This window comes from Natronobiforma cellulositropha (assembly GCF_025629245.1).
GTDB lineage: Archaea > Halobacteriota > Halobacteria > Halobacteriales > Natrialbaceae > Natronobiforma > Natronobiforma cellulositropha.
The window spans coordinates 55,658-167,706 of sequence record NZ_JANZXN010000060.1 but is presented as its reverse complement, the minus strand read 5'-3'; the positions used below and the strand labels follow the sequence as shown (position 1 = coordinate 167,706).

The following is a 112,049-nucleotide window of genomic DNA, read 5'->3' as shown; positions in this document are numbered from 1 at the left end:
GCTGCGCGTCGATCCGGGGTCGTTCCCGCCGGTGCGCCGCGAGCACGAGCGCGTCAGGGCCGTCGACGACGTCTCCTTCTCCATCGCTCGCGGGGAGACGCTCGGGCTGGTCGGCGAATCCGGCTGTGGCAAGAGCACGCTCGGGCGGACGGTCCTCCGGCTGCTCGAGCCGACGGCGGGGACGATCCGCTTCGACGGCGAGGACCTCGCGAGCCTCGGCGGTGAGGCGCTCCGGCGCAAGCGTGCCGAGATGGGGATGATCTTCCAGGACCCCCACGCCTCGCTCAACCCGCGGATGACCGTCGGCACGATCGTCGAAGAGCCGATGGTCGCCCACGGTATGCTCGACGGCGAGGGCCGCGAGGCGCGCGCGAAGTCGTTGCTCGAGGACGTCGGACTCGAGGCCCACCACTACCACCGCTACCCCCACGAGTTCTCCGGCGGCCAGCGCCAGCGGGTCAACCTCGCGCGGGCGCTCTCGGTCGACCCCGACTTCGTCGTCTGTGACGAACCCGTCTCTGCGCTCGACGTCTCCGTCCAGGCGCAGGTGCTCAACACGATGGCACGCCTCCAGGCGGAGTTCGGTCTCACCTACCTCTTCATCGCCCACGACCTCTCGGTGATCCGCCACATCGCCGACCGGGTGGCCGTGATGTACCTCGGCACCGTCGTCGAACTCGCCGAGAAAGAGGAGCTGTTCGAGAACCCCCAACACCCCTACACGCAGGCGCTGCTCGAGTCGATTCCCGTTCCCGACCCGCGCGAGTCGGGGACCCGCGGGGTGCTCGAGGGCGAGGTGCCGAGTCCGGTCGACCCGCCCTCGGGCTGTCGGTTTCGCACGCGCTGTCCGGTGTTGATCGCCCCCGAGGGCTACGGCTTCGGCGACGCCGAGTGGGAGGCGACGCGCGGGTTCGTGCGGGCGGTGAAACGTCGGACGTTCGAGCCAGCGCCCGCAGCCGAGGTACGCGAGCGCTTCTTCCCGGAAGGCGTGCCGGACGGCGAAGCCGGAGAACTCGTCGAGACGGCGCTCTCGCTCGTCTCCGCGGCGGAACTCGAGGGACTCGAGGAGGACGCCCGCACGGCGCGCTGGCACGAGGCGAGCGAGCTACTGCTCGAGTCGTTCGCCGAGGAGAGCATCTGTGCGCGCGAACGCCCCCACTACGAGGTCGACCCCGTCTACGGCGACGGCGAGCACCTCGCGGCCTGTCACAGACACCGGTGAAGACAGGAGACAGGCAGTGTGTCCGAGACTGCGTCCGTTCACACCGCGCGAGAACGCGTGAAGGGATTACGTCGCTGGGAGGCGTACCACGGCTATGGACGAGACCACCGTCGCGTTCGGCCTGCCGCTGTTGGGGATGTTCGTCGGCCTGGCCGTGCTCGTCATCGGGATCTTTCAGGGTGGACTCACGCCGACGGCGCTGGTCGGCATCGCCATCTCCTTCGTGAGCGTCACCGCACTCGCGCTCGCGGTGAACGCGACGCCCACCAGGTAACGGCTCACCGGAGCGTGATCGTCGTCGTATCCCGCGGCTGGTACCGGTCCTCGTGGGTCGCGACGAACGCCGCCAGTTCGTGCTCACCCGGCTCCGGAAGCACCCACTCGTGGCGGTCTCGCGTCCGCTCGAGTCGCCCGTTCCAGGTCACGCACAGCCGTTTGCGCTCGCCACCGGCGAAGCGGAAGGCGGCCGGGTCGGCGCGCGTATACCGGCGGCGGTCGGTGGCCTCGAGTTCACCGTCGACACGCCAGCCCCAGCGCCGCCGTCTGGGTGTCGTGAGCGCGACGGCGACCGGCAGGCGGTTGCGAAACTCGACGGTGATCTCGACGGGTTCGCCCCGCTCGTAGCACTCGCGGTCGGTGTCAACTACCCCGCCCTAACGCTCGCTAACGCTCGCGTTTGAGGACGGGGCTTGCCCGTGGGACTCCCCTTCTGGCCGAAACTCGGCGGACGAGCTGTCGTCACTCAGGTTCAAAGTCCCGGACTTTAGAGCCAGTTGACCGTGGCTCAACCCCGAGGGACGTTTGCCCTCGGGTACAGTTAGCAATTTCAACCCGATGTTCTTCGCCGCGTTGTAGTCACCGTCGTACTCTTGACCACACTCGTTGCACGAAAACCACCCATCCGAACCACGGTTTGTAGACGATTGGTGGCCGCACCGCGAACACGTCTGACTCGTAAACGCGGGTGGGATGGGTTCGACCGAGATACCGTACTCGGCTGCCTTCCATTCAAGCATTTCCTGTAGCTCGCGGAACGCCCAATTGTGCATCTGACGCTTGATGCGGTCGTTCCCGTTATCCATGTTCTCGCGGATGTGGGTTAGTCGCTCGACGGCGATATACGAACAGTCGTGGGACCGAGCTTCTTCAACGAGTTGCCGAGAAATGGTATGCAGGCGATCCAAGACGAAGCGGTTTTCTCGGCCCGACAGTCGCGCAAGTGCCTGCTTTGGGGACCGAGTGCCTTTGGCTTGGAGGCTCCGGCGGACTCGGAAGTAGTGGTTCTGACCCCACAGTAGTTCGCCACCATCAAAGAACCGCCCCGTACTGGTTACGGCGACGTTCTTCACGTTCAAATCGACGCCCATTACGCGGTCGCCCTCTCGCTGTTCGACCTCTTTCAAGAGGACGATGTGAAGGTAGAACGCACATTCATCCTCGCGGTAGTGGAGCGTTCCCATCCGCTTCTCGTAGTCGTCGTCATCGAGATACGACCGCTGGTAGTCACCGAGGACGTACTCGACGGCAACCCGCCCGTTGACCGTCGAGAGGGTCGCCGTGCGGTCCTTGATGGTCAGCGTCCGTTTGTCGTAGACAGCGGACGACTCCGAAAATTGAGGGAGTGGACGACTGTTGCCCTTCTTCCACTCGGCGACCGTCGATTTGAGACCTTCGACAGCTTTCGAGTAAGCGCGAACGCAGAGGTTCGCGGGAAGGTCGGTTCGGTCCCGTAGGTCGTAGTACACCCGGTCGTGTATTTTCGACTTGTTGAGGATAAGGTAGCCGTCGTCATTGCGGGCGTTCTGCACCGTGTAGTTGGTAGCGTCGTTGAACTGTTCGATGGTAGTATGGAGGTCATCCCGTCGCTCGTCGGGTACGTCGAGCTTAACGGGGACGGTTCGTTTGACCCCCATCACAATTTCACATACAGGCCGGTGTATTATATGCGTTTGGGAGTCGGGTTGCCTGAGAGCGTGATTTTTATCGTGTGTTGACGCGCTTCCTCCCCTCCCTACTCCGCTCGCTCCGTTGAGGAAGGGGCATCCGCGCTGTACCACCGGTGAATCGAGACGCTCACCGCACGGCTGACGACCGACTGAGGGAGGAGCGAGCCGAGGGCGCTCGACACGCTGTGCGGACGCTCCGGCGCAGTGTCCGCCGTCTCCGTCTCGCGGTGTCGGCCGCTCGCGTCCATCGCTCGAGGCGGGAGAACTAGCGCCAGGCCGGCAGCGCCGGCGCCTCGGCGGCGTTCATCGAGAGCCACGCGCCGTCGGCGGAGATGTCGGCGATGACGTACTCCTCGCCGACGCCTGCGGCGTCGATCGAGGCGACGATGGTGTCGTCGGCCGCCGGGACCGTGGGGGCAGGAGCACCAGTGTGACAATTGGTGTCTGATGGCATATGCGGTGATATACCATACCGACGTATAAACTCGTCGAATCGATGGCGCGGCCGCCGACCCGGACACACCTGGTGAGACCCGGTGACACTCGAGCGGTGCGTGCGCTCGGCGTCGGTGGCGAACCCAGGAAACACTGGGTTTATACACATTTTAGCCGTACGGGAGGGATATGAACGTTGCCGACGCGATGACGCCCCGCGAAGAGGTGGTGACCGTCGAACTCCCCGGTACCCGAAGCGACGTGCTCGAGTACCTCCAGGAACGGTCGTTCTCCTCGGTTCCGGTGGTCTCACCGACCGACGACGGCGTCGAGTACCGCGGACTCGTCTCCCGTGACGTCCTGATCGAACAGCCGGACGAAGACCAGCTCGTGATGCTGATGGCGGAGGTGCCGACGACGACCGCCGAGACGACGCTCGAGGAGGTCGCCCGGCTGATGGTCGAGGAGGGTGCCCGCCGGGTCCCGGTCGTCGACGGCGAGTTCGAGGGCATCGTCACCGTCACCGACGTGATCCACGCGGTCGCGACCGGCGAGCAGGAGACCGACGCACTCGTCGAGTCGGTCGCGAGCACCGACGTGAACACGACCTACGAGGGTGCGCCGCTGGCCGTCGCCGAGCGGGAACTCTCCTACGCGAACGTCCCGTACACGGTCGCGCTCGACGACGAGGGGAAGATGAGCGGCGTGCTCACCGAGGTCGACATCATCGACGTCGCCCGGATCGTCGAGGGCGAAGAGGAGACCGGCGACAACTTCGCCGACCAGGACTCACAGTGGTCCTGGGAGGGTATCAAAGGCGTCGGCAGCCGCTACCTGCCGACGCGAAACGTCGAACTCCCCTCCGGTCCCGTCCGCGAGTTCATGACCGAGGACGTCGTCACCGTCTCGACGCAGAAGTCGGTCACGGAGGCCGCACAGCTGCTGATCAGACACGATATCGAACAGATCCCGATGGTCAGCGGCGACCAGCTCGTCGGCATCGTCTGCGACATCGACCTCCTGGAGGCGCTGTATGAGTGACGAGACCACGAGCGAGAAGCTCACCGAACTCGCCAAACGCCGGGGCTACTTCTTCCAGTCCTCGGGCGCCTACGGCGGCGTCGGCGGCTTCTACACCTTCGGCCCGCAGGGTGCCGCGCTGAAGGGCAACCTCGAGGACGCCTGGCGCGAGCGCTTCGCCCTCGGCGAGGGCAACATGGAGATCGACGCGCCGACGATCATGCCCGAACCCGTCTTCGAGGCCTCCGGCCACCTGGCTGGCTTCGACGACATGCTGATCGAGTGTCCCGAGTGTGGAACCAGCACGCGCGCCGACCACCTCGTCGAGGACAACACCGACTACGAGGACGCAGAGAGCCTCCCGATCCCCGAGGTCGAAGCGGTCGTCGCCGAGTACGAACTCGCCTGCCCCGAGTGCGGTGCCGGTCTCGCCGGGGTCGCTATCGAGGAGTTCAACCTCATGTTCGCGACCTCGATCGGTCCCGGCGACTCACAGCCCGGCTACCTCCGCCCGGAGACCGCCCAGGGCATCTTCGTCGAGTTCCCCCGCCTCAAAGAGTACGCCCGGAACACCCTCCCCTTCGGCGTCACCCAGATCGGCCGCGCCTACCGCAACGAGATCAGCCCCCGCCGCTCGATTATTCGCACCCGCGAGTTCACCCAGGCCGAACTCGAGCTGTTCGTCGACCCCGCCGACGACGACCCCGACCTCTCGGCGGTCGCCGACGTCCCGCTCACGCTCTACCCGGCGAGCGAGCAGGGTGCGGACGGTAGCCACCTCGAGACGACCGTCGGCGAAGCCGTCGCCGACGAGGTCATCACGGACCCCTGGATCGCCTACTTCCTCGGCGTCTCGCGCACCTGGTACGAGCGCGTCGGCGTCGACATGGACCGCTTCCGGTACCGCCAGCACCTCGCGGGCGAGCGCGCCCACTACGCCGCCGACTGCTGGGACGCCGAGAGCGAGATCGATGGCAACTGGATCGAGATCGCCGGCTTCGCCCACCGCGGCGACTACGACCTCTCGAAACACGGCGAGCACGCCGACGAGCGCTTCACCGTCTTCCAGCAGTACGACGAGCCTCGCACCGTCGAGCGCGCCGTCGTCGACCCCGAGATGAGCTACCTGGGCCCGACCTTCGGCGGCGACGCCGGAGCGGTCGTCGCAGCACTCGAGGAACTCGCCGAGACCGACCCCGAGGCGTTCGACGCCGAGACCGTCACCGTCGCCGTCGGCGACGACGACCACGAGATTCCCGTCGAGCAGACCGGCTTCGCACTCGAGGAACAGACCGAGGCGGGTGAGCACGTCACCCCCCACGTCGTCGAACCCTCCTTCGGCGTCGACCGCACCCTCTACACCGTCCTCCACCACGCCTACAGCGAGGACGAAGTCGACGGCGAGGAGCGAACCTACCTCGCGCTCGAGCCGACGGTCGCGCCCACCTTCGTCGGCGTCTTCCCGCTCCAGCGCGACGACGACCTCGAGACCGAGGCGAACACCATCGCCGCCACCTTACGCGAGCGCGGTCTCTCGGTCACCTACGACAGCGCTGGCAACATCGGGCGTCGCTACCGCCGCCAGGACGAAGTCGGCACGCCGTTCTGCGTCACCGTCGACTACGAGAGTCTCGAGGACGAGGCCGTGACGGTCCGCGAGCGCGACTCGACGGCCCAGAAGCGCCTCCCGATTTCCGACCTCGCGGAGACGTTCACTGCGCTGCGCTCGGGGTCGCTCTCGTTCGACGAACTCGAGGGCTAACCCACCCACACCGGCAGCCGAGTTGCTGTTATCGTAACAACTGCAACGATTCACACACTGATCGCTGGCCCGCCTGGCGATCAGGTGTGCACTGACTTGCAGTGGCTACTATATCTCACTCGAGTACGGGGACCTGACTGTCCGCTCTCTTCGAAATACACTACTATGATACATTCAGTAATATAAACACATATGTGTCAACGCACAGACTGTACTGTCGATGTCAGACGATTTAGAACACGTCCGTCGACGGACACTCCTCCGTGCAGCAGGAACGAGCATCGCCACCGTAGCCGGGCTTTCAGCGGCGTCGGGCTCGAGCGCAGCGGACGAGTCGGGCCCGATCGAAACGCTCGAAATCGGTGGTCCGTCACTGCTCGAACCCGGCGAAGAGACGTATGCCAGAGTTCTGAACGATGGGCAGTTCAGAACTGAAATGGAGCTCTGCCCCGAATTCATCCGCGACCCTGGCGACTTCTCGCTCTGTTCTACTCGACACGATGAGTATCAACACGAGTGGGGTCGCAGGCTCTCCATCTCGCCGACTGAACCCGGTCACTACACGGTGTTCGCGCTCGTCTACGAACTCGACGGTAACCAGGCAATCGGGTGGGAAAACGCTCACCTCGCCGTGGTCGGAGAGGACGTCTCGTACGAGTGGCCAGTTCCAGCACTCGAGGCTCCGTCGACCGTCGAAGTCGGCGAAGCGGTCACTCTCGACGCGTCCGACTCCGAACCGATAGGCGGGGCCCAGAACAGTCGCCTCAGCGCCTACGAGTTCAGCGGCGACGTCGAACACGAAGGCGAGTCGCCGATCCACACTGTCACGTTCGACGAACCGGGGACGAAGGAGGTCTCCCTTCGCGTCGAAGGAACGCTCGATCCGATGGAGGGAGGCCTTCGAACACCCGTCGTCGGGTGGAGCCGGGAGACGGCGACGGTCACTATCGAGGTCGAAGACCTGGACACGAGCTGGTGGGACCCCTACACCGATGACGACCACGTCGTCCCAGATAGTGACCACAGTGATGCGGCGATACAGGACTACCACGCCGGTGAAATCTCCCTCGACCAGGTGCTGATGATCATCGACTCGTACGAGACCGGTGACCCGGTCGCCGATGCACAGTGGTGGCAGCCGTACACCAACGACGACGGTACAGTCGATACGGACGGACTCCGGCGAGCACTCGACGACTGGCGAGCGGACGAACTGACGACGGAACGACAGCGAATCATCATCGACCACTGGCGAAGCGGTGAGCCGATCGACGCGTGACGAGTTCGGGCCGAGTATCGGCCCAGAACGAGTGCTGTAGGCAACGCTGACGGTACAACCGACGAACTGAAGGCCGCCCCCTCCGAGGTGAGAGTCGATGGCCGACGAACTCAAACGACGGCTCGTCCACGCGAGCGGGTCGGGCTTGGTCGCGCTCTACCTCCTCGCGCAGTACCTCGAGTGGCCGCTCACCTGGGCGCGGTTTCAGCTGCTGCTCGTCGCACTCGCCGTCGGCGTCCTCGTCCTCGAGTTCCTGCGGCTTCGCGTCGGTCTCGAGTGGTGGCTCTACGAGAAACTCACCCGCGAGTACGAGCAGGAACAGTTCGCCGGCTACGGCTACTACATGCTGAGTATGACGGTCGTCGTGCTCGTCTTCCCACCCGAAATCGCGCTGCCGGCAATGTTGATGCTCGCTCTCGGTGATCCGATCAGCGGCGCGGTCTCCGACAACTCGCTCAGGCGGGTCAAGAGTCCCAGGGTGCTCCTCACGATGTTCGTCGTCTCCGCGCTGCTCGCCGCGCCGTTTCTGGGCGCCTACCCGCTCGCCGTCCTCGCGGCGGCGCTCGGAGCGACCGTCGCCGACGGCGTGAAGCTTCGCCTCGGCGAGTTCATCGTCGACGACAATCTGACGATTCCGATCTACGCCGCCGTCGCAGCCTGGCTCGCCCTCGCGTTCCTCTAGGCGTTCAGCCGCCAGAGTTCGAACGTGAGCACCGTCGCGAAACTCACCCAGAGGAGGTACGGCACCAACAGCGCGGCGGCCCGGCGGTCGACGCGGCCGAAGGCGACGATGGTCGCCACGACGAGCACCCAGAGGACCGCGATCACGCCGAGGGCGAGCATGGGTGCCTCGAGCGAGAAGAACGCGGGCGTCCAGGCCACGTTGAAGACCATCTGCGCGACGAACACCGCGAGTGCGAGCCTTCGCCCCGGCGCGTCGGTCTCCCAGACCAGCCAGAGCGCGACCCCCATGAGCGTGAACAGGAGCGTCCAGACGACCGGAAAGGCGATCTCGGGCGGGTAGAACCAGGGCTTCTCGAGGCTGCGAAACCAGGGCGTGTCGGGCGAGGAGAGCACGCCTGGGACGGCTCCGACGACGTTGACCAGGAGGACGAAGCCGACGGCTCGAGCGAGTCCACGGCGGTCCGGCAAGCGACTCGTGGACCGGTCGACGGTGGATGCCATGGCGAGGTCTACGACTCGAGGGGACAAACCGCTGGGGGCTGCCCGTCGCCAATCACCCCGAACGACCGGATGTCTGCTGTCAACAGGCGGCTCGAGGCGGAGTGCCTCGGGGTCGAGCCCCGGGGCGGCTGACGCAGTATCTTGTCGATGAATGATAACGTATAGGTTACCTCAGGATAATACTGTTGGCAATGACACTGGGACGTACTGGCGGTGGCTCTCACTCGAGCGTCGTCAACACTGCCACGCTCTGGTCGGTTGCACCGATGTTCGCGCTGCTAGTCCTCTTCGGACAGGGAAACGGCGTCGTCGATGCGCTCGGTGGGGAGAGTGGGAGCTGGCAGTACGTCGTCGTCTTCGTCCTCGCGTCGATTCCGTTGCTCGAGGTGCTCGTCGTCGTCCCACCAGCGATCGGACTCGGGCTGGATCCGGTTCTCGTCGGTGTGTTCGCCTTCCTCGGTAACGCCGCTTCGGCGTACGGTCTCATCGCGTTTCAACAGCGGGTCACCGTGTGGTGGCAGCGTCGACGAGGCGGGGACGATGACGAGGAGTCGGGGCGGTTCCGACGTGCCCGTCGGCTCTGGGAGCGCTTCGGTCTGCCTGGTCTCGCCCTGTCTGCGCCGGTCCTGACCGGCACCCACATCGCCGCCGTCGTTGCAATGATGCTCGGCGCTCGAGCACGATCGGTCGCCGTCTGGATGACCGTCGGCATCGGGGCCTGGACGCTCTTTCTGGTCGTCGCCTCCGTAACGGGTCTCTCTCTGCTCGGTTTCATCTGATCACTAGGTGGTGCGCTCCGGGGACCTCTGACCGCGCAGTCCTCGCTCGAGAACGGCGAGCGTGCGTTCCCAGGCGACCTGTGCGGCATCGTGACACGCCCGTGGCGTTCCGCCGGTCGCGATCGGAACGCGGGGAATGAGTTCTCCTCCGGTTGTCTCGCTCGTCGGTGCGTAGGGGACGGGAAACCGGTGTCCTGCCGCTTCGAGGTGGACCCGCTCGTACGGGTGGTCGTACGCGTGTCGCTCGAGCCGGGCTTCGATGTCGGCGGTGTACGTTCCGGCGGGCCAGACGGCATCGTCACCGCCCGAGACGACGAGAACTGGGCCACCGGTTCGTTCGACGGGTATCGTCGCTGCCCTACGGCGCTCGTCGTCGATACCCTCGAGCCCCCGGCAGTATGCTGGACAGAGTGCGACCGGGCGCTTCCGAAGCCAACACCAGCCGAGCCGAGCGAGCCACCGACTCCCCGTCTCGTAGGGAATGTACGGTAGCTCCGCCCCGTCTTCGGTCCACGACGACCCACTCTCAGACCACTCACCGAGACCCTGGTGGACGTACCCGCTGGGTGCGTAGCCGACGACGGTGGTGATTTCTGGGAGGTGAGCGCCGAGTAGCAACGCCAGTTCACCGCCTTTCGAACCGCCGACGGCGGCCAGGGGATCGTTCTCGAGGCCCGGTTCGGCACCGATCCACGCGACAGCGTCTCGAAAGTACGAGAGCGGGATTCGCTCGAGCGTCTCCGGGAGTCCGTCGGTCCCGAAGTATGCCAGTGCGACGACAGCGTAGCCGTGGTGCGCGAGCAGCAGGGGTCGCTTCCAGTCGGGTAGCCCACCTTCGGAGCCACCGAGTACGATGACGGTGGGATGCGGTCCCGGTTCCGTCGGCTCGTACACGTCGGCGACGATGGGGTCGCGTACCGCACGAATTCGGACGTCAGCGCGCGTTCCGAATACGCGGGTGAACCGGGCGCTCGCTCGTGGTTCACCGCCCTGCGTCGCGCTCACCTCGACGGTCGTCTCGCGCTCGTATCCTCGTCCGTTCTGTCCGTTCGCTCGGTCCGGCCGTGGGTGACGTTGCCCCGTCCGTCGCATCGACCACAATAGCCCGGCGCCGTCGGCCCGGTCGTACGTTCCCGCCAGTGGTCTCTGCCTGGAGACGTCGACCCGGCCGGCTCGAGATGGCTCGAACGTCGCCCAGGATTCCCACCGATCGCCGGCGAGGTACATACACGCACGGATCGTCACCGGTATCGCTGGATCGAACCCGCTTCCGGTGATCTGCACTGACTCGTCGAACGAGGGTCGGTTCGGGACGACAGCCAGCGTTGGTGACTCCGGGGACACTGCGTCTCACAACCACGTCTTCGGATAAATCTTTCACTCCAATGATCAGATAGGAATGTTGAAGCCGTCACACGCCGATGGGTATTGCGGATGCGAACGTTCTGGCTCATCGTCGGTGTGTCGCTGCCGCTGCTGCTGCCGGCGTACCTGGCCGTCGTCTACACCGTCTGCTCGTGGCGCTCACGCCTCGACCCGTCGCTGCTCGAGACGCACTTCGACTGGATTTACGCCCCGTTTATCCTCGGACTCGGCGGGACCTACGTACTCACGACCGAACAGGTCCAGGTGGGGTTCGAACTGGTGTACCTCCTCGCGGTTCCGGCCGGAGCAGCCATATACGGTGCGACGACGCTGGTCTGGCGCTACTACACGAAGCGGCCGATTCGCCGTGGTGACCAGTCGTTTGAATTGCTCTTCCCGGGCCTTCTCGCTCCATTCGCCGAGGAACTGCTGTTCCGTGAGGGTCTCGCACCGCTCGTTTCGAGTATCGGGACGGCCGGCTACGTCGTGGTCTCGTCGCTCGCGTTCGGACTGTACCACAGTTACCTCGGCCGACACGAAATCGTGTTCAAGACTGTCTTCGGTGTTCTCCTCTGTTTCTCGTACCTCCAGACGGGATCGGTACTCGTTCCAGCGCTCGTCCACTTCGGGTACAACCTCGCCTGGATTCTGTACGTCTCCGACTGGTCCACCTGATCGCTCGAGCCGTGCGCTACGGATAGGGATGTGGCTTCTCCGTAATTTCGACCCCCTCGAAGGCGGGGTGGCGAGCGGGAACCGCAGCGGGCGGTATCAGCCGAACGAGTTCGGGAACGAACACCCGGGCGACGTGCGTCCCACACTGGCGAACGTCCGGCGCCGTGACGTCGAACGCGATCGGCGTACATCCTGCGTCCTCGAGCAGTCCGAGGAGATACTCGAGTTGTTGCCCCGCGGTCCACTCCTCGTCAGGTTGGACTGCTCGTTCGTTCGGCTCGGTCGGTGTCGTGAGCGGCCCATCGAGCAGGAACGAGACGTCGTCGAAGTTGTCCGGGTGCGCATAGTAGACGATGTTCTGGGTGAAGTCGTCGACGACCTCGTCGATCTGGATCTCGGCTGCGTCGTACTGCACCGCGATGTCGTGGAGGTACGGCCACCCTTGCATCGCCTCGAGTGCGGCCTCTCGGAGCGCTTCGTCTGGGTCGAGCGCCGCTGCTCCCGCCATCACGAACGTGGGATAGGTGTCTCGCTCGCTCACCAGAGCACTCCCGTAGACGGGAACGTCGACGATCGATTCGCACTCGAACAGCCGCACCGAGAGATCCGCCCGCGGCAGCCGCTCGTCGATCGCCTCGCGTAACCACGGTAACGCGTCTACGTCGACCTGGTTCGGCACCGTCTGGGTCCACCAGGTTCGCATGATGCCGTCGCGTTCGACGTGCTCGAGCAGTGCCCAGAGAACCGCCTCCTGGAGCGTCGGTGCGGCGGCGACGCCGTTCGAAGAGCCAAGCAGGTGCGTCGGCTCCGATGTGAGTGGCCCGACTCGGTTCCAGACGTACTCAGCTGGCACGTAGACGTTCTCGCCGGTCAAGAGATCGACGCCCGGCTCCCACAGTAGCTCCGTCTCACGCGAAAACGGCGCGAGAAACCGCTCCCGGAACTCGTCGCTGAACTCGTCGAGATACTCGAACTCGGCGGCCCGATCGGTTCTCACCAGTTCGTCGTAACTCGTACGCCGCATGGTGTCCGTGTCGGGCCAGCAGAGGGAGAACCGCTCTAGCGCCTCGCCGATACAGCTCGTCAGTGACGCACCCAGATTTGCACCTTTTCCGCTCACGCCGAAGTCGAGCTCACCGTCGAACTCGAGGAGATACTCGAGGTCACACCGTGATGTGGCCGTCTGATAGGCGACCGGGTCTCCGCGGTCGACAGTTTTGAAAAACAGGGTGTTCAACACGCCCGTCTTCTCGCCGACGGCCCGATAGAACTGCGGCGGAACGGGGTGGACGTGTTCGATACATCTCATTTTCGTCCCTCGGTCCCGACCCAGTTGCCGGCGTCACGGATGTCATCGACGGTGATGAACTGACTCACCGACTCCCCTCGTGGTTTTCCACACACCTCACAGCGGGGATATTTGAGGACATCGTTACACTCGACCGAGAGGTGTATCCCGTCGACGACGAAGACGCGCCCGGCCGTGTAGCCCGTGCCGAACGGGAGTACGTTCGCGAGGTCGAGCACGAGATACCCCGCGAGGAGCCGACTGAAGCCCGGGACGCGCGCCTGGACGGCGTCCGCTGCGTCGTCGACGTACTCGGCGTAGCGCTCGTAGCCGACGTTGTTCACCACGTTCGAGAGCTGTCGCTTCTCGAAGCAGCGATAGCACGCCGTCTCACCGGGGAAGACCGTCGGACCGACGATGCCGTCGAACCCGTGGATCTGGACGCTACTCCAGGCGGTCTTCGTCTCGTGAGCGACGCGGTTTATCGTGTCGGTGAGCTGTGGCCGTGGACGGTCACCGGCGTAGACGACGAAGTCGGCACCCGACACCGCTGCTTCGAGCGCTTCCGGGTCGAACATCTCGTCTGCACACGCTTCGATGCGGGAGTCACTCGCGCTCGCGACTGGCTGGAGCGCGGCCACTTCCCCGACGCCGAACTCCCGGAGGTCCGTGGCGATTTGCGCTCCCATCGTTCCGCTGTTGACGACGAGAACATCAAGTTCCTCGAGTCGTCGCCGCTCTCGGTTGGCGAACCGTCGGCGGAGCGGCATGTGTGCGTAGCGTGGGTCTGCTTGCGACTGGTCGAGGACCACGTCTTTCTCGTGGAGGTCGACGAGCAGGGACGCGATGCTCACGCGGTCGTCTTCGTCGAACGACTCGAGGATCGTCTCGACGTGTTGCTCGCCGTCGAGTTGCTCGACGAGCCTCGCAAGCTGTGCGTCACCGTCGGCGTCGGAGAGCGTGTACACCGGCCCTGTCCAGGGACCGATGCGAATGTGAACGGTGTTTGGGTCGAGTTGTACCGGAACGAACGCCGGATTGAACGCTGGATACGTGAGTTCCTCGGTGACCTGCGTGATCGGGTCGCCGCTCATTTCTTTCCACCACGCGGGTGGCCGAGAACGACCGTGTAGACGACGCTCTCGTCGACGCCATCGATATCGAGGAACTCCTCAACGGCCGGGTCGTCGACGCCACTGAGCGGAACCGCTCCGAGACCGAGCGCTGTCGCAGCGAGGAGTACGTTCTGGCAGGCGTGGCCCGACTCCTGGAGCAAGAGGCGGTATCCCCGTGCCCCGTACTTTGCGATGGACCGGCGGATTGACCCGGTCATGAACAGTATCGCACCTGCATCGGTCACGTCCAGCGAATCGTCGGTGAGAAACAGTTCCGAGACACGCGTTTCGAAGTCTTCGCCTCCTCGCCACAACACACGCAAGACGTGTTTCGTCGGCGTGTAGTAGTACACTCCAGCGTCGAACGCCTCCCCGACGGTTGGCACGACGACGTAGTACTCGATGGGGTAGAGACCGCCACCTGACGGATAGGCGCGGAACCGCTGTGTCGGTGGGTTCTCGTCTCCCTCGGTGAGCGACTGTTCGCCGGTAATGCCGAGGCTCCGGCCGAGAACTGTCGCGAGGTCTGCTTTCGTGAGACCATCCCCGGTGTACGTTCTGACACTCCGCCGTGACTCGAGAACCCCGTCGAGTGAGGTCTCGAGTCGGTCCGGGTCCGGTAGCTCGACCCGTTCGTACCCGCGATAGTCGGGACCGATCTTCGAAGTGGCGTACACCATCGACTCATCCTCGATGAACGCCTGGACAGCCAACCCGATCCGTTCGTCGTCGTAGGAGCGGTACTTCGTGTTCTCGTGAAACAGTTCGGCCAGGTGTCCGTTCGAGAATTCCTGCTGGCGATACTCCGAGTACGGATCCAGACCCGGTTCGAAAGCTCGTGGAGTGTACTGGTAACTCGACAGGCTTCGCAACGCATCTAATTCTACTCTCATCTGTCTTAAATATGTGTGGTTGTGTCTGATCCGTTATGACGGCGAACAGCAGCACGTAGAGCTGCTACTGGAACACCGTCCTCCGGACACGGGAACCGATTCGTCTTTACTGTCTTCGCTTAGTTCGAATTTCATGGTTGCTCTATCGGTTGTGTGGCCACGTGACGTGCTATGTTGGCACACGCAGATATCACCAGTAGCCAGATTTCATAGCAATTCCCGTTGGCCACTCAATGTGTTCTCACTCGCACATATTAACTTTTTATCCAATTTGTCAGAATGTTCTCTCGCGTCAGGTACGCTTGTGCTAGATAGTACCGGTCTCGTCACTGACCGCCGTCTGTACACTGCACGGCGTTTTTTCCAACAGGCCTGGCATTTTCCTGCACGTACGTGTAGTAGTTGAACAGGTCCGTGTAGGACGGACGGTCGATCTCGACGAGGACGTCGTTTCCACGCTCGTCCACCTGGTCTCGTACCCGGCCGAGCGCGTCTTCGTCCGGAAGGAAGCCACGGACCTCGTCACCGCGCTGGAACAAACGCTCACCGACGACACTCGTTGCTGGCGGGACGGCCCCCCGCACACGTAGCACGGGTGGAACGCTCTCGAACAACGCCTCCGGTCGTCCGTCCGCGACGATTTCCCCATCTCTGAGGAACGCGATCCGCTCTGCGATCTGTGCATCGAGCGGTGCGTGACTCGTGACCACGATAGTCTTCCCAGCGTCCCGCTGCTCTAGGACGATGTCGTGAAGCTCCTGAATCATCGCCAGGTCGAGCTCTGCGGTGGGTTCGTCGAGGAAGTACAACGGTACGTCGACGCTGAGGGTGATTGCGATCTCGAGTTTCCGTTCCATTCCACCGGAGTACTCTGCGACCGGCCGGTCGAGTTCACTCTCGAGTTCGAGTCGCTCGACGAGTGTTTGCCACGAGTTCGTGCCGTTCGGGTGTAAACTCCCGTAGAACTGGAGATTCTCGTGGCCGGTCAGGTCGGGGTCGGCCATCCGCCCCTGCATCATGATGCTGAACAGCGGACGAGCATCTCTCGGGGACAGCCCGTCGAAGAGTTCGATGCGTCCGGTGTCGGGTCGAACGCTCCCGGTCAAACACGACGTCAGCACCGACTTTCCGGCACCGTTCGATCCCATCAACATGAGGATTTCTCCCTCCAGTATCGTGAGGTCGACACCCGTGAGTACCTGGTTCTCGTCGAAGCGCTTTCTCACGCCGTGTGCCTCGAGAACCGTACGCACACTCTCGCTCATCGGCGGACCCCCCCGTAGCCGAACTGTTTGATGATCGCGAACGATGTAGCCGAGAGGACCGCAGCGTAACCGGCGAGTATACCGGCGTACGATGCCGAGACCGGTGCCTCCGGTGGTGTCATGAACTCGACGTTCTCTGCACCCGCCCAGACGGCGATCTGCATCCGTGTCGCCAGCGAGTTCGGCAGGTAGTTGACCATCTCCGCATTCTGTGCGATCAACGATGGTGCCGTCCCGTTGTAGCCGGTGACGAAGAACGCCATCAGAACGGCAACGACTGCGATCGTCGTCATGTGTTCGGGCTTCGTGATCACGATCGCGAGCCCCATCGCGAGGGCCATCGCGATCAGGCAGAACAGCGCCAGCGTCAGGGCGATCACGGCGACTGTCTGGACACCGAGACCGCCGAACGACCCGCCGTGTGCGTACGCGACACCGATCGTCATGAGATACGAACCGACGCCGAGCAGGAACCCGGCGAGGAACCTGCCGACGAGGTCCGCCGACGGCGAGACCGGCATCGTCCGGAACTTCCGATACCGCTCCCCGTCGAGGTCTCGAGCGAACTCCCCGGCGAAGACCGCCACTGTCACGGTGAACGCACCGAACAGTCCATAGTTCATCCCGTTGGCCGCTTTGATCGGTCCGACGTCGGCGTCGGCTGGCACGTCGATGAAGAACTCCATCGTCAGGAAGTACCAGAGAACGGGCCAGACCACGGCGAGAAAGACGATCATCTTGCTCCGACTCAACTGCTGAAGGTGCCTGCGTGTGAACGTCGTCGTCTGTCTCGTCCACGGCACGCGGTTCGGTAATGTATATTCCATGAGTACTGCTGGTTTGGGTCTGTCGGAATGCTTATTTGTATTGGTGACTACTTCGCAGTCCTATACTCTTCTCGAGGGCGGCCGTTCGGTCGTACTTGTTTATCATCGAGTGAATTCTACCGCGACGAGGCAGACGTCGCGACGACGATCGCGTACAGGAGCGACCCGTCGCGAATCGCCCGGTACTGACTCTTCATCCCTCGAGCGGTCGACGCATACCGTCGGTCCGTCTGTGAGCGTGTCAACACACCCCGGAGCCGATAATAGGGGTGGCCCCACAGCCCGTACCGATAGTTTCGCTTCGCGGACGGAACGATAGCCCCGGTTACGTCACGCGTCCGTACCGCGTACCCGCACTTGTCGAACGCCTCGACGGCCGTCTCGAGTGGTTCGGGATTCGTTCCTAACTCCTCGCGATAGGTCTCGACCGACGACTCGCTCGCCCGTGACCGATCCGTGAGAAACAGGTCCGCAACGACGGCCTGGCCACCGTCGTCGAGGACCCGATCGATCTGTTCGACGACGAGCGCGTCGTCTCGTGCGTGACACAGCGCCTCGACGCACCAGACCACGTCGATGGAGTCGTCGGGAACGCTCGCCATCTCGTGGAAATCGTCGATCCGAAACGAGACCTGGTCGCCGACCCCGCGTTCCCGTGCGAGCGACCGGGCAACCTCGAGTTGTTCCTCGACGATGTTGATCCCGAGCACCTCGACACCGTCGTGGCTCGCGAGCCAGGTCGCATCGTCACCGAATCCACAGCCGACATCGAGGACGGTGCCCGTCTCTTCGAGTGAAACCAGGCTAGACAGCGTCCGTCGCATATTGTCGGCGGCTGATGCCTCGCTCTCGGTGTCCTCGTCGAAGTAGCCGTGCCGAATACTGCGGTGGTTCTGACGGTCGGAATCGCGGAGAAGCGACTGGTGGCTGTCCTCGTACAGCCGCCTGATCTCTTCGGTGGTGGGTGTGTGCATATCGCCTCACGACGGGTCAGAACGGTGATTTCCGTTGACTGTCTCCAATCTCCACTCTGTCACTCACGGTGAGTATATGTCATACCGTATATTTAACATATTCTCTGAATTACTGTACAATTCCTCGGCCCTGGCTGCACCGTTACCCGCGCGTTCACTTTCACCTCGCTACACGAATCCTTATCCGCGACCGCCGCGAACCGGTGGCCAATGGCCGCGACGGACGAGACGCCGCCCCCCATCGAGCACCCGCTGCTCGAGTCGAACTTCCTCGAGCGTCGCCTCTATCAGCTAAAACTCGCCGGGACGGCGGCGAACGATCACACGCTCGTCTGTCTCCCCACCGGACTCGGGAAGACGACGGTGAGCCTCCTCGTCACGGCGCGCCGCCTCGACGAGGTCGGCGGGAAGGCGCTGATGCTCGCGCCCACCAAGCCGTTGGTCCAGCAACACGCCGACTTCTACCGCGAGGCGCTCGCGGTTCCCGACGAGGAGATCGTCGTCTTCACCGGCGACGTCAGCCCCGACGACCGCGCCGCCCTCTGGGAGGCGTCGACGGTCGTGATGGCGACCCCGCAGGTGATCGAGAACGACCTCGTTGGGAGTCGCATCTCACTCGCCGAGGTGACCCACCTCACCTTCGACGAGTGTCACCGCGCCACCGGCGACTACGCCTACAACTACATCGCCGAGCGCTACCACGCCGACGCCACCGACCCGCTCGTCACCGGCATGAGCGCCTCGCCCGGCGGCGACGAGGAGGCGATTCTCGAGGTCTGTGAGAACCTCGGCCTGCGCGAGGTCGAGGTGATGACCGAAGACGACGCCGACGTCGCTCAGTTCACCTACTCGACCGAGGTCGAGTGGGAGCGTATCGAACTCCCCGACGAGATCATCGAGATCCGCGACGCGCTCAACGAGGTCGTCACCGACCGTCTCGAGCGGCTCAAGGAACTCGGGGTGGCGCGCTCGACGAAACCTGACCAGTCACAGAAGGACCTCAACCGGATGCGCGCCGAACTCCAGAAACTCATCTCGAACGACCAGTCGGAGGGCTACAAGGGGATGTCCGCCCACGCGGAGGTGATGAAACTCCGCCAGGCGGTGACCGTCGTCGAGACCCAGAGCGTCGAGGCGGCGCGACGGTACTTCGAGCGCCAGCGCAATCAGGCGCGCTCTGCCGGGGCCTCGAAGGCGAGCCAGCGGCTGGTGAGCGACCCCCGGGTCAGAGAGGCGATGCGCCGGATCGAGGCGTTCGACCAGCTCCACCCGAAGTACCGCAAGACCCGGATGCTGCTGGCCGAGACACTCGGACTCGAGGGCGGCGAGCGGGTGATCGTCTTCACCGAGTCGCGCGACACCGCCGAGGCGCTGACGGCGTTTCTCGACGAGAGCTTCGACGCCCGCCGGTTCGTCGGCCAGGGCGACCGCGAGGGATCGGATGGGATGACCCAGACCCAACAACAGGAGGTACTCGACGACTTCCGCAACGGCGAGTTCGAGGTGCTCGTCTCGACCTCGGTCGCAGAGGAGGGTCTCGACGTTCCCGAGGTCGACCTCGTGCTCTTTTACGAACCCGTGCCGACGGCGATCCGGTCGATCCAGCGCAAGGGCCGGACGGGCCGCCAGTCGAAAGGCCGCGTCGTCGTCCTCCTCGCCGAGGACACTCGCGACGAGGCCTACTTCTGGATCTCCCGGCGTCGCGAGAAGGAGATGGAAAAGGAACTCCGCGCGCTGAAGGGGATCGCGAGCGACCTCGAGACCGAACTCGACGCCTCCCAGCAGTCGCTCGCGGCGTTCGCCTCGGCCGCCGACGGCGAGGGCGGCGGGCCGAGGGCCGGGTCCTCGATGCAACCCGGACTCGAGTCGTTCGCCGACGCTCCCGGTGATGGGAACGGTGGGCCGGATGGAGACCGTCCTGCGGACAGCACCGCCGATGGCGCTGCGGAGGATGGCACTGCTGAGGACGGCACTGCTGGGGACGGTGCTGCTGAAGATGGCGACGGGGACACCGATTCGTCGCCTGTCGACCCACCGAGTGCCGACGGCGAGACGGTCGAAATCGTCGCCGACCAGCGCGAGATGGACGCGAACATCGCCCGCGACCTCTCGAGGCGCGAGGAGATTCGGGTCCGTCTCGAGACGCTCGCCGTCGGCGACTACGTGCTCTCGGATCGGGTCGTCGTCGAGCGCAAGTCGGTCGCCGACTTCGTCGACTCGCTCGTCGACGGCGAGCGCTCGCTGTTCGAGCAGGTGGGCGCGATGGCGCGTCACTACTCGCGGCCGGTCGTCATCGTCGAGGGCGACGGTCTCTACGAACAGCGCGACATCCACCCGAACGCGATCAGGGGTGCGCTCTCGAGTCTGGCCGTCGACTTCGGTGCGAGCATTCTGCGGAGTGAGGGCGAGACCGACACCACGGAACTGCTGGCGGTGATCGCCGGGCGCGAGCAGTCACTCGAGGGCCGCGAGGTGAGCGTCCACGGCGAGAAGGGGGCGAAGACCCTCGGCGAACAGCAGGAGTACGTCGTCTCCTCGATCGCCGACATCGGTCCCGTCACCGCCCGGTCGTTGCTCGAGACCTTCGGCTCCGTCGAGGCGGTGATGACCGCGAACGAGGAAGAACTGCGCGAGGCCGACGGCGTCGGGAAAGTGACGGCCGAGCGCATCCGCGAGGTCGTCGCGAGCGGCTACACCGGTAGCCGCGGCGGATAACGAGAACGGGGCGCTCGCCGCCGATCACCGCAACGCTGCCAGCGCCTCTGCGGCCTCGCGTGCGGCCTCGAGACACTCCTTGGCGTAGCGCGGATCGTCGGTCGTCGCGGCCTCGCGGGCGAAGCGCTCGAGTGCCCCCGTCAGCGCGTCGTGGGCCTCGGCGAGGTCGCCAGCCTCGAGCGCTGGCCGCTCGAGCGAGGGGTCGGGCGTGCTCGCTCGAGCGCTCGCGGTGGGTGAGGGTGGTGTCGTGGCGTTCGCGTCGGCCGTCGCCGTCTCCGTCGTCGCTGCGCCGCCGTTGGCTTCGGTCGGTGCTGTGCCGTCGTTCGCCGCCGCTGGTGTGGTTGTCGCCGCTTCGCCGTCGTCCGTCTCAGTCGGGGTGTCGCCCGTCGGCTCGGGACTCGCGTCCGTTGCCGTCTCGGGGGACTGTGTCGGCGCTGGCTCCTGGGCCGATGCTGGCTCCTGACTCGGCGCGTTCCGTGGCTGGCTCCCCTCGGCAGCGGCCGCGTCGGCGTCTCCCACACTCGCCTCGACACCCTCCGGTCCCCCGTGACAGGAGGGACAGAAGGTGACGCCGTCCTGTGTGAAGAACGGGTCGCCACAGACGTTACAGTGGGTGTTGGTCATCGTCGCCCCCTTCAACAGCAGGTCGCTCATCCGCTGGGTGGCCTCGCGGTCGGCCTTGTCCCGCTCGTACTTCTTGCGAAGCTTCTCGCGTTCGGCCTCCTTGTCGAAGTCGCTCATGGGGGAGTGAAGGGACTCGAGCGCCGAAAAGGCTGCGAAGCGGCCGCTGGTGAGACGACTCGAGCGAGATCAGCTACTCGAGCGTCCGCTCGAGTGCGTCGACCGCCGCGGTGGGCGTCTCGACGGCTTCGACCTCGGGAACCTCGTGGGTCTCGAGACCGACGACCGGCCGCCCGTAGATCAGCGCGAAGCCGATTTCGGTGAGCGTGCCGGGACCGCCCGAGAGGGCGACGACGCCGTCGCCGTTGAGCGGGACGAGCGCGTTCCTGGTGTGGCCCAGACCGGTCGCGATGGCGGTGTCGACGTACGGGTTCGCGGCGTCCGGGTCGGTCCCCGGTAAGATGCCGACCGTCTCGCCGCCTGCTGCCTTCGCCCCGCGACAGACGGCCGCCATCGTGCCGCCCCGGCCGCCGCAGACGACGGTGTGGCCGCGCTCGCCGAGTTCGCGGCCGACCGCTTGCGCGATGGCTCGTTCCTCTCCGTCTACGACGCCGCCGCCGATGACACTGACGCGCATGTTGCTCACTCCGCTGTTCGGAGGCGTCCGGCTTAGGAGCGACCCTCCGACTCGAGAGGTGGTAACTCGAGGCGGCGTCTGCGTTCGTACTCACCGCTGTGCGCGGTGTCGAGAACGGGGGTTCCGTCGGCGCGCGTTCTGCCGCCTGGTGTCGAGCGCGTATCGACGAGAGTGGCGGCGCTGGCCGCTCACACCGGTGGTGTCGTTCTGAGACCCCTCGGGCAGCGGTGGGAGGTAATCGGGTAGTTCGGAGGCGTCGAACGCGAACACCGTCGGGCCGGTGTAGCGCTCGAGTACCTCCGCACCCGTCAGAGTCGTTGGGTCGGTGGGCAACGTGCCCTCGGTCCACTGGCCGTCTTCCCACACCGCCTCGAGTCGCCAGTCGCGGTGCTCGGGCGAGGCGACGACGTCGGCCGCGGCCGTGCTGTAGATGGCGACTCGAACCATATCGTCGTACATTCCTCGGCGAATTCGCATAAGTGTACCGCCGCGTCTCCGTCAGGCCTGCTCGTACGTGTTCAGGTACTCGACGTTCGCCGCGATGTGCTCACAGTGGACCGACTCGGAGAACCCCACCGCGTCGAGGATCCGGTCGTAGTCCTCGAGTCCGCGGCGGATGGGTGGGACCACCCCGTACTCGACGAGCGCGCTCGCGAGTTGCTGTGTCCGGTCCACCACGTCTCCCGGGCCGACCTCGAGTGCGGGCGCGGTTCGCTGGTCGTCGATCGCTCCGGCGAGATCTGCGGCCATCGTCGCGGCCCGTTCGACCTGTTCCCAGTGGGTGTGTCTGACCGCGCCGTGATCGAGATCGACACAGTAGACGCTGCCGTCCTCGCGGACGAAGACGTTCCCCTCGTGGAGGTCCCGGTTTCCAGCGAGCAGTTGTGCGGCGAGCTGGTCGAGGAACTCGTCGCGGTCGACGTTGTTGGCCGCTCGCGTCGTGAGACGAACCACCGTCTCGCCGTCGATTCCTTCGACGGCAATCCACTCTTCGGTGAGGTGAAACGTGTGTGCCGGGGTGGCGACGCCCATCGCCGACAGAAACGCGAACGTCACGATTCGTCGGTGGGCGTGGCCGGGAACCGGCGGGCGCTCGCTCGTCTCGGGGTTCGCCTCCGCCCGGTAGTGGGTGACGAACGCGACGTTCGCGTCGGTCGGTGCATCGCTGAGGTCTGCCGTCTCCATGTACGCAGCGGAGTGGCCGCCCGCCCGGAACTGCTCTGGAAACGGCACGAACGCCGTCACGTCGGCCGGATCGTAGGCACTCCAGTCTCCGATCCGCTCGCTCGTCGCCGACTCCGGCGGCGGAAACAGCGTGAACGACTCCCCAGGGTGGACGTGTCTCGTGTGAACGCCGGGTGTGAGCACGAGCCTCGCGAACGACCGGAGGACGGCCGTCTCCGGCTGGTTCCACTCGAGTGTGGGCAGTCGGCCGTCGTCGTCACGAGCGCACATTCAGCTATCGAAACCACGTACAGTGACGGGTATAGCGCTTCGCATCTCCGCTGGCTGGCGGTTACACTCGTCGCCACACCCTACCGGCGGGGTGTTGGCCGAGACCGCGATCCCTTGGCGCCCACCGCAGTGGTGGCCACTTCGACGATCGTCGACCTACTGATCGTCGAACCCCGCATTCACGAAGGTTTCGACGGATTTAACGCGCCACCGGGTGGATTTCTACGTGGTATGACGAAAGTTAGCGTGGTCGGTGCGGCCGGGACGGTCGGGGCCGCAGCGGGCTACAACATCGCACTCAGGGACATCTGTGACGAACTCGTCTTCGTGGACATCCCGTCTCAGGAGGACACGACGGTCGGACAGGCCGCCGACACGAACCACGGCGTGGCCTACGACTCGAACACCGTCGTCAGACAGGGTGGCTACGAGGACACCGAGGGCTCCGACGTCGTCGTCATCACGGCGGGTATTCCACGCCAGCCGGGACAGACCCGGATCGACCTCGCGGGTGACAACGCGCCGATCATGGAGGACATCGGCTCCTCGCTCGCCGAGTACAACGACGACTTCATCACCATCACGACCTCGAACCCGGTCGACCTGTTGAACCGCCACCTCTACGAGACCGGTACTCGACCGCGCGAGCAGGTCATCGGCTTCGGCGGCCGTCTCGACTCCGCGCGATTTCGCTACGTGATCTCCCAGCGCTACGACGCCCCCGTCCAGAACGTCGAGGCGACCATCCTCGGCGAACACGGCGACGCACAGGTGCCGGTCTTCTCGAAAGTCCGCGTCGACGGCACGGACCCCGAGTTCTCCGACGACGAAAAGGACGAACTCCTCGAGGAACTGCAGACCAGCGCGATGAACGTCATCGAGAAGAAGGGCGCGACCGAGTGGGGTCCCGCCACCGGCGTCGCCCACATGGTCGAGGCCGTCCTGCGCGACACCGGCGCGGTGCTCCCCGCGAGCGTCGCACTCGAGGGCGAGTTCGGCCACGAGGACGTCGCCCTCGGCGTCCCGGTCAAACTCGGAGCCAACGGCGTCGAGGAGATCGTCGAGTGGGACCTCTCGGCGTTCGAGCGCGACCAGCTCGGCGAGGCCGCCGAGAAGCTCGCCGAACAGTACGAGAAGATCGCGTAAGCTCGCGCCGGCGTGGTCTCGAGCGGCCGTTTCACGGCAGACGTGTTGATTTAGCAAGATATTTTAGTATCCGATCTGAACTCTTCGGCAATGACTCGTGAGTCGGAGCCTAATGCCCCTGCTGTGGCCGCAGTGGACGTCCGTCGGACCTACGAACTGGGCGGTGAGCCGGTCCACGCCCTCGACGGCGTCTCGCTGACGCTCCCCGCGGGGTCGTTTACCGCGGTGATGGGACCGAGTGGCTCCGGAAAGTCGACGCTGATGAACGTTCTCGGCTGTCTGGATACGCCCGACGCTGGTACCGTCGAACTCGGCGGTCAACGGATTGCCGAGCTCTCGGGGCGCGAGCGGGCCCGGCTCAGGGGCCGAGAGATCGGGTTCGTCTTCCAGACGTTCAACCTCATGCCCCGGCTGAGCGCAGCCGAGAACGTGACGCTCCCGATGCTGTTCGCGCCCACCGTCGAGGGGCGACGCGAGCGCGCACGGACGCTCCTGGCACGCGTCGGGCTGGAAGACCGGGTAGACCACGCACCGAGTGAACTCTCCGGCGGGCAGCGCCAGCGTGTCGCTATCGCCCGCGCGCTCGCGAACGACCCCACGCTCATCTTGGCCGACGAACCGACGGGCAACCTCGACACCGCCACCGGCGACCGCATCATGTCGCTGTTCGAAGAGCTCCACGCGGAGGGCGCCACGATCCTGATGGTGACACACGAGCCCAACACCGCCGCCTACGCCGACCGGATCGTTCACGTCCTCGACGGCCGGATCGAGACGATCGAAGACCTCGGCTCGGGAGACCCTGCGGGCGCGTCGAGCGACGACTCCGTGGCCAGCGCCGGTGGTGACGCGTGAACCTTCCCGAGAGCCTCCGGATTAGCTGGCGGTCGATCGCCTCGCACAAACTCCGCTCGACGCTGACGACCCTCGGCGTCATCATCGGCGTCGCCTCCGTCATCACGTTCATGGTTCTCGGTGGTGCGTTCACCGCGAGCATCGTCGGCGACCTCGAGTCGTTCGACGAACCGGGGATGCTCGTCTGGACGCAGACGACCCCCGCGGACGGCTTCGGCGTGATCGAAGTCGACGCGGCGATCTACACCGAACACGACGTCGAACGTCTCGAGGCGCTCGATGGGGTCTCGTCGGTCTCGCCCACGGCCAGCATCCCGGTCACGCAGACGGCACACGGCGGCGACCGGGTGACGGGGACGGTCGGGGTGACCGCGACGACCGACGGCTACTTCTTGCCCGAGGAGATCGTCGATGGCGAGGCGTTCACCGCGGGCGCGAACGAGGCGATGATCAACGCCCACGCGGCGCAGCTCTTCGACGGCGGGGTCGGCGTCGGCGACGAACTCACCCTCTCGTTGCCCGACGGCTCGAGCGAGACCGTCACGGTCGTCGGTGTCGTCGAGGAGGCCGATGGGTTCGGCTCGTCGCCGATGCTCTACGTGCCGACCGATCCGTTCTACACGACGACGATCGAGACGCCCCGCGAGACGACCGAACACGCCTACTCGTCGCTGGTCGTCGTCGCCGAGGGCCCGGAATCCGTCGACGGCGTCCAGACGGCCATCCTCGAGTACTTCGAGTCCGACGAGGCCGACGCCAGCCAGCTCAAACAGGGCGACCACGAGATCGCCGTCCAGACCGTCGACGACGCCATCGAGCAGGTGACCGAGATCGTCGACCAGCTCACGATCCTCATCGCCGGCATCGCCGCGATCGCTCTCGTCGTCGGCTCGATCGGCATCGCCAACATCATGATCGTCAGCGTCACCGAGCGCACCCGCGAGATCGGCATCATGAAAGCCGTCGGCGCGACAAACCGGGATATTCTGCAGCTGTTCCTCGTCGAGTCGGTCATCCTCGGGTTCATCGGCTCCGTCTTCGGCGTCCTCCTCGGCCTCGGCGTCGGCTTCCTCGGTGTCTCTCTGCTCGAGTGGCCGATGGTCTACCCGCTCGACTGGATCGCCATCGCCATCGCCGTCGGCGTCGGCGTCGGCGTCCTCTCGGGGCTCTACCCCGCCTGGCAGGCGGCGAAAACCGACCCCATCGAGGCGCTCAGACACGAGTGACGGGCTACGGAATCAGCTGCTCGCCGTCGTCGTCGTAGAGGACGATGGCGTCGACCGGACACGTCCGCGCGGCGAACTTCGCGTCCAGTTCCGCCCCCTCGGGCACCTCGAGCGCGAAGACGCCGTCGTCGACCTCCTCGGCTCCCGTGAGGACGGCTTTGCCCGCCGACTTGTCCTTCTCGAAGGCGTCCCACTCGGCGACGCACTGGTACATCCCGATACAGGTGTCCTCGTCGAACTCGACTCGCATACCTGGGCGTTGGCGCGAGCCGACCAAAGGCCTGACGACTGCGCTGGGCCGCGTGTTCGAGACCTCTTCGGCGCGTTGTCCGAGACGTTTTCACCACGTTTTCGACACCGTTTACGCGCTCGAGCGCACACGTCCCCTATGCTCGAGTACGCGGTCTTCCCGCTCCAGGAGGGGACCACGATGACCGAACTGATCGCCGTCGGCGTCACCTTCCTCGTCCTCTTCGCCTTCCTCGCGGGGTCGGTGATGGTCATCCTCCGCGCGTATCGCGCCCGCGCGGCCGACGAAGAACTGCGCTACCGGGTCGCGACACTCGAGGAAGAAGTCGAGCGGCTCCACGAGCGCCTCGACGACCGGGAGTGAGGAGGGGACAGACAGCGAGTACAGTGTGCGACACTCGTGAAAGCCCCGTCGCTCGTCCGGGTGGCCACCGTCGGTGGGTGTTCGCGACCGTCGGCGTGGGGAGTACGACAGCGAGCCGCTGGTCTCGAGTACGGGTGGAGACGATAGCTTAAACCGGGTCACGACCCAACGGATGGCAATGAACGTCGAGGAGTTGTCGGGGCTGCCACCCGGCGCACTCGAGCACTTCCGCGAGATGGGCATCGAGTCGCTCTACCCGCCGCAGGCGGAGGCCGTCGAGGCGGGGATTCTCGAGGGTGAGAGCCTCGTCGCTGCGGTGCCGACGGCGAGCGGGAAGACGATGATCGCCGCCCTCGCGATGCTCTCGGCGGTCGAACGCGGGGCGACCGGTTCGAGCGGCGGCAAGGCGCTCTACATCGTCCCGCTGCGCGCGCTCGCGAGCGAGAAACGGGCCGAGTTCGACGCCTACGGCGAGTTCGGCGTCACCGTCGGCGTCGCCACCGGCAACTACGAGTCGACGAGCGACTGGCTCGCGACCAAGGACATCATCGTCGCCACGAGCGAGAAGGTCGACTCGCTCGTGCGCAACGGCGCGGAGTGGCTCACCGACCTCACCTGCGTCGTCGCCGACGAGGTCCACCTCATCGACGACGCGAGCCGTGGGCCGACACTCGAGGTCACGCTCGCGAAACTGCGCCACCTGAACCCGGCGCTCCAGGTCGTCGCCCTCTCGGCGACGGTCGGCAACGCCGGTGAGATCGCCGACTGGCTCGACGCGGCGCTCGTCCACTCGACGTGGCGGCCGATCGACCTCCGAACCGGGGTCCACTACGGCAACTCACTCGAGTTCGGCGACGGCACCACGCGCGAGGTTCCCGTCGAGGGGGCGGAGCGACAGGAGGCCGCGCTCGTCCGCGACATTCTCGCGGAGGGTGGCTCCTCGCTCGTCTTCGTCAACTCCCGGCGTAACGCCGAGGCGGCGGCGGCACGCCTCTCGGGGGTCGCCGACCGCGAACTGGTGAACGTCGAGCGGACGGAGCTGGCGGCGCTCGCCGACGAGATTCGCGAGGTGAGCGACGCCGAGACGAGCGACGACTTGGCGACCTGCGTCGAGAGCGGCGCGGCCTTCCACCACGCGGGGCTGGCCGCCGAACACCGCTCGCTCGTCGAGGAGGCGTTTCGCGAGCGCCTCCTGAAGGTGATCTGTGCGACGCCGACGCTCGCCGCCGGGGTCAACACACCCGCCCGCCGGGTCGTCGTCCGCGACTGGCGGCGCTTCGACCCGAGCGCGGGCGGGATGGCCCCGCTCTCGGTGCTCGAGGTCCACCAGATGATGGGCCGGGCGGGCCGGCCCGGACTCGACCCCTACGGCGAAGCCGTCCTCCTCGCGAAAGGCCACGACGAGCGCGAGGAACTCTTCGAGCGCTACGTCTGGGCCGAACCCGACCCCGTCCGCTCGAAACTCGCCGCCGAACCCGCGCTGCGCACTCACGTCCTCGCGACGGTCGCCTCCGGCTTCGCACGCACCCGCCAGGGTCTCCTCGAGTTCCTCGACGAAACGCTCTACGCGACCCAGACGACCGAGACGGGCCGACTCGAGACGGTCGCCGACGGCGTCATCGAGTACCTCGTCTCGAACGACTTCATCGAGCGCGAGCGAGAGGGGGCGGACGAAGACGGAGACGCCGACGGCGGCGACGGCGCGTTCACCTCGGCGGCGGATCTGGCGGCGCGCTCGAGTCGGACCGAACGGCTGCGTGCGACGGGGCTCGGCCACACCGTCTCGCGGCTCTACCTCGATCCGATGAGCGCCGCCGAAATCGTCCACGGACTCGAGGCGGCCGCAGAGCGCCCGACGGCGCTCGGCTGCTACCACCTCGTCTCGAGGACGCCCGACATGTACCAGCTCTACCTGCGCTCGGGCGAGGACGAGACCTACGGCGAACTCTACTACGAGCGCGAGCGCGAACTGCTCGGCGACGCCCCGAGCGAGTTCGAGAGCGCGCGCTTCGAAGACTGGCTCGCGGCGTTGAAGACCGGGAAACTGCTCGCAGACTGGGCGAGCGAAACGGACGAGGACCGCCTCACCGAGCGCTACGGGATCGGTCCCGGCGACCTCCGCGGGAAGGTCGACACCGCCGAGTGGCTCCTCGGGGCGGCGGAGTCACTCGCCGCCGAGATCGACAGCGAGTGGACGGTCGCCGTCCGCGAGGCCCGCGCCCGGGTCGAACACGGCGTCCGCGAGGACCTCCTCGAACTCGTCGGCGTCCGCGGCGTCGGCCGAAAGCGTGCCCGCGCGCTCGCCGCCGTCGGCATCGAGACGCCCGCCGACCTCCGCGAGGCGGACAAGGGACTCGTCCTCGGGGCGCTGCGAGGCGAGAAGACCGCCGAAACGATCCTCGAGAACGCCGGCCGCGAGGACCCCTCGATGGAGGGCGTCGAGGCGCGCTACCCGGCGGACGACGGCGAGGTCGTCCTCGAGACCGACCGCGAGCGCGAGGCGAGCGACGGTGCCGAACGCACCGACGCAGACCCCGACGAGAGCCAGTCGAACCTGGGTGATTTCTGAATGGACCTGCTCCACTGCACCCTCGAGATCGACGACCTCGACGCCTTCATCGAGACGCTCGCGGCCGTCGGCGAGGCGTACGACACGACGGTGCAGGCGTTCGACGCGCGCTACGTCGCCGGTCCCGCCCACCTCGAGCGTGCCGTCGCGCTGGCCGACCGGGCGCTCGCCCGCGGCGAGAACGTCGCCCGCGAGCGTGCCGTCGAGATCCTGCTCTACGCCGCCGGGCGCAGACAGATCGACCGCGCCCTCGAGATGGGCGTCTCCGAGGGGCGCACGCCCGCGGCCATCCTGCTCTCGGGCGGTGACGAAGCGGGCGCACGCGACGCACTCGAGACGGCGCTCTCGCTCGAATCCGACGCTCCGTTCGCCCACACCGACGAGACGCGCCTCTGTTCCTTCTTCGAGATCACGGCCGCCGAACGCACGGCGACCGACGCGACGCTCGAGGAACTCGTCTGTGAACGCGTCGCGCTGCTCGAGGTCGAGAAGTGAGGCGCCCCGCCGTCAGCCCGACCGACAGACGGCAACGTAGCCGATGCCGGCGGCGTACGTCTCGACGACCGTACACTCATCGAAGGCCGCCTCGAGCGACGCCAGGACGTCGCCGTCGGGGTTCCAGTTGGCGTACCAGCGCAGGAAGCGACGTACCAGCGGGTTGACGACGCTGGCCGGGCCGGAGGGAACCGGCCGGAGGTCGAAGACGACGAGCGTGCCGCCGGGGGCGAGCGCCCGGGCGATGGTCTCGACGGTCGCCTCGACGTCCGGCATGAGGCTCAGCGAGAGCGTCGCCAGCGCGGCGTCGAACCCCCGGTCGAACGTCGCCTGCGTGGCGTCCGCCAGACGGACCTCGACGTTCTCCCAGCCGTGGCCCTCGACGCGTGTATCGGCGTCCGCCACCATCTCCGGACTGTAGTCGAGGGCGACGACCGCGCCGTGCTCGCCCACGTCGCTCCGGAGCCGAGCGAGGTTGACGCCCGGCCCACACCCGACCTCGAGCACGCGGTCGCCGCGCTCGAGACCGAGGTGGTCTATCGCCGTCTCGCGAATTGCCGCGAGTTCCCGCTCGCTGCGTCCGTAGCTGTCGCTCCGCTGGTCCCAGACCGCTCGACTCCGCTCGAGGTGGTCCTCGTACTCGCTCGGGGATCGTGCCATGGATCGGCGTTCGGACGGCGAGCGGAAGGCTCTGGTGGCAGTACGGACCGGTTCCCTGCGCGTGGTGGGAGCCGACGCCACCCTCTTGTACGCACCCGTCGTCACCCATCCCAATGACGTCACTCGAGGACTCACTCGAGATCGGTGGCTGTCGGATCGACAACCGCCTCTACAGAGCACCGCTGCTCGAGTGTGCGGGCACCGGACCCGACACCGTCGAGACGCTGATCGACGACCTCGAGCCGGCGGCGGCGTCGGGAGTCGGCCTGCTCTGTCAGGGGGCGACCATCGTCTGCGGGGAGGGCGGCTGTGCCGCCCCGGGGATGACCCGTGTCCACGATCCGGCGTTCGTCGAGACGCTCGCCGCGCTCACCGAGCGGATTCACGACCACGGGAGCAAGATCGTCGTCCAGCTCGAACACGGCGGTCTCCGGAGCATGGAGACCTGGCACGCCGAGTACCGACGCACCCACCCGGAACTCGAGCAGCTCGCGGTCTCGCGTCCGCCCTGGCAGCTTCGCGCGCTCGACCGGGCGGGCTTCCTCCACTACCGCCCGCACGTCCTGACGACCGAGGAGGTCTACGAGTTGGCGGCTGACTTCGGGCGGGCGGCGGCGAACTGCGTCGCGGCGGGCTACGACGGCGTCCACCTCTCGGGGGCGAACATGGGCATCGTCCAGCAGTTTCTCTCGCCCTTCTACAACCGTCGCGAGGACGAGTTCGGCGGCTCGCCGGAGAACCGCCTCCGGTTTCTGGCGCTGGTCCACGACGAGATTCGCGCACGGGCGGGCGACGTGCCCCTGCTGACGAAGGTGCCCGCGGAGACGCCCGCCCCGCCGGTCGTCCGCCGAAAACTCTCGCTCGCCGACGGGGTCGAACTCGCCCGCCGGCTCGAGCGAATCGGCTACGACGCGCTGGTTCCGGTCCAGACCTCGGTGGTGTGGGACATGAGCATCGTCAGAGGGCGCTACCCCGGACGGGCGTGGGCGAACGAGTCGCTCCGGGAGGGCTACGACGCCGCGTTCGGCGGTCCCTGGCGCAGGCGGCTGGTCGCGGCGGCGAACCGCGTCCAGTCGGTCCAGTACGGACTCGAGGGACCGTGGAACGCCGAGTTCTGTCGGCGGGTCCGCGAGGCGGTGTCGGTTCCCGTCCTCGCGGAGGGTGGGATTCGCAGCCGTCGAGAGATCGACCGCCTGCTCGGCGAGACCGGCGGCGACCCCGCCTGCGACATGGTCGGGATGGCCCGGCCGTTCTACGCCGAGCCACGCCTGGGCGCTCGCTTGCTGGACGGCGGGTGTAGAGCCGGACAGCCGGTCGCTCCGACGACGCGCGCGCTCTGTGAGAGCTGTAACAACTGTACGGTTCCGCAGGTGACCGGCGCGCCAGGGATGTGTCGGACGCCGTCGGTGCTTCGCGAGCGGGGCGACCTCGAGCGGGCAGGTGTCTACGACTGATCTCGCCAGGTTAGACGAGCGTCCGCTCGGTGACGACGTCCTCGGTGAGCGCTTCGAGGGTCGCCTCTCCGGCGTACGACGGTGTCTCGACGTGCAGCACGGACTCGTCCTCGAGGTCTGCGAACCGGAAGGTCAGCTGGTAGCTGCCGTCGGATTCGACTGGTGAGACCTCGTGTTGTCCACCGTCGGGGTCGGAGACCCAGACGTACTCGCCAGCGTCTGCCGGGTCGGCCATCCCTCGAATATCGTACTCGGCGACGTCGGCCACGACGTTGCTCTCGGTCGGATAGCCCGCCTCCTGCCAGGCGGGGTAGCCCGGTTCGAGGGCGTTGAGGTCGGTGAAGCCGTCTTCGATGAGCGTCTCGCCGCGCTGGAGCGCGAGCGAGTGCGGGCAGTCACAGTAGGCGACGATCTTCGTCCCGTGGTCCCACTCGGCCGTCGGGTCGTTCGCGACGCCGTTCGGGGCGGTGCTGAGGTGTGCGCCAGCGATGTGGTTGGCGTTGTACTGGAGTTGCCCCCGCGTGTCGATGAACTGTGCCTCGTCGTTCTGGTGCCACTCGTAGACGGTGTCGAGCGAGACGAGCGTCACCCCGTCGTCGCTCCCGGAACAGCCGGCGAGAACGGATGCGGTCGTCAACGCCCCGGTCGCGAGAAATGCACGGCGATTCATATCCCGTCTACGAACGACCGACCAATATCGTTTCTGGTGACGCGAGGACCGCGACCAGACCCCTTCGTTTCCACTCGAGAATGCAATACGGCGGCATGGTCGAACTCGAGGTGAAACGCGCGAAGAGTAGTCCCGGCTGGATTCGAACCAGCGTCCTTGCCTCCAGAGGGCAAGAGGATTGGCCGCTACCCTACGGGACTGTACGCGAGAAGATGGCGGTGGATCACTAAACGCTGTCGTTTTTCGGCGGCGGTCCGGTGGCTGCTGTTCACCGTCTGGGCCGTCGTTTTCACGGCCGCCTCCGGACCTCGCTGTCTCTCGAGTACTCGCCGGTCGCGTCCCACTGAATCGACACCAACTTAGCCCCGAGTGCCCGACGACCCAGTATGTACATCGGACGATTTCTCGTCGTCAGTCCCGACGGCGGTGCCTACCGCGTCTCCTCGCGGTCGTTCCCGAACCGGGCTGTGACCACGCGAGACGAGGGCCGGACGCTCACCGTCGGTCCCACGGCCGCGGCCGAAGAGACCGACAACCCCTACGTCGCCTACAACTGCCTGCGCGTCGTCGACACCCCGACGGGCGAGACGGTCGCCTTCGGCAACGGCTCACACGTCGACCCGATCAGCGAGAAACTCGAACTCGGCTATCCGGCGCGTGACGCGCTGGCCTCGAGCCTGCTCGCACTCGACTACGAGAAAGACGCCTACGACACCCCGCGCATCGCCGCGACGCTCGACGCCGACGGCACCGCACTGATCGGCACCGTCCGCGCCGACGCCATCCTCGTCGAGACTGTCGACGAGCCGACGCTGGTCGCGACCTACGAGCGAGACACGCCCGAGGCGTTCGCGTTCGACCTCGGGGACGCCGCCGGGACCGCAACCGACGCGCTCGGTCTCGAGTTCGACCACGCCGTCTGTGCGGCGGCCGTCTCACGGACCGACGACGGCTTCGACCTCGCCGTCGACAACGGCGACGACTGAGCCACACTCCGCCTCGAGCGAGCCCCGGATACATACCGCTGGCTCCCGTTCACTCGCGTATGCGCGTCGGCTTGCTCTCCGACATCCACGCCAACCGCGTCGCGCTCGAGGCGGTGCTCTCGGATATGCCCTCCGTCGACGCCCTCGCCTGCGCTGGCGACGTCGTCGGCTACAACCCGTGGCCACGCGAGTGCGTCGAGGAACTCCGCGAGCGCGCCGTCGTGACCGTCCGCGGCAACCACGACCGCGCCGTCGTCTCGCCGGGCGAAGCCAGACTGAACCGGCTGGCACGCGCCGGTCTCGAGCACGCCCGAACCTGTCTCGAGCCCGGACACCTCGAGTGGCTCGCGTCGCTCCCCGAGACGCGCCGCGAGTTCGACGGCCGCCTCCGCCTCGTCCACGGCCACCCCGATGACCCGGACCGCTACACCTACCCCGACGACTTCTCGCCTCGCTTGCTCACCGACGAGGACGTCCTCGTCCTCGGCCACACCCACGTCCAGCACGCCGAACGCTACGGTGAGGGCATCGTCGTCAACCCCGGCAGCGTCGGCCAGCCTCGAGACGGCGACCCGCGGGCGGCCTACGCGGTCGTCGACCTCGACGCGCTGACCGTCGACCTCAGACGCGTCGCCTACGACGTCGACGCCGTCAGGCGCGAACTCGAGCGCGTCGGTCTCCCGGAGCGGACCGGAACCAGACTCGCTCGCGGTCGCTGAGCCGTCGGTCTTCGGTCCGGCGCTCGAGACACTCCGCCGTGGGTGTCTGTCGCACGATACGGCGTGCGGGCTAACACCTTTCAGCGGGGGCGTGGTACGACGGTGCGCATGGCGCTACAACGGCTGCTCGGCGGCGACCCGTCGAAGCGTTCGACGCTGTACCTCGTGATCGGTGGTCTCTCGCTCGCGAAAGCGATCGCCGTCAGGAACGACCCCGACCGCTTCAAGCGCGAACTGCTCGACGCCGGCCTGTTCATCGGTCTCGGCCTGGTGCTTCGCCGCTACAGCACTCTCAAAGCGGAGAAACGCGCAGAGATTACGAACCAACTTCCGGACTGGCTCGTCGGTGACGAACCCGAAACGACCTCGGCGCGAGCGCGACTGCGCGCCAGTGCGAAGCGGCGCTTCTCGAGCGAGCCACAGCGAGACCCGACGCTACGAGAGAAGGCCCAGCAGGCCATCTCGAACTAGTCATCGAGAACCGTTCACTGCCGGGGGTTCGGCCTACGCCCCACGGACCGGGTCGAACGCCTCAGCGACGTCGACGCCGAAGGTGTCGGTCCGGACTCTGACCGGCGTCGGCGGCGGTCCAACGAGCGTCAATCCGTCGGCAGAGTGGGTCGCCTGTGTCTCCGCGGTGGGTGGCGTTTCCCGCCGCTCGCCGTCTTCGACCACGACGGTCGGGTCACTGACGAACACGTCGCCTTCGAGCGGTGCGCTCCCGTCGTCCGGGCCGTCGGCGTCCGTCGGTGCGTCGAGCGAGACGCTCTCGAGGTCGCCGAACAGTCGGTCGGTCGCAGCGCTCACCGCTGCGGACTCCTCGGCAGCGCTCGCGTCGGTCGACTCGTCGTCGAGGACGTCTTCGGGCGCTTCGGCACCGAACGCCTCGAGTACCGCGTCGGGATCGGGTTCGACGTCCGCGAAGACCTCGCGTACGGTCGGATGAGTGGACATGGGCTCTCACCCGTTCCTCGACGAGGTCCCCCTTGGTTACGACCCGGTTACTCGTGGAGAAAGTGCGCCGCGTCCGGGCCGTCTCGCCACGGAGCCGACAGTACGGTGACTTCTTTTCACCCCGGCGCTGGCAGTCGGTTTACCCGCGAACGTGCGGGTGTAATTTCTCGTTGACCGTGCGCTCGAGTACCCGTTTCGCGCGAACGTGACGCTCGCCGGTACTGGGGTGACGTCGACCCTGGGGACCGTCAGAAGAGGTCCTGGGTGATCTCGAGGGTCTCTTCGCGGTCGTCCCAGCCGACGAAGAGTGCGACGCTGGTCGCCGAAGTGATGATGTCGTGGACGTTGATGCGAGCGTCCGCGAGCGGGTTGACGATGTCGCCCATGATGCCCGGCTGGTTCGGCAACTCGCCGCCGGTGACGCGGACCACGGCGAGTGGCGCGTCGACGGTGATACTCGAGAGGGCGTCGTTGGCGATCACCTCGCGGTGGAGGATGTTCTCGGCGCGCTCGGCCTCGTCTTCGTCGATGTAGAAGGTGATGCTGTCGAGACCGCTCGCGACGGCGTCGACGTTCACGTCGGCCTCACCGAGCGCCGAGGCCAGCGACTGGAAGACGCCCGACTGGTTTCTGATCGCGCGCCCGGCGACGGTGAGACAGGCCAGCGGCCGTTCGCGCATGTCGACGAGGCTCTCGAACTCGCCTTCGATGCTGGTGCCGCCGGTCAGGAGGTCGCCGTGCTGGTAGTGGACGACGCGGACGCCGAGCGTCCCGTCTTTGTACGAGAGCGCCGAGGGTGCGACGACCTCGGCACCACGGAACGAGAGGTTCCGGAGTTCGTCGACCGAGATCTCGCCGACGTTGCGTGCTCCCTCGACGACCCGCGGGTCGCCGGTCATGACGCCCTCGACGTCGGTGACGATCACGACCTCGTCGGCCTGCATGTACTTGCCGAGCATGACGGCCGTCGTGTCGCTGCCTCCGCGGCCGAGGGTCGTCACGGAGCCGTCGGTCCCCTCGGCGAGGAAGCCCGTGATGACCGGGACGGCGTCGTCTAAGCTGTCCGCGACCTCGAGCGCGCGCTTTCGCGTCTCGGCGACGTCGACCTCGCCGAACTCGTCGGTGATGATCGGCCAGCCCTCGCTCCCTGGCTCTAAAAAGCGCGCGTCGATGCCGCGGGCGGTGAGCGCCGCCTTCAGCATCCGCACCGAGATTCGCTCGCCCATGCTGACGATCTCGGAGCGGTCTTCCTCGTCGGCCTCGAACGTGATCTCGTCGAGGAGATCGTCCGTCGTCGACCCCATCGCGCTGACGACGACGGCGAGTTCGTGGCCGTCTTCGACAGCGGCAGCGACCGAGTCGGCCGCCCGGTTGATCCGGTCGCCGCTGCCGAGACTCGTCCCGCCGAACTTGGCTACGACGCGCATGCGTTCACCTCGAGTTCGTGTCGAAAACTGGTGAGTGTACTCATGTGCCACATCGTTACCAGAGGGGGAAGATAACTGTGTCTCTTCGGACATCGAGCGTTCGTGTGGCGTTACTTCGGTTCGACTCGCTCGAGCGGCCTGTGAGGATCCAGTGTGCTCGAGCACTGCGACTCCCGAGGCTCAGAAATCCGCCCTCGTCCACTTCCCGCTGCTCGCGGAGTTGCTCGCAGCAGAAGTATGGGATCGCTCGGATTTGAACCACGGTCGGAGCAAGCTCTTCCCTGATTCAAACCGGGCGATATAATGAATTCGTCGCTCACGAGTTTGTTCGCGACAGAATGAATGGGATCGCTCGGATTTGAACCGAGGTCACGGGCACCCAAGGCCCGAAGTATACCAAGCTAACCCACGATCCCGTACTCACGCTTTGGTGGTCGACGGGTAAAGCGTTTCGTTCTGCGACGGAACGTTTTTGGTCTCGCCGTGAGCGCCCCGAGTATGGTCACTACCCTCGAGGTCGTCCTCTTGTTGCTCGTCCTCGCCTTCTTCGTTGGTGCGACGCGCATCATCAGGACGGTCAAACCGTTCGTCGTCAACGCGGTCGTGGGCTTGCTCACCCTCTACCTCGCGGGTGCGCTCTTCGGGGTCTCGGTCGCCGTCACGCCGGTCGCGCTCGTCATCGTGGCGGTCGCTGGCCTGCCAGGGGCGTTGCTGGTGATCTTACTCGCGGTGTTCGGTATCGGGTTCGTCCCCTGATCTCGACGCCGTCACTGTCCGAGGATGCGTGCGATGTCGTCGTCGGTCGCCTCCGACGCTGGCTGTATCGTCTCCGTGAGCGGAACGTCACCGTCGCCGGCCTCGTCTGCGTCGCTCCACGTCTCGAGCACCGCGGCGACTTCGTCGTCGGTCGCCTCCGGGAGCGACCCCTGGACCGAGTCGTCGCAGACGACCGCGTCGAAGAGCGAACTGAACGTGGCGACGGTCCGGTCGTCGAACGCCGTCGGATCGAAGTGGACGTGGGCGTGGGCGCCGACGCTCGAGAAGCGATTCAACAGGACGTAGGTGAACTGAAAGACCGCCTTCGGGGAACTGTGTCTGAGCGCGGCGTCGAGCGAGTGAAAACAGACCACGAGCTGTTCGTCGCCGTCGCCCCAGTGTTCACAGAACTGACTCACCGAGAGGCCGATCGCCGAGAGGTCGCCCGGATCGTCGACCACGTCGGTCGTCATCGGCCCGGTGAAGTCCGGTTCGCCGGACGATCCCGACTGGAGGACGTCGCCGATCGAGACGAGCCCCAGCTTCGACGGACGGCCATTGCTGTAGGAGCGATCGGTCTCGACGTTCGCACTCGAGAACGAGACGGTGAGTTCCGCGAGGTCACCTTCGAGGTCGACCGTTCGAAGCTGCTCGCACGTCGTCGAATCCGTCGGTCCCGCGTGGACGAAGAGGACGTTCGCCGGAGGCTCGATCGCGTCGGGTGTTGTCGGTTCCATCGGGTGGCCACCCGGGCCGGGAGACCCGGTAATTGGAGGTCACAACGCACGGCTCACCCTTTATGTTTCTGGCCGGATACTCGAACGGCGAGCCCGAGCTGGCCGTCGCGTCCGCCTCAGTACTCATCGCGCAGTTCGATGTCGGCGACGAGGTCGTAGGGGTGGGCGTCCTTGCGGATGCCGTCGAGCAGCGCGAACGACTCGCCTGGGTTGAGGAAGTGTTCGGTGATGACGCGCCCGAGCGGCGTCGGTTCGAAGCCGTCGATGAACTCGTACTGGAGGAGCTTTCCGAGCGCGTGTTTCGTCGGCACGTCGCCGAGCATCCGGTCGTTGAGCCGTTTCGCCCGTCGGCCGCCGACGGTGATGTTCGCGAGCGTCTCTTCGATCGCACCGTCCTCGTCGTAGGTCGTCATCACCGACTCCATCTCGCCTTTCAGGAGCGTAAAGGCCACCTCGTCTTCGGTCATCTCCATCGAGTTGTGGTACGAACAGTCGGGTTCGACGAGGACGTACACCATCCCCTGGTCGTGGTAGTCGGGCCGGCCCGCACGCCCGAGCATCTGGTGGAACTCCTGGACGGAGAGCCACTCGATCCCCATCGCCAGCGAGTCGAAGATCACTTGCGAGGCGGGGAAGTCGACCCCCGCCGCGAGCGCCGCCGTCGTCACGACGGCCGCGAGTTCCTGCTCTCCGAACATCCGCTCGACGCGCTTTCGGCGCTTGTAATCGAGACCGGCGTGGTACGGTGCGGCGTTGTACTCGAGCCGTCTGGCGATCTCGTGACACCGGCGTCGCGAGTTAGTGAAGATGATCGTCTGGCCGCGATAGCCCTTCGAGGACTCCTTGTCGAACTCGCGTCTGACGAGTTTGTTCTCGATGCGCACCTTCTCCTCGCCGCTCGCGAAGGTGACGTGGCGCTCGATGGGCACTGGCCGCTCTTCGAACTCGATCAGCGTCGCCTCGAGCGCCGCCGCTAGCTGCTCGGGGTTGCCGACGGTCGCCGAGAGGAACACCCACTGTGCGCCGTCGTAGCCCTCGTGGCTCGCTGCCCGCTCCTCACAGACGTACTTCAGCCGCGAGATGAGTCCATCCAGGCGGTGGCCCCGCTCGTCTTCTTTGAGCGTGTGGACCTCGTCGATGACGACGGTGCCGATGTCGCCCATCTCCTTGCCGGTACGCAGGGCGTGGTCGATCCCCTCGTAGGTGCCGACGATCACGTCCGCACCCGGATCGAAGCGGTTGCCGTCGTCGGTGATCCGACTCGCCCCCACCCGGATCGTCACGTCGACGAGGTGGCCGTACTCCGCCTCGAAATCCTCGTACTTCTGGTTGGCGAGGGCGACCAGCGGGACGAGAAACAGCAGCTTCCCCTTCCCCTCGAGGACGCGGTCGATGCCCGCGAGTTCGCCGACGAGGGTCTTCCCGGTCGCCGTCGCGCTCACCACTAACTGGTCGTCGCCCTCGAAGAGACCGTGTTCCGCAGAGAGGCTCTGGACCGGCAACAGCGTCTCGAAGCGGTCCTCGAGCAGCGCCTGGAGCTTCGGGTTGAGGTCGAGCGTGTCGACGCGCACCGGGTCGACGTCCTCGACGGTCGCGCTGATCGTATCGAACTTCGTGAGGTCGGGGTCGAGTCTGCCCTGCAGGAGGTTGACGATCCGCTCTAAGTCCTGGACCTCGAGCATCAGCTCCTCTAGGCGATCTTTCGCCGCGCCCGTGACGCCGCCGACGTAGGAGAGTTGGCGCTCGAGTTCGCGTCGGGCGCAGTCAGTGCAGATCCAGTCGCTCCCGTCGCGGACGGCCGTCTCGGTCGTCACCGGCGAGTACGACCCCGCCGACGCACAGTAGCGACAGGTCCGCACCACCTTCGCCTCGAGCTGGTAGCCGTCGAGCATCGCCTGTAACTCGGCGCGTCCGGCCCGGGAGGTCTGTTCGGAGATGCGGATGCGTTCGGCCATCCGCGCGAGGTCGACGAACTCGTTGGGCTGGCGTGGCTCCTCGCTCGAGCCGCGTTTGACGCGGAACTTCGAGGGCCGGGGCCCCGCCTCGGTCTCGGCGAGTCCGAGTTTCGCGCGAAACAGTCGCGTCCCGTCTCGGATCACCACGACGAGGTAGTCGCCGCCGGTCTCGTGACAGAAGAGCGTCTCGACCTCCTGGACCTGCTTCGACACGGCTACGGGTAGTCGTCCCCGATACTTGAGCGATTCGGACTCTGTACGGGACGGACGGGTCGCTCGAGTGTGCGCCACTCGAGTGGGTGTCTCGAGCGCGCTCGAGTCACTGGACGTGGCCGTCACGCCGGAGCTGGTCCGCCTCGGCCTTCTCGTAGCGCCAGGTGATGTCGGCCTTCTCGTCCTGCCAGTCCCAGGGGTCGACCAGGACGACGTCGTCTTCACGGATCCAGACGCGCTTTTGCATCTTCCCCGGAATCCGCGCGGTGCGTTCTTTCCCGTCACTACAGCGGACGGTGACGCGGTTCGCCCCGAGCATGGCGGTGACGGTCGCGAAGACCTCGCTCTCGGCTGGCATTCTGAGGTCCGTGCACTTGCCGTCGTCCTGACTCATACCGGGCCGTTTGTACTCGAATTGTGTTATCTTTTTTCGTCTCCGTGATCGCGCTCGCCTCCCGCTCTCGAAACCAGCGCGTTTTACTCACTCGAGCGTTCACTCGCGGTATGTACGACAAACTCGGCCCGCTCGGCCTGGTCGGTCTCCTCGCCATCGTCGGCGGCATCGCGCTCATCGCCTCCGAAAATCTCCTGATCGCCGCGGGGATGGCGCTGATCCTCGGTGGCTTCGGCCTGGTGGTGAAGGGACTCGTCAGCAGCGTGCTCGCCTCCTGGGGTATGTTCTAGTCGTCTGTGGGCGCTCGAGCGAAACCCGAACACACTTCTACGATTATCTACACGTTGGTGGTATGGGCCGTCAGCCTCCCTCCAGCACAGTCGTCGGTCCCGAGCGCCCGCCCGGGATCGGCCTCGTCTGTGGCGTCGGTGCGCTCGCCTCGCTCGTCGTCGGCTTCTTCGCGCTCTACTTCTTCGTCGAACTGGTCGAAACGGTCGTCCTCCGACGGCCCTCGCTCCTCCGGGTCGTGTTCCTGGCGCTGGTCGTCTTCGTACTCGCGTCGTACTTCCTCGCCATCGCGGTGGCCGTCTACGGGCTGTGGACGGTACGGCCATGGGCCTGGCCGCTCTCGATTCTGGTGTTCACCCTCGGCGGTTTCTGGAGCCTCGCTCGAGTCGATGTCGTCCCCACCGTTCTCTCGGTGTCGGCCGTCGGCTACCTGTTCTCGAGACGGACGCTGTTCAGTCGCGACACCACACGGGTCTTCGTCGAAGACCGCTAGTTCGGGAGATTATCACGTCTCGCCTGAGCATCGGTTCTTTATCGCTCGAGTGCGTACTAGTAGCATGGTCTACTCGCTGCAGTACTACGATCTCGTGTTGGTCGCGATCGCCGCGAGCATGGTCCTCGGGGCGCTCGTCGCGTTCGTGACGCCGGTCGCGTTCGAGGTGGCGATCCCCCTGTTCGCCGTCGTCGCCATCGCCTTCATCGGCCACGCGCTGTTCGTCAACGGTCCCGTCGACGAGACCGACGACCTCGCGGCGGAGGTCGAACTCGAGGAGGTGCCAGCGGTGCTCTCGCCGCTCGAGACCGCGCCGGAGCGCTAGGCCTCGTTGTCGCCCGCGCGGTGTTCGCTGATGAGGCGGTCGACCATCGCGGCCTTCCGGTCACGTTTGCGCGCGGCCGCCCGCTGGCGCCAGTCGGCGATGACGGCGTCGACGTCGTCCTCGCGAGCGACGGCGAGTTCGTCGATCTCTTGCATCGCCACGTCGGCTGCGGGACCGACGGGAATCTCGGCCTCGAAGAGGATCTCGTCTGCGACCTCCGAGAGACCGCCGTCTTTGAGGACGACCCGTGGCTCGAACGCGGCGAGTTTCCTCGCCGTCGAGCGGCCGGCCCCGCTGGCGTCGCGCAGGTAGACCACGTCGTCGCGCGCGAGTCCGTAGCCCTCGTGGGCCTCGCGGATCGCCCCTTTGGTGAACTTCTCGATCACTTTCACAGGGACGAGCCCCGCCCGTTTGGCCGAGACGTCGGCGAAGTTCGAGTGGTCGAGTTTCCAGAGTTCTTTCAGCCGCTCGAGTTTCCCCTCGAGCGCCTCGACCTCGTCTCGAGCCTCGTCGCGCTCGCGTTCGACGGTCTCGACGCGGCGCTCGAGGCGGGTCACCTCCCGGTCTTTGCGCACCCGTCGGCGCTCCTCCTGGCGGGTGACGGCGAGTTCGGTCTCGAGGTCCTCGATCTGCTCGTCCCGGTCGTCGATGCGGCCCTCGAGCGTCTCGACGTGTGACTGGAGACGCTCGACCTGGCGCTCGAGGTTGCGGATGCGTTTCTCCTCGGCGGTGAGTTCGCGTGGCTGGTGGTCGGTCGTCTCCTCGTCCTGCCCGTCGTCCTCGTCGAGGTCTCTGAGGACGGCTTCGACGCTCTCCTCGCCGGCGACGACGCGGGCAATCACCTCGCCGCGGTCGAGTCCCGGCGGTACTTTCCGGGTGATGCGTTCGAACTGGTCTTCGTGGGCGTCGAAGGCGAACAGCGCGGCGGCCAGCGCGTCGCGCTGGTGGTCGTCGTCGTAGGGGTGCTCGCGCGTGCGGTGTTGTTTCTCGTCGATCGGGACGTCACGCTCGGGGGTGAAGCCGGCGGCGTCGAAGCTCCGGCGGAACTTCTCGACGGTTTCGGGCATCGGCGTCACGTCGGCGGCGACGATCACGGGGCGGCCGCGCTCGACGATCCACTCGATCACGTCCGCGGTGTCGCTCGTGCGCGAACTCCAGACGTCGAGTACCTCGCCGTCGAGACCGACGATCGAGACCGCCGTGGTCGTCCCGGGGTCGATGCCGACGAGGACGTGATCGAGGCGTTTCGCGAGCGGGCGGAACTCGATGCCGTCGCGGCGGACCCGTTCGACCTCGATGCGCACGTCGCCCGAGCGGGTCGCCGAGACCGGGATGTCGGCCGGGCGTGCCTCGACGGTGAAGACCGCGTTCGCGTAGCCGCCGTAGGCCTCGCGGATCTCGCGCTCGTACTCGAGGTTCGCCGTCGCGAGTGCGGATTCGACCTCGCGGGCGGTGCGTTTGACCGAGCCGTGGATGCGCCGGGTGTAGCGATCCGCGCTCCAGCCGCCTTTGCCGGTCGAGCGCCCGCGCGAGACCTTGACTTCGGTAGTGTCGGTGAACGCCGACACCTCGTAGCCGACGTTGTGGGCGGCGAGTCTGGCGGCGGCTTCAGCCTCGCGCATCGGCTCTTTCCCGTAGGGAATGCCGTGGCGCTTGGCGACGCGCGAGAGCGGTTCGGGCTGTTCGGCACCCGTCACCTGGACGAGCATCGTCTCCGTCGGGAGCGAGCCCAGCACGTGGACGAGTTCGTCTTTGTCGGCCGCGAGTTCGTACATATTGTCCGTCGCGACGATGGCGGGTTCGACCGCCTCGATCCGTCGGCGGAGCTTTCGCCGGGAGACGACGTCGCGCTCGAGCGTCTCGCCGTCGAACTCGACCAGCGCGTAGGAGGGGGCGTCGCCGCGGACGTCCCCGCTCTGGATGTCGACGCCGAAGACGGTCGCCTCGAGCGCACTCGTTCGTGTGCTCACGGGAGGCGATAGGGGTGAGGAGGGTATAAATCCGCCGCGGGTGTGACGGGCTGACACGATGGTGTCGATTTCCCACCCAGGGGACATTTGATAAATAGGCCGTGGTGAATCGCCATACAGCGGTTGATTTCACTACAGTAACAACTGCAACGATTTACACACCCATCGCCGACCCGTCTGGCGATCAGGTATGCACTGACTTGCAGTGGCTACTATCGCTGATGGCTCGCTCGACGTTGTAGACGACTTCCTGTGGCGCCTGCGGCTCCCCCTATGTATCGTTGAACGTTGTCCACTCTACTTCGGTCCCCAGAATATCTGCGAGTGAAATGATTACCGATTGCAGTTCGTTGATTTGTTGCTGTTGTTGTTCCACGACATGTTGGAGGTCGTCGATCTGCGATTGAGACTCGTCGTACTGCTGGGTGGTCTTTTCTAATCTACCCGTGAATGTTTCCATAGCCTCTGAAAGATGTGAGATGTCCTCAGCAGTTGCCAACCCGTGTTCGTGGGGATCAGTCAGCATCTCTCTATGGGTGACGATCGCGTCAGCAACGTTCTCACTCCCGTCTGGAAGCGTTATCGACAGCGGTTGTGTCCTGGGCGTGTCAGTCGCAGATGCGGTGCCATCCGTCTCAGGGGACTGGTTCTGTTTGTCGCCTCCCGCGGATTCCTTCGAATCACTACTCATATCTCATGCGGGGTTCCCAACCAGTATAAAGTCTCGTCAGACATCGACACATCGGACCGAATAATAGATGATTGACACATATGTGCTGTGATCCATCACGACTCTTCGAAGCCTGCTGTCAAGAGTAACGGCGAGTGGTTGTGGTTGTACGCCCCAATAGCCCTCGGAACGAAGTTGATGCTCGACGCCCAGTTGTTCGGTCGCCACGGCACTGATCCGGTAGCTGCGTTCCTGCATGGACTCCGCGAGAAACACGGCCTCTCTGAGGCGCCCTTTCTCGTCGATCAGTGTGGCTCTCGGACGGCGCTTGTTCAATTAGGACGGCTCTGGGAATCGTCATACTGCGTCGAGTCGTGTTGTCTTACAGTTGTCCAGAGACCGGCTCATCAGCGTGCCACCGCCCGATTCCAGGAGGTTCTCACCGTGATCGTCCCCGTGTGGCGACTCGAGCGGCGCGATGTTCCACCGACAGTCGCCGTCGTCTAGTGGTTCACCAGAGCCGACCCGACCATTTTCGAACCGTAAGCAGTCGATCGGCGTTCTGCTCTCTGTCCCGCCGTCTCCTCGAGGACGTTACTATCCGTTCACCCCGCGACCACCGTAAGTGTAGTCTACGCCTCGCCGTCTGCGTACGGTATCTCGAGCGTCTCGCCATCTTCGGGGACGAACACCTCGCCGTCGAAGACCTCGCGGGCTTCCTCGAGGTGGGCGTCGGCCCGGCCCGCGTAGCGCGAGGAGAGGTGCATCAGGGCGAGGCGTTTCGCGCCCGCTCTGCTGGCGAGTTCGGCGGCCTGGCGGGCGGTCGAGTGGGCGGTGTCGCTCGCGCGCTCGACGCGGTCGTCGGCGAAGGTCGCGTCGTGGACCAGCAGGTCCGGGTCCTCCGCGGCCTCGAGTGTGGCCGCCGTCGGCCGGGTGTCGCCGGTGATGACGAGCGACCGGCCGGGGCGGGGTTCGCCGACGACCTCGTCGGGGTCGACGACGGTGCCGTCTTCGAGTTCGACCGCCTCGCCCCGGTGGAGTCTCGAGAACTGCGGGCCGACGGGGACGCCGAGTTCCTCGGCGCGCTCGCGGTCGAAGCGGCCCTTCCGGTCGTCTTCGACGAGCGCGTAGCCGACCGAGCGGGTGTCGTGGTCGGTCGCGAACGCGCGGACCTCGTACTCGTCGGCGCGGTAGGCGACCTCGCCGGGGGCGGCCTCGGTGACTCTGACCGGGAACGTCGGCCGGTTCCCGAGGAGGCTCACGAGCGACTCGATCTCGCGGCGCGTCCCACGCGGGGTGTGGATCTCGAGTGGCGCTTCGCGGTCGTTGAAGTCCATCGTCTGCAGCAAGCCGGGAATTCCGAGGACGTGGTCGCCGTGGAGGTGCGTGACGAACAGGTGGCCGAGTGCGAAGCCGGTTCCGAAGCGCATCATCTGGCGCTGGGTGCCCTCCCCGGCGTCGAAGAGCAGCTCCTCGCCCTCTCGAGCGACGAAGATCGAACTCGGGTTTCGCGCCGTGGTCGGCACCGCTCCGGCCGTCCCCAGGAACGTCACGCGCAGTGGCATCTGTGACGGTGTCGGCGGGCGAGGGCTAAACCGGCTTCGAATCGCGCGGTGGGCACCTCGCTGCCACTCCGGACGGATGCCGGGAAACTACACACGAACTGATGTGTTCCTCGAGAACACGTTGCCGTGAACGGTGTGAACGGTACCCAATTCGGCATTATCGTCCGGGTCGTGTCAGAAACGGAGGACGGAGTTTACGTCGCTGGCCCTCGAAGGGTCTGGTAATACCCGGCTATCTGCGACACAATGAGCACGACACAACGGTTTGGAACGGTAAAACGGATCGGCGCGATCTTGATCGCCGTCGCTATCGTCCTCGCGGCGGGGACGGTCGTCGGCCAGGCACCCATGCTCTTCGGTGCCGAGGTCGCCGACGAGCCCGAGGCCTCGATCGCGTTCGCCGACCAGACCGGCGACGGGACGAGCGTCGTCGTCGACAACGTCTCACTCTCCGACGGTGGCTTCGTCGTCGTCGCCGATGGCCACGAGGTCGTCGGCGTCTCCGCGTACCTCGAGTCGGGTAGCCACGAGGAGGTCGTCGTCGACCAGCGCGGCGACGAGGACCTCGAGATGCTCGGCGCGCTCACGGCGACGGTCTACCACGACGCGACCGAGAACGAGACCTTCGTCCACGAGAGCGAGGCCGCCGAGGGTGACGACCACGACCGCCCGTACGTCGACGACGGCTACCCGGTCAGTGACACCGCGACGGTGACGATGAGCGACGACATCTCGGCCGACGCGACCACCTCGCTCTCCGTCGAGTCCGTCGACGCCCCCGAGACGGCGGCGGTCAACACCACGCTCGAGATCACTGCCGAGGTCCACAACCCCAACGACGCCGAGATCAGAGAACACGTCGACGTCCGCCTCGGCGGCCAACTCTACGAACGCCAGCTACCCGAACTCGAGCCCAACGAGACGCGTGAACTCACCTTCTCGGTCGACCTCAACGGCACCGACCCCGGCGCGTACGTCTACGGCGTCTACACCGCCCACGACGGCTCACTCGGTGAGGTCTACCTCGAGTACGACGCCGAACCCGACCTGCGCGTCCTCGCGGCCGACGGCGACGCGCTCCGCCTCGACGCGACCCTCCCGGCCGACGGTTTCCTCGCCGTCGAGGACGACGAGGGCTCGCCGCTCGCCACCTCCGATGCGCTCGGTCCCGGCGCACACGAGAACGTCACGCTCGACCTCGACGGACTCGCAGACGGTGAGACCGTCACCGTCGTCGCCTACGAGGGCGAACCGTCGGCGCTCGAAGACGAGGAGGCGACGGCGTTCACCGACGAGGACGGCGAACGTATCGAGACGACGGTCACCATCGGCGAGGAGTTCGGGGCTGCGGAGGAGACCGACGACGAGGGCGACGCCGAGGAGTAACCGACCGATTCTTACCCGCCCCATCCCTATCCGGCGACGATGGACGCGCCGCTGTGGACCGAGACGCACGCGCCGACGCTCGCGGAGTTGCCACAGGCAGACGCCCGCGAGTACCTGGCACGGGCGGTCGAGGAACCGATCAACCTCATCCTCCAGGGACCGCCCGGCAGCGGGAAGACCGCCGCGGCGCGCGCGCTGGCCCGCGAGGCTCACGACGACGTCGACAACGACTTCGTCGAACTCAACGTCGCCGACTTCTTCGACCGGACGAAAGCCGAGATCAGAGACGACCCCCGCTTCTCACACTTCCTCCAGGGCCAGACCGCCTTCTCGAAGCAGTACCGGCGCGGATCCGACCAGCGCAAGAAGTACAAACGCGAGTGGTCCAAACGCGACATGATCGCCCACGTCCTCAAAGAACAGGCGGGCTACGCCCCCTCGAGTGGGACCTACAAGACCATCTTACTCGACAACACCGAGGGGATCCGCGAGGACTTCCAGCACGCGCTGCGCCGGATCATGGAACAACACCACCGGACCACGCAGTTCGTCATCGCGACGCGCCAGCCCTCGAAACTCATCCCGCCGATCCGCTCGCGGTGTTTCCCCGTCTCGATCCGCGCCCCCTCGAGCGCCGAGATCGCGACCGTCCTCGAGCGGATCGTCGAACGCGAGGGCGTTCCATACGACGCCGACGGCCTCGAGTTCGTCGCGGGCTACGCCAACGGCGACCTCCGGCGGGCGATTCTGGCCGCCCAGACGACCGCGCTCGAGACCGACGAGATCACCATGCAGAGCGCCTACGAGACTATCGGCGCGGTCGGTCTCACGGAGGAGGTCGAAACGATGCTCGACGCCGCAGAGACCGGCCAGTTTACCGACGCCCGCAAGACGCTCGACAGCCTGCTCGTCGACGAGGGCTTGAGCGGCAGCGAGGTGCTCGAGGAGATCCTCGCCGTCTCGCGAAAACGCTACCAGGGAGCCGACTTAGCGCGCATCCACCGTCTCGCCGCCGACGTCGAGTTCGTCATGCTCGAGGGGACGAGCGACCGCGTCCACGTCTCGCGCCTGCTGGCGGAACTCGGCCGCGAGGCGTGAGCACCCGCTCACTCGCCGCCCACTCGCCAGCGTGTCGTCGCTCACACCTCAGTACGTAGCATCACTGACGGTTACTGAACGTCGCCCCGCCCGCGTCGCGAAACGCTTCCCGTCCCCACTCGCCGCCCCGTGTCACCGTCTCGAGTTCGGGTACCTCCCGCACCAGCCGAATCTCGCCACCCTCGCGGCGCACTTCGAACGTCGTTCCGCCGTCGAGCTGGAGGTCGTCTCGCAGCTGTTTTGGAATCGTCAGCTGTCCACGGTCGTTGCGTTCAGCGGTGCCGTAGGCCGTCGGTTCTCCCTCGTCAGAACTCACTGGTCACCACTACTCGCACTGATGCATTCGGCGACGATAAACCCGGCCGACGACACTCGGCCCGACGACCCGGCCGGATACCGCGGCGATTTATCTCTCCTGGGGCGAACGGTCGCTCATGCCCACGCTCACGGAGACGCGCATTCGGAACCGGTTTCGCGTCCAGCCGAACCACGCGAACAACTACCAGACGCTCCACGGCGGCAACCTGATGAAGTGGCTCGACGAGGTCGGTGCGATGTCGGCGATGCGCTTCGCCGGAGAGACCTGCGTCACCGCACGGGTGAACGAACTCGACTTCGAGCGCCCCGTCCTGATCGGCGACACCGCCCTCGTCGAGGCCTACGTCTACGACGCGGGTCAGACGAGCGTCCACGTCGCCCTCCGCGCCTGGCGCGAGGAACCGCGCACCGGCGAGACCGAGAAGACCACCGAGTCGACGTTCACCTTCGTCGCCATCGACGAACACGGCTCGCCCGTCCCCGTCCCCGACCTCCAGGTCGAGACCGACGAGGACGAACGCCTCCGCGAGCGCGTCCTCGAGAGCGCCGCCGACTGATCGCTCTCACCGAGTACATTCGATTGATCGTCCCACTCGAGTCCATTCGACTGACCGGCCCCACTCGAGTCCATCCACCTGCCGCGCGCACCCGCGCTCGCGGTGACCAACAAGTTCTTTACACCGACGTTCGACGCTGAGGTATGCCCACCGCAGAGACGCTCGAGCGCGTCGCCACCGTCTTCGTCTGTGCGCTCGCGCTCGCGCTCACCACGGGGACCGTCCTCGACGCCACGACCGACCTTCCGCTCGTCGCCTTCGCGGCGCTGGCGTTCGTTCCCGGCACGCTCGTCGGTCTCGCGCTCGTCGTCGTGCCCGAGACCGCGCTCACCTACACCCACGTACTGCGCTTCGGTCTCGCCAGCTGGCTCGCGCTGCTCGTCTTCGTCGGGACGCTCACGGTGCCGTCACTCGAGTCGACGCTGACGCTCGACTCCGAGGCGCTGGCGTTCGCTCTCGCGTTCGCCATCGGCGTCGCCGCCGCCAGCTACGACTGGGTGGCCGCTCGCACGCAGGCCGCGCTGGGATAGGACTCACTCGCTCGCGGTCAACACCAGCACGTGGCGCGTCAGCGAGCGGTGAACCCGGCGCTCGAAGCGTGCCTCGAGTTCCCAGCCCGCCTCCTCGGCCGCACTCTCCCACGACCGGTCGGCGACGACGACCGCCCGCGAGGCGACCCGGCGCGCCTCCGAGAGCGCCCCCGAGACGAGGTCGTCGAGTCGGTGGCGTTCGATCTTCGACTGACGGCCGTAGGGGGCGTCGAAGACGACGGCGTCGACCGCGTCGTCGGCGAGCGGCAGGCGCGTGGCGTCGCCGCGGGCGACCGCGAACGCCCCGGTGGGGACGCCCGTCGGTGACTTCCCCGAGAGAAAGTGTGTGAGGTTGGTCCGTGCGCCGGTCACCATCTTCTCCTGGGCGTCGGTGCCGAGGACGGTCGCGCCGACGAGTCCGGCCTCCACGAGTACGCCGCCGGTGCCACACATCGGGTCGAGCACCGTCGCCCCGGGGCGCGCCCCGGCGATGTTGACGACGGCGCGCGCGAACAGCGGGTCCATGCTTCCCGGCTGGAAGAACGGCTTGTCCGTTGGCGCGCGCGTCCCGAAGTCGCGGACGCTCTCGGTCTCGAGCCAGCCGAGCGCGCAGACGGCGACCGACTCGCCGTCGATCTCGCCGACGGAAAACGCCGCCCTGAGGACGTGGTCCGGGTGCTCGAGGTCGACGCTGAAGCCGCGCTCGACGAGCACGCTCCCCAGCGCCCGTTCCGCCGCGGCCGTACTCACGCCGCTCGAGCCGTGGACGTCGGCGGCGCGGACGGCGATCGAACCGGTCCGGTCGGTGTCGGCGATGGCGGTCTCGAGCAGCGCCCGCGCGCTCTCGACGTCGGCGTCGGTCCGTCCGAGCAGGGCGCTCGCCCGCTGGGTGTAGGCGAGTCCGCGGACGCGCTCGGGTACGACGCCGCGCGCGACGGCGAGTCCGGGGGCGATCCGACGGACGCCGCTCGCGGCACTCGCGGCTTCACAGGCGGCGAACGCGTCGTCTTCACCGCCGAACTCGAGCAGATACACGCACGTCCGTCGCCGCGCGCGAGGTATGAGCCTACCGTTTTCTCGAGCGCGGGCGGGTGTACACCCGGTCTGCGAACCGGCGGGTGCGCGCTGGTCGCCTTCGCGGACGATCAGAGTACCGGATAGATCAGACGACAGCACTAAGCTTTATAAACCTTAAATACGTCTTTTTAAGCGACTTATGACGGATCCGAAGGACACCATCAATATCGAAAACGTGGTGGCGTCGACCGGCATCGGGCAGGAACTCGATCTCCAGAGCGTTGCGATGGACTTAGAGGGGGCCGACTACGACCCCGAACAGTTCCCTGGCCTCGTGTACCGCACTCAGAACCCCAAATCCGCTGCACTGATCTTCCGCTCGGGGAAGATCGTCTGCACCGGTGCGAAGAGCACCGACGACGTTCACGAGAGTCTCCGTATCGTCTTCGATAAGCTCCGCGAACTCCAGATTCAGGTCAACGACGATCCCGAAATCGTCGTCCAGAACATCGTCACCTCCGCGGACCTGGGGCGCAACCTCAACCTGAACGCCATCGCCATCGGTCTCGGTCTCGAGAACATCGAGTACGAACCCGAACAGTTCCCCGGTCTCGTCTACCGCCTCGACGAACCCGAGGTCGTCGCGCTCCTCTTCGGCTCCGGTAAACTCGTCATCACCGGCGGCAAACAGCCTGTCGACGCCGAACACGCCGTCGACAAGATCGTCTCGCGACTCGAGGACCTCGGCTTACTCGAGTAGCGTCACCGCCGACGCCGGCTCACTCGCGTGGGCATCTCGTTCTCCCGACTGCACACGCCGCCTACGAGCGCGAGTGCCATCTCGAGCGCACCCGCACCGGCCGTCTCCGTCCACTCGAGTGAGTCTCCCGTCCGGACTCGAGCGGGCACCTTACGCACTCGAGTGAGGCGTATCGGTAGGCACAAACCTCCCCGGTGCGAAGCGCCGACGTATGGCACCTGGCTCGAGCGGTCTCCTCGCAGTCGGCCCGACGGTAGTCTCGGTGGGGGCGCTCGAGCCGTCGCTCGCTCAGGTGGTCGAACCCGCACCCGGCGGCGTCTTCGCCTACCTCGGCACGTTCGTGCTCGCGACACTCTTCTACGGCGTCACGCTCCACGTCGCCGCGAGGTACGTCCTCGGCGACGTCTCGGTCGGGCGGGCGTTTCGCGTCGCGCCGGTGTTGGGGCTGTTCGCGCTCATGCTCCAGCAGGCGGGTCCGGCGATCACCGCCGCCATCACCGTCGTCGTCGCCTACGTCCTGATCTACGTCGTCTACGACCTGAGCCACAAGCTGACGGTGTTCGTGACGGTGATCTACTACACCGTCGCGCTGCTGGTCGGGTTCACCATCGTCAACCTCGTCTACTTGCTCGGACAGGCACCGGGCTGAGCCAGCCCCGCTCGACGGCTCGGCGCCACGCCGTACGGGCGTGCGCTCACTCGACTAAGCGCTCGATCTCGGTCACCAGAATACCGCTCGCGCCGCGTTCTTTCACGCGGGTGATCGTCTCGAAGACGTCGCGCTCGTCGACGACGGCGTGGACGGCGACCGCCTCGCCCTCGCCGTTGGCGATGTCCATGATCGTCGGCCCGCCGAGTCCAGGGATCACCTCACGGACCGCCTCGAGCTGGTCCTGGGGGACGTTCATCATCAGGTAGCGCTTGCCGTCGGCGGCGAGCACCGACGAGAGCGCGGTCGCGATCTCGCCGACTTTGGCGTCCCCGACGACGTCCTCGCGGGCGAAGAGCTGGACGGAACTCGAGAGCACCTCGTCGACGATTGCCAGCCGGTTCACCTTCAGGGTCGTCCCCGTGCTGGTGATGTCGACGATGGCGTCGGCCATGTCGACGTAGGGGGTGAGTTCGGTCGCACCGGTCACCTCGATCACCTCCGCGGAGACGCCCGCGTCGGCGAAGTACTCCCGGGTGATCGTCGGAAACTCGGTGGCGACGGTCGCTCCCTCGAGATCCGCACTCGTGGCGATCTCGCCGTCTTCGGGCGCGGCGAGGACGAGGCGACAGCGGCCGAACTCGAGGTCGAGGAGGCTCTCGATCCGGTCGCTCGCGCTCTCTCTGACCTGGTCGAGACCGGTGATGCCGACGTCGGCCGCGCCGTCTGCGATGTACTCCGGGATGTCCGCCGCGCGCGCGAAGAGGACGGTCACGTCGGGGTCGACCGTCTCGGCGTAGAGTTTCCGGTCCGCGCCGTTCTCGAGGTGGAGTCCCGCCCGTTCCAGGAGGTCGATCGTGGGTTGGTGCAGGCGGCCCTTGTTGGGGACGGCGATTCGCATTTGCCGACCGTTCGGGCGCGGGTGGGAACTGTCTTTCCATCCGCTCGAGTCCGCCTCGTGGCGTGTGGACGGTGTGTCACGCCCCGAGCGCGGCCGTGACGCTCTCGAGGTGAGACCAAAACCCCTCATTCGACTTATTTTCGAAAACTCGTAGTGAACCACCCGAACATTCTAAGGCACAACTCGCATGAACGGGTAGCCCGTAGTATCTGGTATGACCCAAAGACGCGCCCACCTCGAGATTACGGGCATGTCGTGTGCGACCTGTTCGGGGAGCGTCGAGACGGCGGTCTCGGCACTCGAGGGAGTCTCCGAGGTGAGTGCGAACTACGCGACCGACGAGGCGGTCGTCGCCTACGACCCAGAGCGAACCTCGCTCGAGGACATCTACGACGCCATCGCGGCGGCGGGCTACGAGGCCGAGTCGGTGTCGGCGTCGGTTGCCGTCCTCGGGATGTCGTGTTCGACCTGTTCGACCGCGGTCGGCGAGGCGCTCGAGTCGGTGCCGGGGGTCGTCCGCGCGGACGTGAACTTCGCGGCCGACGAGGCACGCGTGACCTACAACCCGGCCGACGCCTCGCTCCCCGCCATCTACGACGCCATCGAGGCGGCGGGCTACGACCTCGTTCGCGAGGAGACCGCAGACGGGGGTGAGAGCGGCCGCGAGCGCGCCGTCGAGCGCGAACTCGCCCGCCAGCGCCGTCTCGTGATCGGCGGCGGCCTGCTGACGCTGCCGTTCGTCCCGGTCATGATCGCGATGCTGTTCGGCGTCTTCGACGTCCTCCACCACGCGACCTGGGCGCAGTGGGGCCAGTTCGCCCTCGCGACGCTCCTGATGGCGACGCTCGGCCGCGAGTTCCTCCGGGGGGCGTACCGGGCGTTCGCCCACGACCGCCGGGCGAACATGGACACGCTCGTCGCCGTCGGGACCTCGGCGGGCTACGTCTACAGCAGCGCAGTCCTCCTCGGCGTCGTCACCGGCGGGCTCTACTTCGAGGCCGTCGCCTTCATCCTCTGGTTCATCACGCTCGGCAACTGGCTCGAGGTCCGCTCGAAAGCCCGCGCGGGTAACGCGCTGCGGGAACTGCTCGAGATGGAAGCCGACGAGGCGGCCGTCGTCCGCGACGGCGAGGAGGTCGCGCTCGCGCTCGAGGAGGTCCGCGTCGGCGACCACCTCCGGGTGCGTCCGGGCGAGAAGATTCCGGTCGACGGCGTGGTGCTCGAGGGGGAGAGCGCCGTCGACGAGTCGATGCTCACCGGCGAGTCGGTGCCCGTCGAGAAGGGAGTGGGCGACGAGGTCGTCGGTGCGACGATCAACGAGAACGGTCTCTTGCTGGTGGAGGCGACCCGCGTCGGCTCCGAGACGGCGATCCAGCAGATCGTCGAGCGCGTCAAGGAGGCCCAGTCACGCCAGCCGGAGATCCAGCGGCTGGTCGACCGGGTGAGCGCCTACTTCGTCCCCGCGGTGATCGTCAACGCGACCGTCTGGGCGCTGCTCTGGCTGGCGTTTCCCGAGACGTTCTACGGCGTCTCTGCGTGGGTCGGCTCCTGGCTCCCGCTGCTCGAGCCGGTCGGCGGCGGTCCCGTCGCCGGTGGCGTGCCGGTCCTCGAGTTCGCGGTGGTCGTCCTCGCCTCGGCGCTGTTGATCGCCTGTCCCTGTGCGCTCGGACTCGCGACGCCCGCGGCGACGATGGTCGGTTCGACACTCGCGGCGACCAACGGCGTCCTCTTCAAAGGCGGCGACGTCCTCGAGCAGGTCCGCGGCGTCGACACCGTCGTCTTCGACAAGACCGGCACCCTGACCCACGGCGAGATGGCCCTGACCGACGTCGTGGCCGTACGCGCCGAACCCGACGGCGGCGAGACGGCGGCCGACGGCGGCGCGAGCACACTCGAGAGCGCCGAACCGCTCGAGTCGCTCGCCCTCGCCGCCGGAGCGACGGCGGAATCCGGCTCCGAACACCCCATCGCGCGCGCCGTCGTCGAGGGGGCTCGCGAGCGCGGTCTCGAGGTGGGCGACCTCGAGACGTTCGAGAACGTCCCCGGCCACGGCGTGCGCGCCGAGACAGACCGCGGGAGCGTCCTCGTCGGCCGCCGGGAACTGCTCTCGGAGGCAGGTATCGACCCCGAACCGGCGTCGGCGACGCTCGAGCGCCTCGAGCGCGAGGGGAAGACGGCGGTGCTGGTCGCCGTCGAGGGCGACCTCGTGGGCGTGCTCGCGGTCGCGGACGAGGTGCGCGAGAGCGCCCGTGAGACGGTGGCGGCGCTCCGCGGACGGGGGACCGAGGTGGTGATGTTGACGGGTGACAACGAGCGGACCGCCCGCGCGGTCGCCGAGTCGGTCGGTATCGACCCCGCGAACGTCCGTGCGGGGGTCTTCCCGGAGGAGAAGGCGGACCACGTCGAGACCCTCCAGGCGGACGGCACGCGCGTGATGATGGTCGGCGACGGCGTCAACGACGCACCGGCGCTCACGGCGGCCCACGTCGGCGTCGCCATCGGTTCGGGCACCGACGTGGCCATCGAGTCGGCCGACGTGACGCTGCTGCGCGACGACCCGGCGGACGTGCTCAAGGCCGTCTACGTCTCCGAGGCGACCATCTCGAAGGTTCGTCAGAACCTCTTCTGGGCGTTCGCCTACAACGCGACGCTCATTCCGGTGGCCTCGCTCGGCCTGCTCAACCCCGCGCTCGCCGGTCTCGCGATGGCTGGCTCGAGCGTGAGCGTGATGGGGAACAGTCTGGCGTTCGCGGCGTACGATCCCCACGAGGCGTACCGTCCGGCGCTCGTCCGGCCGTTCGTGTGGCTGCGCGCTCGCCTCGGCTAGCTCCCGAAGAGCAGGTCGACGAGCCAGAGCGTCACGTAGGCCTCGACGAACGCGGCGAGGACGAGGACGAGCCACGCGAAGCAGACGAAGACGCCCGTCCGGTAGAGGGAGGATTTCGTCACGAACGCCTCGCGCGCGCCGGTGACCCGCTGGACGAACCGGTGGAGGAGGCGGAAGCCGACGCCTGCGGCGACGAACAGCGCGGGCAGTTCGAAGATGCCGTGGGGGACGATCGAGGCGATGACGATCGCGAAACCGACGTCGCCGCCGACGGAGACCACGACGTTTCCGACGAGAATTCCGTTGATCACCATGATTACCAGCGTCAGCACGCCGACCGTCACCGCCCCGAAGATCGAGAGGAGAAACGGCGGCGTGTTCTGGGCGATGAAAAAGCCCGCCGTCACCTCGAGCGCCAGCTCGTCTCCGGGTTCGCCCTCCTCGAGCGGGCCGAACTCCTCTTCGAGTAACTCGAGGAAGACGTCGACCAGGTCGACGCCCGCGAGAAAGAGGAGGACGCCGAAGACGGCACCCGCGGCGAACAGGCCCGTCGCGAAGCCGACGTAGGGGCGATGCTCGCGCCACGCCGCTGCGAGCGCGCCCGGGGCGCGAACACCGACGGCGACGAGCGCGGCCGCCGTGACCGTGGCACCGAGCGCGACGGCGGCCGAGTCGGCGGTGTACCACCCGACGACGCCGCTCGAGACGGCGACCACCGCCAGCACGAGCGCGAACGGCGGCCACGCACGCTCCCCTCTCAGTGGATCGTTCATGCCCGTTCGTTCTCTCGAGCCACCGATAAATCCGCTGACTCGCGTCATCGGTGCAGGTGTCGGGCGCGCTCGAGCGCCGACTCGAGCTGGCGGCGCAGGGCTGTTCTCCCGTCCCGGCTGCGGGCGACCCGTGCGTAGTTCGCCAGCGACTGGGCGAGCCACAGCGCCTTGTACCGCGGTGCCAGGCGCTCGAACCCGTCGGGTAGCGGCGCGTGGTTGGCGTAGCCTGCTCGGAAGACGTGCCTGAGTCGCCGTCGCCCCCCTCGTCCAACCCGGTGGCGGTCGACGAACCCCGCTTCGGCGCGCGCGAGCGCGTAGCCCGCCGTCGTGACGTGGGCGTTGCCCCAGTCGAGGACGGCGGTGATCGCCCCGCGCTCGTCGGCCAGCACGTTTCCGGGGCGGTAGTCGCCGTGGTCGAGAACGGGCCGCGCGCCCTCCTCACCGGCGAGCGGGAGGCCGAGCCACGCCCCGAGCGCCCGGCCGAGTGGCCCTGGATCGAGGGCGTGCCACCCACACGGCTCGACGAGACACAGTCCACCCTCACTGCGCGCGAGCGCCCCAACCTCCTCGAAGCCGCCCGGATTCGCCGCGTGCAGCGCGCCGAGCAGCCGCCCGGCGTCGACGACGAGGCGACGGAGGACGGGCGGCTCGAGGTCGCGGTACGGCTCTGGTGTGCGCCCCACACAGACCGAGTAGCACGCGAAGCGCTCGTGTGTCGCTCGCCCGCGTTTGGCCCCCGCCGGCCACCGAACCGCGCCGCTGGCGAGCACCGTCGGGACCGGAAGCGCGCTCTCGCGCCCGACGAGCGAGACGACGAGCGGTTCGATCACGTCGCCGCTCCAGACGCTCGCTCCACCGCGCTTGCACACGACGCGCGCCGGGTCGCCAGCGAGCTCGAGCAGCGAGGTGTCGGCGAGCGCTCCACCCGCGAGCCGACGGACGCCGCGGAGTTCCGTCTCGAGCGCCGTGCGAGCGATCTCCTCGTAGACGTGCTCTGGGTCCGCCGCCGGGACTGGCCGTCGGCACACGACGCTACTGGCGACGCCGGGACGGGTACGCCTTCGGGAGCCTCCCGGCGCTCGAGAGTAGGCTCTCACCGGCTGAGACGCGCCGAAACTCGAATCGGTGCGTTCGCCGTCGGCTCCCGTGTGGACCGCCGCCGTCTCGCGTTCGCCCGCCGCGTTCGCAGCCGCGCCCTCGCGCTCGGCCACGCCGCCTACGACCGACTCGTCGGCTACAACTACGAACAGGAACTCCTCGCTCGCCGGGCCGACACCGCTGGTGGGCCGATCCGGAGCTACGAACTCCTCACCCGCCACCGCAGCGACGCGATGCTCGCCGAACTCGCCGCCTGCGGCCCCCGTGCGGTCGTCTTCGACCTCGGGGCGAACGTCGGTATCTACGCGCTCGCACTGGCGAGCAGTGCTCACGAGCGGCAGGTCGTGGCGGTCGAACCCTCGCCGGTGGCACTCGAGCGCCTCCGTACCAACGTCCGGCTGAACGGTCTCGAATCGCAGATTCGGGTCGTCCCCTGTGGCGTCGGCGACGCTCGAGGCGTCGCCACTCGCGATGGCGGCCGCCCACCCACCCGCCCGTTCTACGTCTCCTCGCTGCCCGAACTCTCCGGGTTCGACGCGGCGAGCGCCCGCCGCTTCGGGGCGCGCGTCGAGACCGTTCTCGAGGTTCCCTGCGTTCGCCTCGACGACCTCGCATCCCAACTGCCGCCGCCGGACTTCGTAAAAGTCGACGTCGAGGGGGCGGCCCCCGCCGTCCTCCGCGGTGCGCGCGAGACGCTCGAGCGCTACCGGCCGACGCTCTTCGTCGAGGTCCACGAGGCGGGGCTGTCGGGCGACGTTCCCGGGGAGACGCGGGCGGTGCTCGACTCGCTCGCCTACACCGTCGCCGAACGGGCGGGCTACTGGCGGTGTGAGCCGCGAAAGCGCGAGTCGCCAGATTGACGCCCCGAGGCGGCGAAGCGCCCGCCATGCAGACGCTCTCGGTCGTCGGCGGCCAGGTGCTCACTCCCGACCTGACCGTCGAGACGGCGGACGTACTGATCGACACCGACGCGGGCGAGATCCTCGAGATCGGTCCCGACCTGGAAGCCGACGGCGACGAGGTGCTCGACGCGCGCGGCGATCTCGTCACCCCCGGCTTCGTCAACGGCCACTGTCACGTCGCGATGACGCTCTTACGCGGCTACGCCGACGACAAACCGCTCGAGTCGTGGCTCCGCGAGGACGTCTGGCCCGCCGAAGCGGCGCTCACCCCCGAGGACATCCGCGTCGGCACGGAACTCGGGGCGCTCGAGATGATCAAATCCGGGACGACGGCGTTCGCCGACATGTACTTCGAGGTGCCGTCGATCGCGGCCGCAGTCGAGGAGTCGGGGCTTCGCGCCCGACTCGGCCACGCGACGATCACGGTCGGGAAGGAGGAAGCGGACGCGCGCGCCGACACCGAAGAGAGCCTCGCGGTCGCCCGCGAGTTCGACGGCGCGGCCGACGGGCGCATCTCGACGGCGTTCATGCCCCACTCGCTGACGACCGTCGAGGAGACCTATCTCGAGGAGTACGTCCCGAAAGCGCGCGAGGCGGGCGTTCCGATCCACTACCACGCGAACGAGACGGTCCACGAGGTCGACCCCATCGTCGAGGAACACGGCGTTCGCCCGCTCGAGTACGCCGCCGACCGTGGCATGCTCGAGTCCGGCGACTTCGTCGCCCACGGCGTCCACGTCGACGAGACCGAGATCGCCCTCCTCGCCGAGACGGGAGTGGGTGTGATCCACTGTCCGGCCTCGAACACGAAGCTCGCGAGCGGGATGGCTCCCGTCCAGCGCTTGCTCGACGCCGGGGTCACGGTCGGTCTCGGCACCGACGGCGCGGCCTCGAACAACGACCTCTCGCTGCTCGACGAGGCACGCGACGCCGCGATGATCGGCAAACTCGCCGCCGACGACGCGAGCGCCGTCTCCGCCCCCGCGGTCGTCGAGATGCTCACCCGGGGCAGCGCCGACGCCATCGGTCTCGAGAGCGGCCGCCTCGAACCCGGTGCGCCCGCCGACCTCGCGGTGGTCGACCTCGAGAAACCGCACCTGACGCCCGCCCACGACCTCGTCAGCCACCTCGCCTACGCGGCCGCCGCCGCCGACGTTCGCCACACCGTCTGTGACGGACAGGTGCTCATGCGCGAGCGCGAGGTGTTGACGCTCGAGGAGGAAGCGGTGCTCGAGCGCGCACGCGAGCACGCCCACGCACTGACCGACCGCGTCGAGTGAAGCCAGTCGATTGCGTCGACCGAGACTGATCGGCAACCGTGACACTCACGATCTCTTGAACGACCTGCGCGCCTGATAAACGCTCTAAACGATTCTCCGCCCGCTGTGACCCGTTCGAACGGGGCGAACCACGGCGGGGGTTTATCCTCGAGACCGTGAACGCTGAGCCGTGATGAGACGCTACCGACTACTGAGCGCAGGAGTGGCCCTGGCGGTGCTGTGTGTCCTGGCACTGTCGGGGACCGGAGCCGCAGCCGACGCGAGCAACGCGACGCTCGAGGTCGACGTTACCGAGACTGACGACCTCGTGATCGTCTCGGTGACGGCCGACGGCGACCCGGTCGAGAACGCGAGCGTGAGCGCGACGGCCGCGACGAACGACTCGAGCGAGACCGTCTTCGTCGGGGAGACCGACGCCGACGGCGAGGTCACGCTCGAGCCGCCGAGCGAGACTCGCACGGTCACGTTCGAGGCGACCGCCGGAGACGCAACCGGCGAGCGGACGGTGACACTCGAGGGTGAGCGCGACCTCTCGATCACCGTCTCCCAGACGGATGGCGTCGTGGTGACCGTCACCGACGGTGAACCGGTCGCGGACGCGACGCTCGAGGTCGCTGTCGACGAGAACGACTCCTACGCGGGCACGGGGTCGTACCTGACCGACGCAAACGGACAGGTCACCCTCGAGTCACCCAGCGAGACGGTGACCGTCGCGCTCACTGCGAGCCACGAGAACGCGAGCGCGGAGACAACGGCGACGCTCGAGGCGGCCGAGGAAGTCGAGAACTTCGGTGCGCTCGTCAGTCAGTTCGTCGCCCAGCTCGAGACGGGTGACGAACCGCGCGGCATCGCCGTGGCGTCGTTCGTCCTCGAGCACAACCCCGGGAACGCACCGGCCCACGCCGGTCCACCGGCCCACGCTGGCCCACCCGGTGAGGGCGACGCCGACCGACGCGGCCCGCCCGCCCACGCGGGACCACCGGGGGATGACGACGACGGTGACGACCGCCGTGGCCCGCCTGCACACGCCGGACCGCCGGGTGAGGCGGACGACGAGGACGAGGCTGACGAGAGTGACGACGAGGAGAGCGGTGACGAAGACGAGGGTGACGACGAGAGCGGTGAGGACGACGAGGAGAGCGACGAAGACGACGAGAGCGGTGAGGACGACGCCTGAGACGGCGAAGGCACCGTCCGACACTCACTCGAGACCACCGACGGACACACTCGAGGCACCCCGTCCGTCGGCGTCCGTGTGGAACTGCGGTGCGTTTTTCGGTCAGTAGGAGACGGCCAGCCCCGGCCATCCGAGTCCGGTACCGTTTTGAGCGCGGTCGCTGTCTCTCCGGGCATGACCGACACGCAGGCGTATCCGCCGATCAGCGAGCAGCTATCGGACGTGGAGACGGCTCGAGCGGAGGGCCGCCGGAAGATGGAGTGGGCCGCCCAGCACATGCCCATCTGCGAGCACGTCCGCGAGGAGTTTCTCGCCGACCAGCCCTTCGAGGGCGAGCGCATCGCGATGGCGATGCACGTCGAGGCGAAGACCGCGATTCTGGTGGAGACGCTCGCCGACGGCGGTGCGGAGGTCGCCGTCACCGGCTGTAACCCGCTGTCGACCCACGACGACGTCTCGGCGGCGCTCGACGCCCACGACTCGATCACGAGCTACGCCAAACGCGGCGTCGACGACGAGGAGTACTACGAGGCCATCCACGCCGTCATCGGCCACGAGCCGACGGTCACCGTCGACGACGGGATGGACCTCGTCGCGATGATCCACGAGGAGTACCCCGAACTCATCGAGGGCATCGTCGGCGGGGCCGAGGAGACGACCACCGGCGTCCACCGCCTGCGCGCGATGGACGCAGATGGCGCACTCGAGTACCCCGTCTTCGCCGTCAACGACACGCCGATGAAGCGGCTGTTCGACAACGTCCACGGCACCGGCGAGTCCTCACTCGCCTCCATCGCCATGACCACCAACCTCTCGTGGGCGGGTAAGACCGTCGTCGTCGCCGGCTTCGGCTACTGCGGGAAGGGCGTCGCCAGCAAGGTCAGCGGCCAGAACGCGAACGTGGTCGTCACCGAGGTCGAGCCACGGCGCGCGCTCGAGGCGCACATGGAGGGCTACGAGGTCATGCCGATGGCCGAGGCCGCCGCCGTCGGTGACGTCTTCCTCACCACCACCGGCAACCGCGACGTGATCGTCCGCGAGCACTTCGAACAGATGGGAGATGGCGTCTTACTGGCGAACGCGGGCCACTTCGACATCGAGATCGATCTCGAGGCGCTCGCCGACCTCGCCGTCGATCGGTACGAGGCTCGAGACGGCGTCGACGCCTACGAACTCGCCGACGGCCGCCGCCTGAACGTCATCGCCGAGGGGCGACTCGTCAACCTCGCCGCGCCCGTCTCGCTCGGCCACCCCGTCGAGGTGATGGACCAGTCCTTCGGCGTCCAGGCCGTCTGTGTCAGGGAACTGCTCGAGAATAGCGAGCAGTACGGTCCCGGCGTCCACGACGTACCCGACGACTTAGACAGGGAGATCGCGGAGATCAAACTCGCCGCCGATGGCGTCGCCTTCGACTCGCTCACCGAGACCCAGCGCGAGTACATGGGCTCGTGGGACCACGGGACGTAAGCTCGAGGGCCGGTTCTGCGCTCGAGCTTCGGGCCGCTACTCGCTGCGGGTTGCATCGTCTACGGCGTGTTCACGTTGCGCTGTAGAGTCCTGGTTGTCCACAGCCAGCGCAACTATTTGCGTCTGGAGTAGATTTATGCGCCGTGGCCTCTCTCTATGTGTGACTGAAGAGGCCGCTGGCGTCGACGCGTGGAAGGTGCACACGAGTGCCTTTGACAGGGTGCAGGCAGTTGCTGACTCCGTTTCACAGCCCCGTCCGGCTCACACATCGCAGACGAGGCTCACGTCGCCGAGAACACGGCGAGAGACCACCTCGAGCGACTCGTCGCTCTGGACGTCCTCCAGAAGACCGACCAGGACGGAACGGCTGTCTACTCGCTCGCCGCAACGTGAGCGAGTTGCGAAGCCTCGCTGCGGACAAAGGCTACAGCTGGAAGCGCTTACGCGAAAAATAGAGCAGAGGGCGTGAGGCCGCTGATCAAGTATCGAGGGTTCCGCCCCATCGATCACGCACACAACGCGCGGATCGATGAGGCTCTCTACGGCCAGAGAGCCCTATCTGAGACTGTCTTCTCGGTGATTAAGTGCACGCTAGGCGACGCCATGCGTGCGCGATTCTGGTATCGTGAGTTCTGTGAAATTGTCCTGGCGTATGTCGTCTACAACATCAAGCGTGCTATCAAACAGTGAAATCAACCGCCGTATGGCGATTCATCACGGCCGGCGAATTGTATGACACTCTCCTAAAAAAGTAAGTAACCGACATCGACGGAGCCGCCAGGCAATCACACGAAGCTGACGAGACGCTGGATACGCACCCAGTGACGAGGCGTGTGACGCCGGTCGATGACAGGATGCCCAGGTTTTCTCGCTCGAAAGTGACCTTGACGACTGCCAGTACAGATACGCTTACGTGTACGAAGAGGAGGACATCTTCGGGAACACGGAGAACTGGTACATCGTGTTCCCCTGCGAGTAGGCCACAGCGAGAAAGGGAGGGCGTACGCTACCTCTCGTTACCCAACCCGATAGAATGATGAAAATATAGGTCTACGAAGAAAAGCTACAAACGTCATAATCACTACTACCAATAGATGACCTCACACCTTTGGACACTCTCGGAGAAGCTGGTGCAGAAGAACGGAGACAGCCCACCGCCACCGGACGTCACAGTTGGATCGCTCTGCTTGGGTGGGATCGCCGTGTTCGCCGTCGCTATCGCGGTGATTACAGCGGTCGCAGATCCGACCACAGAACCACTGAAAGGGGCGACGCTCGCATACGGCGTTCCGGGCCTCGTCCTCCTCGCGATAGCGGTGACGATGTACCAGCGGCGGCCTATCGGCTGGATCGGCCTACTCGGAGCAGTACTCCTTAGCCTCGCCTACACCCTTTCGTTTGAGGTCACAGTGGGGCTCAGAGACATCGTCCTGGTCGCAGCGCACGTCGCCCTGCTCGGGTACTTGGTGTACCGACGCCACGTGTACCTGTAGGTGACAGTCCGCAGTCAGACGGCCCCATACCAGCGTCGGGGTTCTAAAAGTGATTCCATTTTCGGGCGACGGCGGCGCCGCGCGAACCACTGACTGGGTCTGTGACTGGCACCAGAGGCGCTTTGACGATCGTCGATCCTTTTCCTTCGACTCTGGTGCATTGCCAGACTGCGCCGAGTCAAACCATTAAATCTAGGGAGTTGAAGCGGAAAAACGGCTAATAGTTCATGTCCAAGAGTTCCCGATTCACTGGGAAGGTCGTGAGGTTGGCAAAAAGTGCTGGTAGTGGCCGAGGCGAATTCGCCGTCGTTTCGCTGCATTGTCTGCGGATTTACCTGAAGAAATCTTACCGCGAATCGCTCGACTTGTTGAGCGAGATGCCTCAAATACTGGCGGAAATAGGCCTCAACGCGGTCGGTCTCCCTCACCACTCCACGTTAGTAAAAGCGTTTGAGAAGATCAAGATCGCTGTCTGGCGAGTGCTGCTGCGCCTATCGGCGTTCACGAAAGCGCAGCTCTTGTGCAGCCCACAAAATCGTTCCACGATTTTGGGACGCAGATGCACGAGCCGTCCGGTCATGCAGCGACGGACGCGACGTTTTTCGACCGCGAAACCGCAAGCAAGCACTACTGTCGCCGGACGGATTACTGCGTCCAGTATCCGTCTTTAGCTAAGCGGAGAACCACGTGACAGCGGCGGCTTCTCGAGGCATCTTTTCGAGAGGAATGAGGAGGCAACGGCTGTGTCCACCAACGCCTCCTCATCTCGGATTATGCGTCGTCTACAATATCAAGCATGACGTCAAACAGTAAAATAAACCGCAGTGTGGCGATTCACCACGGCCCTTCCAAGCGGTACTCCTGTTGAACCGACTGGAAGTGAATCTACACACCCTGCTGCGAACGTACTACCGAGCACCGCGAGAAGGTGGCGGCGAGTAATCTGCGTTGTATCCATAGATGGTCTCACCCCCGTATCTTCGGGAGGTAGTCGAGCGCCATCGCGGCGAGCACGACCGAGAGGGCGACCGTCGCGATCCCGACACCGGCCTGGGCCGTGGAGGGCTCGGTCAGGAGGGCGCTGGTGCCGACCCAGAGGAACGCGAGTGAGAAGCCGAGCAGCAGCGCCGTTCCGAGTGCGTCGAGCAGTGCGTCTTTCACCGCCGCGTGGACGACGGCGTACACCTCCGCTTCGGTGAGCCGGGCCTCGTCTGTCTGGGGTACCATCTCTCCTTTCTCCTCTCCTGGGTGAGTACTACTGTGTTGTCATTTTCTCTCGAGGTGGCCCTCTCACCGTCCGGTGACGCCGGTCTGCATCCGGCCTCCGGGCGGTTCGTGGTCGGCTCCTCCGAGGGCGCACGCGAGCGGGTCTGAGAGGGTGGGTCCCTCCCGCTCGAGCTTAGATCGACTCGAACACTCCGAGACGGGAGTCTCGTACGCTCGAACGCCTCACAGCCGTTCGAAGAGGGCGACCACGTCGTTGAAGCCGACCTGGCCGTTACCACTGAAGTCGAAGTACTCGACGTTCGACTGGACGACGTCGCTGTTGTGTTCCTCGAAGAACGTCACCACGTCGTTGAAGCCGAGGTTCCCGTCGCCGGTGATGTCCTCGTAGAGACCGTCGCCGGTGAGGTCCTGGGCGGGGTTGCCGTCGCCGCTGACGTCGAGGTCGGCCGCGGGTCCGTCCTCGAGGACGTCACTCACGCGAGCGTTGAGCGCCTCGAGTTCCTCGCGTGCGCCCGACGGCATGTCGATCGAGGGTGACTCGAGGCCTGGCTGGCCGTCGGGGTCGGGCCAGCCGACGACGACGGTGGCGACCATGCCGGCTTCCTCGTGGGGGACGCAGACGTAGTCGTAGACGCCCTCGTCCTCGAAGGTGTGTTCGAAGGTCTCGCCCTCCTGGCTCAGGAGGTCGCTCTGCCAGGGGTCGGTGCCGTCGGGGATGCGCTGGTCGCCGTAGGTGTCGGGGTGGTAGGCGACGGTATCGTGTGGCCAGCCGCCGACGAACTCCCAGGTGACGGTCGCGCCCTCTTCGACGTGGACGATCTGGGGTTCGAAGCGGTTGCCGTCGGCCATGTCGACGGTGATCTCGGTGACGGGGTCGCCGAGGTTGTCGTCGAACTCGTCGTCGTGGCCGTCGCCGATCGAGAGGTCGCCGAGCATCGTCGACGGGTGGGGTTCACAGAGGTAGTGGTCCATCTCCTCGGTCGCGGTGAACGAGACCTCCTGGGTCGCGCCCTCGTTGTAGACGAGGTCCGTCGAGAGCAACACCTCCTCGTCTTCGTCGCGGATCGCGACGTTGTGGGGGATGCCGTCGACGTTGGTCCACTCGAAGCGGTACTCGCCGCCGACCTCGACCGGCAGCGTCGGGTTCGTCTCACCGGCGATTGAGTCGGGTGAGACGCCCACCCAGCCGTCGGTCGCGCCCTCGAGGACGAACTCCTCGTCGTACTGGGGGACGACGACCTCGGGTTCGTGTTCGATGCGGTAGATGGCGGGGTTGGTCGGCTCGAACTCCTCGCCCCAGTCGGCGACGTAGAGCCGCCCCTCCGGACCGACGGCGAAGTCGTTCGGACTCTCGAGACCGATTCCGGAGAGGAAGGGTTCGATCTCGAGGAGGTCGCCGTCGGCGTCGGTCGAGATGAGTTTGAGCGAGCCGGAGTTCCAGCCGGCGATGAGCCACTTGCCGTCGACGTACGGGGGGAGACCGCCGTCACCGATCTCGTCGAGTCTGAACAGGGGACCGCCGATGACGCCGGTGTCGGCGAGTTCGGGGTGGGGCACCTCGTCGGGTGTCTCCCAGGGACCGTCGTGGGGTGGATGTAGGTAGGTCTGCCAGTCGGTGGCGACGTAGGCGAGCGTCGAGTCGGTGTCGACCGGTGGGAGGTCGGTGAGACCGTCGTTGTGCGCGGAGTCGTTGGTCGGCCCGTCGGGATCGAAGTAGCCGCTCGAGGTGTGGGTGTTGTAATCGAAATCCGCGTAGGGGTACTCGAGACGAGCGAACGGCCAGCCCATGTTGACGGGGTCGGTGATCCGGTTGTAGGTTCGCAGGCCGATCGGGCCGCGGTCTGTGTCCCACTCGTAACTGTCGGGACCCATGTCGGCGACGTAGAGCGCGCCGGTCTCGTCGTCGACGCCGAGACGGAATGGGTTTCGAAAGCCCATCGCGTAGATTTCCGGGGCGACGGTGCCGGCGTCGATCTCGGCGGCGTACTCGTCTTCGGGGAAGAGGTTGCCGTCGGGAATCGAGTAGCTGCCGTCCTCGTGTGGCTCGATGCGGAGGATCTTCCCCCGGAGGTCTGCGGTGTCGCCCGAGGTGCCGCGGGCGTCCATCCAGTTGGGGTCGCTCCCCTCTTCGATGGGGGCGAAGCCGTCGTGTTCGTGTGGGGTGACGTTGTCGCCCGTGGTGAGGTAGAGACTGCCGTCGGGACCGAACTCGACGCCACCGGCGAGGTGGTAGTCCGCGCCGCCCCACATCCCGCCGCTCGTCTCGCGCTGGGTCGTCACGCGTAACAGTTCGACCTCGCTCGCCTCGTCGAACGTGCCGGTGTCGGGGTCGACCTCGAAGCGCGAGAGCACGGCGTAGGGATCGTCTGCGTCGGGGTCGAGCGCGTCGTTCGTCGGCGAGTAGTAGAAGTAGACGTAGCCGTTGTCCGAAAACTCCGGGTCGAACGCGAGGTCGTGGCCGCCGTCTTCGGCCGCGCTGTAGAACTCACGCTCGAGCGCGACGCTCGTCTCGAAGGTGTCCGGATCGATGGCGAGGACGTTGGCGTCGAGGTTGACGACGTAGATACGCCCGCTGGGGTCGGTTTCGATCGAGACCGGCGTCGTCACGTCGGTGGTGATCTCGACGCGCTGGTAGGAGTCCCAGACGGTGGCCGTCGCGTCACCCTCGACGAGTCCGCCCGCCCAGCAGATGCCGTAGAGGAGGTGCTCGAGGAACGCCTCCTCGTCGAACGCCGCCTGGGTGTGGCCCCGGCCGGTGTACCAGGCGCGGCCGTCGTCGACCTCGTGACACCAGGCGATCGGGTGGTCCGCGCGGCCGCCGTCCATCCCCGCGCCGTCGTAGCTGTCTTCGTCGAGCGTCGCCAGCACGTGGACGTCACCCCGCGGATTCCGGTCGTAGTCGTACCACTCGTCTTCGGCCGTCCAGCGCTCGGGGAGGTGACGCGTCGAGGGGTGGTCCCGGTCGGTGACGGCGATTTCGCCGTCCTGGACCGGCGGGTGGTCCTCGAACTGCGCGCCGACGAGGTCGCTGTAGAAGTCCCAGTGGTAGTGGGTGTCCGCGGCCGCGTGGATGCCCGCGTAGCCGCCGCCGTCGCGAATGTACGCCTCGAACGCCTCGCGCTGGGCGTGCTCGAGCGGACTGCCGGTCGTGTTGTTCCAGACGACGACGTCGTAGGCCGCGAGCTCGTCGACATCGTCTGGGAAGGCGCTCGCGTCACCGTTCGGATCGTCGATCACGTCGATCGTCACCTCGTCGACGCCCGCGACCGTCGCGATGCGGTCGGTGAGCGACTCGAGCTGTGCGTTCCCGTAGTCGATGCTGGCGTGGCGAAAGCCGTCGGTGACCGAGAAGACGAGCACCGAGACCCCGTCCGTGTGGTCGTGGCTGTCAGCCGTCGCACTCCCCGGCAGGCCGCCGAAGAGTGCGCCGCCCGCACCCAGGGCCGCCCCGGTGTGTAAGAGCCGCCGTCGTGAAATCGTACTGACCGACTCCGCCCGGTCGCCGCCGGACGCTCGCTCGAGCGCTCGCGTCTCGTCTGTGTGTGCTGGCATGGCTACTCGTGTTGGAGCACTGTCTGGCGACGAACCAATAATCTTTCTGCAAAATATTGTTATTTCAATAATGAATCGGCAGTAAATAGGGGCCACTTCCGATGCTGCCGGGTTTCGTCCGCGGCCGACGACTAGCGCTCTTCGGCGTGCTCGTCGGCCGCTGGCGCCGCCACCTCGCTCGAGCCGTGTCTGTGTTCGTCTGCGGTGACGACGAGTCCACCGTCGTCGAGACCGACGATCGCGGTTCTGACGACGACGGTCTCGCCGTCACGTCGTCGTCCGGTACACTGACCACTCCAGCGCCAGCCGTCTTCGACCGCCGGAATCGCCGTCACACTGAGCCGTTCGGCCTCGTCCTCGTCGTAGATCCTCGTCCACGAGCTGCCGTGTAACTCCGCTCTCCGGTAGCCGAACTGGTGGGCGTAGGCGCGGTTGACGAACGCGAACGTTCCGGTGCGGTCGACGATCGCGACCGCGTCGGTCACGGTCTGGAGCGCCGTCAGGGCGTGTTCGGTCCAGGTGGCCGCACGCCGGTGTTCGACGGCCCGTCGAAGCTGGTGCTCGAGGTGTCGTGCGTGACGCCCGTCGGTCGCTGCCGGCGCGTACACGATCGGGAGGTCGGGATAGCGGGCGACGACGGTCTCGAGCAGTTCATCCGTCTCCTCGGCTGGAAACTGCGTCGAGACGAGCAGGCAGTCGGTCTCGTCTACCTGTCTCAGTGCGCCCGCGACCGTCGACTCGCGATGTACGTCGACGTGTTCGTCACTGGCGTCTTCGAGCGGCAGCGTCTCGCCGTCGCCACCGACGAAGAGCACCGTAACCGACTGCGTGTCTGCCGTCTCTCGGTGCGAACTGTCGTCGTTCGGTGCAGGCATCTTTCACCGTTTTCGTCGGCCGTCCCCGTTCACCTTCGATCCCCCTCGCCGCTCGAGCCGGCTCATGGAACGATCCGCTGGGTGACGTTCGAGAGGACCCAGGCTGACTCGTTCTCCGGATCGGTGATCACGGCGACTCTGGTCGAGCCGACCTCGTACTCCTCGTAGCGTTCTCTGATCGGTTCTGCGTTCGTCTCTGTGGTGTCGTCTGTCAACATTGCTCGGTGATCATCGCGGTTCGTCGGTGATGCCGTCGACGGTCACGGTGCCATCGCTCCCCACGACGACGTGGTGACCGCTGTACTCGAAGCTGACCTGTCCCTCGGTCCCGGGGCGGAACAGCCGCTCGAGCGCTTCCATGTCGATCGAGTAGTAAAGCGGTGGCTCGAGCGAGAACGGATCGGTGCCTGCGGCTTCGGCGATCGCCTCGACGACGCGCGTTCCAACCGACTCGTGTGCTTCGGACATCGTGGTGGCAGTCATCACGAGTTTCTACGGGCCCCGCCCCCATCCCACTGGCCGTTATCTGCGTAGCACCGACGCGTAGCCGTCGTTACGTGTATAACCCCCGTGGCCGACGGTCTCGAGTCGGCTGCCGTCGACCCCCGGGGTCGTGGGTAGCTCTCAATAGCGTACGGGCCGTACGAGCCGACATGATCGCATCCCCCTCACGCGTGTTCCCCGACGCAGCTCGACGTTCGCCACCTGACGTGTACGCGCCGGTGCAGGCGACGCCGACGGACCGGCCGAACGCACGCTCGAGTCCCACCCGACCGCGTCGAGACCCGATCGATCGGTCACGCCCGGGTGTAGTCCCGTGAGCGACTCGGCCAACGGCGTCGACAGCCGCGCGATCGAACGGCTCACCGACCGTCTCGAGCGCTTCAACGCGGGTGAGTCGGACGTGGAGTTCGCGACGGCGCAGGACGGCCCGCTCGCCGACCTCTGCGCAGCCGTCGGCGACCTCGTCGACGACGTGCGCAGCCACGAGCACCGCTCGGAAGCGAGCGAGCGCTACCGCCGCGAACTCTACCGGATCACCTCGGACGCCGCTGCGAGCAGCGACGAGAAGATCGAACGCCTCCTCGACCTGGGCCGTCGCTACTTCGGGGTCGAAAACGGCGTCCTCACGCAGATCGATCCCGATACCGACCGGTACGAGGTGGAACTGGCCGCTGGCGGCACCTTCGTTCAGCTCGGCACGTCACCGCTCTCGGAGACGTTCTGCCGGAAGACGATCACGTCTGGCGATATTCTCGGCATCTACGACGCCGCCTCCGAGGGCTTCGACGCCGACCCCGGCTACTCCGAGTGGGGAATCGCCTGCTACATCGGCGGACGGCTCGAGGTCGACGACGAGCTGTACGGGACGCTCTGTTTCGTCGACCCCGATCCACGCGACGAGCCGTTCACGCGTCGCGACTTCGTCTTCGCCGACCTCCTGACGCGGTGGGTGAGTTACGAACTCGAGCGCCGTAAACTCGAAGACTACCGCGACTACACCGTCGAGATCATCGACACGCTCGACGACGTCTTCTACATCCTCGACGAGGGCGGCGAGGCGCTCCGCTGGAACGAGACCTTCAACGAGACGGTCGGCTACACCGACGAACAGATCGACTCGATGTCTCCGCTCGAGTTCTTTCCACCTGCAGACCATCCACGGGTCGTCGAGGCGATCGAACGGGTGTTCGAAGACGGATCCGCCCGCATCGATGCCCCGTTTCTGACCGCCGATGGCGAGTCGATCCCTCACGAGTTCGTCGCGTCTCGGCTCGAGAGTCCCGAGGGCGATCCCGTCCTCGTCGGCATCGGCCGCGACATCAGCGAACGCGCCCGATACGAACGCGAACTCGAACGCACTCGGGACCTCCTCACCCAGTCACAGCGCCTCGCGAACGTCGGTGCCTGGGAGCTCGAGGCGGCCGGCGACGCCGTCGACGTCGTCTGGACCGACGAAGTCGCACGCATCCACGGCTGGTCGGGAACCGACGCCACGCTCGAGCAGATGCTCGCACAGTACCGCCCCGCCGACCGCGAGCGCATCGAAACGGCGATCGACCGAGCCATCGAGACCGGTGCAGACTACGACTTCGAGGCACGCCTGACCCGGCCCGACGGCGAGCGCCGCTGGGTGCGAATGATCGCTACATCGGTCACAGACGACGGTCCGGTCACCACGCTACGCGGCTCGATCCAGGATGTCACCGAACGCAAGCGCCACGAACGCGACCTCGAACGGACGACCGACCTCCTCCAGCAGGTCCAGCGGCTGGCGACCGTCGGCGGCTGGGAGGTCGACTTCCGGCGTGACCCGCCGGCGATGACCTGGACGGACGAACTGTATCGTATCCACTGCTTCGACCGCGATGCCGACCTCCAACGGGAGTCGGTCGTCGAAGCCTACCATCCAGCCGACCGCGAGCGCGTCGACGCCACGCTCCGCGAGGCGGTCGAGACCGAGACCGCCTACGACATCGAGGCGCGACTCCAGACCGACGCCGGCATACGCTGGGTCAGGGCGATCGGTGAACCGATCCACGAGGACGGCGACCTCGTCGCCTTCAGAGGCTCCGTCCAGGACATCTCCGACCGGAAAGAACGCGAACAGGACCTCCAGCGCACGACTGCCCTCCTCGAGCAGACCCAGCGGATCGCGAACGTCGGCGGCTGGGAACTCGACCTCACCACCGACCCGCCCTACGAGGGGACGCTCACCGACGAACTCTACCGCATCCACGGCGTGCCGCTCGAGGAGCCGTTCGACGTGGAACGCGGTCTCGAGTTCTACCACCCCGACGACCGCGACCGGGTTCGGACGGCAGTCGAGACCGCCATCGCCGCCAGGGAACCGTACGACATCGAAGCGCGCCTGCTCACCGCGAGCGGCGAGCAGCGCTGGGTCCAGACGACGGGCGTGCCTATCACCGACGCCGAGGGGGAGCTCGTCACGCTCAGAGGCGCGTTACAGGACATCACCGAGCGCAAAGAGCGCGAACTCGCCATCAGGTCGCTCCACGAGACGACACACAGCCTCCTCAACACCGAGACCGAGCAGGCCGTCGCCGACCTGATCGTCGAGACCGCAGACGACGCTCTCGAGGTGACCGGTGCCTGTATCTACCTCCTCGACGCGACGAGCAACCGACTCGAGCCGGTTGCCGCCTCCCCACAGGTCGCCGACGACCTGCAACCGATCGCCGTCGGTGATGCAGACTCGGTCGTCTGGAACGTCTTCGCGACGGGCTCACAGACGGTCGTCGGCTCCTCGCCCCTGCTCGTCGACGGAGACAGCAGCGGGCTGGTCGTCCCGATGGGCGTCCACGGCGTCTTCGTCGCGACGGCGCCCGCACCCGACGTCGACGACGAGACCAGACGCTTGGTCGAGACGCTCGTCGCGACCGCCGAAGCCGCCTTCGACCGCCTCGAGAGCGAGTCGAGCCTCCGCGAGCGCGACGCCGAACTCGCCGCACAGAACCGCCGGCTCAAACGCCAGATCCAGGTCACCGAGATCATCCGGGCGATCGATCAGTCGCTCGTCGGCTCGACGAGTCGCCACGAGATCGAACGGACCGTCTGTGAACGCCTCGTCGAGGAACCGAGCATCGACTTCGCCTGGATCGGTGCGACCGACGCCGGCCAGGAGGGACTCGCCCCTCGAACCTGGGCTGGTGCCGAGGGGGCGTACCTGGACGCGGTCTCGTTCGAAACGCTCGACACCTCGAGCGAACCCGCCGTCCAGACCGCACGCACCGAAGACTCGACGGTCGTCTCGAACGTCGTCGGCGACCTCCCTGGCGACCCCTGGCGCACCGCCGCACTCGCCAGCGGCTTCCACTCGGTGTGCAGCGTCCCGCTCGCCTTCGACGAGTACGTCTACGGCGTCCTCTCGGTCTACGCGAGCGAACCGGACGCCTTCGGCGACCTCGAACGGACGGTCTTCGAGGAACTCGGCGAGAGCATCGCCAACGCGATCAACGCGGTGACGGCGCGACAGGCCCTCCACACCGATACCGCGCTCGAACTCACCGTCACCATCACCGACTCGGGCACCTTCCTCGAGCGCCTCGCACGGGCGGCCGACTGTCGACTCTCGTTCGAAGGTCTGCCCGCGCACGCGGCCGACGAAACCCGGCTCTTCTTCACCGCCGACGGCCCACCCGAGACCGTCGAGGCGGTTCTCGACGAGTTCGTCTCCGTCTCCTCCTTCCAGCGAATCTCCGAATCGGGCGAGGAGACGCTGTTCGAGGCGACCGTCTCGGGTGACGTCCTCGCCTCGCGACTCGTCCGCCACGGCGCGACCCCGCGCTCGATCGTCGCCACCCCCGCCGGCGTCGAGACCGTCGTCGACCTCTCGACGGCGACCGACGTCCGCGAGTTCCTCGAGATGCTCGACGAGCGCTACCCGACGGTCGAACTCATCCGCCGCCGGACGGTCAGCCGCCGCACACACACCCGCGGCCACCTGATCGACTCGCTGTTCGACGCGCTCACCGACCGCCAGCTCGAGGTGCTCAAAACCGCCTACTTCGCGGGCTACTTCGACTGGCCGCGTGAGTCCACCGGCGAGGAGGTCGCCGCCATGCTCGGCGTCTCACAGCCCGCCGTCAACCGCCACCTCCGCGTCGGCAACCGGCGGCTGCTCGAGCAGCTGTTCGACGTCGACGCGCCGCTGGTCGCTGGCGAGTGAGAACGCCCAAGGTGGCCGCCCTCGTACGCCCGGCCATGGAAGCCGCCACCGAGTCGACCGAGCCGCCCGTCGACGAACCGCTCTGGTCGCTGCTCGTCGCTGTCGGTCTCACCGTCGGTGGTCTCCTCGGCGCACAGCTCGCCGTCCTCCCGGCGCTCGCACTCGAGCCAGCACTCGCCGACTCGGCCGCTGACGCCTCGAGAGGTGCGTTTCTCGCGATGTTCGCGCTCAACTTCGTCGGGATGGCCGCGGTCGGGGCGTTCTACCTCGTGCGTACGGGCCACGGCTGGGACTACCTCGACCTCCGCCTGCCGACGCTGCGCGACTGGGGCTACGTCGTCGTCGGCGTCCTCGCTGTCGTCGCCCTCGTCGTCCTCGTCACGCTGGTCTCCGACGCGCTCGACGTACCCACCGCCCAGCACAGCATCCTCGAGGTCGTCAGCGCCGATCCGCCGCTCGCGCTCTATCTCATCGTCTTCGTCTTCCTCTTCAACGCCCCCGCCGAGGAGTTTCTCTTCCGAAACGTCATCCAGAAGCGCCTCTACGCCACCTTCTCGCGCTACGGTGCCGTCGTCGTCGCGAGCGTCGTCTTCGCGCTGGTCCACCTCCCCGTCTACGCGCTGGGGGCACCCTCGACGCTCGCCGTCGCCGTCTCCCTCGCCGTCATGTTCGTCGGCTCGCTCGTCTTCGGCGCGCTCTACGTCAGAACCGAGAACCTCGTCGTCCCGACGCTCGCCCACGCCGGTCTCAACGCCGTCCAGTTTCTCAACCTCTATCTCGTCCTCGAGTACGCCCCCGAGGAACTCGACCTAGCGATGTTCCTCCCGCTCTGGTGACTCCGCCCGCGAGCGCTCGAGACGCCCCCTCCCGGCCCGTGGCCGGGTTCACTGGCGGTTCCCATCCTCACCGCCGACCTGGCGTGACACTGTCTGACTGTCCACTCTCGTATACTGTTTCTCGACGGGTGGGAACGGTTCTGGGTATATACGTGGTCACGTGTCCAAGCAATAGCTGTAAGAGGATACCATCATGTCTGCAACGACTATCAACCGGTTGGAAAGCCGTATCGGTGGCGTAACGCTCGAGGGAACCCCACACCAGCTCAGTGCGTGGGCGGTCGTCGGTCTCCGCCTCGTCATGGGCTGGGTCATGCTGAGTGCGGGCTGGGGCAAGCTGGTCGGTGAGTTCAGCGCCTACGGCTACCTCGCGAACGTCGACCCGGCGAGTCCAGCCAGCGGGCTCTTCGGCGCGATGGCCGCCAGCGGGACGATGATGGCCGCCGTCGACGTCATCATCCCCGTCAGCCAGGTGCTCATCGGCGTCGCGCTCGTCGCCGGGGCGTTCGTCCGTCTGGCCGCACTCGGGGCCGCCATCCAGATGGTGATGTTCTACTTCGGTAGCTGGGACGTCGCCAACGGGCTGGTCAACAGCCAACTGGTCTACGCCGCGGTGTTCCTCGCACTGGGCGCGTTCGCCGCCGGACGCATCCTCGGCGTCGACCGCATCCTCGAGGCCCACCGGCTCGTCAGGGAGCGCCCGGTCCTGCGCTACCTGCTGGGCTGAACTCGAGTTTTTTCCGTGCCCCTCGCGGTCGCTCGCTTTTCACCGTCGCCTCGCTCCCCCGCGTCTCCGCCTCGTTTATTAGTGACCGGTGGCGAGAGACGGGTATGTCCCACGCGAAGGGTGGCCGCCGCGAGCGCGAACTCGTCAACCGCCTCGACGAGGCCGGATTCGCGGTGATGCGTGCACCCGCCAGCGGCGCGGCGACGACGCGCGAACTGCCCGACGTCCTCGCCGGCGACGGCGAGGTCTTCTACGCCATCGAGGCGAAATCGAGCGCGGGCCAGCCCATCTACCTCACCGGCGAGGAGGTCGAGGCGCTCATCTACTTCGCCCAGAACTTCGGCGCGAAACCCCGCATCGCCGTCCGCTTCGACCGCGAGGACTGGTACTTCTTCCACCCGGGCGACCTCCACCACACCGACGGCGGCAACTACCGCGTCAAGAAGGAGACCGCCATCGCCGAGGGAACCGACTTCCCGGAGTTCGTCGGCGAGAGCGAGAAGGTCACCCTCGACCAGGTCGGCCAGCGCACCGATACGGGCCCCGACGAGGAGGTCGTCCGCGTCCTCCGGGCGGTGAAACAGGGCCTGATGGAGGTCGAGGAGGCGGCGGAGTTACTCGAGTGAGTCACACCGCTCCCAGCGCGCTCCCGGCGGCGAGCCAGAGACCGACCGCGAGGAATATCGACCCGAACGCTCCGAGACCGAGTCCCTTCAACAGGAGTCGCCGCCGGGTCGCTCCCTCCGAGGCGTCGGAGACGAGGAACACCGGCGCGTCGCCCGCCTCGATGGCCACGTCGGCGTCGACCTCACGCGGGTGGGCTTCGGCGTCTCCGAAGACGTAGACCGACTCGCCGACCTCGAGTCGCTTCTCGGTGTAGCGGCGGCGGCCGCCGAAGACCGAGGTGGCGACGCCGGTGATGCTCCGTGCGCGTTGTTGGTTCGGAATCGAGCGCGTCCGGTGGGACTCGAGTGAGAGCGTCGCCCCCTCGGGGTCGACGTAGGCCGTCTCGCGGCCGTCTTCGAGTACGAATGGGCGGCGCTCGCTCCCGCTCTCGACGGTTCGCCAGCCGCTCGAGCGGTTCTTCCCGCCGCGCTTTCGGCGTTCGATCGTGTAGCTGTAGGCGACACAGTCGACGCCGTGAAACGGCGACTCGAGCGGCTCCTCGTGGGGGCGAACCGTCCCCTCGATTTCGACGGGACCGCTCGCCCGCGTGGCTTCGTGGACCGTGATCGGCTCTCCGGCGCGGACGTAGTTCCACGCCCGCAGCGACTGCGATCCCTGCCAGACGACGAATCCCCCGACACCGGCGAAGAGCACTCCGATGAGCGCTTCGATCACTGCCATGCCCTCGGCCTTTCAACCGGGCGATAATAAGCGTGCGGGCGTGACTGTGGTCCCCTCAGACCGGTTGTGACTCCCGAGGTATCGGCTGTTCCACCCGCTCGAGGCGTGGGCGCGGGAAGACGTACACCTTCAGCGAGTCGGGGACGACGCCGTTTCGCGCCACGCGGGCGTGGGGGTACACCGCGCCGACGACGGGGACGTCGGGGTCGTAGCTCGCGTTCGACCCGTACTCGGAGACGGTACACTCGGTCTCGCGGATGCGGACGTGGTCCGCCCGCAGCGGCGAGACGTCGACGACGGTCAGGCGGTCGCCGGTCTCTCTGTCGCGGACGGCGTCGCCCGGGTAGAGGGTGTGGGCCGGGCAGTAGACCGGCGTTGGCGTCTCCTCCTCGACGATCAGCGGGCGAGCGCACTCGGCGCACTCGCGGACGATACGTCCCGGTGGCGGCACGCGGCCGTCGGTGATCTCGATCGCGACCCGGCGGACGTGCTTACAGCGCACGCCCCGGAAGACGTGATCCGGGCAGGTACAGCGCCCGGCGTCGATGTCGACGAGGTAGGTGTGTTCCTCCTCGGACTCGACCTCGTAGAGACCGTCACCCAGGGCGAGGACGGCCATCGGCTCGGCTCTGGCCCGGCGCGAGCGCTCGTCTAACTGGCGGTCTGGCGGCAGTGGTAACGCGGTCTTCGGTGACGCGTGTGTGTGCTGTGTGTGCGTCATGGTAGTGGACTCCGAGCGGCCGGGTTCGACACGTGCCGGCGACCGGCCCGCTCGAGCGGTGGTCTGGCTGTACGACCACTCTAGGTGCTCGAGGAGCATACCCCTCTCGCCTGCGTCGTCCTGGCCGCAGAGACGCCGTTCGAAGCCCTTTTGGTGGGTCCGGAGAAACTCAGGGCCAATGCTCGAGCGCGAGCGGATCATCGAAATCGTCGCCGCCGTCTGTGCCGTTCTCATCATGCTCGCGGCGATGTACTGGATCGGCGTCACGTACAGCGACGCGAACGCGAGCGTCCTCGACGCCGAAGGCGGTGAGATGCTCGTCGGGGCCATCGTCGGCTTCATCTTCCTGATGACCGCGATGGGCGTCGGTCTCGCCTACACGCTCAACGACCCCGAAGACGGTCTCGAGACCGACGAGGCTGAGACCGACGCGAAGAACACCGTCTGAGCTGCGCCCGCCGGTTCTCTCGTCCGCTTTCTCCCGGCGAGGCTACGCCTCCTCGCTCTCGACGGTCTCGCGCCAGTCCTCGAGTTCGTCGTCGTCGGTCTCGTCGAGGCGACGTTCGTAGTAGGCCATCGGGTGGGGGATGCGTTCACAGAGGTCGTCTTTGTTCACACAGTCGCCGTAGGAGACCATCGTCGCACACGAGGGCGGTGAGTACTCGGTCGGGGAACTCTCCCCGCGGATGTGGTCGGTCTGATAGCGTGTCATCTCCTCGCCGAACGTCGAGTTGACGCGGTACAGTTCGACGATCTCGTCGGTGCTCATGCCGATACTCGCGAGGAAGGCGGTGATCGCGAAGCGCGAGTGGTGCGGGAGGTGTTCGCCCTTCTGGATCGCATCGAGTAGCGCCGTCATACACGGCGGAAAGAGGTCGGGGACGACGGTGTCGATCTCACGGGTCAGGTCGAGTTCGGCGAGCACCTCCTGAATCTCTTCGACGTCGTCCGTGAGCGCCTCGGCGATCGGCTCCGGCACGTCGAACGGCAGCCCCTCCTCGACGCGCTCGCGGACGGCCTCGCGGACGAGCGTCAGCAGTTCGTCCTCGTCGACGGGCACCTCGCCGCGCTCGAGCGCGCGGTTGACCAGCCGCCACTCGGACTCCCAGAGGTCGCCCGCCAGCGGGAGGTAGGCGCCGACGCCGACCTGGTAGCCCGTCTCCGTCTCCCGGACCGCTCGCTCGAGGTCGAACTCCGAGAGTAGCTCCTCGAGCGTGACGCCGCTCGTCTCGACGCTCTTGAGCTCGGTGGTGTCTTCGAAGTCGGCGACGAAGCGCTCGTAGGCCGTCGCCGCCTCCGCTCGCGCGTAGGTACGGACGAGCACGCGCTGGTCGGCGAGCGAGACGAGCACGCGTGCGACCGGGTACGAGAGCAGTTCGGTTCGCGGGTCGCGACTCGGCTCGCCGACGTCACCCTCCTCGAGCGCTGCGACGACGCGCTCGCGGGCGCGCTCGACGACGGGGCGCTCCTGTTCGACGACGGTCACCAGATCGACCGCCTGGGTGGCGACGGCGTCGCGCGCCCCCTCGAGAAACGGGTAGCGCGCGTGGAGTCGCTGCATGGCTGGCCCGGTTCTCACTCATCGGTGTTAAACACGTCGTCTCGAGCGGCCACCCGGCCGACCACGAGTTCAAGTTCCTCGCACGCGTCTGTCGGCGTATGCCGTGGGCGACCTCCGACGGAGTGGAGCTGTACTACGAACGCGACGGCGTCGATCCGAGCGACGGCGAGACCGTCGTGCTCCTCCAGACGGCCGGCGCCGGGCGCTGGCAGTGGCGACCGGTGCGCGAGGGGCTCGCCGCCGAGTTCGACGTGATCGCCCCCGACACCCGCGGGACCGGCCGTTCCGAGGACGGACTCTCGCGCGTCGTCCGTGCCCTCCCACGACGGCTCGCCGGCCCGCTGGTCCGACGGGCGTTCGCCCCCTCGCTCGACGACCTGGCCGGCGACCTCGAGACCGTCCTCGACGATGCCGGCGTTCGGTCGGCCCACCTCGTCGGTGCGGGTCTCGGTGCCACGCTCGCGCTGCGCTACGCCCTCGAGTACACGCGAGCGGCGTCGCTCACCCTCTGTGGGGCGACCCACGGCGGCGTCGACGCCGTTCCGATCCCACCCGACGTCCGCGCACAGCTCCTCGAGACGCCGCGCGGGAGGACCCGCCGCCGACAGCTCCGCGAGCGCCAGCGCCCGGCGTTCTCTGAGGCGTTCACCAACCGCAACCCCCACCTGATCGATCAGCTCCTCGAGTGGCGACTCGAGCAGGACGCAGCCGACCTCGCGGCGCTCGCCCAGCTCACGGCCTTCGAGAACGCCGACCTGGCCGACTCGCTCTGGTCGGTCCGCTGTCCGACGCTGGTGCTCCACGGCGGCGACGACCGGATCGTCCCCGCTGCGAACGGGCGCTTACTCGCCGAGAAGCTCCCCGACGCCCGTCTCGAGGTCCGCACCGACGGCTCACACCTGTTCTTCTTCGAAGATGCAGACTGGACGCTCGAGCGCCTCCGCGAGCACCTCGGCGCTCGCGTCGCCCCGTAGCCCTCGAGCGTTGTTCCCCGACGCACTCTCGAGCGTTGTTCCCCGACGTACTCTCGAGCGTTGTTCCCCGACGCACTCTCGAGCGTCGTCACTCGAGATCGTTGCGGGGTCAGAACGGTGGCGTCGTTTTCGCGTCGTCAGTCGCTCTGGATGCGCGGTGCCAGCATGTAGGTGACCTGGCCCTGTCCCTCGGCGAAGCCGTAGTGGATCTTGATCGGGAACTCCTCGCCGAGTTCGAGGGTGACCTCGGCAGCGGCGGGAATCGCCTTGTTCATGTCTTTGAGATAGTCGAGGCTGAACAGCGAGTGGGCGGGACCGAGCTGGAGGTCGATCAGTTCCGTGGTGGTCAGCTCGAGGTGGACGTCGTCGGTGTCACCCTCTGCGTCGACGTAGAAGAACTCCTCGCCCTCGTCGACGCCGAGGGCGATGTGGTCGGAGACCATGTCGGCGGCTTTCACCGAGCGGTTGATGTCTTTGCCCTCGAGGACGACCGAGGCGGGCAGGTCGAGGTCCGGAATGTCCGGCTCCTGGCGGATCGAGTCGGGGTCGATCAGCGCTAACGTGTACTCGAGTCCGTCGATCTGGATGTGGAGTTTGCGGGTCTCTTCGTCGAGTTCGAGCTGGACGAGTCCGCCGGACTCCGCCATGCCGGCGATGTCCTCGAGTCGCGATAGGTCGACGCCGATGAGACCGCCGTCGGCCTCGTAGGACTCGAAGGCGGCCGCGTCGAGCGAGAGATCGACCATCCCCACGTTGGCGGGATCGACGGCGCGAATCGTGAAGCCGTCCTCCTCGAGGTGGATCTTGCACTCGTCGACCAGCACACTCACCGAGTCGAGCGCGCTGGAGAGCGTTTCCGCGCTCACGATGGCCTTGAACATATGCGTCGGGGTACGGAGGGTCGCCATAAAAAGCCACCCTTTGTGGGCGACCGGCGTGTCGTCTCCCGAATTTCGCCGACGTCCGTTCGTTTCAGGACGCTCGATCGAGGAGACGCTGACGACCGTTCCGCGCGGCCGCTTCGCCTCGACTCGAGGTGGCCACCGTGCGGTCGACGAACGGCCGCACGAGACGCCGAGATCGCCGACTGACTGCGACCCCGACTCCACGCCGATCCGACACCACACGGGTCGTTCGACGTGTCCCGCCTCATCCGACGTACATTTCCGGGTCGACTGCGTCAACCGACGTATGAACACGACGGTATCGACGATCCGACACGGAGACGTACCCCGACGTGTGGTGACGCTCCAATGACTCGAAAGGACGACTACTACAACCGGGCGAAACAGCAGGGCTACCGGAGCCGCGCGGCGTACAAACTCCGCCAGCTCGACGATGCAGAACACCTCATCTCCGGCGGGGACACCGTCGTCGACCTCGGCGCGGCCCCCGGTGGCTGGCTCCAGGTCGCCGCCGAGCGTGTCGGTCCCCAGGGGCGCGTCGTCGGCGTCGACTTCCAGCGCATCCGTGAGTTCGACGAGTCCTACGGCGACCGCATCGAGACCGTCCGCGGCGACATGACGAACGAACGCACCCGCGAGCGCGTCACCGACACCGCAGGCGGCAGCGTCGATGTCGTCGTCTCCGACATGGCACCGAACATGTCCGGCGAGTACTCCCTCGACCAGGCGCGCTCACTCCACCTCGCGCGACTGGCGTTCGAGACCGCCCTCGAACTGCTCGCCACCGGCGGCAACTTCGCGGTCAAGGTGTTCGACGGTCCCGACGTCGACGCCCTGCGTGCCGACCTCGAAGACGAGTTCGACCACGTCCTCGCCACCAGCCCCAAGGCCTCGAGAGACGAATCCTCCGAGATCTACCTCCTCGGCATCGGCCGGCTCACCGCCCCCGTCGAGGAAGGCGAGGAACTCGAGGTCGAGATTCTCGACACCGGCACCGAGGGCGACGGCATCGCCTCCGTCGAGGGCTACCGTCTGTTCGTCCCCGACACCGAGGTGGGTGAGACCGTCACCGTGAGAATCGAGGACGTGAAACCCAACTTCGGCTTCGCGACGCGACTCGACCCCTAGGTCTCGTCCGGCTCAGTTCTCGTCCGACTCGAGGCGGTCGTGGCGCTCGTCGATCTCGTCCAGCAGGTCGAGAGTCTTCCTGATCGAGGCACGGATCGCGTCGCTTCGGTTGACGAACTTGCCGTCGTCGCCGACGTGGTCGTCGAGGTCGTCGAGCAGTTCCTGTGGGATTTCGACGCTGATCTTCGGCATGGCGGGCGGTTCGAACGCCGACGGCTTAACGACAGCCCTTCGGAGTACTCACCGGCCGAACAGCCCGGTCTCGAAACTGGGCCGCTTGCCGCCACCGCCGCCGAAGAGCCGTCCGCCCGCCGTCAGCACGTAGAGGAGGGCGAGACCGATGAGGTAGGTGATGGTGAGCGGAACCGCGAAGATGAGCATCGTGATGATCCCCGAGGGGCTGGCGAACGCCGAGATGGTGAAGATGCCGACGACGACGAAGCGCCAGCCCTCGAGCATCGTCCGGTAGCTGACGATGCCGCCGACGTGGAACAGCCCCATCGTGACGACGATGTTCATCAGGAAGCCGACGCCGACGGTGGTAAAGAGCACCAGCCAGGCGAAGTGACTGATCTGGAAGGAGACGATCATATCCGCTGCGAGTGCGTCCGAGATCAGATACGAGATCAGCGCCGGGGCGATGAAGAGGAAGCCGATCACCGTGCCGAGGAAGAAGCCGACGAGCATCGAGCCACCCCAGACGATGAACGTCCGCCGGTCGCCGTAGGCGAGACCGCGCTCTTTCATCGCGGGCCAGGCGAAGTACAGCGAGAGCGGCAGGATCGAGACGATGCCGGCGATCAGGCTCACCTTCACCTCGAAGATGAGGACCTCGACGGGGTGGAGCGCGATGACGAAGCCGCTCTGGTCGATCAGCTCTCTCGTCGATTCGGTGCCATCGAGGTCGGCACCCTTCTGCCTGGCGACCTCGACGAGGTACTCCTCTGGGATGCCGGAGGCGAACTGCTCGAGGATGATCTGCAACCCGCCGCTGTAGAGCCAGATGAACGTCCCGCCCATCACGACCATGAACAGGCCGACGAGGTAGAACATCTTCGAGGTGAGACTCTGGAAGATGAACGCGATGTCGTAGGCGTAGCCGCCGATGTCGTCTTCGGTCGTCTCCTCCTCGGTGAAGGCGTCGACGACGTCCGCGGCGGTGCTCGCAAAGAGGCTCGACTCCTCCTCGGCGTCGGCCGCCTCGGCCGCCGCGTCGCCGCCTTCTGCGCCACCGGCATCGGCGTCGGCCGCCTGGGCGTCTTCCTCGCGTTCGGCCGCCTGCGCTTGTAGGGTGTCGTAGCGGTCGAGGATCGCCTGTGCTTTCTCGCGGTCGTCGTCGTACATCGCCGTCCGCGCGTGGCCGAGCACCTCGTCTTCGTCCATCGCGAGGAACGCCTGCGGTGGGACGGCCTCGATCGCGCCCGCGTCGAGTACGTCGAGGTCGATCGCCTCCGGGTCGCCGCTTCTGACGTCGTCGATCCGGGGGTGGACCGGACTCTGGAGGACCTTGACCGTGTAGACGAGCATGAGTACGAACGCGACCCCGGCGGCGACGATGAGTCCCGCCGCGAGCGCGCCGAGTGCGCCGTGGTCGGCCGCGAGCGTCTCGAGTGTGGTCGGCCCGCCGGGCTGGAGGTACTCGGGGAGCAGCGGGTAGACCTCCTCGTCGAGCAGGTCGAAGAGGCCCGCCCAGATGGCGGCGCTCGCGACGAGTGCGGCGGCGGCGAGTGCGCCGACCGACTGGAGTGCCCGGCGTTTCATCAGCGTCGTCCCGCCGATGGCTTCGGCCGCGCCGCGGCGTCGGGTGTTGGTCAACACCTTCGCCAGCCCGAGGCTGAAGACGTAGAGGATCACCAGCGGGATGGCCCACATGATGAGCGTAAACGGGTCCGGCGGCGAGAAGAACGCGCCGAAGACGGTGATCGCGACGATAGCGTGACGCCACTTATCGCGGAAGGTCTCGTAGGGGACGACCTCGGTGTAGGCGAGCGCGCCCATGAACAGCGGCAACTGGGCTGCCAGGCCGAACGAGAACGTCAACAGCGCCATGAACTCCGTAAACTGGGTGATGCCGAAACTCGGCTTGACCCCCGCACTGACCGCGTTGGCGGCGAGGAAGTCGAACGCGTAGGGGAAGAAGACGGCGTAGGCGTAGATAATGCCGACCCAGAACAGCGTCAACGAGGTGAGGACGAAGCCGGCGACGTAGGCGCGCGAAATCGGCACTGCAGAGGTGAAGCCGCGGCGCTTGAGCGCGTCCCGAGAGTAGTAGAGCAGCGCCGGAATCGCGATGATCGCACCCACGATCAATCCGATCTTCGCCTGTAAGAGGATCACCTCGAACGGGGTCCGGGTGATGATGTCCGTTACCTCGGCGACGTTTTGGTCCATCTGGGCCTTCGCGGTCGCCTCGAGGAAGTCCCAGATCCAGAGCCGAAGGGCGTAAAAGGAGCCCAGAAAGCCGATGACGAAGACGATGAATATCTTCTGCCCGTGCGTCTGCGCGCTCGAGACGAGGGCGCCGATGCTCTCACGGCCGCTGTTGATCGCTTTGGCAGTGTCTTCGTCGAGGGCAGAGCTCATTCGATGTCTCTGGGTTACTTATATTCAGTTATCAACCTTTCGAGTCAACCACTTTTGCGCCCCGTTTCGGCCGCGTCGCGCGCCAGTACTCAGGTACGCATACAGCCGTCCTCACCGACGAGCAACCGGTAGCGGTTGCCGGTGGTGGCCCCGTCGAGGGGGAATTCTCGCCGGCGAACCCTGATCGTAAGAAAAAGGCCTATAACCAGCGGCCTATCTATATGTCGATAGATGCCGCCCGAGTCGGACGAGAGTGCGGACGTCGAGGGCTCTGAGGAGCAACGCGAAGACGCCGACAGCAGACCGCTCTCCGAGCGGTGGAACGACTCGAGCGACGACGACGCCGACGAGTCCGATGCTCCTTCCGCGGACGCGGCCGATTCGGGTTCCGACACGGACGCCGACGCTGACCCGGAATCCGAGGGAGACGACTCGAGCGACGACGCCGACGCGGACGACTCGAGTGCGGCCGCCGACACCACCAGCGCTTCGAGCGGCCGCGAGGCGAAGACCGACGGCGACGGCTACGCGCGCGACCGTCCCGCAGACGACGATCCGGAGTATCCGGACCCCGACGACGACGTCGGCGGAATCTCGACGCCGCCGGACGACCAGGAGATGCCGCTGGCCGACCACATCGAGGAGATGGTCAAGCGGCTGGCCGTGGTCACGCTGATGGCGGCGGTGGCGACGACGATCGGGATTCTCTGGGCGTCTCAGGCCATCACGTTCATCTGGGATCACGTCCTTCCGTCGGCGCTGCTCGAGCAGGACACCCGGCCCCACGTCTACCACCCGCTCGAGCTGTGGATGACGCGGATCAAAGTCGCCGCACTGCTCGGCGTCTTGGTTGCGCTCCCGGCGCTCGTCTACCAGGCCTACCGGTTCATGCGCCCGGGACTCTACCCCCACGAGCGCAAGTACTACCTCTCCGCGGTGCCGGTGAGCCTCGTGCTCGCGCTCGTCGGGATGTTCGTCTCCTTCCGGTTCGTCCTCCCGATTCTCTTCCGATACTTCACCTACTACGCCGACGGCAGCGCCGAGATCCACTACGCCCTCGGTGACACCTTCAACCTGATCATCACGCTCACGGCGTTTCTCGCCGTGGTCTTCCAGATTCCGCTGTTCATCATCCTCGCGGTGATGATGGGCGTCACCACGCGCGAGTGGCTCGCCGAGAAGCGACTGTACTTCTGGGCGGGCTTCTTCGGCCTGGCGTTCCTCGGAACGTTCGACCCGACGCTGATGGCTGCCATCCTGGTGGCGCTCATCATGATCGCCCTCTTCGAGGGGACGCTCTTGCTCCTGAAGTGGGCTGGCCGGTAGCGCGACCCGGTTCATTGTTCTTCACGTCCGCTCTGCGCCACTCGAGACGGCGGTCACTCACCCGCGCGCTCACGCTGTGACGTGACCCGGCTGTCGAGGGTGGTGAGTCGTCACATAGCACAGATCTGCTGCTCTCGGCTTGACGTTCGGTCGCTCGAGGGCCGTTCCTCGGCCATTGTATGCCCTTATACACCTCCTATCTATCCTCATATCCTCGACCTCTCCTCGAAATCCGTCCACAAGTGGACGAAATACAACGGACAGTGTTTTACCACTCCAAATTATCACACTGTACCGTGAATATGGGCACGAATCTGAACACTATCCCTGCATCGCTGGGCATCCGTCGACCTCCATCCGTGGTCGACGGCCGCGTGGGTGATCGTCGTGGGTGAGTTCGTCCCGACGACCTGTATGCGGTGTGCGGTCGGCTGTGGACACGTCCAGCGTGCCGTCGACAGCGGCTACGGTCTCGACCTCGTCAGGGGCAACCCCGAACACCCGGTCAACCGCGGTCTCGCCTGTCAGCGCGGCGTCCGCGAGACTGCCGACCCGAACGGCGAGTGGCTCACCCGACCGCTCGTCCGGCGCGACGGCGAACTCGTCCCGACGACGCTCGAGAACGCCCTCGAGCGGGCGGCCGAGGGGCTCGGCGCGGCACTCGAGTCGTCCCCGGATGCGGTCGCCGTCCTCGGCAGCGGCCAGCAGACCAACGAGGCGGCCTACGCGCTCGGGAAACTCGCTCGTGGCGGCTTCGGGACGCGCTACTACGACGCGAACACGACTCTCTGTATGGCGAGCGCCGTCGCGGCCTACTACGACGCCTTCGGCAGCGACGCGCCGCCACCGACCTACGACGATATTCCCGAGGCGCAGACGCACCTCGTCTGGGGGGCGAACCCGGCGGTCGCCCACCCGGTCATGTTCAGCTGGATCCGCCAGAGCGCGGCCGAGGAGGGGTGTGAACTGCTCGTCGTCGACCCCGTCAGGAGCGAGAGCGCGGACGTCGCAGACCACCACGTCGCGCCCGCACCCGGCGGTGACCTGGCGCTCGCACGAGCGATTCTCGCCCGTCTCGTCGGCCGGGGCGACGTCGACCGCGCGTTCGTCGACGCCCACACCGAGGGCTTCGACGACCTCCTCGAGTCGCTGCCCGACGCCGCGGCGGCGGCCGAGCAGGCGGGCGTCTCGCTCGCCGACGTCGACCGACTCGCCGCGGCGCTGGCCGACCCGACGCTCGTCTACTGGGGGATGGGCGTCAACCAGAGCGTCAACGGGACGGCGACGGCCGGTGCGCTGGTCGATCTCTGTCTGGCCAGCGGCAACCTGAAACCCGGCTCCGGGCCGTTCTCGCTGACGGGCCAGGCCAACTCGATGGGCACGCGCGTCTGCTCCTCGAAGGGAACCTGGCCGGGCCACCGGCCGTTCGACGACCCGGCTCACCGCGCGGTGGTCGCCGAGACCTGGGGGGTCCCGCTCGAGCGTCTCCCCGACGACAGCGGTCCCGGCCCGGTCGGGGTCGTCGAGGCGATCGACACCGAGGTCGAGGCGGTCTACGCCGTCGCGACGAACCCCGCCGCCGGGCTTCCGGCCGCCGCAGCCGCCCGCGAGCGACTCGAGGACGTCTTCCTCGTCGTCCAGGACGCCTTCCACAGCGAGACGGCCGAACTGGCGGACGTCGTCCTCCCGGCGGCGACCTGGGGCGAGTCCGAAGGCACCGTGATGAACATGGAGCGGACCGTCGCGCGCGTCCGTGCGGCGACGGAGACGCCCTCGGGCATCTCGACGGACCTCGAGTTGATCGGTGAACTCGCCGACCGCCTCGTCCCCGGTCTCTTCACCGAGCGCCCGGAGCCGAAACCGATCTACGAGGAGTTCCTCTCGCTCACCGAGGGGACGCCCGCCGACTGCTCGGGCATCGGCTACGAGCGACTCGAGGCCGAACTCGCGGTTCGCTGGCCCGCTCCGACGCCGACGAGCGAGGGCGGCTACCGCTACTACGACGAGGCGACCGGCTCCTGGTCGTTCCCGACGCCGTCCGGACGCGCTCGCTTCTCGAGCGGGACGGCCGAGTCGCTGCCCGAGTCGCCGTCCGAGGCGTACCCGCTGACGCTGACGACGGCGCGACTCGCCGACGCCTACAACACCGGCGTCCGCACGCGTGAGACCGAGCCGCCGGTCGCACGCGTCAGCCCCGCAACCGCACGCTCGGTCGTCGCCGAGTTCGACGAAGGGGAGGCGACCTACGCGCGGGTCGCCTCCCGGCGTGCGTCGATCCTCGCCCGGGTCGAGACCGACGACGCCATCCCCGACGGCGTCGTCTGGCTGCCGATCCACCACCCGGCGGTCAACGACCTGACCGTCCCCGAGGTCGACGACCGCTCGAGGGAGCCGAACTTCAAGCAGTGTGCGGTTCGTCTCGAGGCGGTCCGCGAACGGGACGCGAGTGCGACGGCGACGGTGAGTGCGTAACGATGAGCGAGCCAACCACCCCGTCGGCCGCCGGGGATGCGCCGATACGCGGCAGCCAGCGCCGGGCGGTCTCGGCGCTGACGTTCGCCTACTTCGTCGGCTTCGCGGGCGTCGTCGTCTACGGGCCGGTCGCCGCCGAGTTCGAGTCCGTCCTCGGGCTCTCCGGCGTCTTACTCGGCTTGCTCGTCGCCGCGCCACAGCTGACGGGGTCGCTGCTTCGCATCCCGTTCGGCGCCTGGGTCGACGACGTCGGCTCGACGAAGCCGTTCGCCATCCTCCTCGGTCTCTCCGCGGTCGGGATGGGCGGCCTGTTAGTGATCTTACTGACGGCCTACCCGAATCTCTCGATGGTCCACTACCCGATGATCTTCCTCTTCGGCTCGCTCAGCGGCTGTGGTATCGCCGCCTTCTCGGTCGGTATCGTCGACATCTCCTACTGGTACCGCTCCGAGCGCCGTGGGACGATGCTCGCGGTCTTCGCCGGACTCGGCACGACCTCGCCGGGAATCTTCACGATCATCGCGCCGTTCGCCCTCCTGACGCTCGGGCTGACGGGCACCTACGCCGCGTGGTTCGTCTTCTTACTCGTCGGGACGGCGATCTTCCTGGTCTTCGCCGTCGACTCACCGTACTTCCAGTACCGAGAGCGCGGTCTCGACGACGACGAGGCGAAACGGCGCGCCGCCGCAGACGGCCAGGAACTGTTCCCGAGCGGTGACGCACTCGAGTCGATCACACACGCCGCGACGATCCGGCGCTCGTGGCTGCTCACCGCGATGTTCTTCGTCTCCTTCGGTGGCTACCTCGCGCTCACCGTCTGGTACCCCTCCTACTGGCACAACCTCTACGGACTCGACCTCCAGACGGCGGGCATCGTCACGGCGCTCACCTTCACGCTGCTCTCGCCGCTGTTTCGCGTCTGCGGTGGCGCGATCAGCGACCGCGTCGGCGGCGAGGTGACGACGATGGTCAGCTTCGGTCTCGTCGCGCTCTCGACGCTCGCACTCGTCTCGACTCGAGACCTCACGCTCGCCATCGCCGCGACGGTGGCCCTCGGGGCCGGTCTCGGTATCGCCAGCGCCGCGATCTACCAGCTCCTCCCGACCTACGTTCCCGACGCGGTCGGCGGTGCGTCGGGGCTGGTCGGCGGTCTCGGTGGCTTCGGTGGCTTCGTCGTCCCGCCGGTTCTCGGCCTGTTCGTCGACGTCTACGGCGTCGACGGCTACGCTCACGGCTTCGTCGTCTACCTCGCCCTCGGCATCCTCGCGCTCGCGCTCGCCGCCTCCCTCTATCGCTCGAGCGAGTTCGAGCCGGTCGGGACGGCGGTTCCCGCCGACGACTGACGCGCCCGGTCCGCGTCTCCGTTCTCACCCGTCGCGGGCGAGTGCTCTCACCCCGCGACTCCCGGCCGGCCGCTCACTGTCCGATCGATACGTGTTCAGTTCCGACCACCGTCTGTGCCGCCACGCTGGCCGAAGAACACCTTCGAGAGGATAATACGTCCTTATACATCGGACGGAGCGGCGGATATCGGCGTCTGAAACGGCTATTTGTAAACGATTAGGGTTATATTGAACACTCTCGTGAGGTTGTACCGTGAAATTTGCTATGTACGCATCGAATTTCGGGCGTATGTGCGACGACCGTCCAATCGGGTCTGAGGTGAGTTGCGATGGTGCATAAGAAAGAGGAGTACAAAGAGTCGTGTTACGGCGACGAGGTCCGCGAACACATCCTCGAGTTCGCCGAGGAGGGCTTCGAGGCGATCCCCGAGGAGGAGTACGACGAGTGGTTCACCCGCTTCAAGTTCTGGGGACTGTTCCACCAGCGCACCGGCCAGGAGTCGTACTTCATGATGCGCCTGACCAACGCGAACGGACTCCTCCCACCGGGACAGCTCCGCGCCATCGCCGAGGTCGCCCGCGACTACGCGACCGGCCCGGCCGAGAACCCCGAGTTCGGCAACGGCTGGATGGACCTCACGACGCGCCAGTCGGTCCAGCTCCACTGGCTGAAACTCGAGGACGTACCGGCCGTCTGGGAGCACCTCGAAGCGGCGGGCGTCTCGAGTCGCTCCGCCGGCGGTGACACGATGCGCAACATCTCCGGCTGTGCGCTCGCCGGAAAGGCCGAGGAGTACGTCGACTCCCTGCCGCTGCTCGAGCGCTTCCAGGAGGAACTGCGAGGCGACGACGCGCTCGCGAACATGCCCCGGAAGTTCAACATCAGCGTGACGAGCATGAAAGACGGCAGCGCCCAGGACGCGATCAACGACATCGGGTTCGAGGCTGCCCGGAAAGAGATCGACGGCGAGACGGTCAAGGGCTTTAACGTCCGCGCCGGTGGCGGTACCGGTGGCCGCCAGCCGCGTGCGGCCCGTCCGCTCGACATCTTCGTCACGCCCGAGCAGGCCTACGAGGTCGGCCGCGCGTTCGTCCAGCTCTACCACGACGAGGGCAACCGCACCACGCGCGCGAAGAACCGCGCTCGCTTCTTCGTCGACGACTGGGGCACCGAGAAGATTCGCGAGGTCCTCCAGGAGGAGTACGTCGACTTCGACCTCGAGACGGCGGGCGAGGACTTCCGCGAGGAGTACACCTACAACGCGGGCCGCCCGCCAGGTGACGGCCGCGGCGACTACGTCGGCGTCGGCGACCAGCGCGACGGCAAGAAGTACGTCGGGCTGAGCGTCCCGGTCGGCCGGCTTCCCGCCGAGGACGCCATCGGACTCGCCGACCTCGCCGACGAGTACGGCTCCGGTGAGGTGCGTCTGACCCGCCGTCAGAACCTCATCATCACCGACGTTCCCGAGGACCGTCTCGAGGACTTACTCGCAGAGCCCTTACTCGGTGAGTACCAGCCCGAGCCCAACCCGTTCGACCGGGGTGCGGTCGCCTGCACCGGGACGGAGTTCTGTAACCTCGCGCTGACGGAGACGAAAGCGCGCATGGCTCGGATGCTGCGCTGGCTCCACGCCAACGTCGACCTCCCCGACGACGTCGAGCACATCCACATGCACTACTCGGGGTGTACGGCCGACTGCGGGCAGGCGATGACCGCCGACATCGGTCTCCAGGGGATGCGTGCGCGCAAGAACGACCAGATGGTCGAGGCGTTCGACATCGGCGTCGGCGGCGGCATCGGCGAGAACCCCGCCTTCGTCGAGTGGGTCGCCCAGCGCGTCCCGGCCGACGAGGCACCCGCTGCGATCAAGAGCATCCTCGACGCCTTCGCTGCCCACCGTGAGGAGGGTCAGAGCTTCCGCCAGTGGGTCGAGGCGACCGGCACCGAGACCATCGTCGAGCTCTGTGAACCCGCGGAGACGGACTTCGAAGCGCCGTACATGACCGACAACAAACAGGCCTGGTACCCCTTCGACGAGACCGAGAGCGCGGCCGACGCGGTCTCGAGTCCCGCGCCGTCGGACGACTGAGCGGGGCGGCTCGGCCGGATGCGGACGCGGGACGTTCGCCCGCCTCGAGCCACGGCATTCGCTCGAGTGTGCTTCGACGTCCCGTGGTCGTGTGGCTGTGACGCGTAGGGGACCAGATTCTCTCAGTTCGTCTCGAGCGCCTAGCTGCGGCGCTCGTCGATACCCTCGACGCCGACGCCCGGTGGGGCGTCCTGCGTTCCGGTCGCTTTCGTCCGGTCGAAGGCGTACTCGAGGGCGTCCTCGAGACTGCCGGGACCGTCGTAGGCGGCCGAGAACAGGTCCATGAACCGGACGGCGAGTGAGAGACAGCGGTCGAACGTCAGCACCTGTCTGACGTGAACCGTCTCGGCGAACTCGAGTCCGGGGTAGGCGGTCGCCTGGAGTGTGTATCCTGGTACGTCGTCGCCGTCGAGCGACGCGGGGGCGATTCGAAGGCGGAGGTCGCCGGAGTCGTGGAGGTAGATCGCGTACTGGCGTTCGTGGTCGCTGTCTGCGGGGGTGTACGTCCGGCGCTGGTCCTGTTGCCACTCCGATGGGACGTCATCAGCCATCGGTGACCGGTACGCACCCTGGGGTGACGATCGTATGGTAAGGCGCAATATTTCTCCACACTCTTCGTATTTCTTTACTTCCTGCGAGTTGTGCGGCTGACGACCTCGTCGAAGTAGTGTGATTGTTCGATTTCTCCCCCGTTCGGTCGACACCTCCGCAGGAGGTCGCTCCCGTCTCGCGGTTCGCATCGCTGTATCGACTGGCTATGGCCACTGTCCTCTCCGTTCGGGAACGTGTGTAAAAACCGTCAGTTAGTCGTCGGTGCCGGTTCAGTCGTCGCTCTTCGGGTACTCGACGCTGAAGACGTCCTCGACGAGTGGCTCGCTCGCGGGGCTGACGCTGCCGGTCCGGTAGCCGTGGAGGTCGAGGGTGACGTGTTCGAACCCGAGTGCCGAGAGTGCCTCGCGTGTCTCGCGGACGAACGCGACCTCGAGTGCGCGTTCGATCTCTTCGGGGGCGAGTTCGATCCGCGCGAGACCGTCGTGGTCGCGGACGCGAAAGCCGGTAAATCCACGCTCTCTGAGGTAGGCTTCGGCCCGCTCGACCCGCGAGAGGCGGCCTTCGGTGACCGCTAGCCCGGTCGGGATGCGCGAGGAGAGACACGCCATCGCGGGCTTGTCGGCCACCGAGAGGCCGTAGTGGTCCGCGATCTTACGCACCTCGTCTTTCGAGATGCCGTGGGCGAGCAGCGGCGAGTAGACGTCGAGTTCCTCGACCGCGCGCAGTCCGGGCCGGTGGTCGGCGCTCGGGTCGTCGGCGTTCGTCCCGTCACAGACCGTCTCGATACCCAGTTCGCGGGCGCGCTCGAGCATCTTCCCGAGGCGCATCGTCCGGCAGTGGTAGCACCGGTCGCCGTCGTTCGCGACGAACGCGTCGCTCTCGAGTTCGGAGAACGCGACGACTTCGTGGCGGATGCCGATCTCGTCTGCGACGCGTCGCGCGTCCTCGAGTTCGGCTTCGGGGAGCGTCTCGCTCTTGGCGGTACAGGCGACTGCCCGCTCGCCGAGGGCGTCGTGGGCGAGCGCCGCGACGACGCTCGAGTCGACGCCGCCGGAGAACGCGATCAGGACGCCGTCGTACCCCGCGAGGTCTTCGCGGGCGGTCTCGAGTTTCGCCTCGACCGTAGTCATTGGGCCGTCTTCGGCCCGCGTCGCCAAAAGTGCGTTGTCACCGGCGGATCCGGAGCGGGACGGGACCGGCGGGGCGGGCGGTCAACGCCGGCGTCGGTTCGATGGCGGTCTCGGCCGTCGCCTCGAGCGAGACCGCCCGGAGGACCGTCGCGACCACCAGGCGGAGCTCGAGCAGCGCGAACCGGCGGCCGATACACGCGCGCTCGCCGCCGCCGAAGGGCATGTAGGCGTACTCCGGGCGCTCCGGGCCGTCCTCGAGCCAGCGGTCGGGACGGAACGCGTGTGGCTCGTCGTAGGTGCGCTCGTCGCGGTGGTAGGCCCACTGTGGGAGGACGACTCGCGTGCCGGTGGGAATCTCGTAGCCGGCGACGGTGTCCGTCTCGACCGTCTGGCGGTAGAGCAGGTACGTCGGCGGATACAGCCGGAGCGCCTCGCGAACCACGCGGTCGGTGAGCGCCAGTGGCGTCGTCGGGGTGAGCGTCTCCGGTTCGCGAACCTCCTGGCGCACTCGCGCCTGTTCGGCCGGATGGAGCGCGAGCAGTGCGAGCGTGTACGTCAGCGCGACGGCGGTCGTCTCGTGGCCCGCCAGGAGGACGGTCACGAGGTGATCTCGCACCGCGTCGTCCTCGAGCGTGCCGTCGTCGGCGGCCGACAGCAGCGTCGAACAGAGGTCGTCGTCTCCTCCCCGGTCGCCGCTGCGCTTGCGCGCGAGGAGGCGCTCGACGATTCCGTCGATCGATTCGACGGCGCGTCGGTACCGTCGGTTGGCGGGCGTCGGCACCCAGAGCGGCACCTCGACGGGGACGCGCGAGGGTTCGAACCGGGCGGTGATCGCGTCGACCGCCTCGCCGAGCAGCCGTGCCTCGTCGAGGCGCTCGAGACCGAACATCGTGGCGGCGATACTCGAGAGCGCGATATCGGTCGAACTCGCGTAGGCGTCGACGCGCTCGCCGTCGGTCCAGCCGGCGACGGTTCGCTCGGCGATCTCGAGAATCTCCTCGCCGTAGGCCTGTACTCGCCCGGGGTAGAACGCCGGCTGGACCTGCTCGCGGCCGCGTTGCCAGGTCTCCCCGCGGGCGGTGAGCAGCCCCTCGCCGAGTAACTCGCCGAGGAGGTCTCGCTCGCGTGGATCCTTCCCGTAGCGCGTTCGTTCCGTGACGAACACCCGTTCTGCCAGCGTCGCGTCGGCGTAACAGACGAACGAGTGGCCGGGGATCGAGACCCGGAAGACGGGTCCGTACTCGCGGGCCGCCCGTTCGACGAACGCGAAGGGGTCGCGCCCGACCGCCAGGGCGTTTCCGATCACCGGAAGCCGTTCGGGCGTCGGTATCGACTCGCTCATGGGCGTCTCTCGAGTCGCCTCGACGCTGGTTCTGGTGCCGGTCCACACCGGTAGTTTATACGATCGGCCCGCGCACTGTCTCGCGTGAAGTACGCTCGCGTGCGCCTCTCCCCGTTCGCCACCGTCGACGAGACGACGCCGATCACGAGACTCGCCGCCACGGAGGGTGTCGACGCCGTCTCTCTGCTCGCCGGCGGCGTCGAGGCGGGCGACGTCCCGACGTACACCCTCTCGGTCGAGGCGAGTGACGAACTCGTCCGCGAGGTCCTCGAGTCGGACCCGGACGTGCTCGCGTTCGACCTCTCGAGTGTCGACGCCGAGGGCGTCTACGCCTACGTCCGGTTTCGCGCGCCGCCGGCCGTCGGCCACGTTCGCGAGCACCTGACCCGTGACAGTCTGGTCGTCCTCCTGCCGGTCGCCTTCCTCGCCGACGGCTCGATCGAACTCACCGTCGTCGGGAGTCGTACGGACCTCGCGGACGCACTCGAGGACCCGCCCGAAGGCGTCGGGGTGACGGTGCTCGAACTCGGTCCCTTCCACGGACGCGCCGGCCATCCGAGCGGTCCGCTCACCGAGCGCCAGCTCGAGGTGGTCCGCGTCGCCTTCGAACTCGGCTACTACGAGACGCCGCGGCGGGCCGACCACGAGGCGGTCGCCGCGGCGCTCGAGTGTTCGACGAGTACGGTGAGCGAACACCTCCGGAAGGCCGAGGCACGCCTCGTCGCCGCGCTGTTCGAGTGATCGGACCACGGCTCGAGCCCGGCGTACACGCCCTCTCACTCTCGAGCGGGGGTTCGATCAGACATCTACGCACGAGTAAATAATGATTAATAGTGAACTTTATAGTGGTCGCCGCTGTGGGCCTAGCCATGCCTGCGTGCAACCTGTGCAGACGGCAGATCGAACCCCGAACCGACCTGCGACGCTGTGAGTGTGGTCTCGTGATGCACGAGCGGTGTGCCGAGAAGCACCGTCGGCTCTGTCCGGTCCACGGTGAGGACCGCTGGGTCGCCGCGCTCGAGCGGTGAGGCTGCGTGTGCGCGTCTCCGGGCGCGGGTCGAGTATCAGCGTGTTTCGAGAGCGAACTCGAGACGGTACTCGAGCGGCCGCAACGAACCCGGTGCGCCCGGATCACCGTCCGGTCCGTACTCGAGCCAGCCGTCGACGGCGAACGCACCGGCGCGTATCCCGGCGGCGTCTGCGTGAATCACGTAGGTGTCGCTCACGACCTCGTGTGGCTCGAGCGAGCGGCGAATTTGCAGGTCGTGCCAGGAGTGGACCTCGGTGTCCGCCGTCTGGACGTTGCGGCTGTCGGCGTAGCTGTCTGACCAGAGGAGGAGTCCGTCAGCGACCGTCTCACCCGTGTAGAGGACGCCGAACGGCAACACCGGCCCGTTCGCGATGGCGACCGGCTCCTCGCTCGCGTTCTCGACGGCGAGTTCGAGTCGGCCGGGCGAGTCGGTCTCGACCGTCGCCGACTCGAGGTCGGCGTGCAGACGGAGCGGTCCCGTCGAGCCGGTGATCGCCACGTCTCGAATCCGGTACGTACGCCTCCTGCGGAGGACTCCGGGGACGGCGTACGCGGTGGCAGCCAGCCCGGCGGCGGCTCCCGTTCCAGCCAGTATGGACCGGCGGTTCATCCTGTCTCTGCGTATCTCGCGCCCGGAAATAAGTATTCGCTACACTGAGTATTCTCGCACAGAACCACCGGATACCGTCGGTGGACGCTCCGAACCGCACGACTCGCTCTTCTGGCTGTGTCTCTGTGGTGTCTACCGGCGCAGCAGTTTCACGACGCCCTGGGCGGCCATCCCGAGGACGGCCCACTTCCAGGCGACCGCGGCGACGCCGAGTAAGACCGCCGCTCGTACGCGTCGGCCGTGGTCGAACGCCCGTTTCGCCTCGACGAGCACGGAGAGGACGGTGAGACTCCGGGTCGCCTTCGAGCCGAGCAGTCGGGTGAGTGCCATACCTGTCCTCGGCGCGCCGACGGGATAACCCCGAGGCCGGACCTCGCAAGCGTCTCAGGCCGGGTGGCCCAGCGCGTAGCAGAACATCGGGGCCGCGTCGCTCGCGTGTGGGGCGACGAACTCACCGACGACCTCGTCGTAGAACGTCAGCCCCGTCCCGCCGAGGTCGCGGTGGGCGTAGGTCGACAGGTAGAGCCGTCCCGCCGCCAGCGCGGCCTCGAGCTGGGCCACCCGGTAGCCACGCTCGCCGAGGGCGTCGACGACGCTCGGCAGGTCCGCCAGGAAGTAGACGGTGACGGCGGCGTCCGCACCGAGTCGCTGGTCCAGTGCGAGGTGGCCCGCCTCCTCGCGGACCGACCCCGAACGCAGGCGCTCGAGTTCGCCGTCGACCGCCCAGTAGCGGTAGACGCCGGGCTCGAGCCCCTCGACGGCGTTGACGACGAGGTAGGCGTCGACGAATGTCAGCGCCACGTCGTCGGGCCGTCTGACGTCCATCGGCGTCCCCCGGAGCGCACGCTCGAGCACCGTCGAGAGTTTCCGGAAGCTGATCGGCTCGCGGGTAAACTCGCGGGCGGAGCCACGCCGGTCGACCGTCGCGCCGAGTGGCCGGCTCGAGGCGGTCTCGTGGTCGACTGGCTCGAGCGGGATGCGCTCGCCGTCGCTCGCCGCCGGCGGCCGGGTGGTGATCGTCCCGGCGGGCCGATCCTCACGCCACGCCGAGACCGCGTGTTCCTCGAGTGTGCCCGCCTCCCAGGTCTCGTAGATCAGGGGGAACTCGCGCTCGTTCGCCGAGAGCGGTTCCGTCTCGGGGTCGATCGGTTCGACTGTCGGCTGTGACTCGGCGCGCGGTGTACCGGAGCCGACGCGAACCACCTCGAGCGGCGCTTCGCGCCGGGGGTCGAGACCCAGCAGGTCGGCAACGGTGTGGTCGTCGAAGCCGGTGATCACGTCGGCGCGGTACTCGAGCGCGTGGGCGCTCGCGAGCAGGTTCGCGAGGACGGTCCCCGAGTCCCAGAAGGCGTGGCGGAAGGTCCGTTCGCGGTACTTCCAGGCGTTTCGCCACCAGGTCGAGGTGGCGACGACCGACAGCGGTGCGGTCGCGACGCCGCCGTGGTCGCAGGCCGCCGCCAGCACGCCGCGGTACTCGCCGCGTCTGAGCACGTCGAGGGCGTCCGTCCGCGGGTCGTAGTGGTAGACGCCCGCCTCGAGCGCGTCACCCGCCTCCTCGCCGAGGTCGCCACAGACGACGTAGAGGTCGACGTGGTACAGCGCGCCGGTCGCCGCTGCCGCGCGAAACCGGTGGCGCTCGCCGTAGCGCTCGAGTTCGGTCGTGATCCCGTTCGCGTAGTGACAGAGCGTCGCGAGCGTCTCGAGGTCGACACTCGAGTCCCGGCCACAGACGCCGTTCGGCGTCGACTCGGCGACCGCCTCGAGCGCTGGCGTCGTGGGCGGTGTCGGCTCCGGGAGGGTAACGCGCTCGAGGCCGCGGTAGACTTTCGCTGCGCGTGGCTTGTTCTCGAAGTCGAGGCGGTGGCCGCCCTCGCGTACGCTCTCGGGCGAGTGGTTCGTCCGCTCGTGGTAGGCGAGCGCCGTCGAATGCATACCCGCTCTTACGACGCGTCGGGACTAAAGGGACGGGAGCTTTTTCTCGTCTCGGCTGAATACCTCGCTCGATAGCATGGCGATGGAGTCCGAGGTGGAGTTCGAGGCGATTCCGGGCGTCGGCGAGAAGACCGCACGCGCGCTCGCCGACCTCGACGGCGCGGCGCGCGCTCTCCGTGAGGGTGACGTGGCGACGCTCGCGCAGGCACCGGGGATCACGCAGGGCCACGCCGCACGTATCGCCCGCGGGGCGATCCGACGCGAGCACGACGATCCGGGCGGCTTTCTTGCGACCGACCGCGCCCGCGCCGTCTACCGCGAACTCCTCGAGTTACTCCAGGAGCGAACCGTCACCCGCTACGGCGCCCAGCGCCTCGAGACGTTCTACCCGAGCAGTCGCGCCTCGCGCATCGAGGAGGTCCAGGCGTTCGTCGAGGACGCACTCGAGCGCGAGCCGACGCCCGCGGTACAGGAGGCGCTCGCGGGTCTCTCCCCGCTCGACCCCGCCGGCGACGTCCAGGTCCGTGAGCGCTGTCTGGCGACGCGCGACGCCGAGCGCTACAGCGAGGCCCGGGCGGCGGTCCCCGAACTCTCGGTCGAAATCGTCGAGGACGCCCGCGGCCTGGCGGAACTCGCCCGTGGCTACGCGACCGTCGTCGCCCTCGACGAGGCGTTCGCGGGCGTCGACGTCGAGGGCGACGTCCAGGTACTCCCTGACGCGCTCGAGAACCCCGTCGAGGTGGTCCCCGAGCGCCCGCTCGCGTTCTTCTCGCGCAACCGCGAGCGCCTGCAGGCGGCCGTCGCCGTCCACCGGGCGGCCGATATCGAGACTGCCTGCGACCTGGATGCACTCGAGGACGCCCTCTCGAGGCTCGACGACGACGGTACCGTCGCGGGCGACGCGGAACTCGACCGGCTCACCGTCGCGGCCAACGACCTCGACGCCGCCGCCGGAACCGCCGAATCGCTCGCGAACGACCGCCTCCGGGCGGCCATCCGCGAGCAGGACGTCACTATCGAGGGGGCGGACCTCCTCTCGCTCGTCGAACGCGGCGCGGGCGTCGATTCGCTGCTCGCTCGCGAACTCGCCGACGAGTACGCAGACGCCGTCGAGGCCGCCCGCGACCACCTGGTCGACGCACTCGACCTCGACGCGGGTGAGGCGGAACTCGCCCGGGTGGCCTTCCCCGACGAACCCACGTTTCCGGTCGAACGCGACGAGCCGGCCATCTCGCGCCTGCGAGAGGACCTCACCGCCGCGAAAGACCGGCGGGCCGCCCGCCTCAAACGCGACCTCGCGCGGACGCTCGCCGACCAGCGCGGGGACGCCGAGGAACTCGTCCGCGCCGCACTCGAGGTCGACGTCGAACTCGCGCTCGCCCGCTTCGCCCGCGACTTCGGGTGTACGCTCCCCACCTTCACCGAGGAGACCGGCGTCGCCATCGAGGGCGGGCGTTCGCCGCTGCTCTCGGAGCCGCTCGCGTCGATCGATCCGGTCGACTACGAGGTGTCCGGCGTCACGCTGCTCTCGGGGGTCAACAGCGGCGGGAAGACCTCGACGCTCGACTTGCTCGCGAGCGTCGTCGTCCTCGCACACATGGGGCTGCCGGTGCCAGCCGAAGACGTCCGCCTGTGCCGGTTCGACGACCTCCACTACCACGCGAAGACCCAGGGGACGCTCGACGCGGGCGCGTTCGAGTCGACCGTCCGCCAGTTCGCCGACCTCGCGGCCGGCGGCGACGGCAGTCTCGTCCTGGTCGACGAACTCGAGAGCATCACGGAACCGGGGGCGAGCGCGAAGATCATCGCGGGCATCTTGGAGGCGCTTTCGGAAAACGGCGCGACCGGCGTCTTCGTCTCCCACCTCGCCGGCGAGATTTCGGCGGTCGCGACCGTCGACGTCTCGGTCGACGGCATCGAGGCGGTCGGGCTGGTCGACGGCGAACTCCGGGTGAACCGCTCGCCGGTCAGCGACCACCTCGCGCGCTCGACGCCGGAGCTGATCGTCGAGAAACTCGCCCGCGAGGCCCACGAGGGCGGTGGCGCGCACGAGCCGAACTTCTACGGTCGGCTGCTCGAGAAGTTCGAGTGAGACGCCGACTTCCCCGGCCGTTATCTGATCCACGCTCGCCAGTCGCTCCGGAACGCGACCGCGGCGGCGAGCGAAGCGACCCCGACGAGGAGCGCGAGTTCGCGGGCGATCGCCAGCCACGAGGATTCGACCGGGTACGATCCGAACGCGACGCCGGCGGCGAGCCAGCCAGCGAACGTCAGCACGCAGAAGACGGTGAGGTCGTCGATCGAGCCGCGGTAGGCGACGGTGACGACGCCCGCGACGGCGGTGTACGCGACGAGGGCCGCCCAGTCGGGGAGGAGCAGTCCCCAGCGGACGAGCGCCGCCTCGAGAATCCCCAGCGCTGGTGAGAACGCGAACGCCACCAGAATACAGACGCCGACGAACCGGCCAGCCAGCGTGATCGCCCCGCCCAGCCTTTCGAAATCGATACTCGGAGTCGGTTTCGCGGTCATACTCGAGTCCCCTCCTCACCGTCTCCCACCGTCTCTCCCGCTCCTTCCAGCGCGTACACCCGGTCGCCGACCGACTGGTAGAGGCGCTCGGCCGTCGGGATAACGGGCCCGCTCGCACTCGCGGTCGGGGCCTCGTCGAACCGAAACCGTTCGTCGCCGCTCTCGGCTGCGAGCGCCCGAAAGCCGTCGGTCGTCGAGACGTAGACGGTCTCGGCGTCGGCGCTCACGCCGCCGGGACGTGCCGGGTTCGACACGCCCGTCGACCACCGCCGGTCGCCCGTGGCTGCCTCGAGTGCGACGACCTCGCCCGCCTCGTCGTCGACCGCGTACACGGTCTCGTGGGCGACGGCGAACGCGCGGCCGAACGCGGTCCCGAACGACCCTCGCCACCGTTCGGTCCCGTCGTGGTCGAACGCGACTAGCGACCCCCCGCCGACGTACAGTCCGTCCTCGGTGACCGCACCGCGCGGCCTGGGACTGAGCGCGCGCCCCTCGAATTCGGGCGTCCGGCGCCACTCGACCGCGCCCGTCGCGAGGTCGTGGGCGGCGACGACCCAGCCCGCGTCGGTTCGGACCGTGTACAGGCGGTCGTCGATCGCGCCGATCGCCATCCTGTGGTCGCCGTCGTCGGTGTACCGCCAGCGCTCGGCGCCCGTCTCGGTATCGAGCGCCCACAGGGCCTCCGTTCCGGAGCGGCGGGCGTCGAAGATCGCCGTATTACCGGTTACGAGCAGCGAATCGATCGCCGTGTTCGTCCGAACCCGCCACTGCAGGCGCCCGCTCGAGCGCGACAGCGCGCAGATGTTCGTGTCGAAGACGGCGACGACGCGGTCGTCGGCGATCCACGGCGGGAGCCGGACGCTGTTTCTCAGTGAGCCTCCCAGCTCCAACCTCGACTGTGAGAACGGATGGGGCAACGCGTACGACCACCGTTCGCCACCGGTGGCCGACTCGAGCGCGCCCAGTGCCTCGCGGTCGCCGACGGACAGCGTCCCCGCCCCGAGTGCAATCGGGACGGCGTAGATCGACGGTGCCTGGTACTCTCGTTCCCAGGCAACGGTGACGTCGGTCGGGGTCGCAGACGGGACGGCGGCCGTCCCTCGAGCGCCGCCGTGTGGCCCGGGCCACGCTGCTGTCGCCCCGTCGAAGCGCTGTGTCGACCGAACGACAGATGGCCGCACGGTCCCGGCGGCGAGAAACGACCCACCGGCGACCGCGAGCAGTCGACGTCTGGTGAGGTACGTCATTCTGTGCTGGCTGTAGTGTTATTCTGCAGATGTATGGATATTTGGAATTATGGCCGTCCGAGACCGGCGGCCCCGCTCGAGCGCCGACGCGGACGTGTCGTCTCTTTCGCTCGCCGTTTTTGCCCGTACACGCACGCTCAGCGGCCGTAGTGCGCAAACAACTAAGTAGCTCCGCAAGCCTGGTGAAAGTGATGGTTGGCGACCCCGACGATCGGATGTTGTCGTGGGACGAGTCCGTCTTCCGGGACGAACACGTCTTCGAGATCGACTACCTCCCGGAGACGTTTCACCACCGCGACAGCCAGATGCAGGGGCTGACCTACGCACTGCGTCCGGCCGTCCGCGGGTCGCGACCGCTCAACGTCCTCGTGCGCGGCCCGCCGGGGACGGGGAAGACGACCGCGATCCAGAAACTCTTCGGCGAGGTCGCGATGCAGACCCAGGACGTGCGCACGATCCGGGTCAACTGCCAGGTCAACGCCACCCGCTACTCGGTGTTCTCACGGCTATTCGAGGGCTGTTTCGACTACGAACCGCCCTCCTCGGGCATCTCCTTTAAGAAACTCTTCGCCCAGATCGCCGAGAAACTCATCGAGGAAGACCGCGTCTTCGTCGTCGCCTTAGACGACGTGAACTACCTCTTCTACGAGAACGAGGCCTCCGATACGCTCTACTCGCTGTTGCGCGCCCACGAGGAACACCCCGGCGCGAAGATCGGCGTCATCGTCGTCTCCTCCGACCCCACACTCGAGGTGATCGAGGAACTCGACTCGCGCGTCCAGAGCGTCTTCCGCCCCGAGGACGTCTACTTCCCGGTCTACGACCAGCCGGAGATCGTCGAGATCCTCCGCGAGCGCGTCAGACGCGGCTTCCACGAGGACGTGGTCTCCGGCGACGTCTTAGAGCGGGTGGCTTCGCTCACCGCCGACAGCGGCGATCTCCGCGTCGGTATCGACCTGCTCCGCCGGGCCGGTCTCAACGCCGAGATGCGCGCCAGTCGCGTCGTCGAACCCGAAGACGTCGAGAAGGCCTACGAGACCTCGAAGTACGTCAACCTCTCGCGGAGCCTCGCGGGGCTGAGCGAGAACGAACGCGCCTTACTCGAGGTGATCGCCGACCACGACGGCGACCAGGCGGGCGCAGTCTACGAATCCTTCCACGAAGAGACCGACCTCGGCTACACCCGCTACTCCGAGATCGTCAACAAACTCGACCAGCTCAACCTCATCGACGCCGACTACGCCGACATCGACGGCCGGGGGCGCTCGCGCGCGCTCTCGCTCTCTTACGAGAGAGACGCGATCCTCGACCGCCTCGAGTAGGAGAGTGGCCCGCGTGATGTGGTTTCGCGAGCCGAGTCAGTACGTCTGGGGTGGTCGCTCGAGAATTTCGAAGATCTCCCTGGCCCGGTACTCCCTGTTTCGGTCGTTCCCCGTCATTTCCTCCAGCACACCCTCGTCTTCGAGTGCGCCCACCGCACGGTAGGCCGTCGAGCGCTCGATGTCGAGTGCGTCTGCGACCGTCTTCGTCGTCACGTACGGGTGTTCGAAGAGCGAACACGCGAGCCGGTTCGTCGCGTACTGGGAGCCACCGTACTCGCGCTCGTAGCGCCGTCGAAGCGCGTCCAGCGCCAGCGTGCGCTCGACCGACTCCTCGGCCTGCTGGGCGACTCCGGTGACGAAAAACGAGAGCCACCGCTCCCAGTCGCCGCGGAACCGAACCGCCTCCATACGCTCGACGTACGCCACCTTGTTCCGGTTGAAGTACTCACTGAGGTAGAGGGTCGGCCGCTCGAGGAGACCGCCGTCGTACAACTGGAGCGTGATGAGGAGCCGGCCGAGTCGGCCGTTGCCGTCACCGTAGGGGTGAATCGTCTCGAACTGGTAGTGGAACAGCGCGATGTCGACGAGGGTGTGGTAGCTGCCACCGGTCCGGTAGTACGTCACCAGCGCGTCCATCAGCCCCTCGACCGCCCCCGGAACCGGCGGCAGGAAGTCCCCGAGGTGGTTCGGGACCGTCTTGTAGGCGCCGATCGTCTCCGTCTCGACCCGCTCGTCCGGCACGTCCGTCAGCAGCGTCTCGTGGAGGTCGTGGAGGAGCGCGACGGATAGCTCGCCGCCGCCCTCGAGCGTGTCGATGCCGTCTCTGACGGCCTGTTCGTAGTTGAGCACTTCCTGCGTGTCTTTCGTGCTCGCGTGACCTGTGACGGGTGCTGTGGCCGCTTCGTCACGTTGGTCCAGACGGCGCGTCTCGAGGCTGTAGAGGGCGTTGTAGTCGATGTCTGCACCCTCGATCTCGGCGGACTCCATCGCCTCCTTCCGGAGCAACGAGGTGTAGAGAACGGGCGGGAAGTCGAGCTCGAGGCTGATGCCAGCGAGTTTGCCCAGCCAGAACGTCGCCTCAGCGAGCAGTTCGAAGAAGTCGTCGTCGAGCGCGAGGCCCTCTGCGGGTGGGAGCGGGTCCGGCCTGTAGTACGGCCGTCTTCCGTAAGGGACGAGGGTGCCCGGTGCCCCGTCTTCGAGTTCGTGCGCTCTCATGCACGTATGAACCTGTGCACTCGAGTATAGTTGAATCTATTGCTCCCAATGCAAACGAGAGGCGATTGAAACCATACTGGTTGCAGAGGGACGAGTCGAATGCACTCGGTGGCTGTTTCCCCTCGAGACTGCCTCTGTCCCTCCTCGAGCACCCCTACACCCGCGGCAACTCCTCGCGGTAGGCTTCGGCGTGCTCGAGCGCGCGTTCGATCTGCGTCTCGGTCTCGCCCGTGGCGCGTTCGTTCGCCTGCCTGAGGACGTTGAGGTGGCTGTCCATGAGTGCGTGGTCCGGGTGTCGACCCTCACTGACGAGTTCGGCGAACGCCGCGCCGGTCTCGCGGAGGGGACCGCGAACGCCATCGTCTGCGGTCTCGATGGCCTCCTCGAGTGCGTGGCGTGACTGGGTGAGTTTCGTCTGGTCGGGTGCCATGGCTGGTCTCTCCACGGCCGCACACAAGTGAGTTGGCCGCCGCTCGAGACACGGCCGAGTGCTTATTTCTCCTCTTCCCGTACCACGACTCGTATGGGTGAGCGAACGCTCGAGGAGACGGCCGAGCCGTCGGCGGGCGTCGACGAGGCGCTCAAACGCCGGGTCGAGGAGGCCTACTTCAACGACGCGGAGGACGAACTGGTCGTCGTCGGCGTCTCCGAGACCGCCGAGGGCACCATCGCCATCGAGATGCAGACACCCCACGGCGACACCACCCACACCGAATACGTCGAGGGACCGACCGACGGCTCACTCGAGGGCTGTCCGGCGTTCCGGCGGATTCTGGCCCTGGCGGGGGTGTCGCCGCTCGAGTTAGACGACCTGCTCGGCGCGCACGTTCCGGCCTCGTTCGACCCCGAGACGGGGTGGACGGTCGGACGCGAGCGGCGGGCGGACGAGTCGGCCGCCCTCGAGGTTGAGCGACGTAGGTCGCTGGCCGCCAGCACTGCCGAGTGGGCCCGGCGCAACACCGACTGGTTCGTCGTCGTGCTGTTGGTCGGCGGCGAGTTGCTCATCATCGCGCTGTTGATCTACCTCTACGCGTAGTCGCCGTCCGGCCGCGCGACGCTCGAGACCCGACCGGTCACCCGTCGTGAGCGTCCGGGAGCGTGTCTGTCAAGTGCCTCCGGTCCGTATCCGGGCTATCGTGAGTGACACTCGAGGTCCGCTCCAGCCAGACCGACCGGACGCCGCGACGTCGTTCGCGGTCGACGCCCCGTTCGAGCCAGCGGGTGACCAGCCGACGGCGATCGACGAGCTGGTCGACGGATTCGACGACGGCGCGAAACGCCAGACGCTCCTGGGCGTGACCGGCTCCGGGAAGACGAACACCGTCTCGTGGGTGATCGAGGAAGTCCAGAAACCGACGCTGGTCATCGCCCACAACAAGACGCTCGCCGCCCAGCTCTACGAGGAGTTTCGCAGCCTCTTTCCGGACAACGCCGTCGAGTACTTCGTCTCCTACTACGACTACTACCAGCCCGAGGCCTACGTCGAACAGACCGACACCTACATCGACAAGGACGCCTCGATCAACGACGAGATCGACCGGCTGCGCCACTCCGCGACGCGCTCGCTGCTCACCCGCGACGACGTCATCGTCGTCGCTTCCGTCTCTGCGATCTACGGTCTCGGTGATCCGCGCAACTACGAGGGGATGGCGATGCGTCTCGAGACCGGCGAGGAGGTCGGCCGCGACGAGTTGCTGAAACGGCTCGTGGACCTGAACTACGAGCGCAACGACGTCGACTTCACCCAGGGCACCTTCCGCGTCCGCGGCGACACCCTCGAGATCTTCCCGATGTACGGCCGCTACGCCGTCCGCGTCGAACTCTGGGGCGACGAGATCGACCGGATGCTCACCGTCGACCCGCTCGAGGGCGAGGTCAAAGGCGAACTCCCAGCCGTGCTGGTCCACCCGGCAGAACACTACTCGATCCCCGAACAACGGCTCGAGGCAGCCACCGAGGAGATCCGTTCGGATCTCGACTCCCGAATTTCGTACTTCGAGCGGGCGGGCGACTTACTCTCCGCCCAGCGTATCGAGGAGCGGACCACGTTCGACCTCGAGATGATCGAGGAGACGGGCTACTGTTCGGGCATCGAGAACTACTCGGTCTACTTCGACGACCGCGAGCCGGGCGATACGCCCTACACGCTGCTCGATTACTTCCCCGAGGAGTTTCTCACCGTGATCGACGAGTCCCACGTCACCCTCCCGCAGGTCCGCGGGCAGTTCGCGGGCGATAAGTCCCGCAAGGACTCGCTGGTCGAGAACGGCTTTCGCCTCCCGACCGCCTACGACAACCGGCCGCTCACCTTCGAAGAGTTCGAGGAGAAACTCGACCGGGCGCTGTTCGTCAGCGCCACGCCGGGTGACTACGAGCGCGACCACTCAGAGCGCGTCGCCGAACAGATCGTCCGGCCCACCCACCTCGTCGACCCCGAGATCGAGGTCTCACCGGCGACCGGACAGATCGACGACCTCATCGACCGCATCGACAGACGCGTCGAGCGCGAGGAGCGCACTCTCGTGACCACCCTCACCAAACGGATGGCCGAAGACCTCACCGAGTACCTAGAGGAGTCGGGCGTCGCCGTTTCCTACATGCACGACGAGACCGACACGCTCGAGCGCCACGAGATTATCCGCTCGCTCCGACTCGGTGAGATCGACGTGCTCGTGGGCATCAACCTCCTGCGCGAGGGCCTCGACATCCCGGAAGTCTCGCTGGTGGCGATCCTCGACGCCGACCAGTCGGGGTTCTTACGCTCTGAGACCACGCTCGTCCAGACGATGGGGCGGGCGGCGCGAAACGTCAACGGCGAGGTCGTCCTCTACGCCGACGAGGTTTCCGACGCCATGGAGTTCGCCATCGAGGAGACGGCTCGCCGCCGAGAGATCCAACGCGAGTTCAACGAGGACCACGGCTACGAACCCACCACCATCGAGAAGGCCGTCAGCGAGAGCGACCTCCCCGGGAGCAAGACCGACACCTCGAGCATCTCCGGGCGAGACCTCGAGGACGAAGACGACGCCGCGAGATACGCCGCCGAACTCGAGGACCGGATGCAGGAGGCGGCGGGCAACCTCGAGTTCGAACTGGCGGCGGACATTCGAGACCGCCTCCGGGAGGTCCGCGCGGAGTTCGACCTCGGTGGTAACGAGGGTGTCGCGCCGCCCGCAGAGGAGTTCTGAGACCGGGCTCACTCACGAACCGTGAACCCTCGGTCGCGGAGCAGTTCGGGAACGCGACGCTGGTGGTCGCCCTGGAGTTCGATGCGCCCTTCCTCCGCGGTGCCGCCGGTACCGAGCGAGCGCTTCAGCTCCGAGGCGAGGTCTCTGACGTCTGCGCGAGGGAGGTCGAATCCCTCGAGTATCGTCATCGGCTTGCCGTAGCGCCGTCGCTCCATGCGGACCGAGACCGCCTGTTCCGTCCGCGTCAGGTCGTCGTGGGCGTCGAGTTCCTCGAGTAAGTCGTCGAGTGGGTCGTCGTCTGCCACACGCGAAGAGAGGTTCTCGAGTGCCTTAGCTCCGTCCCGGGATGTCAGTGACTGTCGCGGCGGATGATCAGAGCCTGGCTTTGATCGTCCGCGCCGTCTGCTCACCGACGCCGGAGACGCTCTGTAACTCCTCGAGACTCGCCTCGCGGACGTTCTCGACGCTGCCGAAGCGCCCGAGCAGGCGCTTTCTGGTCTCCGGGCCGACGCCGGGGACGGCATCGAGCGCCGTCGAGACCTCGTCGCGGACCGTCTGGTGGTACTGGACGGCGAAGCGGTGGGACTCGTCGCGCACCCGCTGGAGGAGGTGTAGCTGTGGGGAGTCGCGTGGCCAGCGGAACTCGCGCTCGGGCGTGACGACCCGTTCGTCGGCCTTCGCGAGCGCGATGGCGGGGACGTCCCAGCCGACGGTCTCGAGCGCTCCCCGCGCGGCCTCGAGCTGGCCCGCCCCGCCGTCGATGAGCACCAGGTCGGGGTCGGGCCGGTCGTCTCGCCCCTCGAGTGCGCGTCTGGCGCGCCACTCGAGCAGCGCGCACATGTTGTCGTAGTCGTCGTTCTGGTCGGTGAGGCGCTTCCGGCGGTAGTCGGCGGTTTCGGCGGCCCCCTCGACGAAGACGACGTTCGACCCGACGGCGGCCGTGCCGTGGGCGTGGCTCACGTCGAAGCCCTCGATCCGCCGGGCCGACTCGAGACCGAGCGCGTCGGCCAGCGCGCCACACTCGTCGCGGCGGCCGACGCTGCTGCGGGCGTTCTTCAGCGCCAGCTCGACCAGTTTCGCCTCGCGGCCGACGCCGGGAATCCGCACCGCGACGCCCTCGCTCGCGAGCCAGGCGGCGACCTCCTCGTCGCCGTGTCCTTCCGGGAGTAAGATGGCGTCCGGCAGCCGGCGCTCGGCGTAGTACTGGACGAGGAAGGCGGCGAGCACCGACGGGAGCGTCTCCTCGCCGCGCGCGGGTGCCGTCAGCGTGTGGCGGTCTCGCTCGACGAGTTTGCCCCGTTCGGCGCGTAGCCGGGCGACCGTCGCGCGCTCGCCCTCGAGCGACGCGCCGAGGACGTCGACCGCCCGCTCGCCGCCGACCGACTGGATCGCCTCGCCGCCCTCGCCGTGGAACGCCTCGGCCGCCTCGAGTCGGTCCCGGAGGTTCGCCGCCCGTTCGAACTGCTGGCTACTTGCCGCAGCCTCCATCTCCCGGTGTAACGGCTCGGCGAGCACGCCGGTCTCACCCTCGAAGAAGCGCTCGGCCCGGCTGACGTCCTCGCGGTAGCGCTCGAGCGAGATTTCACGCGTACAGGGGGCGCTACACAGCCCCATCTCGTAGTCGAGACAGGGCCGCTCGCGTCCGGTGTACTTGTGGTCGGAACAGCCGCGAAGGCCGTAGGTCTCCCGGAGGGCTTTCACCACCGTGTCGACCCGGCTCCGGTCGGTGAACGGGCCGTAGACCGTCGCCGCCTCGTCGGGGTCGCGCGTCACCTCGATCCGCGGGGCGTCGTGGGCCGTCAGCTGGACCATCGGGTAGGACTTGTCGTCTTTCAGCCGGACGTTGTACCGCGGCTGGTGGCGTTTGATCAGGTTCGCCTCGAGCAAGAGCGCCTGGGTCTCGGTGTCGGTGACGGCGATCTCGATCTCGCTCGCCCGCTCGACCATCCGGCGGATGCGCCCGCTGCGCGGGTCGGCGTAGGAGCGCACGCGCGAGCGGAGGTTGACCGCCTTCCCGACGTAGAGGGTGGTCCCGTCGGCACGAAACTGGTAGACGCCGGGCTCGCGCGGGAGGGTTGTGGCGCGCTCGCGAACCGTCTCGGCGTTCATCTGCCCCGGTGTAGCTCCTCGATGCATTTGAGCCTGCCGTCGACGTGTATCTCCGGTGTCGCTCGGTGAGTTCTCTCACCCGATCATCGTTCTCGAGTGACAAAATTTATCGGGGGCCGACGTGACTGTGCAGCCATGACCGCCATATCGGTCGATAAGCTCTCCAAGCGGTTCGGCGACACGCTCGCGCTCGACGACCTCTCGTTTCAGGTCGAAGAGGGGGAAGTGTTCGGCTTTCTGGGGCCGAACGGCGCGGGCAAGTCGACGACGATCAACATCCTCCTCGACTTCGCCCGCCCGACTGCCGGTGAGGTCCGCGTCTTCGGTCTCGACGCCCAGACCGACAGCCGCGAGATCCGGCGACGGATCGGCGTCCTCCCCGAAGGCGTCGAGACCTACAGCCGACTCACCGCCCGCCAGCACCTCGAGTTCGCCATCGACTCGAAGGGGACCGACGACGACCCCGAGGAACTACTGACGCGCGTCGACCTCGTCGACGCCATCGACAAGAAGGCCGGTGGCTACTCGAAGGGGATGTCCCAGCGACTCATGCTGGCGATGGCGCTCGTCGGCGACCCAGACTTGCTGATCCTCGACGAACCCTCGACCGGTCTCGACCCCAACGGCGCGCGCGAGATGCGCGACCTCGTCCGCC

108 protein-coding genes, 2 tRNA genes and 4 pseudogenes (2 of these 114 running past the window's edge) are annotated in these 112,049 nt (G+C 66.9%); 57 read left to right on the top strand and 57 right to left on the bottom strand.

What is annotated here, in order from left to right; all coding sequences use genetic code 11:
- A protein-coding gene (locus N0B15_RS18170; protein ID WP_263021124.1) for an ABC transporter ATP-binding protein crosses the window boundary here: on the top strand, positions 1-1,222 show its 3' portion. The gene continues 125 nt to the left of window position 1, outside the view; the window shows 1,222 of its 1,347 coding nt (coding positions 126-1,347); its start codon lies off the left edge, out of view; its stop codon occupies positions 1,220-1,222.
- 94 nt (positions 1,223-1,316) lie between these two features.
- Positions 1,317-1,496: a hypothetical protein gene (locus tag N0B15_RS18165; protein WP_263021123.1), complete on the top strand. Its 180-nt coding sequence runs from the start codon at positions 1,317-1,319 to the stop codon at positions 1,494-1,496.
- A 4-nt stretch (positions 1,497-1,500) separates the two neighbouring features.
- Here the strand turns inward: N0B15_RS18165 and N0B15_RS18160 are convergent.
- The 3 genes and pseudogenes from N0B15_RS18160 to N0B15_RS18150 form a co-directional block, all read right to left on the bottom strand.
- Positions 1,501-1,866 (bottom strand): annotated as a pseudogene (locus N0B15_RS18160) (DUF7974 family protein); the annotation flags it as partial.
- A gap of 9 nt (positions 1,867-1,875) precedes the next feature.
- Complete coding sequence (locus N0B15_RS18155; RefSeq protein ID WP_263021122.1) at positions 1,876-3,135, bottom strand: RNA-guided endonuclease InsQ/TnpB family protein; 1,260 nt, start codon at positions 3,133-3,135, stop codon at positions 1,876-1,878.
- 298 nt (positions 3,136-3,433) lie between these two features.
- Entirely contained in the window at positions 3,434-3,622 is a 189-nt protein-coding gene (locus N0B15_RS18150; RefSeq protein ID WP_263021139.1) for a DUF7556 family protein, read from the bottom strand.
- A gap of 170 nt (positions 3,623-3,792) precedes the next feature.
- Here N0B15_RS18150 and N0B15_RS18145 point away from each other — a divergent pair, with 170 nt between their 5' ends.
- The 4 genes from N0B15_RS18145 (at position 3,793) to N0B15_RS18130 (ending at position 8,346) form a co-directional block, all read left to right on the top strand.
- Positions 3,793-4,644 (top strand): CBS domain-containing protein, encoded by an 852-nt coding sequence (locus N0B15_RS18145; protein ID WP_263021121.1) that lies wholly within the window; start codon positions 3,793-3,795, stop codon positions 4,642-4,644.
- Positions 4,637-6,385, top strand: coding sequence for a glycine--tRNA ligase (gene glyS / locus N0B15_RS18140; RefSeq protein WP_263021120.1), 1,749 nt, complete (start codon positions 4,637-4,639; stop codon positions 6,383-6,385). Before N0B15_RS18145 ends, glyS begins: the two co-directional genes overlap by 8 nt.
- Positions 6,386-6,821: 436 nt before the next feature.
- The gene (locus N0B15_RS18135) at positions 6,822-7,664 is read left to right on the top strand and encodes a PKD domain-containing protein (protein ID WP_263021119.1); all 843 of its coding nucleotides are present in this window, start codon (positions 6,822-6,824) and stop codon (positions 7,662-7,664) included.
- A gap of 97 nt (positions 7,665-7,761) precedes the next feature.
- A complete protein-coding gene (locus N0B15_RS18130; protein WP_263021118.1) occupies positions 7,762-8,346 on the top strand; it encodes a diacylglycerol/polyprenol kinase family protein in 585 nt (194 codons plus the stop codon).
- Here the strand turns inward: N0B15_RS18130 and N0B15_RS18125 are convergent.
- Entirely contained in the window at positions 8,343-8,849 is a 507-nt protein-coding gene (locus N0B15_RS18125) for a TspO/MBR family protein (RefSeq protein WP_263021117.1), read from the bottom strand. The two genes, N0B15_RS18130 and N0B15_RS18125, sit on opposite strands and share 4 nt — an antisense overlap.
- A gap of 191 nt (positions 8,850-9,040) precedes the next feature.
- On the opposite strand from N0B15_RS18125, the gene N0B15_RS18120 reads away from it, so the two are divergent.
- Positions 9,041-9,628, top strand: coding sequence for a small multi-drug export protein (locus N0B15_RS18120; RefSeq protein ID WP_263021116.1), 588 nt, complete (start codon positions 9,041-9,043; stop codon positions 9,626-9,628).
- A 3-nt stretch (positions 9,629-9,631) separates the two neighbouring features.
- On the opposite strand, the gene N0B15_RS18115 is transcribed toward N0B15_RS18120, so the two are convergent.
- Positions 9,632-10,972: an acyl-CoA thioester hydrolase/BAAT C-terminal domain-containing protein gene (locus N0B15_RS18115; RefSeq protein ID WP_263021115.1), complete on the bottom strand. Its 1,341-nt coding sequence runs from the start codon at positions 10,970-10,972 to the stop codon at positions 9,632-9,634.
- 90 nt (positions 10,973-11,062) lie between these two features.
- On the opposite strand from N0B15_RS18115, the gene N0B15_RS18110 reads away from it, so the two are divergent.
- Complete coding sequence (locus N0B15_RS18110) at positions 11,063-11,668, top strand: CPBP family intramembrane glutamic endopeptidase (RefSeq protein WP_263021114.1); 606 nt, start codon at positions 11,063-11,065, stop codon at positions 11,666-11,668.
- A gap of 16 nt (positions 11,669-11,684) precedes the next feature.
- On the opposite strand, the gene N0B15_RS18105 is transcribed toward N0B15_RS18110, so the two are convergent.
- The 6 genes from N0B15_RS18105 to N0B15_RS18080 form a co-directional block, all read right to left on the bottom strand.
- Complete coding sequence (locus N0B15_RS18105; RefSeq protein ID WP_263021113.1) at positions 11,685-12,977, bottom strand: YcaO-like family protein; 1,293 nt, start codon at positions 12,975-12,977, stop codon at positions 11,685-11,687.
- Complete coding sequence (locus tag N0B15_RS18100; protein WP_263021112.1) at positions 12,974-14,050, bottom strand: TOMM precursor leader peptide-binding protein; 1,077 nt, start codon at positions 14,048-14,050, stop codon at positions 12,974-12,976. Before N0B15_RS18100 ends, N0B15_RS18105 begins: the two co-directional genes overlap by 4 nt.
- Entirely contained in the window at positions 14,047-14,964 is a 918-nt protein-coding gene (locus N0B15_RS18095; protein ID WP_263021111.1) for a SagB/ThcOx family dehydrogenase, read from the bottom strand. Before N0B15_RS18095 ends, N0B15_RS18100 begins: the two co-directional genes overlap by 4 nt.
- A gap of 326 nt (positions 14,965-15,290) precedes the next feature.
- A complete protein-coding gene (locus N0B15_RS18090) occupies positions 15,291-16,229 on the bottom strand; it encodes an ABC transporter ATP-binding protein (protein ID WP_263021110.1) in 939 nt (312 codons plus the stop codon).
- A complete protein-coding gene (locus N0B15_RS18085) occupies positions 16,226-17,056 on the bottom strand; it encodes an ABC transporter permease (protein WP_263021109.1) in 831 nt (276 codons plus the stop codon). The genes N0B15_RS18090 and N0B15_RS18085 overlap by 4 nt, the downstream gene beginning before the upstream one ends.
- 116 nt (positions 17,057-17,172) lie before the next feature.
- Entirely contained in the window at positions 17,173-18,030 is an 858-nt protein-coding gene (locus N0B15_RS18080) for an SAM-dependent methyltransferase (RefSeq protein ID WP_263021108.1), read from the bottom strand.
- Positions 18,031-18,240: 210 nt separating this feature from the next.
- Here N0B15_RS18080 and N0B15_RS18075 point away from each other — a divergent pair, with 210 nt between their 5' ends.
- Entirely contained in the window at positions 18,241-20,745 is a 2,505-nt protein-coding gene (locus tag N0B15_RS18075) for a DEAD/DEAH box helicase (RefSeq protein ID WP_263021107.1), read from the top strand.
- Positions 20,746-20,769: 24 nt separating this feature from the next.
- Here N0B15_RS18075 and N0B15_RS18070 read toward each other — a convergent pair whose 3' ends face one another.
- The 4 genes from N0B15_RS18070 to N0B15_RS18055 all read right to left on the bottom strand — a co-directional run bounded on the left by N0B15_RS18070 (position 20,770) and on the right by N0B15_RS18055 (position 23,458).
- Positions 20,770-21,486, bottom strand: coding sequence for an Sjogren's syndrome/scleroderma autoantigen 1 family protein (locus tag N0B15_RS18070; protein ID WP_263021106.1), 717 nt, complete (start codon positions 21,484-21,486; stop codon positions 20,770-20,772).
- A gap of 73 nt (positions 21,487-21,559) precedes the next feature.
- Complete coding sequence (locus N0B15_RS18065; protein WP_263021105.1) at positions 21,560-22,003, bottom strand: TIGR00725 family protein; 444 nt, start codon at positions 22,001-22,003, stop codon at positions 21,560-21,562.
- A 90-nt stretch (positions 22,004-22,093) separates the two neighbouring features.
- Positions 22,094-22,450, bottom strand: a complete 357-nt coding sequence (locus N0B15_RS18060; RefSeq protein ID WP_263021104.1) for a hypothetical protein — start codon at positions 22,448-22,450, stop codon at positions 22,094-22,096.
- 51 nt (positions 22,451-22,501) lie between these two features.
- Complete coding sequence (locus N0B15_RS18055) at positions 22,502-23,458, bottom strand: protein kinase family protein (protein WP_263021103.1); 957 nt, start codon at positions 23,456-23,458, stop codon at positions 22,502-22,504.
- A gap of 231 nt (positions 23,459-23,689) precedes the next feature.
- Between N0B15_RS18055 and mdh the strand changes: the two genes are divergently transcribed.
- From mdh to N0B15_RS18040, 3 genes are all read left to right on the top strand, one after another.
- Entirely contained in the window at positions 23,690-24,604 is a 915-nt protein-coding gene (gene mdh / locus N0B15_RS18050) for a malate dehydrogenase (RefSeq protein ID WP_263021102.1), read from the top strand.
- 90 nt (positions 24,605-24,694) lie between these two features.
- Entirely contained in the window at positions 24,695-25,459 is a 765-nt protein-coding gene (locus tag N0B15_RS18045) for an ABC transporter ATP-binding protein (RefSeq protein ID WP_263021101.1), read from the top strand.
- Positions 25,456-26,685 carry an ABC transporter permease gene (locus N0B15_RS18040; RefSeq protein ID WP_263021100.1) on the top strand — a complete coding sequence of 410 codons (1,230 nt, stop codon included), beginning with the start codon at positions 25,456-25,458 and terminating at the stop codon, positions 26,683-26,685. The genes N0B15_RS18045 and N0B15_RS18040 overlap by 4 nt, the downstream gene beginning before the upstream one ends.
- A 4-nt stretch (positions 26,686-26,689) precedes the next feature.
- On the opposite strand, the gene N0B15_RS18035 is transcribed toward N0B15_RS18040, so the two are convergent.
- The gene (locus N0B15_RS18035) at positions 26,690-26,935 is read right to left on the bottom strand and encodes a ferredoxin (RefSeq protein ID WP_263021099.1); all 246 of its coding nucleotides are present in this window, start codon (positions 26,933-26,935) and stop codon (positions 26,690-26,692) included.
- A gap of 138 nt (positions 26,936-27,073) precedes the next feature.
- On the opposite strand from N0B15_RS18035, the gene N0B15_RS18030 reads away from it, so the two are divergent.
- From N0B15_RS18030 to cgi121, 3 genes are all read left to right on the top strand, one after another.
- Positions 27,074-27,298 (top strand): hypothetical protein, encoded by a 225-nt coding sequence (locus tag N0B15_RS18030; RefSeq protein ID WP_263021098.1) that lies wholly within the window; start codon positions 27,074-27,076, stop codon positions 27,296-27,298.
- Positions 27,299-27,476: 178 nt separating this feature from the next.
- Complete coding sequence (locus tag N0B15_RS18025; RefSeq protein ID WP_263021097.1) at positions 27,477-29,867, top strand: ATP-dependent DNA helicase; 2,391 nt, start codon at positions 27,477-27,479, stop codon at positions 29,865-29,867.
- Positions 29,868-30,362 carry a KEOPS complex subunit Cgi121 gene (gene cgi121 / locus N0B15_RS18020; protein ID WP_263021096.1) on the top strand — a complete coding sequence of 165 codons (495 nt, stop codon included), beginning with the start codon at positions 29,868-29,870 and terminating at the stop codon, positions 30,360-30,362. It begins immediately after the preceding gene.
- Positions 30,363-30,374: 12 nt separating this feature from the next.
- On the opposite strand, the gene N0B15_RS18015 is transcribed toward cgi121, so the two are convergent.
- Positions 30,375-31,022: a methyltransferase domain-containing protein gene (locus N0B15_RS18015; RefSeq protein WP_263021095.1), complete on the bottom strand. Its 648-nt coding sequence runs from the start codon at positions 31,020-31,022 to the stop codon at positions 30,375-30,377.
- Positions 31,023-31,135: 113 nt separating this feature from the next.
- Between N0B15_RS18015 and N0B15_RS18010 the strand changes: the two genes are divergently transcribed.
- On the top strand, positions 31,136-32,476 hold the full coding sequence (locus tag N0B15_RS18010; protein ID WP_263021094.1) for an oxidoreductase: 1,341 nt from the start codon (positions 31,136-31,138) through the stop codon (positions 32,474-32,476).
- A gap of 10 nt (positions 32,477-32,486) precedes the next feature.
- On the opposite strand, the gene N0B15_RS18005 is transcribed toward N0B15_RS18010, so the two are convergent.
- Together N0B15_RS18005 and N0B15_RS18000 are read right to left on the bottom strand one after the other, a co-directional pair.
- Positions 32,487-33,146, bottom strand: a complete 660-nt coding sequence (locus tag N0B15_RS18005) for a rhodanese-like domain-containing protein (protein ID WP_263021093.1) — start codon at positions 33,144-33,146, stop codon at positions 32,487-32,489.
- A gap of 127 nt (positions 33,147-33,273) precedes the next feature.
- Positions 33,274-33,346, bottom strand: a tRNA-Gln gene (locus tag N0B15_RS18000).
- 186 nt (positions 33,347-33,532) lie between these two features.
- Here N0B15_RS18000 and N0B15_RS17995 point away from each other — a divergent pair.
- From N0B15_RS17995 to N0B15_RS17985, 3 genes are all read left to right on the top strand, one after another.
- Positions 33,533-34,132 carry an IMP cyclohydrolase gene (locus N0B15_RS17995; RefSeq protein ID WP_263021092.1) on the top strand — a complete coding sequence of 200 codons (600 nt, stop codon included), beginning with the start codon at positions 33,533-33,535 and terminating at the stop codon, positions 34,130-34,132.
- A gap of 59 nt (positions 34,133-34,191) precedes the next feature.
- The gene (locus N0B15_RS17990; RefSeq protein WP_263021091.1) at positions 34,192-34,851 is read left to right on the top strand and encodes a metallophosphoesterase family protein; all 660 of its coding nucleotides are present in this window, start codon (positions 34,192-34,194) and stop codon (positions 34,849-34,851) included.
- A 108-nt stretch (positions 34,852-34,959) separates the two neighbouring features.
- Positions 34,960-35,322, top strand: coding sequence for a hypothetical protein (locus tag N0B15_RS17985; RefSeq protein ID WP_263021090.1), 363 nt, complete (start codon positions 34,960-34,962; stop codon positions 35,320-35,322).
- A gap of 33 nt (positions 35,323-35,355) precedes the next feature.
- Here the strand turns inward: N0B15_RS17985 and N0B15_RS17980 are convergent, their stop codons facing one another.
- The 3 genes from N0B15_RS17980 to N0B15_RS17970 form a co-directional block, all read right to left on the bottom strand.
- Positions 35,356-35,805, bottom strand: a complete 450-nt coding sequence (locus N0B15_RS17980; RefSeq protein ID WP_263021089.1) for a hypothetical protein — start codon at positions 35,803-35,805, stop codon at positions 35,356-35,358.
- A 248-nt stretch (positions 35,806-36,053) separates the two neighbouring features.
- Positions 36,054-37,232: an aspartate kinase gene (locus tag N0B15_RS17975; protein WP_263021088.1), complete on the bottom strand. Its 1,179-nt coding sequence runs from the start codon at positions 37,230-37,232 to the stop codon at positions 36,054-36,056.
- A gap of 343 nt (positions 37,233-37,575) precedes the next feature.
- Positions 37,576-37,648 (bottom strand) — tRNA-Pro (locus N0B15_RS17970).
- 82 nt (positions 37,649-37,730) lie between these two features.
- Between N0B15_RS17970 and N0B15_RS17965 the strand changes: the two genes are divergently transcribed.
- Entirely contained in the window at positions 37,731-37,988 is a 258-nt protein-coding gene (locus tag N0B15_RS17965; protein ID WP_263021087.1) for a pro-sigmaK processing inhibitor BofA family protein, read from the top strand.
- 11 nt (positions 37,989-37,999) lie between these two features.
- Here N0B15_RS17965 and N0B15_RS17960 read toward each other — a convergent pair whose 3' ends face one another.
- The 3 genes from N0B15_RS17960 to eif1A form a co-directional block, all read right to left on the bottom strand.
- The gene (locus N0B15_RS17960; protein ID WP_263021086.1) at positions 38,000-38,725 is read right to left on the bottom strand and encodes a DUF7504 family protein; all 726 of its coding nucleotides are present in this window, start codon (positions 38,723-38,725) and stop codon (positions 38,000-38,002) included.
- Positions 38,726-38,841: 116 nt separating this feature from the next.
- Entirely contained in the window at positions 38,842-40,893 is a 2,052-nt protein-coding gene (locus tag N0B15_RS17955) for a DEAD/DEAH box helicase (protein WP_263021085.1), read from the bottom strand.
- A 106-nt stretch (positions 40,894-40,999) separates the two neighbouring features.
- Entirely contained in the window at positions 41,000-41,287 is a 288-nt protein-coding gene (gene eif1A, locus N0B15_RS17950; protein ID WP_263021084.1) for a translation initiation factor eIF-1A, read from the bottom strand.
- A gap of 110 nt (positions 41,288-41,397) precedes the next feature.
- On the opposite strand from eif1A, the gene N0B15_RS17945 reads away from it, so the two are divergent.
- The 3 genes from N0B15_RS17945 to N0B15_RS17935 all read left to right on the top strand — a co-directional run bounded on the left by N0B15_RS17945 (position 41,398) and on the right by N0B15_RS17935 (position 42,393).
- Positions 41,398-41,577, top strand: a complete 180-nt coding sequence (locus tag N0B15_RS17945; RefSeq protein WP_263021083.1) for a DUF7470 family protein — start codon at positions 41,398-41,400, stop codon at positions 41,575-41,577.
- Between the two features lie 62 nt (positions 41,578-41,639).
- Positions 41,640-42,068, top strand: coding sequence for a hypothetical protein (locus N0B15_RS17940; RefSeq protein WP_263021082.1), 429 nt, complete (start codon positions 41,640-41,642; stop codon positions 42,066-42,068).
- A 64-nt stretch (positions 42,069-42,132) separates the two neighbouring features.
- Entirely contained in the window at positions 42,133-42,393 is a 261-nt protein-coding gene (locus N0B15_RS17935) for a DUF8015 family protein (RefSeq protein ID WP_263021081.1), read from the top strand.
- Here N0B15_RS17935 and N0B15_RS17930 read toward each other — a convergent pair.
- Together N0B15_RS17930 and N0B15_RS17925 are read right to left on the bottom strand one after the other, a co-directional pair.
- The gene (locus N0B15_RS17930) at positions 42,390-44,363 is read right to left on the bottom strand and encodes a DUF460 domain-containing protein (protein ID WP_263021080.1); all 1,974 of its coding nucleotides are present in this window, start codon (positions 44,361-44,363) and stop codon (positions 42,390-42,392) included. The two genes, N0B15_RS17935 and N0B15_RS17930, sit on opposite strands and share 4 nt — an antisense overlap.
- 271 nt (positions 44,364-44,634) lie before the next feature.
- A complete protein-coding gene (locus N0B15_RS17925) occupies positions 44,635-45,054 on the bottom strand; it encodes a hypothetical protein (RefSeq protein ID WP_263021079.1) in 420 nt (139 codons plus the stop codon).
- 114 nt (positions 45,055-45,168) lie between these two features.
- Between N0B15_RS17925 and N0B15_RS17920 the strand changes: the two are divergent.
- Positions 45,169-45,375, top strand: a pseudogene (locus tag N0B15_RS17920) (IS6 family transposase); the annotation flags it as partial.
- A gap of 290 nt (positions 45,376-45,665) precedes the next feature.
- Here the strand turns inward: N0B15_RS17920 and rnz are convergent.
- The gene (gene rnz, locus N0B15_RS17915) at positions 45,666-46,598 is read right to left on the bottom strand and encodes a ribonuclease Z (RefSeq protein WP_263021078.1); all 933 of its coding nucleotides are present in this window, start codon (positions 46,596-46,598) and stop codon (positions 45,666-45,668) included.
- Between the two features lie 246 nt (positions 46,599-46,844).
- Between rnz and N0B15_RS17910 the strand changes: the two genes are divergently transcribed.
- Complete coding sequence (locus N0B15_RS17910) at positions 46,845-47,984, top strand: DUF7282 domain-containing protein (protein WP_263021077.1); 1,140 nt, start codon at positions 46,845-46,847, stop codon at positions 47,982-47,984.
- Positions 47,985-48,023: 39 nt separating this feature from the next.
- Positions 48,024-49,082 carry an AAA family ATPase gene (locus tag N0B15_RS17905; protein ID WP_263021076.1) on the top strand — a complete coding sequence of 353 codons (1,059 nt, stop codon included), beginning with the start codon at positions 48,024-48,026 and terminating at the stop codon, positions 49,080-49,082.
- Positions 49,083-49,143: 61 nt separating this feature from the next.
- Here the strand turns inward: N0B15_RS17905 and N0B15_RS17900 are convergent, their stop codons facing one another.
- Positions 49,144-49,398 carry an AbrB/MazE/SpoVT family DNA-binding domain-containing protein gene (locus tag N0B15_RS17900; protein ID WP_263021075.1) on the bottom strand — a complete coding sequence of 85 codons (255 nt, stop codon included), beginning with the start codon at positions 49,396-49,398 and terminating at the stop codon, positions 49,144-49,146.
- Between the two features lie 118 nt (positions 49,399-49,516).
- Here N0B15_RS17900 and N0B15_RS17895 point away from each other — a divergent pair, with 118 nt between their 5' ends.
- Complete coding sequence (locus tag N0B15_RS17895) at positions 49,517-49,957, top strand: acyl-CoA thioesterase (RefSeq protein WP_263021074.1); 441 nt, start codon at positions 49,517-49,519, stop codon at positions 49,955-49,957.
- A 143-nt stretch (positions 49,958-50,100) separates the two neighbouring features.
- Positions 50,101-50,487: a hypothetical protein gene (locus tag N0B15_RS17890; protein ID WP_263021073.1), complete on the top strand. Its 387-nt coding sequence runs from the start codon at positions 50,101-50,103 to the stop codon at positions 50,485-50,487.
- A gap of 3 nt (positions 50,488-50,490) precedes the next feature.
- On the opposite strand, the gene N0B15_RS17885 is transcribed toward N0B15_RS17890, so the two are convergent.
- Entirely contained in the window at positions 50,491-51,522 is a 1,032-nt protein-coding gene (locus N0B15_RS17885; RefSeq protein ID WP_263021072.1) for a methyltransferase domain-containing protein, read from the bottom strand.
- 181 nt (positions 51,523-51,703) lie between these two features.
- Between N0B15_RS17885 and N0B15_RS17880 the strand changes: the two genes are divergently transcribed.
- On the top strand, positions 51,704-52,264 hold the full coding sequence (locus N0B15_RS17880) for a TATA-box-binding protein (RefSeq protein WP_207586397.1): 561 nt from the start codon (positions 51,704-51,706) through the stop codon (positions 52,262-52,264).
- 2 nt (positions 52,265-52,266) lie between these two features.
- On the opposite strand, the gene N0B15_RS17875 is transcribed toward N0B15_RS17880, so the two are convergent.
- Positions 52,267-52,413 carry a hypothetical protein gene (locus N0B15_RS17875; RefSeq protein ID WP_263021071.1) on the bottom strand — a complete coding sequence of 49 codons (147 nt, stop codon included), beginning with the start codon at positions 52,411-52,413 and terminating at the stop codon, positions 52,267-52,269.
- Between the two features lie 62 nt (positions 52,414-52,475).
- On the opposite strand from N0B15_RS17875, the gene N0B15_RS17870 reads away from it, so the two are divergent.
- On the top strand, positions 52,476-52,913 hold the full coding sequence (locus N0B15_RS17870) for a DUF7473 family protein (RefSeq protein ID WP_263021070.1): 438 nt from the start codon (positions 52,476-52,478) through the stop codon (positions 52,911-52,913).
- A gap of 46 nt (positions 52,914-52,959) precedes the next feature.
- Here N0B15_RS17870 and hisG read toward each other — a convergent pair whose 3' ends face one another.
- Positions 52,960-53,814 carry an ATP phosphoribosyltransferase gene (gene hisG / locus N0B15_RS17865; protein WP_263021069.1) on the bottom strand — a complete coding sequence of 285 codons (855 nt, stop codon included), beginning with the start codon at positions 53,812-53,814 and terminating at the stop codon, positions 52,960-52,962.
- 214 nt (positions 53,815-54,028) lie between these two features.
- Between hisG and N0B15_RS17860 the strand changes: the two genes are divergently transcribed.
- Entirely contained in the window at positions 54,029-56,641 is a 2,613-nt protein-coding gene (locus N0B15_RS17860) for a heavy metal translocating P-type ATPase (RefSeq protein WP_263021068.1), read from the top strand.
- Here the strand turns inward: N0B15_RS17860 and N0B15_RS17855 are convergent.
- Positions 56,638-57,414: a stage II sporulation protein M gene (locus N0B15_RS17855; protein WP_263021067.1), complete on the bottom strand. Its 777-nt coding sequence runs from the start codon at positions 57,412-57,414 to the stop codon at positions 56,638-56,640. The genes N0B15_RS17860 and N0B15_RS17855 overlap by 4 nt on opposite strands.
- A gap of 44 nt (positions 57,415-57,458) precedes the next feature.
- A complete protein-coding gene (locus N0B15_RS17850) occupies positions 57,459-58,442 on the bottom strand; it encodes a phosphotransferase family protein (protein WP_263021066.1) in 984 nt (327 codons plus the stop codon).
- A 120-nt stretch (positions 58,443-58,562) separates the two neighbouring features.
- Between N0B15_RS17850 and N0B15_RS17845 the strand changes: the two genes are divergently transcribed.
- From N0B15_RS17845 to N0B15_RS17815, 8 genes and pseudogenes are all read left to right on the top strand, one after another.
- Positions 58,563-59,372: an FkbM family methyltransferase gene (locus N0B15_RS17845; RefSeq protein WP_263021065.1), complete on the top strand. Its 810-nt coding sequence runs from the start codon at positions 58,563-58,565 to the stop codon at positions 59,370-59,372.
- Positions 59,373-59,398: 26 nt separating this feature from the next.
- The gene (locus N0B15_RS17840; protein WP_263021064.1) at positions 59,399-60,694 is read left to right on the top strand and encodes an amidohydrolase; all 1,296 of its coding nucleotides are present in this window, start codon (positions 59,399-59,401) and stop codon (positions 60,692-60,694) included.
- A 172-nt stretch (positions 60,695-60,866) separates the two neighbouring features.
- Positions 60,867-61,871: a hypothetical protein gene (locus tag N0B15_RS17835; RefSeq protein WP_263021063.1), complete on the top strand. Its 1,005-nt coding sequence runs from the start codon at positions 60,867-60,869 to the stop codon at positions 61,869-61,871.
- A 174-nt stretch (positions 61,872-62,045) separates the two neighbouring features.
- Complete coding sequence (locus tag N0B15_RS17830) at positions 62,046-63,338, top strand: adenosylhomocysteinase (protein ID WP_263021062.1); 1,293 nt, start codon at positions 62,046-62,048, stop codon at positions 63,336-63,338.
- 267 nt (positions 63,339-63,605) lie between these two features.
- Positions 63,606-63,731: a DUF7342 family protein gene (locus N0B15_RS18380; protein ID WP_425494254.1), complete on the top strand. Its 126-nt coding sequence runs from the start codon at positions 63,606-63,608 to the stop codon at positions 63,729-63,731.
- Positions 63,704-64,028, top strand: a pseudogene (locus tag N0B15_RS17825) (transposase); the annotation flags it as partial. The gene N0B15_RS18380 and the pseudogene N0B15_RS17825, both read left to right, overlap by 28 nt.
- Positions 64,029-64,432: 404 nt before the next feature.
- Entirely contained in the window at positions 64,433-64,831 is a 399-nt protein-coding gene (locus N0B15_RS17820; protein WP_263021061.1) for a hypothetical protein, read from the top strand.
- A 227-nt stretch (positions 64,832-65,058) separates the two neighbouring features.
- Positions 65,059-65,489, top strand: a pseudogene (locus tag N0B15_RS17815) (hypothetical protein); the annotation flags it as partial.
- 308 nt (positions 65,490-65,797) lie between these two features.
- Here N0B15_RS17815 and N0B15_RS17810 read toward each other — a convergent pair.
- The 5 genes from N0B15_RS17810 to N0B15_RS17790 all read right to left on the bottom strand — a co-directional run bounded on the left by N0B15_RS17810 (position 65,798) and on the right by N0B15_RS17790 (position 70,953).
- Positions 65,798-66,058, bottom strand: coding sequence for a hypothetical protein (locus tag N0B15_RS17810; RefSeq protein WP_263021060.1), 261 nt, complete (start codon positions 66,056-66,058; stop codon positions 65,798-65,800).
- A gap of 222 nt (positions 66,059-66,280) precedes the next feature.
- Positions 66,281-69,610 (bottom strand): ThuA domain-containing protein, encoded by a 3,330-nt coding sequence (locus N0B15_RS17805; protein WP_263021059.1) that lies wholly within the window; start codon positions 69,608-69,610, stop codon positions 66,281-66,283.
- Positions 69,611-69,741: 131 nt separating this feature from the next.
- Complete coding sequence (locus N0B15_RS17800) at positions 69,742-70,485, bottom strand: PAS domain S-box protein (protein ID WP_263021058.1); 744 nt, start codon at positions 70,483-70,485, stop codon at positions 69,742-69,744.
- 62 nt (positions 70,486-70,547) lie between these two features.
- Complete coding sequence (locus tag N0B15_RS17795) at positions 70,548-70,703, bottom strand: hypothetical protein (RefSeq protein WP_263021057.1); 156 nt, start codon at positions 70,701-70,703, stop codon at positions 70,548-70,550.
- 10 nt (positions 70,704-70,713) lie between these two features.
- Entirely contained in the window at positions 70,714-70,953 is a 240-nt protein-coding gene (locus tag N0B15_RS17790) for a HalOD1 output domain-containing protein (protein ID WP_263021056.1), read from the bottom strand.
- Positions 70,954-71,302: 349 nt separating this feature from the next.
- Between N0B15_RS17790 and N0B15_RS17785 the strand changes: the two genes are divergently transcribed.
- The 4 genes from N0B15_RS17785 to hjc all read left to right on the top strand — a co-directional run bounded on the left by N0B15_RS17785 (position 71,303) and on the right by hjc (position 77,364).
- The gene (locus N0B15_RS17785; RefSeq protein WP_263021055.1) at positions 71,303-75,175 is read left to right on the top strand and encodes a PAS domain-containing protein; all 3,873 of its coding nucleotides are present in this window, start codon (positions 71,303-71,305) and stop codon (positions 75,173-75,175) included.
- Between the two features lie 35 nt (positions 75,176-75,210).
- Entirely contained in the window at positions 75,211-76,011 is an 801-nt protein-coding gene (locus N0B15_RS17780; RefSeq protein ID WP_263021054.1) for a CPBP family intramembrane glutamic endopeptidase, read from the top strand.
- Between the two features lie 193 nt (positions 76,012-76,204).
- On the top strand, positions 76,205-76,738 hold the full coding sequence (locus N0B15_RS17775) for a DoxX family protein (protein WP_263021053.1): 534 nt from the start codon (positions 76,205-76,207) through the stop codon (positions 76,736-76,738).
- Between the two features lie 104 nt (positions 76,739-76,842).
- Entirely contained in the window at positions 76,843-77,364 is a 522-nt protein-coding gene (hjc, locus tag N0B15_RS17770; protein ID WP_263021052.1) for a Holliday junction resolvase Hjc, read from the top strand.
- A gap of 1 nt (position 77,365) precedes the next feature.
- Here the strand turns inward: hjc and N0B15_RS17765 are convergent, their stop codons facing one another.
- Both N0B15_RS17765 and N0B15_RS17760 read right to left on the bottom strand, forming a co-directional pair.
- Positions 77,366-78,085, bottom strand: coding sequence for an E3 ubiquitin ligase family protein (locus N0B15_RS17765; RefSeq protein ID WP_263021051.1), 720 nt, complete (start codon positions 78,083-78,085; stop codon positions 77,366-77,368).
- A gap of 55 nt (positions 78,086-78,140) precedes the next feature.
- Positions 78,141-78,806, bottom strand: a complete 666-nt coding sequence (locus N0B15_RS17760) for an SWIM zinc finger family protein (protein ID WP_263021050.1) — start codon at positions 78,804-78,806, stop codon at positions 78,141-78,143.
- A 178-nt stretch (positions 78,807-78,984) separates the two neighbouring features.
- Between N0B15_RS17760 and N0B15_RS17755 the strand changes: the two genes are divergently transcribed.
- Positions 78,985-79,254 carry a DUF7472 family protein gene (locus N0B15_RS17755; RefSeq protein ID WP_263021049.1) on the top strand — a complete coding sequence of 90 codons (270 nt, stop codon included), beginning with the start codon at positions 78,985-78,987 and terminating at the stop codon, positions 79,252-79,254.
- Positions 79,255-79,296: 42 nt separating this feature from the next.
- On the opposite strand, the gene priL is transcribed toward N0B15_RS17755, so the two are convergent.
- On the bottom strand, positions 79,297-80,367 hold the full coding sequence (gene priL, locus N0B15_RS17750) for a DNA primase regulatory subunit PriL (RefSeq protein WP_263021048.1): 1,071 nt from the start codon (positions 80,365-80,367) through the stop codon (positions 79,297-79,299).
- 98 nt (positions 80,368-80,465) lie between these two features.
- On the opposite strand from priL, the gene N0B15_RS17745 reads away from it, so the two are divergent.
- A complete protein-coding gene (locus N0B15_RS17745) occupies positions 80,466-81,341 on the top strand; it encodes an alpha/beta fold hydrolase (protein ID WP_263021047.1) in 876 nt (291 codons plus the stop codon).
- A 137-nt stretch (positions 81,342-81,478) separates the two neighbouring features.
- On the opposite strand, the gene N0B15_RS17740 is transcribed toward N0B15_RS17745, so the two are convergent.
- Complete coding sequence (locus tag N0B15_RS17740) at positions 81,479-82,222, bottom strand: DNA polymerase sliding clamp (RefSeq protein WP_263021046.1); 744 nt, start codon at positions 82,220-82,222, stop codon at positions 81,479-81,481.
- 372 nt (positions 82,223-82,594) lie between these two features.
- Between N0B15_RS17740 and N0B15_RS17735 the strand changes: the two genes are divergently transcribed.
- A complete protein-coding gene (locus N0B15_RS17735; protein WP_263021045.1) occupies positions 82,595-83,374 on the top strand; it encodes a 23S rRNA (uridine(2552)-2'-O)-methyltransferase in 780 nt (259 codons plus the stop codon).
- Positions 83,375-83,386: 12 nt separating this feature from the next.
- Here N0B15_RS17735 and N0B15_RS17730 read toward each other — a convergent pair whose 3' ends face one another.
- Together N0B15_RS17730 and N0B15_RS17725 are read right to left on the bottom strand one after the other, a co-directional pair.
- Positions 83,387-83,566 (bottom strand): ribbon-helix-helix protein, CopG family, encoded by a 180-nt coding sequence (locus N0B15_RS17730; RefSeq protein WP_263021044.1) that lies wholly within the window; start codon positions 83,564-83,566, stop codon positions 83,387-83,389.
- 48 nt (positions 83,567-83,614) lie between these two features.
- Complete coding sequence (locus N0B15_RS17725; protein ID WP_263021043.1) at positions 83,615-85,957, bottom strand: twin-arginine translocase subunit TatC; 2,343 nt, start codon at positions 85,955-85,957, stop codon at positions 83,615-83,617.
- 231 nt (positions 85,958-86,188) lie between these two features.
- On the opposite strand from N0B15_RS17725, the gene tatC reads away from it, so the two are divergent.
- The 4 genes from tatC to N0B15_RS17705 all read left to right on the top strand — a co-directional run bounded on the left by tatC (position 86,189) and on the right by N0B15_RS17705 (position 93,188).
- On the top strand, positions 86,189-87,283 hold the full coding sequence (gene tatC, locus N0B15_RS17720) for a twin-arginine translocase subunit TatC (RefSeq protein WP_263021042.1): 1,095 nt from the start codon (positions 86,189-86,191) through the stop codon (positions 87,281-87,283).
- Between the two features lie 387 nt (positions 87,284-87,670).
- Positions 87,671-89,755 carry an assimilatory nitrate reductase NasA gene (nasA, locus tag N0B15_RS17715; RefSeq protein ID WP_317618619.1) on the top strand — a complete coding sequence of 695 codons (2,085 nt, stop codon included), beginning with the start codon at positions 87,671-87,673 and terminating at the stop codon, positions 89,753-89,755.
- A 2-nt stretch (positions 89,756-89,757) separates the two neighbouring features.
- Positions 89,758-91,098 (top strand): MFS transporter, encoded by a 1,341-nt coding sequence (locus tag N0B15_RS17710; RefSeq protein ID WP_263021040.1) that lies wholly within the window; start codon positions 89,758-89,760, stop codon positions 91,096-91,098.
- A 329-nt stretch (positions 91,099-91,427) separates the two neighbouring features.
- Positions 91,428-93,188 carry a nitrite/sulfite reductase gene (locus N0B15_RS17705; RefSeq protein ID WP_263021039.1) on the top strand — a complete coding sequence of 587 codons (1,761 nt, stop codon included), beginning with the start codon at positions 91,428-91,430 and terminating at the stop codon, positions 93,186-93,188.
- A gap of 140 nt (positions 93,189-93,328) precedes the next feature.
- Here the strand turns inward: N0B15_RS17705 and N0B15_RS17700 are convergent, their stop codons facing one another.
- The 3 genes from N0B15_RS17700 to N0B15_RS17690 all read right to left on the bottom strand — a co-directional run bounded on the left by N0B15_RS17700 (position 93,329) and on the right by N0B15_RS17690 (position 96,212).
- On the bottom strand, positions 93,329-93,739 hold the full coding sequence (locus tag N0B15_RS17700) for a hypothetical protein (RefSeq protein WP_263021038.1): 411 nt from the start codon (positions 93,737-93,739) through the stop codon (positions 93,329-93,331).
- A 270-nt stretch (positions 93,740-94,009) separates the two neighbouring features.
- On the bottom strand, positions 94,010-94,870 hold the full coding sequence (gene larE / locus N0B15_RS17695) for an ATP-dependent sacrificial sulfur transferase LarE (protein WP_263021037.1): 861 nt from the start codon (positions 94,868-94,870) through the stop codon (positions 94,010-94,012).
- Positions 94,871-94,907: 37 nt separating this feature from the next.
- On the bottom strand, positions 94,908-96,212 hold the full coding sequence (locus tag N0B15_RS17690) for a cytochrome P450 (protein WP_263021036.1): 1,305 nt from the start codon (positions 96,210-96,212) through the stop codon (positions 94,908-94,910).
- An 84-nt stretch (positions 96,213-96,296) separates the two neighbouring features.
- On the opposite strand from N0B15_RS17690, the gene N0B15_RS17685 reads away from it, so the two are divergent.
- Together N0B15_RS17685 and N0B15_RS17680 are read left to right on the top strand one after the other, a co-directional pair.
- Entirely contained in the window at positions 96,297-96,953 is a 657-nt protein-coding gene (locus tag N0B15_RS17685; RefSeq protein WP_263021035.1) for a helix-turn-helix domain-containing protein, read from the top strand.
- 128 nt (positions 96,954-97,081) lie between these two features.
- Positions 97,082-97,240, top strand: coding sequence for a hypothetical protein (locus N0B15_RS17680; protein WP_263021034.1), 159 nt, complete (start codon positions 97,082-97,084; stop codon positions 97,238-97,240).
- A gap of 36 nt (positions 97,241-97,276) precedes the next feature.
- On the opposite strand, the gene N0B15_RS17675 is transcribed toward N0B15_RS17680, so the two are convergent.
- The 3 genes from N0B15_RS17675 to N0B15_RS17665 form a co-directional block, all read right to left on the bottom strand.
- Positions 97,277-97,852, bottom strand: a complete 576-nt coding sequence (locus N0B15_RS17675) for a DUF8130 domain-containing protein (RefSeq protein WP_263021033.1) — start codon at positions 97,850-97,852, stop codon at positions 97,277-97,279.
- A 132-nt stretch (positions 97,853-97,984) separates the two neighbouring features.
- The gene (locus tag N0B15_RS17670; protein ID WP_263021032.1) at positions 97,985-98,182 is read right to left on the bottom strand and encodes a hypothetical protein; all 198 of its coding nucleotides are present in this window, start codon (positions 98,180-98,182) and stop codon (positions 97,985-97,987) included.
- 54 nt (positions 98,183-98,236) lie between these two features.
- On the bottom strand, positions 98,237-99,784 hold the full coding sequence (locus N0B15_RS17665; RefSeq protein WP_263021031.1) for a SagB/ThcOx family dehydrogenase: 1,548 nt from the start codon (positions 99,782-99,784) through the stop codon (positions 98,237-98,239).
- 94 nt (positions 99,785-99,878) lie between these two features.
- Between N0B15_RS17665 and N0B15_RS17660 the strand changes: the two genes are divergently transcribed.
- On the top strand, positions 99,879-101,876 hold the full coding sequence (locus tag N0B15_RS17660; RefSeq protein WP_263021138.1) for a helix-hairpin-helix domain-containing protein: 1,998 nt from the start codon (positions 99,879-99,881) through the stop codon (positions 101,874-101,876).
- A gap of 20 nt (positions 101,877-101,896) precedes the next feature.
- On the opposite strand, the gene N0B15_RS17655 is transcribed toward N0B15_RS17660, so the two are convergent.
- Together N0B15_RS17655 and N0B15_RS17650 are read right to left on the bottom strand one after the other, a co-directional pair.
- The gene (locus N0B15_RS17655) at positions 101,897-102,313 is read right to left on the bottom strand and encodes a hypothetical protein (RefSeq protein ID WP_263021030.1); all 417 of its coding nucleotides are present in this window, start codon (positions 102,311-102,313) and stop codon (positions 101,897-101,899) included.
- The gene (locus tag N0B15_RS17650) at positions 102,310-103,560 is read right to left on the bottom strand and encodes an outer membrane protein assembly factor BamB family protein (RefSeq protein WP_263021029.1); all 1,251 of its coding nucleotides are present in this window, start codon (positions 103,558-103,560) and stop codon (positions 102,310-102,312) included. The genes N0B15_RS17655 and N0B15_RS17650 overlap by 4 nt, the downstream gene beginning before the upstream one ends.
- A gap of 191 nt (positions 103,561-103,751) precedes the next feature.
- Between N0B15_RS17650 and N0B15_RS17645 the strand changes: the two genes are divergently transcribed.
- Positions 103,752-104,882 (top strand): ORC1-type DNA replication protein, encoded by a 1,131-nt coding sequence (locus N0B15_RS17645; RefSeq protein WP_263021028.1) that lies wholly within the window; start codon positions 103,752-103,754, stop codon positions 104,880-104,882.
- A gap of 36 nt (positions 104,883-104,918) precedes the next feature.
- Here the strand turns inward: N0B15_RS17645 and N0B15_RS17640 are convergent, their stop codons facing one another.
- Together N0B15_RS17640 and N0B15_RS17635 are read right to left on the bottom strand one after the other, a co-directional pair.
- Positions 104,919-106,097: a Fic family protein gene (locus tag N0B15_RS17640; protein WP_263021027.1), complete on the bottom strand. Its 1,179-nt coding sequence runs from the start codon at positions 106,095-106,097 to the stop codon at positions 104,919-104,921.
- A 154-nt stretch (positions 106,098-106,251) separates the two neighbouring features.
- Positions 106,252-106,527 (bottom strand): DUF7553 family protein, encoded by a 276-nt coding sequence (locus N0B15_RS17635; protein WP_263021026.1) that lies wholly within the window; start codon positions 106,525-106,527, stop codon positions 106,252-106,254.
- A 93-nt stretch (positions 106,528-106,620) separates the two neighbouring features.
- On the opposite strand from N0B15_RS17635, the gene N0B15_RS17630 reads away from it, so the two are divergent.
- Positions 106,621-107,133, top strand: a complete 513-nt coding sequence (locus N0B15_RS17630) for a hypothetical protein (protein WP_263021025.1) — start codon at positions 106,621-106,623, stop codon at positions 107,131-107,133.
- A 100-nt stretch (positions 107,134-107,233) separates the two neighbouring features.
- On the top strand, positions 107,234-109,285 hold the full coding sequence (gene uvrB / locus N0B15_RS17625; RefSeq protein ID WP_263021024.1) for an excinuclease ABC subunit UvrB: 2,052 nt from the start codon (positions 107,234-107,236) through the stop codon (positions 109,283-109,285).
- A gap of 8 nt (positions 109,286-109,293) precedes the next feature.
- Here the strand turns inward: uvrB and N0B15_RS17620 are convergent, their stop codons facing one another.
- Positions 109,294-109,590 carry an SUI1 family translation initiation factor gene (locus N0B15_RS17620; protein ID WP_263021023.1) on the bottom strand — a complete coding sequence of 99 codons (297 nt, stop codon included), beginning with the start codon at positions 109,588-109,590 and terminating at the stop codon, positions 109,294-109,296.
- 67 nt (positions 109,591-109,657) lie between these two features.
- The gene (locus N0B15_RS17615; protein ID WP_263021022.1) at positions 109,658-111,394 is read right to left on the bottom strand and encodes an excinuclease ABC subunit C; all 1,737 of its coding nucleotides are present in this window, start codon (positions 111,392-111,394) and stop codon (positions 109,658-109,660) included.
- 135 nt (positions 111,395-111,529) lie between these two features.
- Between N0B15_RS17615 and N0B15_RS17610 the strand changes: the two genes are divergently transcribed.
- A protein-coding gene (locus tag N0B15_RS17610; RefSeq protein ID WP_263021021.1) for an ABC transporter ATP-binding protein crosses the window boundary here: on the top strand, positions 111,530-112,049 show its 5' portion. Its footprint extends 431 nt past the window's final position; only the first 520 of its 951 coding nucleotides appear in the window; its start codon is at positions 111,530-111,532; the stop codon falls past the right edge of the window.

Bases quoted from the DNA above. Each gene is read 5' to 3' on its own strand.
- N0B15_RS18165 (WP_263021123.1), top strand. From the start codon at position 1,317: ATGGACGAGACCACCGTCGCGTTCGGCCTGCCGCTGTTGGGGATGTTC.
- N0B15_RS18155 (WP_263021122.1), bottom strand. From the start codon at position 3,135: ATGGGGGTCAAACGAACCGTCCCCGTTAAGCTCGACGTACCCGACGAG.
- N0B15_RS18150 (WP_263021139.1), bottom strand. From the start codon at position 3,622: ATGCCATCAGACACCAATTGTCACACTGGTGCTCCTGCCCCCACGGTC.
- N0B15_RS18145 (WP_263021121.1), top strand. From the start codon at position 3,793: ATGAACGTTGCCGACGCGATGACGCCCCGCGAAGAGGTGGTGACCGTC.
- glyS (WP_263021120.1), top strand. From the start codon at position 4,637: ATGAGTGACGAGACCACGAGCGAGAAGCTCACCGAACTCGCCAAACGC.
- N0B15_RS18135 (WP_263021119.1), top strand. From the start codon at position 6,822: ATGGAGCTCTGCCCCGAATTCATCCGCGACCCTGGCGACTTCTCGCTC.
- N0B15_RS18130 (WP_263021118.1), top strand. From the start codon at position 7,762: ATGGCCGACGAACTCAAACGACGGCTCGTCCACGCGAGCGGGTCGGGC.
- N0B15_RS18125 (WP_263021117.1), bottom strand. From the start codon at position 8,849: ATGGCATCCACCGTCGACCGGTCCACGAGTCGCTTGCCGGACCGCCGT.
- N0B15_RS18120 (WP_263021116.1), top strand. From the start codon at position 9,041: ATGACACTGGGACGTACTGGCGGTGGCTCTCACTCGAGCGTCGTCAAC.
- N0B15_RS18110 (WP_263021114.1), top strand. From the start codon at position 11,063: ATGCGAACGTTCTGGCTCATCGTCGGTGTGTCGCTGCCGCTGCTGCTG.
- N0B15_RS18105 (WP_263021113.1), bottom strand. From the start codon at position 12,977: ATGAGATGTATCGAACACGTCCACCCCGTTCCGCCGCAGTTCTATCGG.
- N0B15_RS18100 (WP_263021112.1), bottom strand. From the start codon at position 14,050: ATGAGCGGCGACCCGATCACGCAGGTCACCGAGGAACTCACGTATCCA.
- N0B15_RS18095 (WP_263021111.1), bottom strand. From the start codon at position 14,964: ATGAGAGTAGAATTAGATGCGTTGCGAAGCCTGTCGAGTTACCAGTAC.
- N0B15_RS18090 (WP_263021110.1), bottom strand. From the start codon at position 16,229: ATGAGCGAGAGTGTGCGTACGGTTCTCGAGGCACACGGCGTGAGAAAG.
- N0B15_RS18085 (WP_263021109.1), bottom strand. From the start codon at position 17,056: ATGGAATATACATTACCGAACCGCGTGCCGTGGACGAGACAGACGACG.
- N0B15_RS18080 (WP_263021108.1), bottom strand. From the start codon at position 18,030: ATGCACACACCCACCACCGAAGAGATCAGGCGGCTGTACGAGGACAGC.
- N0B15_RS18075 (WP_263021107.1), top strand. From the start codon at position 18,241: ATGGCCGCGACGGACGAGACGCCGCCCCCCATCGAGCACCCGCTGCTC.
- N0B15_RS18070 (WP_263021106.1), bottom strand. From the start codon at position 21,486: ATGAGCGACTTCGACAAGGAGGCCGAACGCGAGAAGCTTCGCAAGAAG.
- N0B15_RS18065 (WP_263021105.1), bottom strand. From the start codon at position 22,003: ATGCGCGTCAGTGTCATCGGCGGCGGCGTCGTAGACGGAGAGGAACGA.
- N0B15_RS18060 (WP_263021104.1), bottom strand. From the start codon at position 22,450: ATGGTTCGAGTCGCCATCTACAGCACGGCCGCGGCCGACGTCGTCGCC.
- N0B15_RS18055 (WP_263021103.1), bottom strand. From the start codon at position 23,458: ATGTGCGCTCGTGACGACGACGGCCGACTGCCCACACTCGAGTGGAAC.
- mdh (WP_263021102.1), top strand. From the start codon at position 23,690: ATGACGAAAGTTAGCGTGGTCGGTGCGGCCGGGACGGTCGGGGCCGCA.
- N0B15_RS18045 (WP_263021101.1), top strand. From the start codon at position 24,695: ATGACTCGTGAGTCGGAGCCTAATGCCCCTGCTGTGGCCGCAGTGGAC.
- N0B15_RS18035 (WP_263021099.1), bottom strand. From the start codon at position 26,935: ATGCGAGTCGAGTTCGACGAGGACACCTGTATCGGGATGTACCAGTGC.
- N0B15_RS18030 (WP_263021098.1), top strand. From the start codon at position 27,074: ATGCTCGAGTACGCGGTCTTCCCGCTCCAGGAGGGGACCACGATGACC.
- N0B15_RS18025 (WP_263021097.1), top strand. From the start codon at position 27,477: ATGAACGTCGAGGAGTTGTCGGGGCTGCCACCCGGCGCACTCGAGCAC.
- cgi121 (WP_263021096.1), top strand. From the start codon at position 29,868: ATGGACCTGCTCCACTGCACCCTCGAGATCGACGACCTCGACGCCTTC.
- N0B15_RS18015 (WP_263021095.1), bottom strand. From the start codon at position 31,022: ATGGCACGATCCCCGAGCGAGTACGAGGACCACCTCGAGCGGAGTCGA.
- N0B15_RS18010 (WP_263021094.1), top strand. From the start codon at position 31,136: ATGACGTCACTCGAGGACTCACTCGAGATCGGTGGCTGTCGGATCGAC.
- N0B15_RS18005 (WP_263021093.1), bottom strand. From the start codon at position 33,146: ATGAATCGCCGTGCATTTCTCGCGACCGGGGCGTTGACGACCGCATCC.
- N0B15_RS17995 (WP_263021092.1), top strand. From the start codon at position 33,533: ATGTACATCGGACGATTTCTCGTCGTCAGTCCCGACGGCGGTGCCTAC.
- N0B15_RS17990 (WP_263021091.1), top strand. From the start codon at position 34,192: ATGCGCGTCGGCTTGCTCTCCGACATCCACGCCAACCGCGTCGCGCTC.
- N0B15_RS17985 (WP_263021090.1), top strand. From the start codon at position 34,960: ATGGCGCTACAACGGCTGCTCGGCGGCGACCCGTCGAAGCGTTCGACG.
- N0B15_RS17980 (WP_263021089.1), bottom strand. From the start codon at position 35,805: ATGTCCACTCATCCGACCGTACGCGAGGTCTTCGCGGACGTCGAACCC.
- N0B15_RS17975 (WP_263021088.1), bottom strand. From the start codon at position 37,232: ATGCGCGTCGTAGCCAAGTTCGGCGGGACGAGTCTCGGCAGCGGCGAC.
- N0B15_RS17965 (WP_263021087.1), top strand. From the start codon at position 37,731: ATGGTCACTACCCTCGAGGTCGTCCTCTTGTTGCTCGTCCTCGCCTTC.
- N0B15_RS17960 (WP_263021086.1), bottom strand. From the start codon at position 38,725: ATGGAACCGACAACACCCGACGCGATCGAGCCTCCGGCGAACGTCCTC.
- eif1A (WP_263021084.1), bottom strand. From the start codon at position 41,287: ATGAGTCAGGACGACGGCAAGTGCACGGACCTCAGAATGCCAGCCGAG.
- N0B15_RS17945 (WP_263021083.1), top strand. From the start codon at position 41,398: ATGTACGACAAACTCGGCCCGCTCGGCCTGGTCGGTCTCCTCGCCATC.
- N0B15_RS17940 (WP_263021082.1), top strand. From the start codon at position 41,640: ATGGGCCGTCAGCCTCCCTCCAGCACAGTCGTCGGTCCCGAGCGCCCG.
- N0B15_RS17935 (WP_263021081.1), top strand. From the start codon at position 42,133: ATGGTCTACTCGCTGCAGTACTACGATCTCGTGTTGGTCGCGATCGCC.
- N0B15_RS17925 (WP_263021079.1), bottom strand. From the start codon at position 45,054: ATGAGTAGTGATTCGAAGGAATCCGCGGGAGGCGACAAACAGAACCAG.
- rnz (WP_263021078.1), bottom strand. From the start codon at position 46,598: ATGCCACTGCGCGTGACGTTCCTGGGGACGGCCGGAGCGGTGCCGACC.
- N0B15_RS17910 (WP_263021077.1), top strand. From the start codon at position 46,845: ATGAGCACGACACAACGGTTTGGAACGGTAAAACGGATCGGCGCGATC.
- N0B15_RS17905 (WP_263021076.1), top strand. From the start codon at position 48,024: ATGGACGCGCCGCTGTGGACCGAGACGCACGCGCCGACGCTCGCGGAG.
- N0B15_RS17895 (WP_263021074.1), top strand. From the start codon at position 49,517: ATGCCCACGCTCACGGAGACGCGCATTCGGAACCGGTTTCGCGTCCAG.
- N0B15_RS17890 (WP_263021073.1), top strand. From the start codon at position 50,101: ATGCCCACCGCAGAGACGCTCGAGCGCGTCGCCACCGTCTTCGTCTGT.
- N0B15_RS17880 (WP_207586397.1), top strand. From the start codon at position 51,704: ATGACGGATCCGAAGGACACCATCAATATCGAAAACGTGGTGGCGTCG.
- N0B15_RS17870 (WP_263021070.1), top strand. From the start codon at position 52,476: ATGGCACCTGGCTCGAGCGGTCTCCTCGCAGTCGGCCCGACGGTAGTC.
- hisG (WP_263021069.1), bottom strand. From the start codon at position 53,814: ATGCGAATCGCCGTCCCCAACAAGGGCCGCCTGCACCAACCCACGATC.
- N0B15_RS17860 (WP_263021068.1), top strand. From the start codon at position 54,029: ATGACCCAAAGACGCGCCCACCTCGAGATTACGGGCATGTCGTGTGCG.
- N0B15_RS17855 (WP_263021067.1), bottom strand. From the start codon at position 57,414: ATGAACGATCCACTGAGAGGGGAGCGTGCGTGGCCGCCGTTCGCGCTC.
- N0B15_RS17840 (WP_263021064.1), top strand. From the start codon at position 59,399: ATGCAGACGCTCTCGGTCGTCGGCGGCCAGGTGCTCACTCCCGACCTG.
- N0B15_RS17835 (WP_263021063.1), top strand. From the start codon at position 60,867: ATGAGACGCTACCGACTACTGAGCGCAGGAGTGGCCCTGGCGGTGCTG.
- N0B15_RS17830 (WP_263021062.1), top strand. From the start codon at position 62,046: ATGACCGACACGCAGGCGTATCCGCCGATCAGCGAGCAGCTATCGGAC.
- N0B15_RS17820 (WP_263021061.1), top strand. From the start codon at position 64,433: ATGACCTCACACCTTTGGACACTCTCGGAGAAGCTGGTGCAGAAGAAC.
- N0B15_RS17810 (WP_263021060.1), bottom strand. From the start codon at position 66,058: ATGGTACCCCAGACAGACGAGGCCCGGCTCACCGAAGCGGAGGTGTAC.
- N0B15_RS17805 (WP_263021059.1), bottom strand. From the start codon at position 69,610: ATGCCAGCACACACAGACGAGACGCGAGCGCTCGAGCGAGCGTCCGGC.
- N0B15_RS17800 (WP_263021058.1), bottom strand. From the start codon at position 70,485: ATGCCTGCACCGAACGACGACAGTTCGCACCGAGAGACGGCAGACACG.
- N0B15_RS17795 (WP_263021057.1), bottom strand. From the start codon at position 70,703: ATGTTGACAGACGACACCACAGAGACGAACGCAGAACCGATCAGAGAA.
- N0B15_RS17790 (WP_263021056.1), bottom strand. From the start codon at position 70,953: ATGTCCGAAGCACACGAGTCGGTTGGAACGCGCGTCGTCGAGGCGATC.
- N0B15_RS17780 (WP_263021054.1), top strand. From the start codon at position 75,211: ATGGAAGCCGCCACCGAGTCGACCGAGCCGCCCGTCGACGAACCGCTC.
- N0B15_RS17775 (WP_263021053.1), top strand. From the start codon at position 76,205: ATGTCTGCAACGACTATCAACCGGTTGGAAAGCCGTATCGGTGGCGTA.
- hjc (WP_263021052.1), top strand. From the start codon at position 76,843: ATGTCCCACGCGAAGGGTGGCCGCCGCGAGCGCGAACTCGTCAACCGC.
- N0B15_RS17765 (WP_263021051.1), bottom strand. From the start codon at position 78,085: ATGGCAGTGATCGAAGCGCTCATCGGAGTGCTCTTCGCCGGTGTCGGG.
- N0B15_RS17760 (WP_263021050.1), bottom strand. From the start codon at position 78,806: ATGACGCACACACAGCACACACACGCGTCACCGAAGACCGCGTTACCA.
- N0B15_RS17755 (WP_263021049.1), top strand. From the start codon at position 78,985: ATGCTCGAGCGCGAGCGGATCATCGAAATCGTCGCCGCCGTCTGTGCC.
- priL (WP_263021048.1), bottom strand. From the start codon at position 80,367: ATGCAGCGACTCCACGCGCGCTACCCGTTTCTCGAGGGGGCGCGCGAC.
- N0B15_RS17745 (WP_263021047.1), top strand. From the start codon at position 80,466: ATGCCGTGGGCGACCTCCGACGGAGTGGAGCTGTACTACGAACGCGAC.
- N0B15_RS17740 (WP_263021046.1), bottom strand. From the start codon at position 82,222: ATGTTCAAGGCCATCGTGAGCGCGGAAACGCTCTCCAGCGCGCTCGAC.
- N0B15_RS17735 (WP_263021045.1), top strand. From the start codon at position 82,595: ATGACTCGAAAGGACGACTACTACAACCGGGCGAAACAGCAGGGCTAC.
- N0B15_RS17730 (WP_263021044.1), bottom strand. From the start codon at position 83,566: ATGCCGAAGATCAGCGTCGAAATCCCACAGGAACTGCTCGACGACCTC.
- N0B15_RS17725 (WP_263021043.1), bottom strand. From the start codon at position 85,957: ATGAGCTCTGCCCTCGACGAAGACACTGCCAAAGCGATCAACAGCGGC.
- tatC (WP_263021042.1), top strand. From the start codon at position 86,189: ATGCCGCCCGAGTCGGACGAGAGTGCGGACGTCGAGGGCTCTGAGGAG.
- N0B15_RS17710 (WP_263021040.1), top strand. From the start codon at position 89,758: ATGAGCGAGCCAACCACCCCGTCGGCCGCCGGGGATGCGCCGATACGC.
- N0B15_RS17705 (WP_263021039.1), top strand. From the start codon at position 91,428: ATGGTGCATAAGAAAGAGGAGTACAAAGAGTCGTGTTACGGCGACGAG.
- N0B15_RS17700 (WP_263021038.1), bottom strand. From the start codon at position 93,739: ATGGCTGATGACGTCCCATCGGAGTGGCAACAGGACCAGCGCCGGACG.
- larE (WP_263021037.1), bottom strand. From the start codon at position 94,870: ATGACTACGGTCGAGGCGAAACTCGAGACCGCCCGCGAAGACCTCGCG.
- N0B15_RS17690 (WP_263021036.1), bottom strand. From the start codon at position 96,212: ATGAGCGAGTCGATACCGACGCCCGAACGGCTTCCGGTGATCGGAAAC.
- N0B15_RS17680 (WP_263021034.1), top strand. From the start codon at position 97,082: ATGCCTGCGTGCAACCTGTGCAGACGGCAGATCGAACCCCGAACCGAC.
- N0B15_RS17675 (WP_263021033.1), bottom strand. From the start codon at position 97,852: ATGAACCGCCGGTCCATACTGGCTGGAACGGGAGCCGCCGCCGGGCTG.
- N0B15_RS17670 (WP_263021032.1), bottom strand. From the start codon at position 98,182: ATGGCACTCACCCGACTGCTCGGCTCGAAGGCGACCCGGAGTCTCACC.
- N0B15_RS17665 (WP_263021031.1), bottom strand. From the start codon at position 99,784: ATGCATTCGACGGCGCTCGCCTACCACGAGCGGACGAACCACTCGCCC.
- N0B15_RS17655 (WP_263021030.1), bottom strand. From the start codon at position 102,313: ATGACCGCGAAACCGACTCCGAGTATCGATTTCGAAAGGCTGGGCGGG.
- N0B15_RS17650 (WP_263021029.1), bottom strand. From the start codon at position 103,560: ATGACGTACCTCACCAGACGTCGACTGCTCGCGGTCGCCGGTGGGTCG.
- N0B15_RS17645 (WP_263021028.1), top strand. From the start codon at position 103,752: ATGGTTGGCGACCCCGACGATCGGATGTTGTCGTGGGACGAGTCCGTC.
- N0B15_RS17640 (WP_263021027.1), bottom strand. From the start codon at position 106,097: ATGAGAGCGCACGAACTCGAAGACGGGGCACCGGGCACCCTCGTCCCT.
- N0B15_RS17635 (WP_263021026.1), bottom strand. From the start codon at position 106,527: ATGGCACCCGACCAGACGAAACTCACCCAGTCACGCCACGCACTCGAG.
- N0B15_RS17630 (WP_263021025.1), top strand. From the start codon at position 106,621: ATGGGTGAGCGAACGCTCGAGGAGACGGCCGAGCCGTCGGCGGGCGTC.
- N0B15_RS17615 (WP_263021022.1), bottom strand. From the start codon at position 111,394: ATGAACGCCGAGACGGTTCGCGAGCGCGCCACAACCCTCCCGCGCGAG.